The 115,343-nt window shown below is 63.8% G+C and carries 81 protein-coding genes and 3 pseudogenes (2 of these 84 running past the window's edge); 39 read left to right on the top strand and 45 right to left on the bottom strand.

All coding sequences use genetic code 11. From position 1 onward, the window contains the following. From ACZYYX_RS19910 to ACZYYX_RS19900, 3 genes are all read left to right on the top strand, one after another. Positions 1-1,947, top strand: the 3' portion of a protein-coding gene (locus tag ACZYYX_RS19910; RefSeq protein ID WP_463816319.1) for an oxidoreductase. It extends 168 nt beyond the left edge of the window; the window shows 1,947 of its 2,115 coding nt (coding positions 169-2,115); its start codon lies beyond the left edge, outside the window; its stop codon occupies positions 1,945-1,947. Continuing rightward, positions 1,947-3,305, top strand: coding sequence for an aldehyde dehydrogenase family protein (locus ACZYYX_RS19905; protein WP_463816318.1), 1,359 nt, complete (start codon positions 1,947-1,949; stop codon positions 3,303-3,305). The genes ACZYYX_RS19910 and ACZYYX_RS19905 overlap by 1 nt, the downstream gene beginning before the upstream one ends. Positions 3,306-3,383: 78 nt before the next feature. Next, entirely contained in the window at positions 3,384-4,661 is a 1,278-nt protein-coding gene (locus ACZYYX_RS19900) for a glutamine synthetase family protein (RefSeq protein ID WP_463816317.1), read from the top strand. 75 nt (positions 4,662-4,736) lie between these two features. Here ACZYYX_RS19900 and ACZYYX_RS19895 read toward each other — a convergent pair whose 3' ends face one another. From ACZYYX_RS19895 to ACZYYX_RS19880, 4 genes are read right to left on the bottom strand one after another with little or no spacing between them, the layout of a single operon-like run. Then, a complete protein-coding gene (locus tag ACZYYX_RS19895; protein ID WP_463816316.1) occupies positions 4,737-5,519 on the bottom strand; it encodes a FadR/GntR family transcriptional regulator in 783 nt (260 codons plus the stop codon). Positions 5,520-5,559: 40 nt separating this feature from the next. Then, a complete protein-coding gene (locus tag ACZYYX_RS19890) occupies positions 5,560-6,342 on the bottom strand; it encodes an SDR family NAD(P)-dependent oxidoreductase (RefSeq protein WP_463816315.1) in 783 nt (260 codons plus the stop codon). After that, the gene (locus ACZYYX_RS19885; protein WP_463816314.1) at positions 6,339-7,250 is read right to left on the bottom strand and encodes a 3-hydroxyacyl-CoA dehydrogenase family protein; all 912 of its coding nucleotides are present in this window, start codon (positions 7,248-7,250) and stop codon (positions 6,339-6,341) included. The genes ACZYYX_RS19890 and ACZYYX_RS19885 overlap by 4 nt, the downstream gene beginning before the upstream one ends. Further along, entirely contained in the window at positions 7,237-8,370 is a 1,134-nt protein-coding gene (locus ACZYYX_RS19880) for an LLM class flavin-dependent oxidoreductase (RefSeq protein WP_463816313.1), read from the bottom strand. The genes ACZYYX_RS19885 and ACZYYX_RS19880 overlap by 14 nt, the downstream gene beginning before the upstream one ends. A gap of 104 nt (positions 8,371-8,474) precedes the next feature. Between ACZYYX_RS19880 and ACZYYX_RS19875 the strand changes: the two genes are divergently transcribed. The 8 genes from ACZYYX_RS19875 (at position 8,475) to ACZYYX_RS19840 (ending at position 14,216) form a co-directional block, all read left to right on the top strand. Next, entirely contained in the window at positions 8,475-9,377 is a 903-nt protein-coding gene (locus ACZYYX_RS19875; RefSeq protein WP_463816312.1) for an isocitrate lyase/PEP mutase family protein, read from the top strand. 45 nt (positions 9,378-9,422) lie between these two features. Beyond that, positions 9,423-9,851 carry a GlcG/HbpS family heme-binding protein gene (locus tag ACZYYX_RS19870; protein WP_463816311.1) on the top strand — a complete coding sequence of 143 codons (429 nt, stop codon included), beginning with the start codon at positions 9,423-9,425 and terminating at the stop codon, positions 9,849-9,851. After that, a complete protein-coding gene (locus ACZYYX_RS19865; RefSeq protein ID WP_463816310.1) occupies positions 9,848-10,609 on the top strand; it encodes an SDR family NAD(P)-dependent oxidoreductase in 762 nt (253 codons plus the stop codon). The genes ACZYYX_RS19870 and ACZYYX_RS19865 overlap by 4 nt, the downstream gene beginning before the upstream one ends. Continuing rightward, positions 10,603-11,082, top strand: a complete 480-nt coding sequence (locus tag ACZYYX_RS19860; RefSeq protein ID WP_463816309.1) for a flavin reductase family protein — start codon at positions 10,603-10,605, stop codon at positions 11,080-11,082. Before ACZYYX_RS19865 ends, ACZYYX_RS19860 begins: the two co-directional genes overlap by 7 nt. A 43-nt stretch (positions 11,083-11,125) precedes the next feature. After that, positions 11,126-11,740: a 3,4-dihydroxy-2-butanone-4-phosphate synthase gene (locus ACZYYX_RS19855; protein WP_463816308.1), complete on the top strand. Its 615-nt coding sequence runs from the start codon at positions 11,126-11,128 to the stop codon at positions 11,738-11,740. A 221-nt stretch (positions 11,741-11,961) separates the two neighbouring features. Then, on the top strand, positions 11,962-12,189 hold the full coding sequence (locus ACZYYX_RS19850) for a hypothetical protein (protein WP_463816307.1): 228 nt from the start codon (positions 11,962-11,964) through the stop codon (positions 12,187-12,189). Between the two features lie 434 nt (positions 12,190-12,623). Then, positions 12,624-12,830, top strand: coding sequence for a hypothetical protein (locus ACZYYX_RS19845; RefSeq protein WP_463816306.1), 207 nt, complete (start codon positions 12,624-12,626; stop codon positions 12,828-12,830). 54 nt (positions 12,831-12,884) lie between these two features. Continuing rightward, complete coding sequence (locus tag ACZYYX_RS19840) at positions 12,885-14,216, top strand: MAC/perforin domain-containing protein (protein WP_463816305.1); 1,332 nt, start codon at positions 12,885-12,887, stop codon at positions 14,214-14,216. A 539-nt stretch (positions 14,217-14,755) separates the two neighbouring features. On the opposite strand, the pseudogene ACZYYX_RS19835 reads toward ACZYYX_RS19840, so the two are convergent. Then, positions 14,756-15,284 (bottom strand): annotated as a pseudogene (locus tag ACZYYX_RS19835) (transposase); the annotation flags it as partial. A gap of 163 nt (positions 15,285-15,447) precedes the next feature. Between ACZYYX_RS19835 and ACZYYX_RS19830 the strand changes: the two are divergent. Both ACZYYX_RS19830 and ACZYYX_RS19825 read left to right on the top strand, forming a co-directional pair. Next, entirely contained in the window at positions 15,448-16,221 is a 774-nt protein-coding gene (locus tag ACZYYX_RS19830) for a hypothetical protein (protein WP_463816304.1), read from the top strand. Positions 16,222-16,388: 167 nt separating this feature from the next. After that, positions 16,389-20,318, top strand: a complete 3,930-nt coding sequence (locus tag ACZYYX_RS19825; RefSeq protein WP_463816303.1) for a Clp protease N-terminal domain-containing protein — start codon at positions 16,389-16,391, stop codon at positions 20,316-20,318. On the opposite strand, the gene ACZYYX_RS19820 is transcribed toward ACZYYX_RS19825, so the two are convergent. Together ACZYYX_RS19820 and ACZYYX_RS19815 are read right to left on the bottom strand one after the other, a co-directional pair. Then, positions 20,315-21,673, bottom strand: coding sequence for a CHAT domain-containing protein (locus tag ACZYYX_RS19820; protein WP_463816302.1), 1,359 nt, complete (start codon positions 21,671-21,673; stop codon positions 20,315-20,317). The genes ACZYYX_RS19825 and ACZYYX_RS19820 overlap by 4 nt on opposite strands. A 127-nt stretch (positions 21,674-21,800) precedes the next feature. Next, positions 21,801-22,397: a hypothetical protein gene (locus ACZYYX_RS19815; protein ID WP_463816301.1), complete on the bottom strand. Its 597-nt coding sequence runs from the start codon at positions 22,395-22,397 to the stop codon at positions 21,801-21,803. Positions 22,398-22,874: 477 nt separating this feature from the next. Between ACZYYX_RS19815 and ACZYYX_RS19810 the strand changes: the two genes are divergently transcribed. The 6 genes and pseudogenes from ACZYYX_RS19810 to ACZYYX_RS19785 all read left to right on the top strand — a co-directional run. Then, positions 22,875-25,028 carry a hypothetical protein gene (locus ACZYYX_RS19810; protein ID WP_463816300.1) on the top strand — a complete coding sequence of 718 codons (2,154 nt, stop codon included), beginning with the start codon at positions 22,875-22,877 and terminating at the stop codon, positions 25,026-25,028. A 484-nt stretch (positions 25,029-25,512) separates the two neighbouring features. Continuing rightward, entirely contained in the window at positions 25,513-26,472 is a 960-nt protein-coding gene (locus tag ACZYYX_RS19805) for a hypothetical protein (protein ID WP_463816299.1), read from the top strand. 331 nt (positions 26,473-26,803) lie between these two features. Continuing rightward, the gene (locus tag ACZYYX_RS19800) at positions 26,804-27,121 is read left to right on the top strand and encodes a hypothetical protein (protein WP_463816298.1); all 318 of its coding nucleotides are present in this window, start codon (positions 26,804-26,806) and stop codon (positions 27,119-27,121) included. Between the two features lie 560 nt (positions 27,122-27,681). Next, positions 27,682-28,260, top strand: a complete 579-nt coding sequence (locus tag ACZYYX_RS19795; protein WP_463816297.1) for a hypothetical protein — start codon at positions 27,682-27,684, stop codon at positions 28,258-28,260. Further along, complete coding sequence (locus tag ACZYYX_RS19790) at positions 28,257-28,790, top strand: hypothetical protein (protein ID WP_463816296.1); 534 nt, start codon at positions 28,257-28,259, stop codon at positions 28,788-28,790. The genes ACZYYX_RS19795 and ACZYYX_RS19790 overlap by 4 nt, the downstream gene beginning before the upstream one ends. A gap of 547 nt (positions 28,791-29,337) precedes the next feature. Continuing rightward, positions 29,338-29,546 (top strand): annotated as a pseudogene (locus ACZYYX_RS19785) (AAA family ATPase); the annotation flags it as partial. Positions 29,547-29,628: 82 nt separating this feature from the next. On the opposite strand, the gene ACZYYX_RS19780 reads toward ACZYYX_RS19785, so the two are convergent. Beyond that, the gene (locus ACZYYX_RS19780) at positions 29,629-31,251 is read right to left on the bottom strand and encodes a GTPase domain-containing protein (protein ID WP_463816295.1); all 1,623 of its coding nucleotides are present in this window, start codon (positions 31,249-31,251) and stop codon (positions 29,629-29,631) included. Further along, positions 31,244-35,026, bottom strand: coding sequence for a GTPase (locus ACZYYX_RS19775; RefSeq protein ID WP_463816294.1), 3,783 nt, complete (start codon positions 35,024-35,026; stop codon positions 31,244-31,246). The genes ACZYYX_RS19780 and ACZYYX_RS19775 overlap by 8 nt, the downstream gene beginning before the upstream one ends. Positions 35,027-35,493: 467 nt before the next feature. Here ACZYYX_RS19775 and ACZYYX_RS19770 point away from each other — a divergent pair, with 467 nt between their 5' ends. After that, the gene (locus ACZYYX_RS19770) at positions 35,494-39,789 is read left to right on the top strand and encodes a sacsin N-terminal ATP-binding-like domain-containing protein (RefSeq protein WP_463816293.1); all 4,296 of its coding nucleotides are present in this window, start codon (positions 35,494-35,496) and stop codon (positions 39,787-39,789) included. A 78-nt stretch (positions 39,790-39,867) separates the two neighbouring features. Here ACZYYX_RS19770 and ACZYYX_RS19765 read toward each other — a convergent pair whose 3' ends face one another. From ACZYYX_RS19765 to ACZYYX_RS19695, 15 genes are all read right to left on the bottom strand, one after another. After that, entirely contained in the window at positions 39,868-41,196 is a 1,329-nt protein-coding gene (locus ACZYYX_RS19765; protein ID WP_463816292.1) for an McrC family protein, read from the bottom strand. 1 nt (position 41,197) lies between these two features. Beyond that, complete coding sequence (locus ACZYYX_RS19760; RefSeq protein WP_463816291.1) at positions 41,198-43,300, bottom strand: McrB family protein; 2,103 nt, start codon at positions 43,298-43,300, stop codon at positions 41,198-41,200. Between the two features lies 1 nt (position 43,301). Further along, positions 43,302-45,392 (bottom strand): DEAD/DEAH box helicase, encoded by a 2,091-nt coding sequence (locus tag ACZYYX_RS19755; RefSeq protein WP_463816290.1) that lies wholly within the window; start codon positions 45,390-45,392, stop codon positions 43,302-43,304. Beyond that, positions 45,392-46,666, bottom strand: a complete 1,275-nt coding sequence (gene brxD, locus ACZYYX_RS19750) for a BREX system ATP-binding protein BrxD (RefSeq protein ID WP_463816289.1) — start codon at positions 46,664-46,666, stop codon at positions 45,392-45,394. Before brxD ends, ACZYYX_RS19755 begins: the two co-directional genes overlap by 1 nt. Beyond that, positions 46,663-49,314, bottom strand: a complete 2,652-nt coding sequence (gene pglZ / locus ACZYYX_RS19745; RefSeq protein WP_463816288.1) for a BREX-2 system phosphatase PglZ — start codon at positions 49,312-49,314, stop codon at positions 46,663-46,665. The genes brxD and pglZ overlap by 4 nt, the downstream gene beginning before the upstream one ends. Then, positions 49,311-53,000, bottom strand: coding sequence for a DUF6079 family protein (locus ACZYYX_RS19740; RefSeq protein WP_463816287.1), 3,690 nt, complete (start codon positions 52,998-53,000; stop codon positions 49,311-49,313). Before ACZYYX_RS19740 ends, pglZ begins: the two co-directional genes overlap by 4 nt. After that, positions 52,997-56,563, bottom strand: a complete 3,567-nt coding sequence (pglX, locus tag ACZYYX_RS19735; protein WP_463816286.1) for a BREX-2 system adenine-specific DNA-methyltransferase PglX — start codon at positions 56,561-56,563, stop codon at positions 52,997-52,999. The genes ACZYYX_RS19740 and pglX overlap by 4 nt, the downstream gene beginning before the upstream one ends. Then, positions 56,563-60,780, bottom strand: a complete 4,218-nt coding sequence (gene pglW, locus ACZYYX_RS19730; protein WP_463816285.1) for a BREX system serine/threonine kinase PglW — start codon at positions 60,778-60,780, stop codon at positions 56,563-56,565. Before pglW ends, pglX begins: the two co-directional genes overlap by 1 nt. A gap of 365 nt (positions 60,781-61,145) precedes the next feature. Continuing rightward, positions 61,146-62,858 (bottom strand): AIPR family protein, encoded by a 1,713-nt coding sequence (locus ACZYYX_RS19725; RefSeq protein WP_463816284.1) that lies wholly within the window; start codon positions 62,856-62,858, stop codon positions 61,146-61,148. 93 nt (positions 62,859-62,951) lie between these two features. Then, a complete protein-coding gene (locus ACZYYX_RS19720; protein ID WP_463816283.1) occupies positions 62,952-63,806 on the bottom strand; it encodes a hypothetical protein in 855 nt (284 codons plus the stop codon). Between the two features lie 40 nt (positions 63,807-63,846). Next, positions 63,847-64,263: a hypothetical protein gene (locus ACZYYX_RS19715; protein WP_463816282.1), complete on the bottom strand. Its 417-nt coding sequence runs from the start codon at positions 64,261-64,263 to the stop codon at positions 63,847-63,849. A 330-nt stretch (positions 64,264-64,593) separates the two neighbouring features. Then, positions 64,594-64,764 carry a type II toxin-antitoxin system Phd/YefM family antitoxin gene (locus tag ACZYYX_RS19710; protein ID WP_463816281.1) on the bottom strand — a complete coding sequence of 57 codons (171 nt, stop codon included), beginning with the start codon at positions 64,762-64,764 and terminating at the stop codon, positions 64,594-64,596. A 975-nt stretch (positions 64,765-65,739) separates the two neighbouring features. Beyond that, a complete protein-coding gene (locus ACZYYX_RS19705) occupies positions 65,740-66,726 on the bottom strand; it encodes a TniB family NTP-binding protein (protein WP_463816280.1) in 987 nt (328 codons plus the stop codon). Between the two features lie 3 nt (positions 66,727-66,729). Then, positions 66,730-68,793 carry a Mu transposase C-terminal domain-containing protein gene (locus ACZYYX_RS19700; protein WP_463816279.1) on the bottom strand — a complete coding sequence of 688 codons (2,064 nt, stop codon included), beginning with the start codon at positions 68,791-68,793 and terminating at the stop codon, positions 66,730-66,732. After that, positions 68,790-69,512 carry a TnsA-like heteromeric transposase endonuclease subunit gene (locus ACZYYX_RS19695; protein ID WP_463816516.1) on the bottom strand — a complete coding sequence of 241 codons (723 nt, stop codon included), beginning with the start codon at positions 69,510-69,512 and terminating at the stop codon, positions 68,790-68,792. The genes ACZYYX_RS19700 and ACZYYX_RS19695 overlap by 4 nt, the downstream gene beginning before the upstream one ends. Before the next feature lie 928 nt (positions 69,513-70,440). Between ACZYYX_RS19695 and ACZYYX_RS19690 the strand changes: the two genes are divergently transcribed. After that, positions 70,441-71,307 carry a hypothetical protein gene (locus ACZYYX_RS19690; RefSeq protein WP_463816278.1) on the top strand — a complete coding sequence of 289 codons (867 nt, stop codon included), beginning with the start codon at positions 70,441-70,443 and terminating at the stop codon, positions 71,305-71,307. Between the two features lie 271 nt (positions 71,308-71,578). Here ACZYYX_RS19690 and ACZYYX_RS19685 read toward each other — a convergent pair whose 3' ends face one another. The 5 genes from ACZYYX_RS19685 to ACZYYX_RS19665 form a co-directional block, all read right to left on the bottom strand. Further along, positions 71,579-72,712 carry a tyrosine-type recombinase/integrase gene (locus ACZYYX_RS19685; RefSeq protein ID WP_463816277.1) on the bottom strand — a complete coding sequence of 378 codons (1,134 nt, stop codon included), beginning with the start codon at positions 72,710-72,712 and terminating at the stop codon, positions 71,579-71,581. A 719-nt stretch (positions 72,713-73,431) separates the two neighbouring features. After that, positions 73,432-75,747 (bottom strand): ATP-binding protein, encoded by a 2,316-nt coding sequence (locus ACZYYX_RS19680; RefSeq protein ID WP_463816276.1) that lies wholly within the window; start codon positions 75,745-75,747, stop codon positions 73,432-73,434. A gap of 178 nt (positions 75,748-75,925) precedes the next feature. Continuing rightward, the gene (locus ACZYYX_RS19675; RefSeq protein WP_463816275.1) at positions 75,926-77,110 is read right to left on the bottom strand and encodes an SDR family NAD(P)-dependent oxidoreductase; all 1,185 of its coding nucleotides are present in this window, start codon (positions 77,108-77,110) and stop codon (positions 75,926-75,928) included. 149 nt (positions 77,111-77,259) lie between these two features. Next, on the bottom strand, positions 77,260-78,777 hold the full coding sequence (locus ACZYYX_RS19670) for a long-chain-fatty-acid--CoA ligase (protein ID WP_463816274.1): 1,518 nt from the start codon (positions 78,775-78,777) through the stop codon (positions 77,260-77,262). A 379-nt stretch (positions 78,778-79,156) separates the two neighbouring features. Continuing rightward, a complete protein-coding gene (locus ACZYYX_RS19665) occupies positions 79,157-81,745 on the bottom strand; it encodes a flavin-containing monooxygenase (RefSeq protein ID WP_463816273.1) in 2,589 nt (862 codons plus the stop codon). Between the two features lie 279 nt (positions 81,746-82,024). Here ACZYYX_RS19665 and ACZYYX_RS19660 point away from each other — a divergent pair. Continuing rightward, positions 82,025-82,731 (top strand): annotated as a pseudogene (locus tag ACZYYX_RS19660) (transposase); the annotation flags it as partial. Between the two features lie 58 nt (positions 82,732-82,789). Here the strand turns inward: ACZYYX_RS19660 and phaZ are convergent. The 4 genes from phaZ to ACZYYX_RS19640 all read right to left on the bottom strand — a co-directional run bounded on the left by phaZ (position 82,790) and on the right by ACZYYX_RS19640 (position 87,132). Beyond that, positions 82,790-83,608, bottom strand: a complete 819-nt coding sequence (gene phaZ, locus ACZYYX_RS19655) for a poly(3-hydroxyalkanoate) depolymerase (protein ID WP_463816272.1) — start codon at positions 83,606-83,608, stop codon at positions 82,790-82,792. Positions 83,609-83,612: 4 nt separating this feature from the next. Next, positions 83,613-85,307, bottom strand: coding sequence for a PHA/PHB synthase family protein (locus ACZYYX_RS19650; protein WP_463816271.1), 1,695 nt, complete (start codon positions 85,305-85,307; stop codon positions 83,613-83,615). 148 nt (positions 85,308-85,455) lie between these two features. Continuing rightward, positions 85,456-85,770 carry a hypothetical protein gene (locus ACZYYX_RS19645; RefSeq protein WP_463816270.1) on the bottom strand — a complete coding sequence of 105 codons (315 nt, stop codon included), beginning with the start codon at positions 85,768-85,770 and terminating at the stop codon, positions 85,456-85,458. A 687-nt stretch (positions 85,771-86,457) separates the two neighbouring features. Then, positions 86,458-87,132: a TetR/AcrR family transcriptional regulator gene (locus ACZYYX_RS19640; RefSeq protein WP_463816269.1), complete on the bottom strand. Its 675-nt coding sequence runs from the start codon at positions 87,130-87,132 to the stop codon at positions 86,458-86,460. Positions 87,133-87,203: 71 nt separating this feature from the next. Here ACZYYX_RS19640 and ACZYYX_RS19635 point away from each other — a divergent pair, with 71 nt between their 5' ends. The 6 genes from ACZYYX_RS19635 to ACZYYX_RS19610 all read left to right on the top strand — a co-directional run bounded on the left by ACZYYX_RS19635 (position 87,204) and on the right by ACZYYX_RS19610 (position 93,362). Next, positions 87,204-88,358, top strand: coding sequence for an acyl-CoA dehydrogenase (locus ACZYYX_RS19635; protein ID WP_463816268.1), 1,155 nt, complete (start codon positions 87,204-87,206; stop codon positions 88,356-88,358). A 358-nt stretch (positions 88,359-88,716) separates the two neighbouring features. Then, complete coding sequence (locus tag ACZYYX_RS19630) at positions 88,717-89,067, top strand: acetolactate decarboxylase (RefSeq protein ID WP_463816267.1); 351 nt, start codon at positions 88,717-88,719, stop codon at positions 89,065-89,067. 177 nt (positions 89,068-89,244) lie between these two features. Then, complete coding sequence (locus tag ACZYYX_RS19625; protein WP_463816266.1) at positions 89,245-90,312, top strand: cupin domain-containing protein; 1,068 nt, start codon at positions 89,245-89,247, stop codon at positions 90,310-90,312. A gap of 130 nt (positions 90,313-90,442) precedes the next feature. Beyond that, positions 90,443-90,757 (top strand): carboxymuconolactone decarboxylase family protein, encoded by a 315-nt coding sequence (locus ACZYYX_RS19620; RefSeq protein ID WP_463816265.1) that lies wholly within the window; start codon positions 90,443-90,445, stop codon positions 90,755-90,757. Positions 90,758-90,776: 19 nt separating this feature from the next. After that, on the top strand, positions 90,777-92,141 hold the full coding sequence (locus ACZYYX_RS19615) for an MFS transporter (protein WP_463816264.1): 1,365 nt from the start codon (positions 90,777-90,779) through the stop codon (positions 92,139-92,141). A 321-nt stretch (positions 92,142-92,462) separates the two neighbouring features. After that, positions 92,463-93,362 carry an NAD(P)-dependent oxidoreductase gene (locus ACZYYX_RS19610; protein WP_463816263.1) on the top strand — a complete coding sequence of 300 codons (900 nt, stop codon included), beginning with the start codon at positions 92,463-92,465 and terminating at the stop codon, positions 93,360-93,362. Positions 93,363-93,431: 69 nt separating this feature from the next. On the opposite strand, the gene ACZYYX_RS19605 is transcribed toward ACZYYX_RS19610, so the two are convergent. Next, a complete protein-coding gene (locus ACZYYX_RS19605) occupies positions 93,432-95,810 on the bottom strand; it encodes an FdhF/YdeP family oxidoreductase (RefSeq protein ID WP_463816262.1) in 2,379 nt (792 codons plus the stop codon). Positions 95,811-96,301: 491 nt separating this feature from the next. Between ACZYYX_RS19605 and ACZYYX_RS19600 the strand changes: the two genes are divergently transcribed. Then, positions 96,302-97,165, top strand: a complete 864-nt coding sequence (locus ACZYYX_RS19600) for an NAD(P)-dependent oxidoreductase (protein ID WP_463816261.1) — start codon at positions 96,302-96,304, stop codon at positions 97,163-97,165. A 539-nt stretch (positions 97,166-97,704) separates the two neighbouring features. Further along, entirely contained in the window at positions 97,705-97,914 is a 210-nt protein-coding gene (locus ACZYYX_RS19595; protein ID WP_463816260.1) for a hypothetical protein, read from the top strand. A 438-nt stretch (positions 97,915-98,352) separates the two neighbouring features. Here the strand turns inward: ACZYYX_RS19595 and ACZYYX_RS19590 are convergent, their stop codons facing one another. From ACZYYX_RS19590 to ACZYYX_RS19570, 5 genes are all read right to left on the bottom strand, one after another. Next, positions 98,353-98,778: a PIN domain-containing protein gene (locus ACZYYX_RS19590; protein ID WP_463816259.1), complete on the bottom strand. Its 426-nt coding sequence runs from the start codon at positions 98,776-98,778 to the stop codon at positions 98,353-98,355. Then, positions 98,769-98,975 (bottom strand): DUF2191 domain-containing protein, encoded by a 207-nt coding sequence (locus ACZYYX_RS19585; RefSeq protein ID WP_463816258.1) that lies wholly within the window; start codon positions 98,973-98,975, stop codon positions 98,769-98,771. Before ACZYYX_RS19585 ends, ACZYYX_RS19590 begins: the two co-directional genes overlap by 10 nt. Before the next feature lie 323 nt (positions 98,976-99,298). Continuing rightward, the gene (locus ACZYYX_RS19580; RefSeq protein WP_463816257.1) at positions 99,299-99,697 is read right to left on the bottom strand and encodes a PIN domain-containing protein; all 399 of its coding nucleotides are present in this window, start codon (positions 99,695-99,697) and stop codon (positions 99,299-99,301) included. Between the two features lie 20 nt (positions 99,698-99,717). Then, complete coding sequence (locus tag ACZYYX_RS19575) at positions 99,718-99,954, bottom strand: type II toxin-antitoxin system Phd/YefM family antitoxin (protein ID WP_463816256.1); 237 nt, start codon at positions 99,952-99,954, stop codon at positions 99,718-99,720. Positions 99,955-100,098: 144 nt separating this feature from the next. Beyond that, the gene (locus ACZYYX_RS19570; protein ID WP_463816255.1) at positions 100,099-101,115 is read right to left on the bottom strand and encodes an alcohol dehydrogenase; all 1,017 of its coding nucleotides are present in this window, start codon (positions 101,113-101,115) and stop codon (positions 100,099-100,101) included. Between the two features lie 299 nt (positions 101,116-101,414). Here ACZYYX_RS19570 and ACZYYX_RS19565 point away from each other — a divergent pair, with 299 nt between their 5' ends. After that, entirely contained in the window at positions 101,415-102,164 is a 750-nt protein-coding gene (locus ACZYYX_RS19565; RefSeq protein ID WP_463816254.1) for a TIGR03086 family metal-binding protein, read from the top strand. A 659-nt stretch (positions 102,165-102,823) separates the two neighbouring features. Here ACZYYX_RS19565 and ACZYYX_RS19560 read toward each other — a convergent pair. Beyond that, positions 102,824-103,831 carry an amidohydrolase family protein gene (locus ACZYYX_RS19560; protein ID WP_463816253.1) on the bottom strand — a complete coding sequence of 336 codons (1,008 nt, stop codon included), beginning with the start codon at positions 103,829-103,831 and terminating at the stop codon, positions 102,824-102,826. Positions 103,832-103,893: 62 nt separating this feature from the next. Between ACZYYX_RS19560 and ACZYYX_RS19555 the strand changes: the two genes are divergently transcribed. The 5 genes from ACZYYX_RS19555 (at position 103,894) to ACZYYX_RS19535 (ending at position 107,455) form a co-directional block, all read left to right on the top strand. Continuing rightward, the gene (locus ACZYYX_RS19555) at positions 103,894-104,328 is read left to right on the top strand and encodes a MarR family winged helix-turn-helix transcriptional regulator (RefSeq protein WP_463816252.1); all 435 of its coding nucleotides are present in this window, start codon (positions 103,894-103,896) and stop codon (positions 104,326-104,328) included. A gap of 129 nt (positions 104,329-104,457) precedes the next feature. Beyond that, on the top strand, positions 104,458-105,030 hold the full coding sequence (locus ACZYYX_RS19550) for a TetR/AcrR family transcriptional regulator (RefSeq protein ID WP_463816251.1): 573 nt from the start codon (positions 104,458-104,460) through the stop codon (positions 105,028-105,030). Between the two features lie 61 nt (positions 105,031-105,091). Continuing rightward, complete coding sequence (locus ACZYYX_RS19545) at positions 105,092-106,018, top strand: class I SAM-dependent methyltransferase (RefSeq protein WP_463816250.1); 927 nt, start codon at positions 105,092-105,094, stop codon at positions 106,016-106,018. 271 nt (positions 106,019-106,289) lie between these two features. Continuing rightward, the gene (locus ACZYYX_RS19540; RefSeq protein ID WP_463816249.1) at positions 106,290-106,730 is read left to right on the top strand and encodes an MFS transporter; all 441 of its coding nucleotides are present in this window, start codon (positions 106,290-106,292) and stop codon (positions 106,728-106,730) included. Next, complete coding sequence (locus tag ACZYYX_RS19535; protein WP_463816248.1) at positions 106,661-107,455, top strand: MFS transporter; 795 nt, start codon at positions 106,661-106,663, stop codon at positions 107,453-107,455. The genes ACZYYX_RS19540 and ACZYYX_RS19535 overlap by 70 nt, the downstream gene beginning before the upstream one ends. Positions 107,456-108,530: 1,075 nt before the next feature. On the opposite strand, the gene ACZYYX_RS19530 is transcribed toward ACZYYX_RS19535, so the two are convergent. The 4 genes from ACZYYX_RS19530 to ACZYYX_RS19515 form a co-directional block, all read right to left on the bottom strand. Then, positions 108,531-108,704 carry a DUF3060 domain-containing protein gene (locus ACZYYX_RS19530; RefSeq protein WP_463816515.1) on the bottom strand — a complete coding sequence of 58 codons (174 nt, stop codon included), beginning with the start codon at positions 108,702-108,704 and terminating at the stop codon, positions 108,531-108,533. A gap of 258 nt (positions 108,705-108,962) precedes the next feature. Further along, on the bottom strand, positions 108,963-109,403 hold the full coding sequence (locus ACZYYX_RS19525) for a RidA family protein (RefSeq protein ID WP_463816247.1): 441 nt from the start codon (positions 109,401-109,403) through the stop codon (positions 108,963-108,965). Further along, positions 109,400-110,431: an acetamidase/formamidase family protein gene (locus ACZYYX_RS19520; protein WP_463816246.1), complete on the bottom strand. Its 1,032-nt coding sequence runs from the start codon at positions 110,429-110,431 to the stop codon at positions 109,400-109,402. Before ACZYYX_RS19520 ends, ACZYYX_RS19525 begins: the two co-directional genes overlap by 4 nt. Positions 110,432-110,576: 145 nt before the next feature. Next, positions 110,577-111,758: a benzoate/H(+) symporter BenE family transporter gene (locus tag ACZYYX_RS19515; RefSeq protein ID WP_463816245.1), complete on the bottom strand. Its 1,182-nt coding sequence runs from the start codon at positions 111,756-111,758 to the stop codon at positions 110,577-110,579. Positions 111,759-111,817: 59 nt separating this feature from the next. On the opposite strand from ACZYYX_RS19515, the gene ACZYYX_RS19510 reads away from it, so the two are divergent. Both ACZYYX_RS19510 and ACZYYX_RS19505 read left to right on the top strand, forming a co-directional pair. Continuing rightward, positions 111,818-112,345, top strand: a complete 528-nt coding sequence (locus ACZYYX_RS19510) for a helix-turn-helix domain-containing protein (protein WP_463816244.1) — start codon at positions 111,818-111,820, stop codon at positions 112,343-112,345. A 43-nt stretch (positions 112,346-112,388) separates the two neighbouring features. Next, entirely contained in the window at positions 112,389-114,062 is a 1,674-nt protein-coding gene (locus ACZYYX_RS19505) for a GMC family oxidoreductase (RefSeq protein ID WP_463816514.1), read from the top strand. A 20-nt stretch (positions 114,063-114,082) separates the two neighbouring features. Here ACZYYX_RS19505 and ACZYYX_RS19500 read toward each other — a convergent pair whose 3' ends face one another. Next, on the bottom strand, positions 114,083-114,745 hold the full coding sequence (locus ACZYYX_RS19500; protein ID WP_463816243.1) for a TetR/AcrR family transcriptional regulator: 663 nt from the start codon (positions 114,743-114,745) through the stop codon (positions 114,083-114,085). Between the two features lie 176 nt (positions 114,746-114,921). Between ACZYYX_RS19500 and ACZYYX_RS19495 the strand changes: the two genes are divergently transcribed. After that, positions 114,922-115,343, top strand: the 5' portion of a protein-coding gene (locus tag ACZYYX_RS19495; protein ID WP_463816242.1) for an MmpS family transport accessory protein. Its footprint extends 4 nt past the window's final position; the window shows 422 of its 426 coding nt (coding positions 1-422); the start codon lies at positions 114,922-114,924; its stop codon lies beyond the right edge, outside the window.

Below are 115,343 nucleotides of genomic sequence, written 5' to 3'. Positions count from 1 at the left end.
TCGACGGGCATCTGCACGATCAGTCCCGATGCCGACATCACGCCCGTGCGTACCGAGCGGATGTGGGACGACGAAGACGTCGCGCGGCTGGCTGTGTTCGCTGACGGGGTTCATCAGCACGGAGCCTTGGCGGCGATCGAACTCGGCCACGGCGGTGCCGACGCCAGTGCCAGGGAATCACGGTGGCCGTTGATCGGACCGAGCCAGCTGGCCAGCGATGCCCACGCCACTCGTGTACCCAAGCAGATGGAACTCACCGACATCCGCCGGGTTCAGCATGATTGGGTCGAAGCAGCGCGCCGGTCGAGGGAGGCCGGCTTCGACATCGTCTACGTCTACGGTGGCCACACCCATCTGCCGACACAGTTCCTGTCCCGGTTCTACAACCACCGCACAGACCAGTACGGCGGGAACCTTCGCAATCGCGCACGATTCTGGCTCGAGACCACCGAGATGGTACGCGCCGCGGTAGGCGAGGACTGCGCGATCGCAATTCGCATGGGGGTAACCCCGGAAGGGCCGGTCGGAGTCGGTATCGAAGAAACACTCGAATTCGTCTCGCTGACAGATCATCTGGTAGACCTGTGGGACATTCACGTCGGAACCCAGGTCACCTGGTCCCTGGATTCGGGGCCGTCTCGCTTCGTCACACAGGGTTCCCAACTGCGCTGGTCTAGCCAGGTCCAAGCAATTACTCCCACGCCCGTCGTGGGTGTGGGGCGGATGACCAACCCCGATGAGATGGCTCGCATCATCCGCACGGGTGAACTGGCACTGATCGGCGCGGCCCGCCCCTCGATTGCCGACCCCTTCCTACCTCGCAAAGTCGAGTCGGGTCATATCGACGACATCCGCGAGTGCATCGGGTGCAACGTATGTATCGCCACTGGGAACCTGGGTCACCTCTCGTGTACGCAGAACCCAACGGCAGGAGAGGAATACCGCCGCGGGTGGCACCCGGAGACGATGGTGTCCATCGCCGCACGGGACACGCCGGTGCTAGTAGTGGGCGGCGGTCCTGCAGGGATGGAATGCGCGATGGTGCTCGGCAAGCGCGGGCTTGATTACGTCCATCTTGTCGACGCCGGTGCGCACCTCGGTGGAGCGCTTCGATGGATGTGTCGGCTACCGGGCCTCGGAGAGTGGGCTCGCGTGTGGGAGTGGCGGGAAACCCAGCTGCGTCAACTGCGCAACGTCCAAGTGGCCTGTGGAAATCGGCTGGAACTGGCGGACGTCCTTGACTACGGTGCGCAGATCGTTGTGATCGCCTCGGGTTCTCGCTGGGCCACTGATGGAATGAATCATTTGACACACGAAGCGATCCCCGGCTGCGACGCCCGGTGCGACCACGTGCTGACACCCGAACAGATCATGGTGCAGGGCAAGTTACCCCCAGGGCGTCGGGTCGTGGTCTATGACTCCGAGGGATACTTCATGGGCAGCGCGCTCGCCGAACTCCTGCACGATGAAGGCTTCGACGTGCAGTTCGTCACGCCGTTTGCGACAGTGGCGCCTTTCGCCGACGAGACGCTTGAAGGTGGCTACGTACGGCAGCGACTGCGCCGTCTTCAGATCGAGGTGCGGCGAGACTGCCAGCTGCGTCGAGTCACGCGCTCTGGAGTCGTGCTCGACGAATATGGTGTGCATTTTGCTGTGCCCTCCGACGCTGTTGTCCTGGTGACGCAACGACTTTCCGAAGATGCCCTTTACCATGAGTTGGTCGGCGATGATCAACGGTTGGCCCGCTGCGGCATCACTGCGGTGTACCGGGTGGGGGATTGCGTGACTCCGCGACTGATCGCCGATGCGGTCTTCGATGGGTCCCGGCTAGCCCGCGAGATCGACACCGCCCGACCCTGGTTGCCCAGTCCCGTCCGTCGCGAAGAGGCGGCGGCGAGCCCCGTCGGCCGTCGAGGCACAGCGCTGACCGCACCGGGGCAAAAGTGATGAGTCAACATGGCGTCGTCAATCCGGCCACCGAGGAGGTGATCACCACCGTGCGCTGGGCCGACCGTGCCGCCACCGATCGTGCTATCGACCTAGCCGCCCAGGCGTACATCGGGTGGCGAGGTACGCCAGCCGCCACCCGCGGCAGACTGCTGCGCCGATTTGCCGCCGCGGTCGACGCCCATACCGACGAATTGGCTGATCTCGAAGTCGCCAACGCTGGCCACGTTCGCCGAAACGCAGTCGCCGAGGCAGGGCTCGTCCGAGACATCCTCGACTACTACTCGGGTGCTCCTGAACGCAATATCGGACAACAGATTCCGGTGCCAGGGGGTGTGAATGTCACCTTCCGCGAACCTCTCGGGGTGGTCGGCATCATCGTGCCGTGGAACTTTCCCATGCCGATCGCTGCGTTTGGGTTTGCGCCAGCCTTGGCTGCTGGAAATGTCGTCGTTCTCAAGCCGTCTGAACTGACGCCGTTGACAGCGATCAGGTTGGGTGAGCTCGCCGAGGAGGCCGGGATTCCCGAGGGTGTGTTCACGGTGCTCCCCGGGGAAGGAGCGGTCGTCGGTGAACGGTTCGTGTCGCATCCCGCCGTACGGAAAGTGTGCTTCACCGGGTCCACCGCCGTGGGCAGGCGAATCATGGCGGGATGTTCCGATCAGATCAAACGTGTCACGCTCGAACTTGGCGGCAAGAGTGCCATGATCGTCTTCGCCGATGCCGACTTAGCCGCTGCCGCGGCGAGCACCCCGTCCGCCGTCTTCGACAACGCCGGCCAGGATTGCTGCGCGCGGTCGCGGTTACTGCTGCAGCGCAACGTGTTCGATGAGTTCATGACCCTACTCGAAGCGCGTGTCGGGCAAATGCGCGTCGGCGATCCGGCCGATCCGGCCAGCGACATGGGTCCGTTGATCTCATCGGCGCACCGAGACCGGGTGCGCAGCTTCTTGACCGACTGTGCTGTGGCGTTTCAGGGATCAGCCCCGGACGGAGCGGGATACTGGTGCCCGCCGACGGTGGTCTCAGTACACGACCCCGCCGAGCGAGTCTGGCGCGAGGAAGTGTTCGGGCCGGTCCTGGCGGTCATGCCCTTCGGCGATGAGGCTGACGCCGTCGCGATGGCCAACGACACCGAATACGGACTGTCGGGTTCTGTGTTCACTCGCGACGTCGGCAGGGCGATGCGAGTTGCGCGGGCGGTGGAAACCGGCACGCTGAGCGTCAATTCGAACTCCTCGGTGCGTTATTGGACACCGTTCGGGGGCGTCAAGCAGTCGGGCATCGGCCGCGAGTTGGGACCCGAGGCGTTGATGTCGTTCACCGAGGAGAAAAATGTCTTCATTTCCGACCAATGACGCGTCACCCGGGTGCCGATCGGGGCGGGCTTTCGATCTCGCGGCGGGACAGTCGCCCTGTCCTCGAATGGAGAACACATGAGCTTCACATTTCTGGGCTTCACCGATGTCAACGGCGTCATCCGCGGAAAGTCTTACACGTACGCGGCATTCGATCGTCTCTGCGAGCAGCCACATGTGGCCACCCCTGACATCATCCTTGCCATTGACCCCGTCGACGCCCCGATCACGACGTTGCAGAACATCGGGCCTGCTGCGGGATCGGGCGACGTGCTGTTGATTGCCGACCAGTCCACACTGCGGCCCGTGTCTTGGCGGACCGATGGTCGGATCTGCCTTGGCGACCTGACCTGGTCCGATGGGTCTCCCTGTGATCTGTCCAGTCGTCAGGTTCTGCGAGCGGCACTCGGGCAGCTGGAGGAACTGGGGTTGCGGACCGTCGTGGCGTTCGAATATGAGTTGCGTTTGCGACGACTCGAGGATGGCAAGGCCGCGACGGGACCCCAGTGCTACAGCGCCGCAGGCGTCGATCAAATCGCCGAGTTCTGCGACCAACTGCACGCGGCCAGCGAAAGCCTCGACCTGGGCTTGTCCGTCATCCACACCGAGGGCGGAGCCGGGTTGGTCGAGGTCAACCTGGACCCGGCGCAGGGTCTGCGCGCGGCAGACAACGCCATATTGCTCAGATACGCGATACACGCAGTGGCACGTGAAAATGGTTTGCAAGCAAGCTTCCTCGCCAAACCCGTCCCTGGCGAGGAAGGATCGAGCGGGCATGTGCACCTGTCACTGTGGTCCGGTGACAACAATGTGATGATCCCGGATGACCCGATGACGCCCAACGTCACCATGCGTCATGCCATCGGGGGCATCTTGCGACATCTGCCCGCAATGTCGGCCATCATGAACCCGACAATCAACTCTTACAAGCGGCTGGTCCCTGGATTCTTTGCCCCCACCACGGCCAGCTGGGGTGTCGACAATCGCTCGACCTCAGTGCGCGCGGTGGCCTTGGCCGAACGCAACGCTCGAATCGAGGTACGCAGACCAGGAGCTGACACGAATCCCTATCTCGTCTTGTCGGCTCTCGTGGTGGCCGTCTGCGAAGGAATACGTGAGGCTGTCGAGCCGCCGGCGCCGGTGGCAGGCGACGCATCGACGCCTGCAGACAATCGTCACCTGCTACCCGCCAGTCTTGAATCGGCTGTCGCGGCGTTTCGCAACGATCCGGCGTTCACGACCCTGCTGGGAGACGATTTCGCCGAATACTACGCCCAGACCCGAGAATGGGAACTCCAGCAATGGCAGAACGCCGTGAGTGACTGGGAGTGCGCGCGTTACCGCTCCATCACGTGACACCAAGTCGGATCGTCGCCCCGGCCAAGGCCAGTCCGATGCCGCTGGTCGATCCAATACTCGGTTCCTGATCGCCTAGAGGGTCAGCTCAGCCGGGCTGGCCAGGACGAGCGCTTTCATCCGCCCGGCAACGTCGGACACCAGCGGTTCATAGGTCGCCATCAGGTTGCTCCGAGCGATCTTGCAGGCGGCAGCGCCATCGCCAGTCTCAACCGCGGCGAGGATCGCGCTGTGGCGCTCGATGGCCTTGTCTCGCGCATCCGGCCAGCCCAGCGACGGCAACCCGACATTTATGGTTGCTTTCGTGACGTCCCGCATCGCGGTGACCATCAGGGCGATCAACGGGTTGCCGCTGGCTGCTCCCTGAGCTTCGTGAAACATCACATCCGCTTTCTCCAGCTCGGCGAGGTTGGCGGCATGCCGCATACGGTCGAGTGCATCGCGCATCGATTCAATCGCTTCGCCACCCTGCTGCGCTGCATAGTAGGACGCCTGGCCTTCGAGTAGCATCCTCATCTCCACGACGTGGGCCAGCGATGCTGCCTTCCCCCGAAGCACGCCTTCGATGACGCGCGCGAGCCCCTTGGGGTAATGCGCGGTGATGATGCTTCCGTTCGGATTGCCCGGCCGGACCTCGATGAGACCGAGGCTCTCCGCCACGCGGAGCCCCTCACGTACCGTGGGCCGACTGATGTCGAACTGCTCGACCAGTTCGCGTTCGGACGGAAAACGGTCGCCGGGCGCGAATGTGCCGTCGGCAATGCTCTGTTCGATCTGCACGACCACGCGCTCGTGGGCGCGCCGTTTCTCGATCGGCTCGAAAGCCATCATCACCTCCGGGACGGTGCGGGACGCCATGGCCTATACTGGCCAGGCCAGTATAGGCCATATGGCTCGGTTACGGGACGATGCTGGGAAGGACGCCGCCGTCCACCCGCAGCGCGGCGCCCGTCGTCGCCGACGCAGCGGACGACCCCACGTAGCAGATCATCTTCGCAACCTCTTCCGGTTCGATGAGGCGCTGAATCAGGGAAGTCGTGAGTTCCTGTGCGACGAATCGTTTTTCGGCGTCAGCATAAGTCACGCCAGCGCCGAAGTTGTCCGTAATGAACGTCTTGACGCCGCTGGTGCGCGTGGGACCCGGCAGCACACTGTTGACGGTCACGCCGGAGCCGGCAAGTTCCTGCGCCATCCCCCTGGCCACCGTCAGCTGGGCGGTCTTCGTCGTCGCGTAATGGACCATCGCGGTGGGCACGAAGACCGAGGAATCGCTGCTGACGAAGATGATGCGTCCCCAACCGCGTCGTTTCATCCCCGCAACGTATTGGCGCGCGAGGCGTATTCCGCTCAGGACGTTTACGTCGAAGTAGGTCATCCACTCGGCGTCCGACACGTCGAAAACCGGTTTCGCCTCGAAGATCCCAGCGTTGTTGACCAGGACGTCGACATCAGGGACGGCGTCGAGAAGCGTGGCGGCACCGTCCGCGGTGGCAATGTCCGCGGCCACCCCGACGACATCTACGTCGCCCTCGGCTGCGTGACGGATACGGTCACAGGCAGCGCGAACGCGGGACTCGTCTCGGCCGTTGATTACCACACGTTCGCCGCACGCCGCGAACGCGGTGGCGGTGGCTTCGCCGATCCCGGTGGTCGACCCCGTGACCAGAACGGTGCGCTTCATGACGCAACCTCTCTCGCTGATTGCAGTTGTAGGTCGAGACGGCGACGGACCTCCTCGGCGCGGCCGTCGGGCCACGACAGGAATCCAGATCCGGACCGAGTTCCGTTCTTTCCCAACTTGTTACGCTCCACCAGGCCGTGCGGGGGCACCGCACTGTTCGAAAGATGGGGGAGCACATACGACATGATCTGCTCGGTCAGGGGCAGGCCGATGTAATCAGCGTTTTCCAAGGGGCCGAGCACGGGAAGGCGCCGTCCGAACGTCTCGCGGACGATCAGGTCCACTGTTTCGGCGTCGGCGATGCCGGAATCGACGATGTGCATGGCCTCACGCCACAGCGCGAACTGCAGCCTATTGCCCACGAAACCCGGTGCGTCGGCCACCGTGACGGGGCGTTTACCCAGCGCCACCAGCAGGTCGGTCACCCGGTCCACAGCGGCTTGGCCGGTTCTGCGGCCGGGCACCACCTCGACCACCCGGATCAGGTGGGCAGGGTTCCACCAGTGGGTGCCGACGAGCGTTGCGGTGGTGGGCAATTGCTCTTCGATGTCGCGGACGGGGATCACAGAAGTGTTGGTGGCCAACACCGCAGCCGGGTTGGCGGCGTACACCGCACTAAACAGTTCGGCCTTGAGCGTCAGGTCTTCGGGGACGGCTTCGAATACGAGGTCGGCGCCCTTGACGGCGTCTGTCAGCATCGACCCACGTGAGACGTCTCGATACCCCCGCCCCGCGGCATCAGCACACGCCTGCAGGCGTTCGTCGAGGGAGCTGAGCGCGCGTTCGGACGGGTCGTAGACATGGACGGGGATGTCGTGTGAGGCGACAACATACGCGATGGCGTGACCCATCAGTCCGGCGCCGAGGACGGTGATCGCCCGCGGTGCGTCGATCTCAGGCGCGGACACGGGACCGGACTCCGGCCTTCTCCAGATAGGGCATCACCAGTTCGTCGAACTGTCGAATGCCCTCGTGATAGTGCGGCCAGCTAACGACCATCCCGTCGAGGCCCTGTTCGGACAGGGCGATCAATCCGTCGGCCACAGTGGTGGGGCTGCCGACCAGGGGATAGCTTCCCCACCCGGCGATTATCGCCGTTCGCATGGCGTTCCAGTCCGCGCTGCCCGAGTTCGGCACGAATGCGTTGAGCAGATTGTCCGCCCCTTCCTGGTCGCCCTGGACACCGGCGATCGTGTCGTAGACGTCGCGAGCCTCGGCGTCGGTGTCCCGGCAGATGATGTAGGCCTGGCTGAATACAGCCAGTTCCTTGCCGAACTGTTCCCGCGCTTGGGTTTTCACCGAGCGAGCGGTGGCTCCCGCCTCTTCGATGGAGGGGGCCGCGACGAAGTTCAGGTCGCACCATTCGGCGGCGAACCGTACGCCACGGGGGCTGTTCCCGGCGCTCATGACCACCGGCCCGTCCTGCTGGATGGGTTTGGGATCGCTGACGGCCCCCGGCGCGCGGAAGTACTTGCCCGCGAAGTCGAACTCACCGTCGGTGGTCCACAGCTTCGAGGTGAGTTCCATCCATTCCGATGCAACGTCGTAGCGTTCGTCGTGGGGAAGCTGATTGTCGGCGAACATGCCGATTTCCTTCTCGTTCCAGCCTGCGACGACGTTCAGCCCGAACCGACCGCGCGAGATGTGATCGATGGTCGCGCAGGTCTTGGCCAGCCGGACCGGATGAATGGTCGGGACGTGAACGGTGGCGAAGACGCCAATGGTGTTGGTCGCCGCCGCGATGCCGGCGGCCCAGGTGAGGGTCTCGAAGCTGCGGTACTGGAAGTTCGTCTGGCCACCCATCCCACGCCAGCGGCCGATGGGCACCATCGCTTCCAGTCCAGCGGCTTCCGCGGCACGGGCGATCTCCACCGACTCGTTCCAACGGGCCTCTACAAGCCCGGGATGAGTGCTCATCGTGGTGCCGCCGCTGCAGTTCGCGCCGAAGACGCCGATCTTGAGCTTGTTCGGGCTGCGGAGCAGGGGGTTCTCGTGTCGCGGAATCTGCTCTCGGTACGGGTCGATCATGGGTGTCCTCCAGAAATCGGGCAGCGGCAGTAGTGCCGCCGATGAGGTCTCGTCTACTGGCCTAGCCAGTTGACCTAACTGGCCAAGCCAGTTAAATTGCTCACATGCCCAATGTCAAGGAAGAACACCGACAGGTGGCGGGCACGACGCCCGCCGAGTGGTTACGCAGACGGATCGCCTTCGAGGAGCCGCTGGTCCTCCCGGGTGCCTACGACGCCGTAACGAGCAGATTGGTTCACCAGTCCGGAGCCGAGGGCGTCTATGTCGGCGGTTTCGCCTCGATCGCCAGCAGCTTCGGCCTTCCGGACGTCGGACTGATCACCGGAACAGAGTTGATCGGCACGTATCGCAGAATCAAAGCGGCCACTGAGCTGCCGATGGTCGTCGACATCGACACCGGTTACGGCAACGCTGCCAACATCCGCAGGACGGTCGAACAGGTCGTCGAACTCGGCGTTGCCGGTTTCCACATCGAGGATCAAGCCAATCCGAAGCGCTGTGGACATCTCGAGCACGATCCCGTGGTGCCGGTGAAGGAGGCAGCTGCCCGGGTGTCGGCGGCCATCTCTGCGGCCGAGTACTTCGGTCGCGACGCCCCCGTCGTCATCGCCCGGACTGACGCACTGCATACGGAGGGGCTGAACGCCGCGATCGAACGCGCGCGCGTCTACCGTTCGGTCGGGGCTGACATGACATTCGTCGATGCGGTTCCCAGCATCGATGCGATGAAGCGCATTCGCGACACCGTCGACGGTCCGTTGCTCTTCAATGCCGCGACGACGGGGCGTAGCCCGGCGCTGACCGTCGACCAGATGCGGGAGCTGGGTTATTCGACGGCCATTTATCCCATCGAATTGCTGCTCAGCGCGCTGGCGGCGAGCAGATCGGTTCTCCGTGAACTCGGAAAATCCCACGACCCTTCGCAGTGGTACCAGTTCGGCGATCTCAACGAGCTTCTCGGCCTCCGCGAGGTCGAGTCATGGGTCGCACGTTTCCCGACCTCGTAATTGATCGACAGCACGCACCTCTCAACGCAGAAAGCGAACGGACACATGGAATCTCAGAGTTTCACCACCAGCGCCATCACCCTTGCTGCGGCCAATTCCGCGATCGACGCCGGCTTGGCCAAGGCGCGAGAGATGAACATCGCGGTGACCATTGCCGTCACCGACCCCAACGGTGTGCTCAAGGCCTACCAGCGGATGGAGGGCGCTTCTGTCCTGTCGACCGACGTCGCCGTCCGAAAAGCGCGCACTGCCGCGACATCCGGATTCAACACCGGCGAATTCTTCGAGTTCATCAAGACCGACCCCGCGCTCCTATACGGGATGACCAACGTTCCCGGATACGCGGTGTTCGGCGGCGGTGAGCGCATCAGCGACCCCAACCTCGGCGTCATCGGCGCGGTCGGCGTCAGCGGTGCCCACTACAGCGAGGACGAACAGGTCGCGCTGGCGGCGGTGAAGGCGGTGTTGGTATGAGCACCCGACCCTTGGCCCTCGTGACCGGCGCGGGCGGCGGAATCGGCAGGGCGACCTGCCTCGCGCTGGCGGCGCGGGGGTACTCCTTGGTCATCACCGATGTCACCAAGGCCTCTCTGGATGGGACGCGAGCGGCCGTCGACCATCTCGATGTGCCTGTCGAGGCAGCTCTTGGCGACGTCACCTGCGACGAATTCCGTTCGCAGCTCGGACAACTCGTCACCCAACAGGGCGCCGCGCTCGCGGGCCTGGTGAACAATGCAGGCGTCATCTCCGGCCTCCCTCTCACCGAGACCACGTACGAGGTGTGGGACCACCTCATGGGGGTCAACGCCAAGGCGATGTTCTTCCTGATCAAGGACATGCTGCCGTACCTACGCGCCGCGCGGGGCAGCGTCGTGAACCTGTCGTCGACGGCGGGCCTCGTGGCGTTCCCGTCAATGCCTGCCTACGTGGCATCGAAGACCGCATGTGTGGGACTAACGCGCGCGCTGGCGATGGATCTCGCCGAGGACCACATTCGGGTCAACGCTGTCTGCCCCGCGACGATCGACACGCCGATGCCCCGGGCATACCTGTCCGGAGTGCCTGAGAGCGCGCGCGATGATGCCGAAAAGGCTTTCTTTGCAAGGAACCTCATCAAACGCTTCGGAACGCCAGACGAGGTGGCGTCGGCGATTTGCTATCTGTTGTCACCTGACTCGTCGTTCGTTACTGGTGTCGCCTTCCCGGTCGACGGTGGGGTAACGGCATGGTGATTACCGCTCACGCGCTCCGGAGGGCGTTCGCCCACTACCCGACCGGAGTCGTTGCCGTTGGCGCTGTCGTCGGCGACGCACCGGTCGGCATGACGGTCAGCTCGTTCGTGTCGATGTCGCTCGACCCACCACTGGTTTCCATCTCCGTTGCGAACTCGTCGACGACGTGGCCGATCCTGCGCGATGCCGCGTTTCTCGGTCTGACCGTCCTGACCGAGGGGCAAGAGCACGCCAGCCAATCCCTTTCCACGCGAGGCAGCGACCGCTTTGCCCATGTCGAGTGGCAGGCCGGCGAGGACGGTGCTCTCTTCATCGTCGGCGGCTCCTTGCACATCACGGTGGGTATAGAAGATATCGTGCCCGCGGGCGATCACCAGCTCGTGCTGCTGCGCATCGTCGATATCAGCGCCGACGAGAACGGCCGCAGACCATTAGTTTTTCACGGATCGTCGTATCACCGCCTCCTGCACTGACCACACATCGTCGTCAAACTCATTGGGACAGGGAACAACCGCTATGAGCACAGCTGTCATCGCCGGATATCAAGTGAGTTCAGCGGCCGACTTTCCGCCGGGCCTCGTCGCTGAATTCATCGGCCGGGGTGTTGCAATAATGATCACCGAACCCGTTGCTGCACTCGTCTTTCCAGCTTCTGCGGCCACACCATCGCAGGTCGGTTTCGCGGTCCGGCATTCGACCGGACTCATCCACGCCGTGATGCAATCGTCGAGACTGGACCGCCTTCGCATCCCGGATCAACCCGTTCTAGGCTCCGAGAACAACGGGTGCAGATTTACCGTCGCCGTCGACGCCGCCTGCAACATCGGCACGGGAATATCGGCCCGCGACCGCGCGCGCACGCTACGGGTCCTCGCCGATCCCGAATCAGTGCCGGCCGATGTGACCCGGCCGGGCCACATCTTGCCCATCCGATGCGCTGACGACGACCCAGCGGACGCGACGGACCGCTGGAGCATCGCGATGAGATTGGTCGCGATGGCCGGCTACCAACCGGTCGCCGCCGCATGTGAACTCGTCACTGATGAGGGAGACGTCCTCGCAGGGGACGCCGCCCGGCACTTCGCCGCACGGCACGCGTTCCCCGTGGTGGAGATCGCGTCAATTATGTAGTCGAACAACAACTTGCGCCTCATTTACTCGATGTCATGGCGACTGCGATCGACGACGAGATTGTGCACTGGAGAGGCGTACCTGGTCGAACGCCCGTCACTATCGCGACGCATTGAAGGTGTTGTTGGCCAACGGCAAATCGACCCAACGCTGACCGGGGCTTCGCCTCCCGGCGGCGTTCAACACCCGCTCGTCGGTGGCCAGGCCAGCACCCTGGCGACTTGCGCCACCCCTACGCCCGCATGCTGCCCGGTATCCGCGGGTCGCGGCTGGCGGTGGTGCGCGCGGAGGCGAAGTTCAAGTACGACGACCACAACCCCGTCGAGCACCGCCAACGCGTCATCGCCAACCTCGAGACCCGCGACCGCGGCCTTGACAGCGGTGCGGCAGTCCAGCAGCGACGGCGCCTGGCGGCGATCGGGGACTGGAAGTCCTTCCGCCGCCCCTGATGACCGCCTCGTCTCGGACGGGTTGCCGGTTCTGTTTCCCGTGTTGCCATTCGCGTTGGAGATGTGGACGCTGCGGCGGATGAAGCCCGCCGTGATTCGGCACCTCCACAGGCACGCGGCCGCGGCGCGAACAGCGGAACGGGCGGTCGGACGACGCTCAACGCAGATCGGGCGTCATCGAGGTCGCGGAAGGCGGTGGCTCGGTCGGCTTACCGGGGGAGGCCGGGTATGCACACGCAGCCGACCACGGCATGCAGGATCAGGAACGCCGATCCGTGCGCTCTCGGTCCTATCGGTGCCACATCGTGCCAAAAACGAGTAGTTGACTACTCACGCCCGCGAGCCGTCAGCCGTACACGCTTGAGAAAGTCAATGACCTAGCGAAAGGCACACTCGTGGCGCCGCAACAACGAACCCTATCCTTCACTGACGGCATGGCACTTGGCCTCGGTATCAACGACCTGACGGGCGAGGTGGGCACGCTCGAGTCCGTCACCTTTGCCGACATCGAGGTTGCCGCCGGCGATGAGGGCATGGAAGCCCATTACGACACCACTTTGATCTACTCCGCCGAACAGATGTATGAGTCACTCGGCGTGAGTGTGGCTGTGGAAGGTCGCTATGGATTGTTCAGTGCATAAGGAAAATTCAAATTCGCCGAGGAATCGCGCTTCAACTCGACCTCGACATTCCTGGTGGCCAGGGCCGACATCCAGAACGCTTTCAAACGCATCAAGGCCCCGGTCCCTGTCGCGGACGCGGCGCAGCTGATCGCCGACGGCAAGCAGGACCTGTTTCGTAATCGATACGGCGACTTGTTCATCCGCGGAATCAAGACCGGCGGCGAGTACATCGCCGTTCTCTCCATCACTTCACAGGAGCAACAGACTCAACGCGACCTCGCCGTTTCCTTGAAGTCCAGCTTCGACGGACTGCTGGCCTCAGGCTCGATCGACGCCAGCGTGCAAACGAAAATGTCCGAACTGAGACAGCGCTCAGAGGTCCGCGTGTCGATCTACCAGAAGGGTGGGTCCGGCGACCAAATCTCCTACACGGGAACGATCGAAGAGGTCATGGCCCGCTTGAAGACCTTTGCCAACTCAGTGCAACAGAACCCCAAGGCGTACTCGGTGCAAGCCGCCTCCTACGACACCCTCGTATTTCCCGCAGCGCCAAACTGGTTCGACCTCAAAAGGCAACAGCAGGTGCTCGAAGACAGCATGAAGAAGCGCCTCCAGCTCCTACAGATCCGCAACGATCTGGAAGTCATTCAGTTGCGCCCGGAATACTTTGTTTCCCCTCCCGACGCCGCTACCGTCTCCACGTGGAACACCGCGATCACCGCAGAACTGAATGCGTTGGATCGTCACGTGTCCGAGGTAGTCGACAGCATCTCTGCCGCCGAGTACTTCACCCTCACCCTTCCTGACGGCCTGAAGATCCCGGAACGGATCGAGCACTCCAGCGAGCAGGTCGAGGTGTTCACCCACGCCGACTACGCAGCGGACTGGCAGGGCATTCCTGGCCGATCGCAGAAGCTCTCTTTAGGTCGCTATGACGACTCCAAGGGACAGATTCTCGTCGGCAACGATCAGATCAGTGCGCTCAAGGTTCCCGACGGTCTCGCCGTGCGGGGGTACGACCACGCCTGGTTCCAGGGCGCGTTCATCGACTTCACCGCCGATACCCCCGCGGTCCCGATGGACTGGAACGATCGCATCTCGTCGCTGATCGTCTACAAGACTGCAGACGGGCCACCCGTGATCGACTACATCGTGGCCCTGGATTACACGTGGTCACGTCCGGCACTCTTGCTGAAGGCGGGCAAGTATCCCGACCTAGCAGCTAACGCACTGGGAGTGGGCACACTTTCAACGATGCTCATCCCCACCGGCATGAAAGTCCAACTCTGGGAGAAGCCCAACTTTGAGGGTGAGACGGCCACGTTCTTCGCTGATGTCCTGGAGTTGCCTCCGCAGTGGAACAACCGCGCAGCCAGCCTCGAAGTGAGCACCTACACCGAATGAAGCCGGGCATCCGAGACTCTATCTAGAAGGATCCTGATACGTCACTGTGACGAAATGGGGTGAGGCTGGCCCGGGGTTGTGCAGGTCGGTAAGTGTGCCATCAGTGAGCTCCGTTGGCGGACAATGTGCGAGGCACGGATCACGCGACCAACGTGAAAGCGTCACGAGATGCACAGCCCGATAGTTGAGCGACTGGAAAACCGTCTGCGCTCGGTCGGGGCGCTTCAGTGAAGAAGTCGGAGATGAGCTGCAAAGCCACAGACGGAGACTTGTGTCCGATCCGGAACTAATTGAGACCGGGTGAGTGCGCTTACCTGGGCACTCTCAGATGGTTTTGGACGGGATCGTCGCCGTTTGTCCAGAACCAACCGAGAGTGCCGGACAGAATCCAGAATGAGACGATAGTGCCGGACAGCATCCATTCGCCGACGCTGTGCGACCACGCTGATCAAGTCGTGGGGCCTGCTGGACGATTAGCAAATGGTCAAGTCCAGAGGTGTGGTGTACGACGTCGTCGTGTGATTCTTCGTGGTGATGGTTCAGGTGGTCAGTGCCACGGGGGCATCCTCCTGTTCTGTGGGCGGGGTCTGGTCCGCGCGTGATTTGCTCAGGACGTCGAAGCCGAGGCAGCGGCGGGATTCAGCCCATTCGTCGTGTTGTTCGGCCAGCACGGCGCAGACAGGGCGGATGAGGGCATCGCGGTTGGGGAAGATACCCACGACGTCGGTGCGCCGCCGGATCTCCTTGTTGAGCCGCTCCTGGGGATTGTTTGACCAGATCTGGCGCCAGATTTGCTTTGGGGAACGCGGTGAACGCCAGCAGGTCCGCGCGGGGTGTATCGAGGTGCTCGGCCCCCTTGGGACGCTTGTCTGACAACGCAGCGACAATCCGATCATATTGTGCAGCAACGGAGTCAGCGTCGGGCTGGTCGTAGACCGAGTGCAGCAGCGTACGCACTCAGGGCCAGGAAGACTTCGGGGTGAGGGCCATCAGATTGGTGGCGTAGGGCGTACGGCGGCGCTGCCGGGCTGCGCCGGGCAAGGTCGCCCCAATCGCCGCCAGACCACCGGCGGCGGGACGCGACCCGAAAGGCCGTGCCGTTCGGGATTCGATGGGGTCACACCTGGAAACGACCTTTACCTCAACGGTTTACTCAGTTCCGACGATGGCACGCCGCGCGAGCTGAGTCGAATCACGCCAGGCACCGCTAATGTTCCCTCCAAGTTGACATGTGAAAGCCTTGCCGAACGGAGATCTCTCGATGAGATGTGTAATCTGCCAACAGGATGCGCCGCAGCTCTGGCGTCTACCCGTGCTGTCGCCGTTTGCGGTGCGGGTATTCGAACCGACCGGCACCATTCCTCAGATCCATCACTACCGAGTCGCTAACAACTCGCCCACTCCGATCGCAGTGCCGGTCTTGATGAACGAACTCAGCGTTGGTGACTTCTGTCAGCGATGCGCAGAAACCGTCAATTCGTTGATCGAACAACCCGCCGAGGATGCTGTGCCGGGAATGTCGGCACTGGCTCCTTTCAATGTCACAAGCACGGATGCGGCAGCTGTGACACGCTGGGTTCTGAAAACCCTGATTCTGCAGGGCGCTTCGCAAGCTGCGACCGTCGACCCGACGAACGCATCGTTCTTGAGAGCGACGTTGGGATCGTCGCTACCCGGGGTCATGATGGTGGTTGCACGGTCCGAACCGGAGAAGTACGCGATGCCGATTCAACTCGCATTCGGATCGACGGATGGGCACGCATTCATCGGGGCCCTCGGTCTGCCCAGTGTGTGCTTTCTCCTTGCTCTGGGGACATCAGATCAGCTGTTCAAGTTGGCGACGGACCTGGTTGTGGCGGAACTGCGCCGACTCGGAGGCGCAGGCGTGGTGCAGATGTGGCCACAGCATGGCGGCGCGATGGCGTGGCCGCCTACCACACAGGTCAGTAACGAACTTTTTCCCTCTGTGATCAGAGGCATCAAGAACGCACTGCAGCCGGGCTGATTCGAATCCGCTAGTCACTCCGGCACCGGTGACTTCAGACTCGGAGCGAACGTGCGAAGTAGGATGCTCGATGGAGGATCGGATCGCAGCTCTTGCTGCTTCGCCGCCGCCCAGGGGGCGGAGCCCAGAGAACCAAGCCCGCGACGGCTCTGGAGGGGAGCAAACTCATGAGTCACCCGTTCACGGATCAGTGGGAACTGGCGATGCGAACTGCCGCGAAGGCCGCGGCCGATCTGGGACACACTGCGTTGTCACCGGATCATCTACTACTCGCGTTGGTCGAGATGGGCGACACGAGCGCCGCCGAGGCCGCGATGGCGGTGGGCGTCACGGTCGATGCGATCCGGTGCGAGATCGCCTCTCGGCAATCCGCGGACGATTCGTCGGTCGACGCCGTGATCGCTTCGGGCGTCGCGATTTCCAGGGCTCTCGACCACAACTTCCTCGGCACCGACCATCTACTCCTCGCGCTCTCCGCTCAAGTAAGTGTGCCTCCGACGCTCTCTGCCGAGCGGATTTATGCGCAGTGGCGGCAGACGCCTCTCGACCAAGACTGCGCGGCTGTCAGCCACTACCTGCGTGGCCTCGTCTGGCGTGTTCACGGACGCTCAGCGAAAGCCTCGGCCGCCCTTCAACATGCGCTGTCGGCCTACAAGGCCAGCCATGCGCGGCGCACCGCCTATGTCGAATTCAACTTGGCACTAGTCAGTCTCGCTGACGACAACCACGTCCAGGCAGCGGCGTATCTCAGATCTTGCGTCTCTTCGTTCGAACGACCAAGCGATCTACTCGCCGATGACGGAGCGGAGTACGTCGCGGCGCATGCGAGATACTACTTGGCGCGAATCGCTCAGCTGTCCGGTGCGCGTGCAATATCCGAGCAGGGATATGAACACGCCTTGGCTACGTATGTCTGGCAAGGCGGCTCAGACGGATATCTTGCACGGACCGCCGAGCGCCTCGGCGAGTTGGCTGCATCATCTGGACACTACGAGCGAGCGATCGAATTGGTTCGTGCAGCGGCCAGAGCCCGCAGCACCGACGCGCTCGAGGTGAATGTTGCCGGTGAGTCGGATCGAGTTGATCAGCTCGTCGTGCTGTACGACGACGGCATCCGGGCGCGCTTTCGAGGGGCAGGGTCATGGGATTCGTTCAGAGCCGGTAGCGAAGCGCTCCGATCCGCAGCCGAATGCCACAGCAGGCGGCAATTCGACGAAGGCATTGCCGCAGCCAAGAGTGCACTTCGTCTCATGCAGGCTGCCGGGCATCCCAAGTACATCGCCGACGCACGGTACTGGATGGCACTGTGTACGGCGGGTGCGGACGGCACCATTGCGAACGCCGTCGACCTGTTGAGAACGGCCTACGGAACGTATTTGGAGCATAAGCTCTTCGCGGCGGCCACGCAGGCGGCGACGGCGCTTGGCGACCTGCGATCCGCCGCGCAATCGTGGACGTTGGCTCATGAACACTACTCTTCGGCGTACGCCGCCGCTCTGCGGAGCGGCGACCGAGCAGCGGCGGCGCATGCTGCAGTGCTCAGCGCGCGCATGCTCACGAAAACCGGACAGCACGCGGATGCGCGCGTCGAACTCGATTGTGCGTATCGCCTATACAGTAATTGCAGTGACCTGCGCCGGGGAGATACTGCGATGGAGAGGGCCCGCGCCGTCGCTGCGACCGACGCGTCATACGAAGCCGTAACGGCTTCGTATGTTGCCGCCGACGAGGTGTGTGCCAGCATCGGGGACCTAGTGGCCGCGGTACGCGCGAACATCGAGCTAGCGGTGCATGCCACCCGACGCGGACGATTCGACGACGCCTATGCGCTGAGCGAGATGGTAGTGAACCGCGTAGAGACCGCACTCCCGCGCGCAGAGATGATGGAACTGGCGTTGAACGTATCAGCGTATGTGCTGCGTTCTAGGGCTGAACAGCGTCTCGAGTCCGGCGATCACACCGGGGCCGCGAACGACAACCTGGAAGCGGTGGCGCGCTCGACACGCGCCGGCAGCGACACCGATGTCGCTCTCGGCTTCGGAGCGGCCGGCAGCGCGTACCTATTGGCCCGCGACTTCGATTCGGCCTCAAAGTATTACCGATTGAAGCTGGATCGGTGCGATGCGGTTCTGACGGATCTTGATCGTGCTCAGACATTGTCTGATCTTGGGGTTGCACTTCAGTGCGGCGGGCGCGCTGACGAAGCGCGATCAGCTCTCGAAGAGAGTCGGTCCCTGTTCATCTCGATCGGCAAGCCGAGCCTCGCCGCGGATGTCGACCATTCACTGAGGGCTGTCGACGGCATCGCGGAATCCAACCGACTTGGCGACCCGGACCTCGTGGCCCAGGCGGCGCAGGACCTCGCCGCTGCGCTCACCGCGTTGCAAGCCGGGGATGCGGCGCGCGCAGGCTCTGCAGCACAACGCGCCTATGACGTGTACTCCGCTGCCGCCCGATGGAACGACGCGGCGCAGGCGGCCGTCTACCTTTCGAGCGCAGAGCGCGACTTGGGTCACTGGCAGCAGGCACTCGACCGCATCACTCAGTTCGTCGATGCCCGCAGGCCGCTCCTCGGGGGCCGGTCCCTCGCTCGACTCGAACTCGTCGCCGGCACCGTGCATTTCGAGATGCGCAACGTCGAGGAGGCGCGGGAATACCTCACCACCGCGCTGGGTGGCTTCGAGGATCACAGGCTCTACGTCGAGTCGGCAAATTGTCAGAGAGAACTGGCCATGCTTGCTCAATCCGTCGGCGATGACGACGGTGCGGCTCAGTTCTTCGCGACTCGCGTCAAATCTCTTCGAAATGTCAAGGGCGCCGATCGCGAACTCGCGAAGGCTCTGCTGGAGTCCGCCCAAGCACAGCTGAAAGCCGGGCGCTACACCGACGTGGCGGTGGCTCTTGACGAAGCGGAGCGTCTTGCTTCCCAAGAACAGGACCCTTCGTGTTTGGCGGGATGCACAATGATGCGTGCGATGGTCGATCTCGAACGTGGCGAGCGCGCGAAGGCTCAAAAGCAGTTCGACCGGGCAGAGGCGATGTTTCGATCAGCCGGAAACCTCGACGCCGCGATGGCCGTGCAGACCATCCGTGAGACCGCGATGATCAAAAGCGGTAATGCGGAACGCGCGGTCGAAGTTCTGACGGCTAACCTCGCTGAGTTGGAGGGCCGCACGGATGTCCTGCAGCGGCGTTCCGCCGCGCAGACCCAGTACAACCTGGCCAGTGCCGAGCTCGACCTCGGTCACGTTGACGTCGCCCGCCAACACCTCAACAACGCTCGCAAGCGATTCGAGGCCCTCGGTGATACTGCTTCAATCGACGATTGCGAAATCCTCCGCGGGAACATCGAGTACAAAGCGGACAACTTCGCACTGGCAGCCGCCATTCTCACGTCTGTGCTGCCGAGATTGGACGAGGCGGACAACGATCCGAAGTTGGCGCAGACCCTATTGCACGCGGCGAATGCCTGCCGTCGATCTCAGCGGTGGAGCGAGGCGGTCGAGTACTTCGCCGACGCGCGCGACATCTATTACCGGTTGGGAAAGATTAACGAGGTCGCCGAATGCGATCTGAACGCTGCCCGACTCATGGGAAGCCAAGGCAACGCCCACCGGACGGTTCTCGACCGGCTACTGCCCGCCGCTATCTTCATCGACGCCCAAAGACTTCAATTCCCTCGGGCGGCACAGCGAGTCAGATGGAAGGGCCAGGTCAACGCTGCGTTCCAGCAGGCCCTTGAGACTTGCTACCGGGCCGGCGATGCGGCTCTCTCGAGCGAGATAATCGAGTTTGTGATCAACTCCGGGGTATACGCTGCCGGTTCGCCCGCGGATGAGGTGACGGCACCGTTTCACGACCACCTCACTGTTACGCAACTCGCTGTCTTGGGGGCAGATGAAGAAGCCGCGGAACGGAATTCGGCACTCACTATGGACGGGGGAGCGGCACGACTCCTCGCTGGCGCCGAGCTACCTATGACGGCGCCCCCGAGGTTGATCAGGCCGAACGGGAAGATGATCCTCTCGCCGTTTGTGGAATCCGCGGACTTCAAGTACGCCACGATAGATCGGCCAAGGGCGGTGCCGATCGCCTAGCCGTAGGTGGGGGGATCCGCGTTGAGCGCGGCACCGATTGCGGTCGGCCGGTAAGCGGCAGGCACCGCCGTATTGGATAACGCAGCCCAAACCACCGGCGAGTGCAACATGCTCCCCGTGTCGAGCCAGTCCGCCAGTTTGGTTCGCTGCCATTCGGCAAGGTCCTCGATCGGATCGGCCGTCGTGTGAGCGTCATCGACTCGAAGTGCCAGCTCAGTCGTGGGTGAAGCGTGCTTTGCTGGCGGTCCCAGCATGTATCGCCGAAAAGCGTTGTCTGTCGGCATGATCCAGCGGCTAGTCGTCACCAACCGGGCTCCGTTGGTGATCATCGCCATCACGAGCCCGAACGTCTCGGCAGCACGGTAATCGGCGCCTCCCTCGCACGCAATCAGTGCCACGCGGGGCGGCATCGGCCAGATGACCATGCCAGGGCGGGGATCGTCGCCGACGCCGAAGGTTCGGCGGGTCCAAACGTCTCCACACGGCATGGTGCCTTGCAGGATGTCGAGCGCGGAGAAGGGAAGGTGATCATCAATAGAGGGTTGGCCGGCGCCAACCTGCTCTGCTCGACCCCAGACCGCCGCGCTATCGGAGAGATGCAGAGATGCGGATCCGGGGTCGAAAGGCGTGCTACTCACGTGACCGAAGTAGAACAGTCGGGACGGTTTAGCGTGACGCAGCGCCTCGCCTAGGGCGATTCGTCCTACAGTCGCCTGCGCCGGGAACATCGGGACCGACGCTGTCGCCGGTTGGCGCACGTCACGCGCTGAGATGTGGGCGGTGAAGCGCGCAACGGCTTCCGTGTCCATCGTTTGCAACATCCCGGCATCGACGGCCCGATCGGGGAGTTGTGGGTCCAGCACGTACAAGGCGCGGTGCTCGGCCGCAGAATCCACGCGGTCGTCCGCGAGCTGCGACCGAACGGTCGCTGGAGGCTCGTAAGTGACGTTGGCGTACTCGAGGAGCCTGGCCCGGCCGTCGACTGTGAGGATCTCCCACGGAATCTGTGCGAGACGCTGACTGGGTGTGACCCGAAGGTGAACGGGCTTGGCCGATTTCGACCGCCTGCTTATGATCTGCTCGCGCAGCACCTCCGGAAGAACAGCACGTCCCAATGCGGTGCTCAGTGCAGCTTCCTCGACCAAATCGGCGAACGGACCGTCGCGCAGCGCCCGTGCTGTTGCTTGTGCCGGAGTCTCCCCGGGGCCCGCTACCGGGAGCGCTCGTTGAAGGACGTCCAGGAGTGGCCGCAGCACGTCGACCTGGATCTTATCGGCAAAGACGTTCTCGTCTTCGTCCAACCAACGCCAGTAGACATAGGTGTCCTCGTAGTCAACCGCTCGTAGCACGGCCACGTTTTTCAAGTGTGTCCCCCGATGTGCTTTCGAAAATGCTATTCATGCTGCGGATGTGTTCAAACCCGCTGCGGCGGTGCGATCACACGACGTCACCGTTTCGAGACGAGGAGCAACCCCGTTTAGATCAGCACGATACAGCCGGCAACAGCGAGCGCACGTCGGCAATCCGCATTCGGTGCACGGTGCCGTCGCCACCAATGACGACGAGCTGGCCCTCGTCGGAGTCGCCCACACGGCCGCAGAACTCGGCCGCCACCGTTTTAGCGCGGACCAAGGGGCTCGGCGTGGGGCCGGCGCTGCCGAGTATCACCACTGCCGAGGCCATGACAATGAGCAGGAGTCCGACGGCCGTCGCCGTTCGAGCTTTGCCCAGCGCTGATGCGCCGGCCCTGGTTGCACCGGATTCCCAGAGCCGCAGCCGTTCTCCTGTCATGTGTGCCGCTCGACCGGGTATTCCGAACGCCGCAGTCATGGCTTGCCATGTGCCGAACAGTAATGCCATGAGTCCTGTCACAATGAGCCCACAGGCAACGAGCCGCAACGGTTGGCTGAGCCTGTCCGAAAGCCCTGGGACCGCGATCAGCGATGTCACCGAAAGCAGGGATGTCAACCCGGCGAGTCCCGTCCGCCAGTTCTGCGCCACCGAACGCAGATTCGCCAACTCGGCGTATTGTAACGAATCCGCGCGCTGAGCCCATCGCTTGGCGTCGATCCCGATCATCGGCGGGATCTGCGTTTCGTCAGGACGCTTCGATCGGCGTACCGAGGGCAACTTCACAATTCGGTGACCGTCAGCCAGTACGCCCCGCAACTCACGTCGTTATCGGGGTGCCCTTTATGTGGATGGCCGCACTTGCAGAACATGGTCACGGTTTCGGTCTCGCGCGCGGTGCCACCGGCACCGCCGAGAGTCACGGCGGTGTAGTCGGTGGTCGTTGGATGGTCACAACGAGGGCACGGTCCGGACAACCGCAGAAATCCGCGTGATCTCTCCTCGGCGAAAATGGGCGCCCATCGAGGATCCGTGCATTCCGCAAAAGGGACGTCATCTGTCATGCAGATCTGATACCACACGGTCGGCTCATCGACAATAGGGCGGGGAACGAACGTGTCCGGAGCCCTGCCAAGTTTTGCGCACGTGGATTCGCGTTTCGCGGGATAGGGTCTGTCGGCAGGGTTATGGGGGAGGTCTGGTTGCATGGAATCGCGCCCGCGTTATTCGAGCCGTGATCGTCGGCTACTTGTGCCGATGGCGAGGGTCCAGTCAATCGATCCGACGACAATCGGCGTCATCCCGGCCGCTGAGGGCTCGCCAGCTTCCGCCTACCTGGGACGACATCCGGCCGACGCCGAACTGGATTCGGCTTTGACCGCCGGCCTGGCAGGTGGTCGGACGCTCATTTTCGTTGACGGCCCGCCGGTCTCGGGGAAGTCCCGCACGTTGTTCGAATCGCTTCGCCGCCATGATGAGCAGTTCGAGCCACTCGAAGTGCTGGCACCTCGCGACTACGGCGCACTTCGTGCCGTTCTCGACCCGACGTACGGCGTCGCCCCCAACGGACCCGCGGTGCTCTGGCTCGACGACTTCCTGTCCTTCCTGCGGTCGGGCCTCGAACCGTCGGACTTGATGCAGTGGCGAGCAGGCGGGCCCCGGCGCATCATCGCCGCAACGCGAAACAGTTCGCGCGATAGCGGGATCACCCAACAGTTCGCACCAATGGCAGAGTCGGTTTACCTGCCACAGACGACGGACGACGATCTACTGCCTTTGCGACCGCTGCTCTCCGAGCCGGACTACGAGGTCGCACGACAGCATGGGTGGGCCGCATACCTGATCGGTGGCCATTTTCTGGAAGACAAACTCAACTCGAGGAGACATCAGGGAGACGTCGATCAGAGCGTAGAGGGTGCAGCCGTTGCGATCGCCGCGATCGATTGGCAGCGCGCCGGCCGCGGAGACGCGATCAGTCCGGATTCGCTACGCGATCTCGCAAGCAAACACCTAGCAGACACTGCGTCGACAACCGACCCGTTGACCGCAGGCCTCACTTGGGCGCTGCGACCCGTAAGCGGCACGACAGCTCTCCTAGTGGAGGTCGAAGGAGGTTATCGCGCCACCGATTACGCATTCTGGATAAGGTCTCATCGCCAGAACGCTCCCGTGTCAGAGGCGGTTTGGGCTGCCGCCGCACAGACGAAGGTGCCGTTCTGGGCCTTCATGGTCGGACTGAGAGCACACGCGGACGGTTGGTGGGACACCGCAATCGCCGCGTTGTCTAATGCAACCAACCCGCGATCTACAGAGCTCCCCATCAGCTTGCAAATGGTCGCCTGGGCGTATCTGAGCGAGGCACTCGAGAACTCAGAGCGGTACCAAGACGCTCTCGTTGCCTCTCAGAGCGTCGTTCGAAAAGTAGAGGAACTCACATCCACTGATGAGTCGACTTATGGTGCGATGCGAGCCACAGCGCTCGTGTCGATCGGCAATCTCCATTCCAAGATCGACCCACCCGCGGGAAACAGGCGTGCACTCGAGTACTGGCAGACGGTCATCGACGATTACTTTCCAGTCCGAGAACCAAGCACGTTGCTACCGGTGGTCAACGCACTCGCCAACAAGGCCTACATCCTGTCGGAATCTGCCGATTACTCAGACTGGCGCGACGCCGCGCACTCCTACGAGTTGTTGATATCCGATTACTTCGACAAGGCGCACCCCCACTCCGACAGCGACATTCGATTTCGCGTTGCACGCTCAATGATCAGTCGTGGCGAGGTGTTGCAGCGGTGGAATCAACCGGGTGAGGACGACGACGCCCTGATCACCTATCAGCATGCACTCGATGCGTTCAAGTCGGACAGCGACCCGAAGGTACGTGATCTCACTGACGATGCGGTGATCGACGGCGCGCTCATCCTCCATCGGCGCAACGACAGATCGGAAGCGGCTCGACGTGTCGTCAGCGACGCTCTCCGCCTTATCGATCAGCGGTTGGCATCACCACCGTCGGTCTGGAGTGACGCGACAGCAACCGAATCTGCGATTCGCGTTGCGAGAACGCTGATGAACAAGGCGGTCTTCGAAACGCACCTCGGTTACGCACGTTCCGCCCTTCTCCCGTTAAAGCGCATCGCGTCCGACTACTCTCGGGCCGACGCACTACAACTACGAAGACTCGTGGCACAGGCTTTGATCAATGTCGCTTCCATATCGAAGCACTTCGAGGACACCAGCAGCCAGGCGACCGAGGCCTACCGTCGAGTGGTGCGCAACTACTCCGGGGCAGACGATCCCGTGATTGCTAAGTTCGTGAAAGTGGCCGTCGACGCGCTCGAAGCGGATTCGGCCTGAACGATCCTGATTGAACTGACTATGGATTCGGTCCCGACCTCCAGTCGACAAATGTCCGATCCGGAATAAGTTGAGACCGGGGGAGTGCGCGTACTTGGGCACTATCAAGTAGTTCTGGCCGGAGCCGTGGCCGTTTGTCCAGAACCAACCGAGTGCCGGACAGAATCCATCAGGACACGATAGCGCCGGACAACAGCGATTCGCCGACGCTGGGCGACCACGCTGATTCAGTCGCACGGCCTGCTGGGCACGGTCCTATCGTGAGTTGCGCGTGCTCGTGAGCCGATACGGAGGGGGACCGGTGGGGAAGGGAAAGAGGAACAGGCAGACGACGGCACAGAGGCGAGAGCGGGAGGCTCGGCGCCGTCAGGAGAGCGACGCCCGAAACGAACAAGAGGCAGCCGAGTTCGGCGTCAAGTTGCCCCCGAAGGCGCCGCGAGGGACACCGGCTCCACGACCGGATTTCTCCGAGGTTGACTGGGAAATGCTCAAGGCGAAGTATCCCGAGGACGCGCGGAAACTGCTCCGTTCCATGTTCATCGCGTTAATCAGTGAACGCGCCGCACACGCAAAAGCATTCCTGCCGTGGGGATTACGACCCAACCGGCCGCATCGGCAGAGTCGACTCGCCCACGACGACGCTGCGGTCACGCTTGAGGGCGAGAAGACTCTTGTCAGTTCAACCGCGTTATATCCAACAATGAACGCGAGCGAGAGCCTCACGGCGGCAGCCGAGGTGATCGCGTTCGCTCTCACTCAGGGGCAGATGCGAACATCAGCGACGGCGGCGCTGTGCCGCATTGCGATGGAATCGTCAGCCAAGACCATTTGGCTTATCAGCGAGACGGATACCGAAGAGCGGATTCGCCGCTGCTATGGGTTCCTCAAGGGTGAGCGTGGCCAGCAGGAGGGGTTTGAGAAGCTGGAGGCCGCAGCTTTGGAGGCGCGCAGCGATCCGATGGCTGAGGCGGACCTGGCCGAGTTTGAGAAGCGCCGCGCTCGTGAGGTTGAACGTCACGCCAAGATAGCGGCGCTGCCTGCGGATGCGATCATCGGGCCGACTGGGGGACCGATGAAGTTTGTTGAGAATGCCGAAGATTGGATGGACAAGCGCCTGCCGCGAAAGCCAGACCCCGACCTCGACAGGGTGATGCATCCGCGCAGCGCCAAGACCTTCTATTCGCTCGGCTCGGGATTCGTGCACGGCTTTAAGTGGCTGGCGGGGTACGTGTTTGACAATCACGAGTTAGACGACTCAGGCCTGTTGGCGGTCACGCTCGACGCGTTCGGAAACGCTCTGCGCATGACGGAGGCGGCGGTGTCTCTCTTCGAAGCGCAGTCCATTGGGCCGCAGCCGGACCCGAAGCGGATGCGCAACTATCCGAAGGGCCTCGCGGACATTGTCTCCGATCTGACCGCCGACTACCGGCTACAGGCTGACTAGAACCGCGCGAGCATGCGCCCAACGCAAGCTATCAGCCGCCGTCACGCCTGCTCACCGGGCCGCCCGCGGCACCGGGCGGCGGGCGGCCGTGCCGGGCTGCGGCATCAGCGGCTCGGCCGGGGGTTACGGCCGAGCGTAGCGTCGGTTCAATGATGCGATGGTGTTCGAGCTTGACGAGGCCGGGCAGATACGACGGCTCCGGCCGCATTTACGGCCGCTGCTTGCCGTCATCATGTTCGCGGCAGTGCTAGGGCCCAAGCTCATTCGGAGTTTCGGGGTGGTGCGCCGGGCGCTGTCGCCCCAGTAGGCCTGTGAGCCGCTGCTGGGTCCTTTGGACGGTCTCGACTTAGACGAGATCGGTCGGGGTGATCGCTGGCGGCGAATCTGGCCCCCATCACCGCCCGATGGACATCGCGTGGGCGCGAGCATCCGTGACGATTGCCGTAAGGCAGGAGTGCCGTTCTTCTTCAAGCAGTGGGGTGGGCGGACACCGAAGTCTTGGGGCGTCTACTCGATGGCGAAACCTGGGACGAAATCCTTCAGCGCTCGCTGGATGACAAGTCGCGCCGCGCCCTGGTGTCGTCTCTGTCCACACGCGCACCCGCTGCGCCTGCCGTCACTTGTCCGATCCGGAACTAGGCGACAGTAAAGCAGCCCTCCTGACCTGGACGCTCTCAACTAGTCGCGGACGCCTGTGAGCGTATCTGTCCGCGAATACCCGAGAGTGCCGGATGGAATCCGAAAGACATGAGAGTGTCGTGCACCGGCACCCCGGTCCAGCGTCGCCGGAGGAGCAAATAGTGGCCGGGGCTCGCTGAACGCGACGCGTGAAGCGTGCCAGGATAATGTACGAAGTCGCCAACTCATGGGCTACTCCAGTGATTCGTGCACCTAACGAACAAGGAAGCTGAAGTCGTGGCGAAGAAGAAGCTCGACAAACCGGCCCAACTTGGCAGCGTGGACCTTTGCACCGAATGCAAGACTCGTGCCGAAAGGCGAGCGCGTTCCTGCACAAAGAGCCATGTGAGCAACAGAGCTTTTCGCGGTGAGGAGCGAAAGATGGTGCTAACCACGTGGTTCTCTGAGTTTCCAATGGGCGGGCCGCGCCGTTAGCGGAGCGGATTCTTCGGTGGGTGAAGGGACATGTGCTGGAGCCGCCGGCACCGGTCACATAATTCTGGAACGCAGGCGTGATGTCCGATCCAAAAGATGTCGGCGCAGTGGTGCCGCCGGAGTGAGGGGACGCGATTGATGGACGACGCTCGTGGCGAGCAGCTAGCACGACGACGGCGGCTAACCAGGCCGCACGACTACTTCGACAGTGTTCCCAACCACAACGACACTCTTCCCGACTACAGAAGGTTGGCCCGCGAAACCGGACAGATCATCGCCGCCACCCAGCCGCTGGCGTTCAACGGCCGGGCTTTCTGGAAGCTCACCGACGCCGACAGTGGAGCACTCGTCTGGCTCGCATTCACCCGGCCAGATGCGCGGTCGGCGCTGGCGCGGCACAAGGTGTGGACACTGATCCCGCACCTGCAGGAATTCATGGCGAACTGGTTCGTGAGCGTCGACCACGAGCTCACCGATCAGAACCAGTGGATACATACAAACATCGACTTATATGAGGCACGCGAACTGGCACTACTGGTGCCGCAGCCGCTAGCCGAGGACATCCAGCGGATCACACGACCCGAGGCGGTGCTGACCCTCGACGACATCGACCGGCACAAAGTGACGACCGTACTGGGCAAGGGAACTGCTCAAGCGATGAAGACTCGGCGATGACTCACCTGAACAAACAGGAATTCCAGGCCTGGGCGTACGACGACCTACTCGCTAACACGACCCGCGGAGTGCTGGCCGAGTACATCGTGGCGAAAGCGCTCGGCATCCTCGACAACAAGCGCGTCGAATGGAACAAGCACGACCTCGACGTTGACGGTTTCGGGGTGGAAGTGAAATCAGCTGCCTACGTGCAATCGTGGAAGCAAACCTCGCCTTCGGCGATAGGATTCGGCATCGGCCCCACAATGGGCTGGGACGCCCGCACCAACACCTATGCGGTCAGTGCGGGGCGAAGCGCCGATGTGTACGTTTTTTGTCTGCTCACCAGTACCAATCGCGAACATGTCGACCCGCTCGACGTCGCGCAATGGAGGTTCTACGTGCTGCCGACGAGTGTTCTCAACCGTAAAGTGCCGGTGCAGAAGAGAATCGGACTCGAACCTCTGATCGCCCTCGATCCGACGCGGTGTACATACGACGAGCTCAAGGCAGCCATTCATGTGGCAGCAGCGGCCAATCGCGGCGGCTGACTGGAGCAGCGCGGATCAGATTCAGCCTACGGCGACTTCCGCCGTCGTATCGAGGCCGCTAGCTGTCCGATCCGGAACATTTCAATAGTTGGGCGAGAGCGCTTGGCTGCGCCACGGCGCTAACGTCACAGCGACGAATTGAGCTTGGGCTGCAGGGTTTCAAGGCCGCGACTGTCCGCCGGTGTCGGGTAGTTTTGGTCCGTCAATCGTCCCGGTCCGGCTGTCAGGTAGTCGCAGATTCAGGTCCGGCGCCATGGGGTTCGCCGGCTGCGCCTCGAGCGCGTATTCGGTGCATCCCGAGGCGATCCGGCCGGATGATCACCGTGACCGCCGCCTTGGACCGGATCCGCGCACACTGCGGCGACCGGCTGGTCCCGATCATGAAGGCTCTGGGGTGCAGGCGGACTAGCGTCCGATCCGGCGCATGTCAGTGCCGCGTCGGTGTTGGGGCAACAGTATCTGCACCGCCGATCCTCACCTGGAAGCACTTTGAGATCGATGTTCAGGTCGCCGACCTGAGCGCCTACGACGCGGTGTTCGGTACCCGGTGAGGTCGACAGACAAGCTCATCGTCCGCCAGGCCCGGCTGTTGAAGGCACCCCGCATCGCCGGACACTACGTCCGCCTGGCCGAGCAGGGCCGTGCTGCATCATGGTCGTTGGAGGACTACCTGGCAGCGGCGCTGGCGGTGGAGTCCCGGCGATCAAGACGATCACCGACTTCGACTTCACCGCCCAACCTGCCCTCGACCGTGCCCCGCCACAGGGTCGGTGTACCCGCACGAGCGGGTCGCCTGGCTATGTGCCGCTCAACCCCTCTGCACGTTGACACGCGATGATTAGGCGCCGCTCCGCAGGCCGGATAGAAGTGCTTCCCCTGAGGCTATTTGGCTGCGTAGCTCTCCGACCAGGTGGCGCAGGCCGTCGCGGAAGTCAACTTGATCGGCCGTGGCGTCTTTGATTCGTTGGCGGGCGTCGTCAGCCAGGCCGTTGAGCGCGTTAAGTGCCATGGTGTTCGCATCTTCGCCGACGCTGACGAGTTCGGACTGGAGCTGTGCGCGCTGTTGTATTGCCGCCTTCGCCGCACGCTGTCGGTTGGCGAATTGTTCTGCGATCACGGCCAACTCCGCAACTACAGAAACGCCGGCGGCTGCAGCGGCCATACGGTCAACACTGGGTGTGACTCCGGCACCGCCTGTTGCAGGCGAAGTCACCTTGAGACCGCGAGTCTGCTCGTAGTGTCGCAGTGCGCTCAGGACAGCATCGCCAACCTGACGCACTACGGGTGCGTAGGTCAGCTCATCGTCGGGTGCGGGCTCAGGTCCTGGTGGCTCATGCCGCAATGTCGCGGCCATTTCCTCGAACCGCTGCCAGTCCGGCCGCGTGCGTTCAGTCGCGAGCGTATCTCCGACGCTGCGTAGCAGCTTGTCAATGTCGCGTTCACAGGCCGCGTGCCAGGCGCCAAGAGATGTCTTCAATGCCTGGGCGAAACTCTGCGCCGGGTCGGGACTGTCCACCGCATCACTTACAGCCGCCGACACTCTGCCGCGCAAATCGGCCTCCGAGGCGCGAGTCAGCGTGTCTAGTTGCGCCAGCCATGATGCGCGTCGTTGGTCACCTTCGTCGCTGACGGCGGCGTTCTCCAGGCGCGCTGTGAGTTCTTTCCGCAACTGTTGAAGCACCTGCTGAAGCGAACATCTCCAAAACCTTTGTCCAGCAGAATTTCTGATGTCAGGGCGCAGCGCGCTGCCCAGAGCGGTGATCGCAGCGACCAGTTCCGAAATTCCGTCCCAGCTGCGTGATTCGTCCCAGATAGTTGGATCGGGATTACGATCCGTTCCTGCCATCTGAGCAAAATCCTGGCTGACCACGTAGACCGGCACGCTCTCATCGAGACTTAGGGCAGTCCTGAGTTCACCCTCTTTGTGCTTGCCAAGTGCACGATATCCGTCCGGGTCATCGTCGGGATCTATCCCTGCTTCGTCGAAACGTGAAATCACAAACCAAAGGGACCCCGGTGCCCAATCTTGCTGCACCAGTTCGCGAAGCACAGAGTATTCAGCGGTGGCCAGTTGCGGTGGCACGACGACGATACCGACGTCGGTCAGTGCGATAGCGTCGGATGCAAGGCCAGTGTTCATCTCTGCGCGAGCATCGGTGCCGCCCGAGACGAGTCCGGGGGTATCCCGCAACACGCAGCCGGCAGCGCGAATCTCATTGACCTCAAAGGTCTCATGTCGCGCACTAATCGTGAGCCAGGTCGGCGCCTCCTGTCCGAGTTCGATGAGCAACCTGCGCAGGAGCGAACTTTTTCCGGTGTCGTACGAACCGTAGATCGTCACGACGGGATCGCTAAACGCTGCGAAATCTTGCCAAGTTTGATCCAAGCGTTTGCCGATCTCGCCACCGGGAACTGCATCCAACCACTTCTTGGCGGCGTCGATATCGATGGGATCACTCATTTCCCGCTACCTCCCGTAGCTCCTGTGCTGCAGTGATAAGTTCAGCGGCAACCTCCAGTCGCCGTTCCAGCCGCTCGGCCTCCTGCTGCGCAGCACGATGACGTTCTTGGTACTGACCCCGGAGAAGTCGGACCTGTTCGGTGCGTTCGCTCAGATATGCCCAGGGCCCGTCTGATTCGGCGAGCAACAGCTGTATTGCGTCGTGCTTATCAGACTCCACCTGTTCGACAGCAGCATCGCGCTTGGAGTCCCAGTCTCGCGCCTTATTCGCTTGGTATGCCCAATCAGCTCCATCAGCGGCGACTGCGATAACGCCGAACACCACCCCGACCCGCCCGACTGCTTTGCCGGCTTTTATCGCACCCCATGGTCTGAACTTGTGACCGAAGAAATGGCCAATTTGTAAGGCTGCCTCGCGGTTACCGAGCACCTTGCCCAATTGGGCTCCGAACTTCGCCACCGGGCCAGCTACCCCAGCTGCCTGCCCGACGGCATCACCGGCACCACCTACTGAATGCGCGCCCGGCAGATTGAGGTTAGCGTCAAATCCAGCCGCAGCCTCTTCACGGCTGATCGCAGAAACATGCGATGCCGACCAGTCGTTGACCTTTGCGGTCGCCGTTTCCATGAATCTCTTTACGTCGTGCTCGGTTTCGCCACTGCGCCATGAATTGATCGCTTGAGCAAGGTCCTTCTCGTCACCAACAGCGACTGCCCGGATACGGGCAACGGCCTGGGTGACAGAAGGCGCGAGCACATCATCGAGTTCGTGTTCTAGTGACCGGTGCAGGTAATCCGCGTCCTCAAGGCAAATGCCCAGTGCTGCGATGAGAGAATCATGCTTGCCGGTTTCGTCGCGGTAGGCCGCGATGTCCGTGCGAGTACCCTGCCACAGTACGCGGAGTGCTGCGCAGGCTTTGTCGAATCCGGCAAGCGTGGTGGCGCTTGTCAGGTCATCATCGACCCACGACCGTAGCGCGACGACCAGTGCGGCTATCCCATCCCAGGCCCGGTTGACGTCGTAATCAGCTGCGGTAACCGGGTTTTGCGCGCCTACGCTGCCGAACGGATCGGCCGCGACACCATGGATATGCGTGGCGTCCACAACGATTCCGCGGGAGCGCAGCGCCGCGGTCAGCTCGGTCAGTTTGCGGTCACGGCGACTGAAGTACTCGGTAGGGGAGTCCAACGGGTCGACACCTAACTCGTCGCAACGGTTCACGATGAACAGCATGCGTGGCCATTTTCCGACAGCCGTCGACGTCCCATTCGCGATCGCTTGCAGTGCTGCGGTATCGCCGATGAGCAGGTTTACATGCAGCACGACAATTACTAGCGCGGCATCACGGACCCCGGCCAGGGCCAACTCATCGTGGTCGACACGTCGACTCTGAAATCCCGGTGTATCGACAATATCTACGCTGCCCATGGGATAGCGGTGAACTTCGTCGGTGGTCGCATCGGCGCGAATGTGCAGAGACTCGGGCACTTCGATGCCGAACTCAGTGAACATCCGCTTGATGAAGGAAGACTTTCCAGCGCTGTAGTCCCCGGCAACGACGACCGCCGGGCGCGCGAGAGGCGCGGCGAGGTCAGTCACCCCGACGAAGGCCTGGTCGGCTGCGGCCGCCTCCGCCACCTGCCGTAGCCACGCGCGGACGGACGAAGTTTCGGGATGGGCGAATGCCGCCCCTATTGCATGACGCAGTGCGGCGGTGTCCCCGTCGTTGCGATGCTCACAGATGTCCGCTGAATCTGTTGGGTGGTAGCGGAGTTCACTGGATTCGTCCTGATCGAACCAATCTTCGCCGAGCAGGAAACTCCTTGACCCACGCCCGTCATCGCCGTCTCGGCTGACGTCTAGCAAGCGGTAGGCAGCATCGAGCAAGCGCAGGGGCGGCGTCTGCGCGATCGATGATGCTTCCGCGCGGAGACGCGCGGTGAGAGTGCCGGTGTCGTTGTTCAAGTCGGTGAGTGCGATGAGTTCGATGAGGGCGGGACACAAGAACGGTGCAGCGGCTATCCACGCAGATGCCGAGGCGCCCGAGGCAAATTGGCGCTCAATGGCGTCGAAGGTTTCGTGGATAGCGCGGCGTCCTTCGCGGGCTGCTTTCGCACGCGCTTCGGCCTTCTCACGAGCTGCATCACGACTCTTGTTGCTTCCGAACCAATTTGTGATCGCTGCGGCCGCACCGACCCCGATACCAGCGGCAATCCCGACAGGCCCTCCCAGCAGGAAGGGCACGGCCATCGCCGCCACTCCTCCTGCCAGGCCACCACCTCGAAGCAGGTTTGCGAATAGGTCGGCGGTATCTCCCGCGTCGCCACTCAAACCGGCTTTCCCGTAATTCGCAGCTTCACGCAGCCGCAGCTCCACACCGGCCAACGAGAGCTCACGTTCCAGAAACTGCGCCGCTTCGATACCCACTCGATCGAGTGCCCCAGCGAGTTCCTCGTCATCGAACACCCGCCCGACGAAGGTCTCGGCGTTGATCGTCTTGCCTTCGTGGAACGCCTGATGTTCCAGGTCTTTATAGCGGCGCAGCGCGTTGTTGCGGGCTTCGGCAAGGTGTGGTTTGAGAAGGTTGCGAACCTGTCGAACCAATGAACCATCGGTCGGCGCCTTGTAGGGTTTGCGCCGTGCGCTCTCTGCGAGGGTCAACAGATCGGCATGCCAGACGCCATCATGCAGATCACGTGTGCGCTCCTCAGCCTCCAGGTAGCCCAGCACGTTCAGGTATTGCTGGGTGAGCCGATCGAGCTCTTTGACACGCTCGCCGATGCGCACCCGCAGTCCTTCAAGCGACGTGGCTTCATCGGTCAGGCGCGCGCGGATGCCTTCCCGAAGAGACTTCAGGCGCAGCTGCGATCCACCCGCGATAATGCACGCAGTCAACACACTTTCCAATGCCGCAAAGTTTGACCAGCGTGCCAGGTAGTCGATTCCGTACCGGTCGCGATCGTCGTGGAAGTTCTGCTCGGCAGGACCCTGGTATGGAGTGGTGGCCCTGGCGAACAAGGCTCGCCTGCTGGAGATAGCGACGACGGGAACATCGTCGAGGCCGATGTTGTCCAATTCGACGCGAACATTCTCGGCGTGTTGGGCCACAGGTTCGGACATGTTGCGCCGAGCAGCCTGGCTGGACACCCGAGCCGGGTGGCGCCAACGTGGGTTTCGTACATTCAGAACGGCCACGACCGGCTTGCCGTAATGGGTCACCCAGTCTGCGACTTTCGCGAACTCGCTGGCCTGTTGGCTCTGGGTGTCGAAACACAGCAAGACGACATCGGCGATTTCCACTGCCTTACGAGCTGTCGTCTCCAGTTCGTCGCGACTTTTCCGGCCGCCCCAACCGTTTATTCCGGGGGTGTCGTAGAGGCGGCAGCCGCGCCATCGAATGGACTCAACCGTCGTTGTCCAGTCAGACTCCCCGAAGGGTGAAACAGCTGAGCCGTCCAGTTCGCCGAAAGCGGACAACAGCGTGCTCTTGCCGGCCCCTGTCCGTCCGAAGAACGCGATGTTGAAGGTCGACAGCACCCGGGACTGCTCAGATAGATGATCTGATAATCCCTGGTCAAAACGCAGCCGCATCTGAGCGAATTCGCTCAGCAAGGCATCCGAATCGCCATCCCGAACGAGCTTGACTCCCGCCGCGTTGTAGGCCCCGACTGCGCCCTCGACAACAGATGCGAGCTTCGCTATCTCGTTCTGGCCCAGCTCCAGGGCGTCGGCCAGTGCCTCATCGAATGAACCATCAGGTTCCGTGGTGCACATGACGGAAATCCCCTCGCCCCTGGGCCGTGTCCACAACCAGCAAAGCAAAGCACATACCTCCGACTTGATTGTCGGCGGCGGCTTGAAGTTGCCTAGGCGGATGCGCCGAGGACAAAAGACCTCCCGGAGTCTTCCGATCGACGGACTAAGGGATGGTGCGCCGTCGCGGTTCCGCTTTGTCGAGGATGTTGTGTCTGTCAGTCGCTGTTAAAGCGCAAGACCGCGGTCGCCCGTTATCCTCGGCTCGACACCGACTGCGCAATGCCTGGCCAACCCGCGATTGAAGGATCGGCGGGAATTCGGTGTGGCGAGTTGATCCGGTCGCTGACACTACAGATAGTGTGACGATCGGATACCCACGTAGCGGCGGCCGGCCTAGCGCGGGTTTTAGTCGGGGGCTGCTCTTCGGGCTCGGTCTTGTGGCAGTGGGGGGTGCGGCCTTGTCCACGGAGTCACCCCGTGAGCGCGTGGCGAGTCTGCTGCACGAGGAGCTGGAGACCGTTCGGGACAGCGTTAGGGGTGGCCGTGCACGCCAGTCACTGAAATCGCTCGCCGAGCGGGCCAGCGCCGAGGACTTGGTACGCGACCAATATGCCGGGCGATATCCCTTCGAGCTGATCCAGAATGCCAACGATGCCGGCGCGGACGGCCGCACGTCGGGTGGAACCGTCGCGTTTACGCTGACCGACACTGCCCTGTTCGTGGCCGATCAGGGCACCGGCTTCGGAATCGACCAGGTTGAAGCCATCTGCGGCTTTGCGAACTCATCGAAGGACCCACGTAAGTCTATTGGCTACAAGGGCCTGGGCTTCAAGTCGGTCAAGGAGATCACCTCCGCGCCGCAGATCTTCGCGCCCGATGTCCAGTTCGGCTTCGACGGACTGCGCGCACAACAACTGGTTTGGGAGGCCCTCGGTGCAGCCGGCGACCTTCCAGCGGTGCCGTACTACGCCTTTCCATTTCCGATCACGCCGGATGACGCGGGGGACGACCGCAATGTGGTGGTAGACGCGCTATCGGCGGGCTTTCGCACAGTGATTAGGCTGCCGTTCCGTGACGATGTCAGCCGCGAAGCGGTCGACCAAACTCTTCGCGACACGTTGCACCCGCGAGTGCTGCTCTTTCTCGACCACCTGGATCGGCTAACGGTCGCGGGGACATCGGCGGATTTCGTCGCGACCGCCGCTCGCGGTGACGATGGCGATTGCACCGAGGTGCTACTGGATTTTGATGATCAGGTCGAGCACTTTCTAGTTTTCGGCGCCAAGAGAAGCATTCCCGACCACAAACTGGTTGCAGATCTTGGGGGCGCGTGGGAGAAGGTCGACGCGGTGCGGTTGTTCGCGGCGGTGCCCCTGGCCGAGGACGGCCTACCCGACACCGGTGGGTCCGAGTCTTTGCACGTGTACTTCCCAACGGAAGAGGACAGCGGGCTGTCGCTAGTTCTCAACGCGGATTTCCAACTTGACGCAGCACGGTTACGAATTGCCAATGCGCCCAACACCCTTGGATACACCGGATGGCTAATCGACGAGCTGGCCGGGTTCGTCGCCAATACCGTCATCCCAGCGTTACTGAGCCGCTTTGAGAATCACCCGCGCGTTACGGCGGCCGTCCTCTATCCAGAACCCACCGGAATGTGGCCGAAGCGACTGCGGCAGCGCCTCGTTCAACTGTTGGCGGAATCCCCCTTCATTACGTGCGCCGATGGCAGCGCGCGCCGCGCAGATGAGCTCAACATGCTGCCGTGGTCGGTGCCCGACGTCGCTTTCTTTCAAACTCTGCTGCCCGATGACATCGAACGGCTCGTGCATGCTGACCTCGATGCGAACGGAACCGAGCATGAGATCCTGCGCGATGGCTTCGCGGTGCCGGAACTCGGCGGGGAGAAGATGTTTGCGAACCTCAAATCCCCTGCCGCGGAGATGGTTACTCGCTATTACGAGGCACTGGTCGAATGGTGGACCGGTGCCCCATCGTGGGAAAGCGCGTGGCTGGAGAATGCGACCTGTGTCAGGCTGGACGGCGGCGGCTGGGCGAAGCCGGACGAGGCATTCCTGCCTCAACGCGGCGAGCACCATCTGCCAGCCGGTGTGCCGGTGCCCATCGCAGACATTCCTGAAGTACCCAGCGCCGAAGCCATGCTCAAACGGGCGGGTCTGCAGACCTTCGGGTGGCGGCCGGTCATCATCGACTACTTAGTACCGATTCTGACGAATCCGGAAGCGGCAGAGACAGAACGGGCTGACGCCTTGAACCTGCTCCGCGACTACCGCGGAACCGATGGCCATGACGCCGCGGTGCAGAAGGAGGTCGGAGCCATCCTGCTGCGGGCGGTGGCCGGCGATGGTGACGCCCAGACGTTGGTTCCCGCGCGGCGGCTCTATTTTGGCGAGGACTGGAAGCCTGCGACCGCCCTTACCGAGTTGTATGGTCCGTTCGGGCGCCCTGAGTTCCTCGCCGAACCGCTGCCCGCCGATCCGGACCCGCTTGACGGTGAGATCGCATTCTTCTCATGGTTGGGCGTCGAGGACAAACCGCGGATCTATGATCGGCGTCCGGCCGAGACCAAAAACCCTCCGCCGGATTACGCCAAACCGTCGTGGCAGTTGGACTCCGCCTGGATGCGCACGCCTGGTTACCAAGAAGCGGCGAGGTGCCCGCAGGGCCACCCGAAGAGTCAGGCGTTGCGCAGCTCACCCTGGATTGATCGGCTCGATGCGATCATCGATCGGGGAGACGTTGGGCAACTTTCGATGCTGTGGAACGTCATCGCACGACACTGGGGCCAGTATGCCGCGGCGCTGCAGGCCGAATATGCATGTTCCGCAGGGGCTCACAGAGGAGGTGCACCCCGCCGGCGCTTCCCCTCATTGGTTGCATACCTGATGACCTCGAGCCCGTGGGTTCCCACCCTCAGGAATGGAGGGGAATGGCTGCAAGTCCCGGGCAGCTTGTGGCACCTCCCTGACGATGCTCCCGTCGCAATCACCGACTTTTTGCCTGCCTTGGCGCCGCGGCTGGTGAGCAAGCGGCCGATGTGCGACGCGCTGGGCGTGATCGACGGCAAGCAACCCGGCGCGCTAGACCTGATCGAGATACTTCGACAGTTGGGTAGCGAAGCCGAGGAAGCTGGCGGGCAGGTAACGGCGAGCGCGATAGACATCGCGCTCTGGACGATGCGGAAACTCGACGGCGTCGCCCAAGATATCCCGAGCGGTGAAGCCGAGGACATCCCGTTGTTGGCGAGACGGGATGGCGCGCCGGTCTTCGACCTGCGCCCATACGTCACTTCCGACCGGCTTGCCGAAGAAACGTGGCAAGACATCCTTCCGATCTACGCCGGGGACCGAACTGGGAGAAATCTGCTTCAAATCCTGGAACTGCCCGTTCTTGAGGAGCAGGTGACCATTGAGCCGTATGCGATAGGACGCGATCCCATCGTCGAGTCACGCACCGTCAGTAGTTTCGAGATGGTGATGCCGCAACTCCTCGCGGTTGCTGTGCAGTTGGCACCGTCGTTACAGGTCGAGATAAGCCGTAAGCTCAACGGCCTGAAAATCTCTTGTGTGCAGGAACTCTCACTTCAGTACCAGCTCGACGGCAAAATCCGCATCGCCCCCGCACCGACTTCCTACATCGTGCACGACGGCGCACACCGCAGTACTGCCTACCTTGCGCTCGATCGAGAGACAGGCGGACTCGATTGGTTCTCCTTTGCTGCGCAGCTTGCGCGCCACATCGATCTTGACGAAGCAGGTGATCGCTTCGCCATCTTGCTTACCAATCCACAGGGCCGCTCACAGTATCTGGCCACCCGGGGTATCTCAGATGCGGATATCGTTGCTGCACAGCGACTTATATCCGACAACCCGGTACCCGATGAGCCCGCGGCGGCTGTCGATGCGATGGCACCGGAGACCCCCCAGCCTCAACCGGAACCCCATGCCTATAGCGCAGCGGGCGAGGAACCCCAGGAGGTATCGCCGTCCGTCGCACCCACCGAAGGCGCTGCACTCCAACCAAGCTCGGGTGCGCCCCGCGGTGATGGAATTCCGTCGCCAACGCCGGATGACCGCACAAGCCGGGATGATGGTCTGTCGCCGGGCGATGCCCCTGACCGCTCGAGTCAGCCTGCCAGCAGCCGGACATCTACCAACGAGAAGACCGCTACCCGATCCTCTGGCGCCGATGACGACGAGGAGATTTCATCCAGCTCTCAATCTCCGCCGGGTAAGCAGCGGAAGCGCTCCACCGCCAAAACCACCGCGGGTGTGGTTGATGCGGTAGATGACCAGAGCCCCCAGGGTCGGTTCTTCTCTTACGTCATGCCCCGCGAAAGCCCCGCTCGGGACGCGGCAGACCCCGGGGAGTCGATCTCGCTCGACGTGTCTCGCGCCGGCGTCGCGCGAGTGCTTGACTACGAACGATGCGCCGGCCGGGATCCTCGCGAACAACCCCACAACAATCCGGGGTTCGACGTGGCCTCCCACAATCCCGACGGCTCCGTAGCGCGCTACATCGAGATCAAATCGCTCTCGGGCCGCTGGGCGGAGCGTGGTGTCGCGATGTCGCGCCGGCAAGCCGCAGAGAACGTCGACCGCGGTCAGGAGTTCTGGCTCTACGTCGTGGAGTACGCCATGGACGATTCGCGGGCGCAGGTCTTTCCGATCCACGATCCGATATCGAAGGCCGGTTGGTTCGTGTTCGATGTCGGATGGAGTGCGCATTCGGAGCCGGACAACCACGATGCGACTTCCTGACTACGTCCGTTCCTCCCACGCTCGTTTCAGTCGAGCGCTCAGCACCCCATTCCCTGTGGCGGGACACGACTACGGCACCTAGCGTGTTGGTGCGTCGACCAGGGGGTCGACGATGGCGAGCCCGGTGACATTTCTTAGCATTCCTCGTACCCGGTGGTAGGCGGCAGTCGTGTCGCCCGACCCGATGTCGTCGAGTGCAGTAGCTACATCCAGGCCTTCTCCGCGCAGTCGTGCGGCGGTGACGCCTGTCTTTTGTTTGATGCGCAGCGCCGGTCCGGATGTCTGGGTAGTCGCCGCATAGATCACGCCAGCGGTGTTCTCGTCGCTGCTGGCGAGTGCATAGGCGTAGGTAAATAGCTGGTAGACGTCGGCGGAGCTGACCTTCGCAGTGCCGTACAGCTTGTATTTGATGTCGACTGGTACCTGCCGGTTTGAGCTGTCCTCAGCGATCATTAGATCCGGCCGGATGCTGCTGTATGTCCGATTGGTCGATTCATCGATGACGACAGTTCGGAAGCCCGCCTGTGCGCTGCTTCGAAATCCGGTACCAGACAACGCGTGCTCGACGATGGCCGAGACGAATCGTTCGAAGATCACGTTCATGTTGACCATGAAAGCGTTCACACCTTGGTGGCTGGCGCTGTGCAGATTGTTGAGTGCTAACCCGCGCAGTATGAGCAGAGCCACGTCGTGGGCAGCCCGGTATCGGGAATTGCGCCGTCCGTAGTGGATTCGCTGCTCATACCAGTCCGGGTCAAAGGTGGGTGGTTGACAGATGTCTCCGATCACTCCGGCGAGCATGCGCGCTTCGTTGCGCAGCGCGGATGCTCGAGCATGGGTGGCAGCTGCGGTCAGCGCAGCTTCCAGCAGTTGATTCTCCGCTATATCGCCGTCGTACTCATCGAAACTGCATTCCAGTTGGTGAAGCGATCCATATCGCTTCAGGAACTGGTCGCGCATCCGCAGACGGCCGCGCATGACGGCCAATGTGTCCTCTGTCGGCCGGTAGTCACGAAGCAGACCATCCCGAATCAGCAGCTTGGACTCGCCGACGAGCACCCGGACCAGTAGCTGGAACAGGTCATCGCCGCTCACGGCAAGCTGTTGGTCGGGTGGCAGGTGGGCGAGCAGTCGCACGCCGTCGCTGTACTCGATCATTTGCAGCACTCGCAGCGTGCCACCGACAAGCTTTGGTAATACCCGGATTTCGACCGATGAGAACCGCACCACGCCGACCCACGACGATGCTTTCACATCGACTCGCCCGTCGGCGAGCCACCGCACGTCTAGGCGCGCGTCGATATCGCCGGCGGCAGCCAGTCGGTCAGCGAGGCTCAGATCGGCCGATGTAGGTGCTGCAGTGCGAACGCGCGTTGACTCGTATTCGACGAGGTCGATGGTCTGCATATCACGCCGACGCGCTTCCGAACTTGTTCGCCAATTCCGCGCATAGAGTTTCCGGGTCGTTGGCGACCTCGGCGATGCGCTGCGCCTCGACATCGATGACGCTGCCGACCAGATCTGCCAGAGCCGCGTAATCCTCGAATAGGTACTCCTGAAGTAGCGGGAGTAACTCGTATCGGAAAACGGCGGCGAAATCGTCTGGCGTGTCGATGATCTCCCCGTGCTGGAAGAACAATGCATGACCGATCTGCTTGTCGCGGCCGAACTTCTGGCGAATAGCATCATTCAGTCCGTCAAGGAATGCATCGAGGGCCAATGCGCCGACCGTGCGACCCTCCAAGAGATCGCTGTCAGGTAGCAATTCGATGAACTGGAATCTTCTGCGCAGAGCGGTGTCTATCAGATGGATGCTGCGGTCGGCGGTGTTCATGGTCCCAATGACGTACACGTTCTCGGGAACCGCGAAAGGTGCTGCGCTTTGCGGCAATTGAACTGTCAAGCCGCGTTTGTCCTTCTCGATGAGGGTGATGAGTTCACCGAAGATCTTCGGTATATTGCCGCGGTTGATCTCGTCGATGACGACGACGTAGGTGTGTGCAGGGTCTTGCCGGGCGGTGTTACAGACACGTTTGAAGGTGCCATCGGACAGCATCAGGTTCATCGCGCCACTGGCCGACTGTTGTGGGCGGAATCCTTCGATGAAGTCCTCGTACGCATAGGACGGATGGAAGGTGACCCTAGTCAAGCGAGCGGACTTCTTGGAATCGGATGGCGGCATGGATAGGGCGTGCTCGCGCGACTTCAACAGGTCGTCGTCGGCGAGGACAGCATTGGCCTTGTCGTTGCCACTTCCGCCGTCGAGGAACCAGACGGCAGCACGGCGTGCGATGTATGTCTTCCCGGTACCGGGCGGCCCGTAGAGGATGATTTGGCCACGTCGTCGCAGTGCCGCCTCCACATCCACGTACTGGGCGTCAGCGTCGACGGGCTTGGGAGTTGGGCCTTGTCCGGTTATCTGTCGGAGCAGCGTTGCAGGCACCTTGGAAACGGTTGTTGTAGCCCAACCCTTTACCGGCGAAATGGGTTTGGCTTGGGCAGTATCCCAGTCGATGCCCACGGTGTGTTTGAAGTGTTCGCGTTCAGGTCGCCACACGTAGCCGGTGTCATTGACGGTGCCCACGGCCAGGACTTCGGAGACGCCGCGATTCGCGATCACCGTGTCCCCAGGTTGAAGTTCCACAAGGGTCCACAGTTCATTGGCTTTTCGGCTCACCTGATGTTCGACCCCGTTGTACGGATAGTGCTCGCGGAAGGCATCACGGAACGTTTCCTTCGTCTCGTACTGGCCGAGGTCGCCGACGTCGTCCCACCCGACACAGATATAGGAATTCTGAAGACATTCCGGCCAGAACATGCCCCGCTCCCCGGGAGCGATTTTGACGACCCGTTGTGAGGGACGCGGGTCGTGCCAGTGGTAGAGGAAGTGTCCGAGTTCCTGATTGGTCATCTCGGACAACTCTGGAATCTTGCGGAGCGCAGCGAGCAGTTGCCGATTGCCGCGCACCACCGACGTTGACGGCGGTTCGTCTCCCAATACTTGCAGGAAGTGGTCAATAGCTGCTCGGGACGACACCGGCACGAGCTCGGCCGGAAAGTACATGTACAGCAATTTGGTACGGACCGCGGGCGCACCGGTAAGCGCCTTGATTTCGTCGACGCCGTCGAAATCGGCTTGAGCTGCGAGGTTGAGCATGTCGACGAAGCCGGCCCGGATCGTGTCCCAGGCCTGTTCTGGCGAGTCGTACTCCTTTGGGAATCGCCAGGTTCCGTCTTCTCGACGCCGGTATATCAGGTGCTTCGAGGACGAACCGCCTTTGATGCTGCCGATGTCGAGAGTTTTGTACTCCAGCCAGTACGACACAGTGTCCAGGCTGGGCTGACCTAGCGCATAATCTTCGAGCGGCAGTGTTGGCCAGGCACCGATAGGGAACCGCTGAACGAACTCGCCGCGCAACTTCTCAGCCTCGTCTCTCCGCTTGGCGGCTGCCGGCCCCCTCCAGGACACCAATGCTTCGACGATGCTCTGCCGCGCAGTCTCCGTAGCCATCTCAATCTCCTGATCTCGTGATGGACCGCTTCTCTGTCAGTACCGCACTCGCATGTTGCTTGTCACCAAGACGCGCTCCCAGCGTCTGCGTCGCCAGCTCAGGCGGCAGTGCTGCGGAGAACTTCAGCCCCCGCAACGCATTAGCGTCCACCTCGGGATCGCGCAACTCCACGGCCGTGAGCGCTGCCGAGAACTCGGCCACGGTCACCCCCGGCAGCAGTCTGATTGACTTCTCGTCGATACGCTGCCGCGGGTCGACCACGGAAGGCAAGGACGCCTGCAGCGTCCGGTTTGCCGCAGTGCCGGCCCAGGTCCACCACCGGCCGGCCGAATCGCTCGGCAGGAAGACGATCAGTCGGTCGGCGGCCACGGTGTCGGCAAAGCCGGCCCGGAGTTCGGCCAGCACCGTGGCAGCCCGAGCGGTGAACGTCACACCGACCGGGGAGGAACCGAGCAGCACCTCCCGCATTCCGCGGGCCACTTCATACGACAACCCGCCGGGCACGCCTGACCACTTGGCCTTGCCGCCGCCGTCGGCGGCCTCGACGAAGCAGCGCCGCCGGTCCCAGTCGATGTGCGTGACCTTCCATGACCGCCCACCCAGCAGCAGAACCCGTGGGCCGTCGACGCTCTCGGTCAGCAGGTCGGTGCCGATGGTGCCGACCTCGACACGACCGGCCAACACGATGAATTCTGGCGGCGCGGTGAATACCGCGGTCAGGTCGGAGAAGTACCGCCGACCGAAACGGCGCTCGGCCTCCGGTCCGATGTGCAGGAACGGTCCATCTGTTTCGAAATAGCCTTCCGCAACCAGGTATTCGAGAATCTTCGACGCAGAGGCGTCGAATACTGGCAGATCACCCCACCACTGCGTCCACTCCGTGACGCCGATCCGGTGCTGCTGCAGGCACAGAGCCATCAACTGCTGAGCCGCGATGTGCCGCGGATGCGGGGGAGGGGTGACCGGCTCCACCCAACCCTGCGACCATCGCTGCAGCATTCCGGAGGCCAGCAGCACAGCCTCGTCGTCCAGGCAGAGGAACAGACAGTTGCGCGAGGAATCGGGGCGTCGCCCGGTGCGCCCTAGTCGTTGCAGGAACGACGCCACCGTGCGAGTGGAGTTGATCTGGATGACGCGGTCCAGGTCGCCGACGTCGATGCCGAGTTCCAGCGTCGAGGTCGCGACGATGACGGTGTCACGAGCATCGGCGAACGCCGCCTCGGAGCGGCGCCGCTCCGCTGCCGACAGCGACGAGTGCGAGATGTATGCCTCGATGCCGGCCTCGCGCAGCGCAGCACCGAGTTCCTCGGCCTGGCGGCGGCTATCGACGAACACCAACCGCTTCTCGCCCGCGTGCAGGGACGCAATCACGGTGGCCGCGTTGGTGAGTGAGCCGACGTAGTCGACCGTGATGTCCGGTGCGGCCGGGGTTTCCACCGCGGGCGCCACGACCGTACTGGTGCGGGAGTGGAAGCTGCCTTGCAGCCATGACAGCAACTCGTCGGGGTTGCCGACGGTGGCCGATAACCCGATCCGCTGCAGAGGCCGCCCCGACACCTGCGTCAGCCGCTCCAGCACCGCAAGCAGATGCCAGCCGCGGTCATCCCCTGCGAAAGCATGGATCTCGTCGACCACCACGGCTTGGAGCCCGGAGAACAGCACCCGGGGATCGACCTTGGTGGACACCAGCATCGCTTCCAGCGATTCCGGGGTGGTCAGCAGCACGTCCGGGCGTTCAGTCAGAATCTTCTGGCGTTGCGCCTGACTGACGTCGCCGTGCCACACCGCGGCCGAGCGGCCCAGCCAACGGCAGTACCCGTCGATGCGCGGCTGCAGGTTGTTCAGCAGCGCGCGCAGGGGACACACGTATAGCACCGATAAGCCCTGCCAGTCCTCGGTGGCCATCCGGGACAGCAGCGGAAACATCGCGGCCTCGGTTTTTCCACCGGCGGTGGGTGCCAACACCACAGCATCGGAGCTTGCCAAGACTGGTTCCACAGCAGCAGCCTGGGTAGGCCGTAATCCGTTCCACCGCAATGTGTTGGCTAGGTGGTATTGCACCCCGGGATGTAGCTGATCGAAGGCGTCCATCACAGATCGAGCGGAACGTCGTCCGCGGTGAGTGCGGCCCGTTCGGCGTCGGACAGCTCGGCGGGGGCGATCTTGACCTCGTAGTCAGAGTAGGGGTCGAAGTCGGGGAACTGTTCGATCTTGTCCAGCACGTCCACCAGCTTGCGCAGGAACAGCCGTGGCGCAATGCCCACCCTGCCGCCGAGTTCACCGGCCACTGCTGCGGCGAACTGTTCCAGGAAGGTGTCATCGGCCACGCCGGCGACCCGGGCGGGATCACTGATCCCGGCCAGATACAGATCGCGCACCCGGCCGCCGAGTTCGACCAGACGTGCCGGGTCGAAACCCGTCAGCCGGAGCTGCGGCGCCCGCGGGTTGTCGAAGCGCGGATCTTTGGCGAAGTCGGTGTGTAGCCGGTCGGCCAGCGGCGGCAATAGGGGAATGCCCTGGCGTCCTTCGTAAAAGGCCGGGGTGCCGGTGATCAACAGGTACAGGCCGGGGAAATGGCCGTCGTGCACCTCGTCGATCAACTGCCGCAACGCGTTCAGCGCTTTGGCGCGGGCGTCGCTGCGGATCCGCTGCAACGTCTCGACCTCGTCGAGCACCAGCAGTAGGCCCGGGTGGCCGGCATCGGCCAGGATCGCCAGCAGGCCACGCAAGAATCCCAGCGCAAGATAATGATCGAGGTCGCCCTTGATGCCGGCCTTGCGTTTGACCGCGGCCGCCACGTGCGGTTGCCCGCCGAGCCAGGCCACCAGCGCATCGGCGCTGTCATGGTCGTCCTCGGCGACGAAGCGGCGGTAGGCCCGGATCGCCATCGGGAACACCGGGGCGCGGGCGGCCACATCGGCGAGCCGGCGCTCCAACAGTACGTCGACTTCGACGCCCTGCTGGCGGGCATCGTCGTCGATGGTGAACAACCAGGCATCCAGGATGGGGCGCAGTGCGCTCGGGGGTACCGACGCCGTACGTAGTGATTCGATGCTGCGCCGGTACACCGTCTCCAGCTTGTGCAGCGGGGTGTCGATCTCGTTGATCTGCACCTCGGCGACGGCGAAACCCTTTTTCATCGCCCGGTCGCCCAGCCAGCGCGCGAAAAACGTTTTACCCGAACCATATTCGCCCCGAACCGCCTTGAACACCGCACCACCGGCGGCGACGACATCGAGTTCATTGTCCAGTTCGGCTTCGAAGCGGCCCAGTCCGACAGCCAACTGATCCAGGCCGTTGGACGGCACGGTGCCGCGGCGCAACGCGTCGAGGATTTCCCGGCGTCTCCGCGCGGACACCGTCACGCCGACACCCCGAACTGCTCGCGCAGCGCGGCCTCGTCCAACTTCACCACGCCGCCGCCGACGGCCAGCACCTCGTAACCCTCGACGTCGAGCACCCGCTTGGTCTGCATCAACGCCCCGTTTACGCCGGCGGTTGCCACTCCCAGCGCGGCCGCAGCCTGGGCCAGGGTGAGCTCGCGCGCACCGGCGGCCAACAGCTCTGCCAACAGTGTCTTGATCTGGGTGTCGGTGACCACGATGCGCCCGGCCAGCTTGAGCTGCGCTGCGTACACCCTGCTGCTGATCACCTTGGCGGGCAACGGGTTCACCCGGGCCGGTTCCTCAACGTCGAATAGGCTCGGGGCGCCGCCCTGCTTTGTGAGTGCCGGAATCGGCGCCGGCGTGCCCGCGTGCCACCAACTCGGTTCGACCGCGGCCACCTGCTGGGCCCATGCTGGGAGTTGGCCCGCCACGAATGCCAGCACCGGCACAATCGCCTCGGCCGGGGCGGCGCCGCCGTGGTAGCCGGCGTTGCGTGCGCCGTAGCGGATGTCTGGGTCGACGGCCAGGACCACCCGATGGGTGTCGGTGAGCACCCGCGGGCCTTCGACCGCGACTTCGCGGTCGGGGTCGAGATTCGCGAGATCACCGTGTGCGCGTTGGCCGTAGGTGTTGGCCCGGTCCACTTTGGCGCCGGTGCCGTAGTCGATCAGGTGCCCGTGATCCGAAGTGATCACCACGGCACGCCCGGCGCTGCGGGCCGCACCGAGCAGGGCGCGCAGGTGTGCGATGGTGTCTATGGTCCAGTCGGTGCCGCCGGGATCGGTGTGATGCAGGGTGTCGTCGATGTAGTTGAGCACCACCGCCACCAACCGTCGGTGGTCGGTGTCGGCCAGCGCGTTGGTGACATCGGTGGCCAGCGAGGCGCCGGCCGTGATCGCGTCCAGCGCCGCCTTGTGGAAGATCGGGTCCGGGCCGCCGCCGGTGGCTTCCAGGTGGGCGTCGCGGATCAGCGCCAGAAAGCCCCTGCGTTCGACGTCGTCGGCGCCCTCGCACAATTCGCCGCACAGCAGCGAGCAGCGACTGCGCCGGGTGAGCGTGGGCAGCACGGCCAGTGCACCGCCGCGGCGGCCGTCGGTGGACACTTCCGTCCAGCCGTCCTGCTGGATGGCGGTCACCAGATCGTTGGCCGCCGCCACCGACAGCGCGTCGACCACCACCAGCAGCGTCGGGGTCTGGCGGGCGATGGGCACCACCACCTCGCGCAGCACGTTCTCCACCACCGGCACTCGGGGTTTGGGTGCATCGGCCAAGGTGTGGGCGAACACCCGGTCATGGCGGGCGCGCCGCGCCAGTACGGTGTCGATGACAACGCGTAGCGCAGCCGCAGCCGTCGGCTGGTCAGCGCCCCGGCGCGTCTTGGTCAGCGCGGTGTCCACCCAGGAGTCGCGAGCAAGGTAGGCGGTGACGGCCTCGGGCAACCCGTTGGCGACACTGACCGGAGAGGCCAACCAACGGGACAGCTGGACTGCCCCGGAGAACGCGTCGACGGTATGCGAGTCGGCAGCCAGGAAGTGCCGGTTGACCTCGGCCCATTGCGCCTCGATCCGGGCGTGAACGGCGGGAGTGATCAGTGCCGCGTCCAGGTCGGCGGGCAGTGCCTGAGGCAGCGCCTCGGTCAGGGCGTCGGCCAGCGCATTGATGCGGGCATTCAACCCTTGCGGCATCAGATCCGATGATGCTGCGGCAGTATCGATTCGCAGGTCGTTGGCAATCGATGCGGCGGCCTGCAGCACGGTGTGCGGGTCTTTGAGGGCGGTGGTGACCAGGCCGCGGGCACTGGTGTACCAGGCGTGCAGGGCTTCGGAACCCAGGCTGGTCAGCCCGTAGTGGCCCAGGAACATCCCGAGCGCTTTAGGGTCGGTGGTGTCGTCCTGGCAGAACAGCCCCGCGACCACCCCCAGCGGCACCAATTCGTTGATCCGGCCGGTGCTCAGTAGGGCTGCCAGCGGCTCAGCCAGCAGGCCCGCGCGGCTGCCCAGCCAGCTGGCCGCCGCGTCGAACAGGTCGGTACCGCCGCGGGCCCGTAGGTCGGCCAGGTTGGTCGGGGTGTCCGCTGAACGGGTCCACTCCAAGATTGCCAGCGAGTCCACTTCGACGTCGGTGTCCTTGACGATCTCGAGCACGTCGCGGGCCAGGGTGGTCATGGCGTGGTCGCGGGTCAGCACCCCGCCGGGGGCGGGGGTGTAGGAGTCGGGGGACAGCACGGCGAGCAGACCGTTGGCCACCGCGCGGTCGTTGGCCACCCCCCGGTAGAGCGCGGGTTCGATGGTGGTGGCCGAGAAGTTGCCGCGCAGGGCATCCCACGGGTCGGGGGTGATGAGTCGGCCGTCCAGCAGGTGCGCCAGCACGGTGTCGCCGAGCTCGTCGTCATCGACGTCGGTGAGCACCACGGTCCAGCCGTCGGCGTCGCGGGTGTCGATGGCCTCCCAGATCGCTAGGACCGATGGGCAGGGCACCACCCTCACCGGGATACCTTTGTGGTCGAACGAGTTTCCGGCCCAACGTGGTTCGGCTCGTAGACCGAGCACGCCCCGGCGGTAGCGTTTGGCGGCAGCCTTGTCCAAGCGGGCCCGGATGATGGGCTCGGTGGCGGTGAGGGGACTCATTCCAGCCACCAGCGCACGTGCACCTTCTTGCCGGAATCCTGCAGCGCCGCCGTGATCTCGCTCTGCAGCCCAGCGAGGTCGTCAGTGTTGCGCAGCACCCGGTCGCGTTCCGTCACTGTCGGCGCGGGTGGCCGCGGCGGCGGAGGCGGGGTGACGGGTTCGCGTTCGACCACCCAGTGCACCAGTTTGCTTTCGGCGGCGGTCAAGTCGTCAGACAGCGAGCGGCCCGGGATCGACACCGCCTCCTGGAGAGACTTCCAGATCGCGTTGGCACGGTCACCGACATCGCCACCGGTGCGACCGCCGGTCTTGAGCACCTCCACCAGCGGCCACTTGAAGTTGCGCAGCGTGACGCTATCGCGGGGTGCGTCGGCGCCGATCTGTCCGGCCGTCTCCAATGCCACCGGCAGCCCGACACCAGCCAGGGCGTCGATCACCGCGACGTTTCCCGCAGTGCGGGACAGGGTGTCGGCCGCGTCGTGCAGCGCCCGTGCGGCGGTCAGCCGGTCGTCGGCACCGGCGACGGCGTCCAACCGGCCGTAGGCCTTGTGCAGTTCGTCGACCAGGTGCCCCAGTTTGGTGCCCACTTCGGTGGCGTGTGTGCGGACCTGCGTGGCGAAGTCGGCGACGTTGGCGCCGGTGAGGTATGTGCGGGCCATGGTGTAGCCGAACAGTTTGGCGGCGTTGGCGCGGGCGTCGTCCCAGGCCTGCTGTTCGGGGAGTTGTTCGGCGCGCAGTTCGATGTTGGGCCGCATCCGGCCGAGCGGTGGCGCGGTGATGGCGCTGCCCGCCTCGAACCAGGCCCGCTTGCGCAGCAGCGCCCAGGCGCTGACCACCAGATCGCGGGCCTCCGGCCGCAGCCCCCACGCCGGGGACAGTGCCTCGATGTGGGTTTGCAGCGCGCCGACGGTCACCGGCTCGGCGTTTTGGGCAGCCCGATCCAATTCGGTGGCCCAGTAGTCGAACGAGGTTTGGTCGAACAGGAAGTGGTCCTCGGTGGCCTTGCCGACGCGCAGTGGGCCGGCGATGCGGCGCACCGCGGTGCGGTCGGCGCCCGGGTTGGTGGGTACCCGGCCGTCGCGGTGGGTGCTGGCCTGCTCGACGTAATCGCGGACGGTTTCGAAATTGCGGGCGGTGACCTCGCTGTTGGCGGGATCGAACTGCGGATGGTTGGGGTAGGTGGCGCTGAACGCCTGGTCGATGATGTTGAGGAATGCGTTCTCGAGGTTCGCCGCTGGCGGTAGTTGCGGCTGGAAGTCGCGGCTGAGCGAGGTCAGCACGTCGAACTGCTGGGAGTCGGCGGTGATGCGCTTCGAGTCGGCCGGTTCGATGCCGTAGGCCTGCTTGAGCAGGTTGTCGAAGCCGGTGCGGGTGCCGCTCTCCAGGTTCTTCAGGATGCCCAGGGCCTGGGCGCGGTCGGTGGCCGAGAGGTGATTGGAGTTCTCGGTCCAGCGGTCTCCGCTGCCGGTGAACAGCCAGTCCAGCTTCACCAGCAGCGCCAGGTCCTCCATCGCCGACTCGGTGAAGAACCGGGGCAGCCACACCACGGTGTGCCGGTCGCCGCCGGCCAGCAACCGGTCGATGCGGTTGATGTCGTCGGCGCTGGTGAATCCGGCCTCGTCGAATGGGTAGTCCACCACCGCCCGCCAGGTGCCGGGCCGGGCGTCGAACGATTGCTCGGGCAGCGACGCGGCGTCGCGAACGTTGCCGAACACGATGTCGACCTCGCGGCGCGAACCGCGCCAGATGACGGTGCGGGTGGCCGCTCCGCCCAGATCGTCCTGGGCGGTGCCCACGCCGAGCGCCTGGTGGATCAGCCGGCGCAGCAGCGCGCGGCGGCGCCCCGAATTGTCTTCGGCGCGAATACGATCCAGCACCGACTGGTAGTCGACCTCGGCGAGCTGCACCCGGATCACCGGGCTGGCGCCGTCGGAGACGCTGATCTCCGGGGCGTCCTTCTGCGCCCAGTCGCGCACCACGCCCAGCACCACCCGGGATTCGCCGCCGGCGACCATCGCCTTGATGGAGCCGTGGTTCAGTGCGGCCAACCGGGCGGCGGTGATGTCGCGCAGCGCGGGCACATTCGGGGCGATCGCCGACAACAGAAGGGTTTTGGCGATGCGTTCCTGGCCGCGGAACCCGCGCGGCACCGAGTCGGGGTCGGTGTCGAGTTGTTCGATGCTCACCCCGTGCTTGTCCAGGAGTGTGGGCAGCAGCCGGTTGCGGTACAGGTCGTGGGCGGCGTCGAACATGTTCTTGGCGTGACTGTCGATGGGTTCGCTGCCCTCGACGATGTAGTCGAACGCGTCGCCGACCGGGATCAGGTCCTCGACGGTCAGGGTGTCGCGGCGGTCGACCAGCATGCGCTGCATGACCTTGAGTGCGGTGCGTTCGCGCTGCATCACCGAGGACAGGTTGCGCAGCGTGGACACCAGCACCGGGGAGAACGGGTAGGTGAGCCGGAACTCGGCTTCCGAGGCCCCGCGGTGCTTGTCGTCGGCGTTGAGGCTGTCGCGCAGCACCTCCCAGACCTCCGGGCTGCGGGTCAGATCGGCGAACGCCTTGTTCAGGATCTCCTGGGCGGCTTCGTCTTTCGGCTTGAGCAGCCGCGCGTGGGCGACTTCGGCCAGGTTGTCATCACCCAGTTCGATCTCACGGAACCGGCCCTGCTGGTATTGGAAGGCACGGTCGAGTGCGTCCTGCTCGGCGCCGGAGGCCCCGGCGTCGGCGAACCACTTGCGCAGGTCCATCTGCCGGGAGATGAACGAGATCAGCGGGATGGCGCGTTGACGCCCCGACGATTCGACCAGTTTGGTGATTTTCTGCGATTCGCGGGCGAAGAATTCGGTGTCACGCACCGAGAACGCCAACCAGAGCACCAGTTCGTCGAGGAACAGCACCACCCCGTCGTAGCCGAGTGCCTCGGCGTGCTCGGAGATCACGACCAGGCCGCGGTCCAGGTCGACGTAGTCGGCGGTCTCGGTGAACGACCCGAAGTAGCTGCCCGCCAACGCCGACACCAGTTCCCGGCGTTCGGGATCCTCCGGGCCGGCGGCCAGCGCACCCCGGTAGCGAGGCAGGTCCCAGCCGCCGCCGATCAGCCCGCCCCACGGATCGCCACTGCCGCCGCCGTTACCGCCGGCCAGCCCGGCCAGGAACTGCTCGTCACCCATCTTGTCGCGCAGGTTCTCGGCGTCGGTGAGCAGTTTGTCGGACAGGTGCACCGCCGGTAGCGGAGCCTCGGGATGCAGTCGGGTGATCTGGTCGACGTAGCCGCGCAGCACGGCCTGCTCCAGGGACGTGGCGCCGAGCAGGTGGTAGGTGAGCCGCAGCAGCTTCTTGCCGGCCAGTTCGCCGTCGTAGTGCCCGGTGAGCGCCTGGAACTTCGGTGTCCGCACCGCGGGATGGTTGCCCAGCAGCGCGTACAGCACGGCCATGAAGTGGCTCTTACCGGAGCCGAACGACCCGGTCAGGTACGCCGCCCGGGAGGTGTTCTGGTTGACCGCGTCGGCCACCAGATCCAACGCGGCATCGAAGTTCTCGCGTAACGACTCGGTGAGCACGTAGGCGTCCAGGGTGGCGGCGATGTGGGCGTCGTCATCGGTGCTGTCGGTCAGCCGCAGCACGTAATCGTCGCTGCCGACGCGCTCGGGGATGTCGATGACGTCACGAAGGAGGACGGTCATGTGCGGGCTGCCCTTCGACCGCGGCGGGCCGGTTGCGGCCGCCAACTGGTCAGGTCGGTCACCGTGAGGTGATGCTCATTCAGGCGTGAGGTCAGCTCGGCGTCGATGGTGTCGGCCACCGATTCGCCGTACTCCGGGTCGATCTGGTTGTGCCACTGCCGCACCCACGGCGCCAGCTCGTTGAGGCCGGCCAGCAGCGGTACGAGCCGGGCGGTGTCCCAGCCCTCGTCGATCCGTGCGCTGATCAGCGACGCCAGAGCCAGCGCCTGTTGGGCGTGGTCCCAGCCGGCCCAGCCCAGCAGCTCGGTGGCATCGGTGTCCCTCCCGGCGGCCGGGTAGCCGACGAATCGTTCTTTGGGGACGTCGAGCTTGCCGCGGTGCGACCAGTAGGAGCCCTTGGCGAAGTCGGCGGGCTTGTACTTCGGCGGCACCGGGATGGGGGAGGGCAGTTTCTCGCCGGCGTCTTCCCGGCGCTGGAGCGCCCAGGTGTCCTCCCAGGCGGCACGCTTGTCCAGACCGGAGGGCTTGTACCGGTAGGCGGCCAGGAACGGAACCGCTTCGTCGGCAAGCAGTTTCGCCAGCGCGGCACCGGTGGTGGCGTTCGGTTCACCGGCCCACAGCCGTAGCACCGATCGGAAGTCCGCGTCACGGTCCAGCACATCGGCCAGCTGCGCCACCGACTGCGGCGTCGGGCGGTCGTCCCGGTCGAACCACAACGCACGGTCCTCCACCCGGTCGAGCAGCCAGTCGCGCAGTGCGGACTCGACCTGCTTGTCCCACGGCTCGGATGCCCAGCGACGCTTGTACTCTGGGCGCTCCAACAGGCGGATGTGCGGATTGGATTCGATGGCGTCCAGTCGGCGCTGCAGTAGAGCGCGGTAGTCGGCGGGGAAGTGGTCGGGGACGTCGACAATGGGGGTGGATGCTTGCAGTGGGTGGACAAACCAGGTCGACTCCACCCCGTCCTTCATCCGGCGGGCCAGAGCAATCTCGAAAGCCCGTTCACCGAGCGCGACCTCCGGCAGATCGCCGGCGTAAGAGAGGTCTTCGTCGACTAAGCCATACATGCAGTAGCACTCCCAGTCGAGTTCCTCCTGATTCGCGATCATCAAGGCGCGCAGATGATTTGACGCTGCCCGTACATCTTCGAGAGCTGCGGCGGTGGGAGTTTCGCGCTTGGCGAGTTCGGCGGGCGATTGCTCTTGCAGTTCATGCGCGAGCCCGTCGAGCAGTTTGCCGCGTTCCACTGGCGTGTTGGCAGGTAACGGAAAATCTTTCAGGGTCGTTCCGGTGAACTCGTAGCTCTCCCGCCACGCCTCGCCGCGAGCCGCATAGCCGGCTTCGACGCGTGCTCCGCCGCCTTCGCCTTTGTTGTGGCTGTTCTGCTTGAGCCAGAAGCAGGCTACCGATGAGTTCAGTACGCCGAGCAGTCGCAGATGATCCTCGACCGACGCGCCCGCGGGCAGCTTGATTGCAGGCGCCGTCTGTTTGAACACCTTCCCGCCGCGATCCAGTGCGAAGTGGTTGTGCGTGGACACGAAAGGGAAGGCGATGGAGAGTGGGCTTCTGAACCTCTGAGGGAAGAACATCGAATGATCTATCCAGCGCAACCCACGTTCTTCGGGTGTCTGCTGGAAATCGATCCGCTGGCTGAGCACTGAACGATTTGGCCAGAGGTATCGGAGTGCGCTGTCGCTGAGGGATGACGGTACCCCGTCCGAGCCGTACGGAAACACGGTGTCGAGTTGGGGGACGACGGTGTAGTCGCGCACGCCTTCCCCAAGGACTACTGGAACGACATCATTCGTCAGACGCAGTGTCTTTGAGGCTGCCGCCGGCAAGTAGAAGGCATCGTCGCTACCGGTATGTGTAGTGCGCCCCACCACAAGGATTCGCTCGCCGAGCTGCGCTGTGTGATTGTCGATCTGTTGCTGAAGCTGTACAGCGCCGCCGCCCGAAAGGCTCCATGGATGACTGGCAAATGTAAGGCGTGGAAGATCGCCCACACTGATATAGGCACCTTCGAAACCAGGCTCAGCGATGTGATCCGTAATAGCTGACCACACAAGCCCTTTCGCGGGCTCGTCAGGTCGGCCAGGCTCGCCGCGAATCCCGAGTACCGCACGCACGATGTCCGATGATGGCCGCTGCTTTCGTCCCACGACGATCACCGTGGGCGTTCCGTGGCCGGGTATGTACGCGCCTGAGGTGTCGATCACCTCGCGTAGGTCGATGGTCGGCAAGAACTCCTCGATGAGCTTTGAGCCGAACTCCCGCTTCATAAATGAGTTGGAGGTGATCTGTCCAACCCACCCTGCGGGCCGTGTGCCAGCCGATCCGTGCGCCAGCCGGAAGAGCAACTCCATGAACGGCACCGTCAGCGCGTACTGCCGATGCGTGGTGGTGTACAGCTGCCGGTAGGTCGCATTGAGCGCGGCATCCTTCGGTGTGATGTACGGCGGATTACCCACTACCACGTCGTGTTCGCGCTGAAGGATGCTCTTGAGCGCGTCGGCGTCTTCGGTGGCATCGGCGCGGATCGCTGGCGCGGCCAACAGGTCTTCGGGCAGCAGTTGCTGATTGGCTCCCCACAGCAGGCTGTCGCCGGCGGCCAGGTGCGGGGTGTAGCCGATGTTCTGTTCGATGCTGCTGTCGCCCGCGGCGTGCAGCGCGGCGACCAGCAGGCGGAAGCGGGCGATCGCCACCGCGAACGGGTTGATGTCCACGCCGTAGATGCCGTCGAGTGCCTTAGCGACCAGTTCCCGCGTACCGAGTGCCGGGGCTTCGCGCTGCCACCGTGCATGCAGGCGTGCGAACGCGCCGAGCAGGAAATGCCCTGAGCCACAGGTCGGGTCGATGATGGTGAACCCTTCGAGCGGGCGGTCGGCCAGCGCGGGTTCCATGGTCTGGCCGAGGATGAACTCCTCGACGAACTCCGGGGTCTGCAACAGTGCGTAGGTCTTCTTGGCGTGCTCGGACAGGTCCTGGTACGCGTCGCCCAGGAAGCGGGTGTCCACCCCTGCGAACCCGTAGAGGGGTTGCCCATCACCGTCCTGTTGCCACCAGAACTCGAGCAGGGCACGAGCCGCGTCACCGGAGGGCGCCACCAGATGCAGCGGCGAGAACCGGTCCACCAGCCCGGCCGTCGCGGTGAACTTGCCGAAGTGGCCGATGATCTGGCTCAGCCACTCCCGGTCGGTGTGCTCGGGATGCTGCTGGAAGTAGGCGCGGCGGGCGTCGAGTGCCTGGGCACGGTGATCGGCGTCGGCGCCGCCGATCCAGCGCGGGGAGAGCAGCGCGTTGTCCTCGCAGTAGCGGGCGAACACCGTCAACAGCACCCAGGCCACGGCCGCCTGCGTCACCCGGTCGTTGCGCCACTCCAGCCAGGTCGCGGCGGTGCGCTGCGCGGCGAACGCCGCGTCGTAGTCGCACCGCCACGCTTCGAGCACATCCTTCTGACGTGCGTGCTCGTCATCGCCGTCAACACGCGCCCGCAGATCGCTCTCCAACACCAACACTTGACGTTTCAGCGCGGTCACCAGTTCCGCTGCAGCCCAACCCATTACGTCGTCTCCCCATCACCAACAGCTGGAACCGCATCCAGTGCGTCCCGCCACAACACAAACTGACCACCCGGCGACCCCAATTGGATCGGCTTGCGGTCCACCAGCGCCCCGACCTGTCCCCGCAGCTGCGGCAGCACCACCCACACGGGTCGCCGGCGCGGAGCGGCCAGATCGCTGAGCGTGGCGAGCAGGTCCAGATGTCCGTAGCGGGCCAGCGGGGACACCTCGGTCAGAATCAGCGGCGAAGCGCTGCGCAGCCCATCGAACACCGCTGCCCGCAACTTCTCCCGTAGCGCCGGGGCCACCCGGTCGATCACCGCCCGCAGGCCTTGAGCGTCGCGGGCGGTGGCCTCCGCGGCATCAGCCCCCCGGATCAGATCCCACGGGATGCCGCGCTCGTCGGCGAGCTTCTGCATGCCCACGATCAACTCTGTGGTCACGTCCACCAGCTCGCCGCCGTAGGTCGTGGCCAGGTGTTGCGCCACCCGCTCGTGGTCACCGGGCCGGTCGCGCGGGATCTGCACCCCGACGGCCACGAACCCGGCTTCGTCGAGCGATCGACGCAACAGGGCAACCGCGTTGGCTGCCTGATCGACGTCCGCCACCGTCTCGCCGGTCGCGGGCAGGGCGGTGGGCTGCCGGGTGTGCATGCTGGTGGCGCTGGGCGGTTCGGCGTCGGCGAAGCAGTAGACCTCGCGGGCGGCGTCCCATGTCAGGTTCAGCGCGGTCTGCGCGAGGATGGTGTCCAGGTGCGGGCGTTGCGGCACCTTGTCCAGTTCGGGGAAGCGGGCGGTGACCCGGCTGCGAATCTGCGAGGCCGACAGCGACTCGTTCTGCGCCAACCCGCGCAGCGCCTCGGCCACCGCGGCCGCAGGCGACATGTCGGTGTTGTGCAATTCGCCGCGGCCCGACACCGCGGCGTGTTTGGCGATCGCGGCGGCCAGCCGGACCAGCCGGCCGTCGCTGGGCATCGGGGCGGTGGTGTCGCTGTCGGCGACGGCGGTGTACCCGGCCTGGAACGCGGTGCGCAGCGTCTCGGCTGCGCGCACGGCGGGGATGACGGCGTTCGGGTCGGCCGACACCAGCTCGTCGGCGCATTTCGCGGCCGCCTCGGCGGCGCTGAGCAGCATCTCGTCGGTGGCCAGCAGCGCCAGACGGCGGCCGTGCCGTCGACGCACCAGAGTCTTCTCATCCGAGGCGGTCTCGTGCTCGTGCAGCCTGTCGAGCGCAACCCGCAGTAGCCCGGCCGCGGCGCGTTCGGCGCGGGGGTCGATGCCGCCGAGGCCGGACCGGGGGAGCCGGGAGCGGATCTCGGCGGTCAGCGTGGACACCGCGGCCACCCCGCCGAAATCCTCGATCACCCCGCGGGCGATGTCGGTCAGCGCGTCGAGCAGCTCGCGGGTGGCCGGAGTGTTGGCCCAGTCCTCCTGCAACTCCTTGATCAGCTGGGTGCCGCGCTGCGGGGCCTTGCCGAGCTTCTCGGCCAGTTCGGTGCTGCTGGCGAAGCCGTCCAGCCCGGGGGTGGTGCCGAGCAGCAGGGCGGCCGCGTCGCGGCGGGTGGTCGACGACCGCGGCGACGAGACCGCCGACAGCAGCAATGCGACGGTGTCGTCCAGGCTGCGCAGTTCGGTGCCCGACGGCTGTGGTTGCTGCTTGCCCAGGCGTTTGGTCCAGGCCCGGTAGCGCTCGACGATCTCCTTGCGGGTGTCCTTGGCCTCGCGGGCCACCAGCCGGTTCAAGGTGGTGGAATCCACCGCCAGCAACTCCCCGACGGTGGTCACCGCCGCCGAGGCCAGCGCGGAGGCGGCCCGGGCACTGAGCCCGGAGACACTCAAAGCGGTTGCGGCGTCGGCCTTTTCGGCGTCAGCGTCGTTTGCCTGTGGCGTGACGGGGGTGTCGGCGGCAGTGAAGGTCTGCCGCCAGGCCCGCAGCATGTCCTCGGCGGTGTCGGGTCGGCGGGCAGGGTCGCGGGACAGCGCGGCGGTGAAGAAGGCGACCATCGCCGGGGCCAGGGCGGCCTCGAAAATGGCCGGTGCCACGGCGACGTCGTCATCGACGGTGGCCGGGTGGGCGCCGGGGTCGGGGCCGTAGTGCGGGGTGGCGCCGGTGGCCATCTCGAACAGCACCACCGCGGCGCCGTAGCGCTCGGCCGCCGTGTCGTACCGGCGGCGGGTGCCGGTGCCCAGGAACGGATCCAGATACGGCGGGGTGCCGGCCTCGACATTGTCCGGCGACACCCCGGCCATCGAGAAGTCGAACATCACCAGATGCGTGTCGGCGCGTGAACTGCTCTGATAGACACCGAGATTGGACGGTTTGATGTCGCGGTGCGTGACGCCGTTGCGTTCCAGCGCGACTAGTGCGGTCAGCAGGTCGGTGCCCCAGCGCTGCAGCACGTCGATGGACAGGCGTCCGCGGTTGTTGAGTTCCTCGGCCAGGGTGGTGCGCCCGGCGTAGCGCAGGATCAGTGCGGTGCGCCCGCCGACGTCTTCCACGCCGTGCAGGGTGACGATCCGGTCGTCGTTCTCGAAGCGGCCCAGCACCTGGGCTTCGGCGCGCAGCCTTTCGGCGGCGTCGGGGTCCTTCGCGACCTTGAGCACTCGCAGAGCGCCGCCAACCTGGTTGTCCTTCACCAGGATTCCCACCGCGGTGGAGCCGGCGCCCAGTTTGCGTTGGTAGACGAACCGGCCGCCGGCGAGCTCGGCGCCCGGCCCCGCTTCCAGCGGGTCGGTGCCCGTGGCCTTTAGCAACAGCTCGTTGCGGACGTCGTCGAGCCGGGCGACGAACTCGCCGATGTCGGCGATGCGGTCGGCCGGGCTCGGGTTGGTGGCGTCGAGTACCAGCTGACGCAGGGGGGTCCGGACCTGGGGCATCTCAGCGGCCAGGTCTAGGCCGCGGTCGCGGCGCAGCCGGTCGATCAACTCACCGCGTTCGGTGGCCGGGGCGGTGCCGCCGGTGAGGATGAAGAACGCCAGCGCGCCGAGTCCGAAGACGTCGATGCGGGCAGGGTCGGTGGGCCGCGAGCCTTCCGGGGCGGCGAATAGGCGCGCAGTGTCGCTGGGGGCGCCGGCCATCAGTGTCAGCGAACCACCTGAGAGCCGGGTGACGGCGGTGTCGGGGTTGGCCGGCAGGATGCCCGCGCTGTCCCAGTCGACGACCTGGGGGAGCAGCGCGTCGGCGCGTTCCCGGACGGCTACCGAGCGCGGGTTGAGGCTGCGGTGCACCACCCGGTTGCGGTGCGCGTAGTGCACGATGTCGGCCAGCCGGGCGATCAGGTCGAGCTGGGCGTCCAACGACAGGGTGTGGTCGGCCAGCCACAGGTCCAGCGGGGTGTCGGACTTGGGTTGCGGGAACACCAGGCCGATGCCCAGTTCGGGTTCGTCGACCAGATCCTTGGGCGCCTGCAGACCGTCGTAGGTCAGACGCTGCAGCAGGTTGTATTCGTGGGTGACGGCCTGGCGGCGGGCGTGATCCTCGGCCTTCGTGGCGCTGGGGTTGGTGGTGTAGAACCGGATGCGGACATGGTCCTCGGTGTTGACGTGGTGAAACGCCGGCCAGTCCTGCCAGCCGTCGCCGTCGGCCAGCGGCTGGTCGTCGATGATCCAGGAGCCCACCTCACGCTGGCGGCGCGGCGCCAGTCCGATGGCCTTCATCAGGCCGGCGATCAGCTGGCTGTCCCGTTCTGAGATGGGATCGTGTCTGGCTGGGGCCAGCAGCACCTTGGAGATGCCGGGCAGTTTGGTGATGCCTTCGCGGCCGTCGAGGCCGTAGAGGTTGATCTTCGAGTTCGGTTGCAGGTCGCAGACGAACTGCTCGTGGTGCAGGAACACCAACTCCTGGACGTAGGGGATTCTGCTGACCGCCTCGTTGCCACCGCGTTCCCGGATCGCGTCTTTGAGCAGCGAGGAGAAGTACTGGGCCTTGCGGCGGGCCAGCAGGAGCGGCGAGTCCTCGGTGCGGTTGTTGCGCCGCCACCGGTGATCATTGCCGGTCAGGATGCCGCGGTAATGCTTAAGCTCGATGAGGTAAAGCTTGTCGCGAGCCAGCACCAGCAGGTCGACCTCGTGCCAACGGCCGCGGTTGTCGCGGAACTCGAAGTTGGCCCAGGCGCGGAACGGCTCCGCATCCGGCAGCTTCTGCTTGATCGCGTCCAGACCCTGCTTCTCGTGAGCGAACTGCGACTCGGCGATAGTGACCCAGCGGCCGTCCTTCACCGGTGAGTCACCCCCTTGTCGTGTGTCTGGTGAACAACTTACTTAGTTGCGCTTCGGCTGTTGCGGGTTGTGACGTGTTTCCGGCGCGCTGGACCCGCGTAATGCGTGGAACGGGCAGTATGCGCTACCTTGCCGACAACCGTCGGTGCCCGTCGGAGATGGTGCCCGCATGGAGGAACCGTTTGACCTGCCTGGTGTGCTTGACCGTCTTTGTGGACGGAGTCGTTCGTTGCCGACGGGCACCGCATTGCCGACGCCGCGAAAGCCGGCAAACCCGACCCGGCCGACGAAATGATCCAGATCTGCGCGCTGCTGCAAACAGCGTGGAGCATGGTCGCTTAGTGCAGCGCTCAGCTGAGAATCCTTTACTCGCTACTAGAACGCCAGATCCGCGAGCACCAGGAAGGCGACGCGGGAGCATCGATGGTCAACCGGGCGAGGTGCTCCGTCTTCGTGGCGTTCTTGAACAAGCTCGCGGTGTATCCGCTGTACTCGGCCTCCCCCTTCTCAGTCATTGTGTTCAGCGCGTTTGCGGTCAGCTTGGGGACCTGCGCAAGGACGAGGTCCCAATCTGCAGCGGGATTCTCGATTCCAGCGGAGTCCAGCTTCGCGAAAACGACGTGGGCGACAAGACGGTTTCCGTGAACGGCGTATCCCCGTTCCCGGTTGCCCAGCCCACCCTTCAACCGGTCGAGCTCCGCCTCAACGGCGCGGAGAACCTGGACGGAACGCCAGACCCGCAAGTAAGTGGTGCTGGCGTTGAACAGTGCCTTATACGGGGCCTTCGACGTGTCGTCCCACAGGCGGCTCACCTCCCGTTTCGCCTGGGTGGCAAGTCCCGACGAATGGGCACATGCGAGGGCCACCGCGGCCTCTGTGAATTCGCACCCCTTCTCGGGGTCCGGGCGTTCCTCGCCGCTGCGAATGGCGTAAGTGAGTCCGTCGACCGAGAAGTCGTCGCGCAGGCGCGTCTGCTCGGGATCGAGGCCGACGAAGTCGCGGCCGCCGATGACGTTCTGGGTGTTCGTTGCACGCGTCACCCGCTTGCCGAAGTCGTCGGGGACGGACTCCAACGATATGAACCGCACCATGACCCGCACCGCGTCAAGTTCCTGCTGCTTTCCCTGCCGCAGGGCCCGCGCGAGAGTCCCCACGGTCTGCGCCCCATTGACGATGCTGACGCCCTTGAGCCCGAACGTCCCCTGTCGACGTTCGGTGCCGCCGGCAGGGGCCTTATCGATCGACTCGCACAGCGCCGTGACGCCGTTGTTGAAGTACCAGAACCGCTCGGGTGATTCCTCGATCGTCTCCAGGACGGAGGCGTTGACCTCTGAGTTCGACAGCACCAAGCGGACATTGCGGTCGAACAGGTGGGGTCCGTGATCTCGGAGCCAGCCCGCTACCTCCGCGCCGCCGACGTGGCCGTAGACGGCATCGGGAGGACCCTCCAGGCGCCCCCAGTCCGACAGCTCGACGGTGAGATCAATCTGAGCTGAGAGGGTGTCATCGACGAGAAGCTTATAGACGGCGCCCTGGTTCAGGTACGTGAACAGAGCGACCTCAGTCGGGTCGTTGAGCGTAGTGATGCAGTCGTCCATATGGGCGGCCACGGCAGGGGCCACCTGTGGTGTACCCATCGTCACGAAGATGACCTCGATGCGAAGGTCGGTCTTGAGCAAAGCGTTGTCCAACTCCGGGACCCGTTGAGCCACCTTATCGTTGAACCGCACCCAGTTCATCGTGACGAGGTCCGACAACCCTTTTTGGAACTTCATCATCTCGTCGAGCGTCGCGCCTCCGCCGTTTCCGGCATCTGTCCACTTCGACTGGACCAGATAGAGACGCGGGGGCTCCGAATCGACGAATGCGATCGCGTCAACACCGTTGTCATCCGGGCCATCGGTTACGCAAGCGGCGGCGTCCTCAGCGCTGAGATCTGCCACCTTGGTGAGCACGAACGCCGCGAGCGCGCGGGTCAATCGAGCTTGCTCGACGAAGTCGGCGCCGTGCTTGCCGAGATCGGAGACGTCGATATGAGAGTAGGTCGTGTCCTTCAGCCGTCGCTTGATCTGCGCCACGTGCAAGTCGCCCAAGGCCGCCCCCTTTCGTCCCGGCAACCGAGTCTATGGGTACGGACGCCGGCGCCTGGCGGCCCGGCTGCGTTCACCGAATCAGAAGTCCTGATCTACGCGGCGCAAGATGTTCGCGAGCATGATCACCGAGTCCGCAGCAATTCCGGCCTCCCGCCGCGTGGGGGCTGTGGAGTGCTTCAGGCTGTGCGCCAGTTCAATCACCTTGTTAGCGACGCCGCGGATCGCCTCGTTGTCCTTGCCCGCCAGGGAATCCTCGACATATCGGCCAAGTCGCTGCTTGGTTTTGTCGGTCGGCGGCTCGGCCTCGCCATCTCGGAGGTGCACGGAGGGGTCGTAGATGGTGCGGCTGAGTGCCTCCAGTACGCCGACGGCGCGGTTGCCCACGTCGCGGTAGTCCTGCGTCGTGGTGGCGGTCCGAAAGCGCCGGCGAAGCTCGGTGAGCTCCTCGTCCACTTTGGGCCAGCCCGTCTTGGTGTGCGGTGACACCGCCTCGGCGTTCACGGCCCGAAACTGCGCCTCCTCCTGCCGATCGAGTTCCACCTGAACCGGGGCGAATAACTCGTTGAGGAGTTCGCGGCGGGCCTGCCACGAGCCCGAGCAGCCGTTGCGCAGCCAGTGCGCCTTGAACGTGCTGAAGTCTCTCCACGGGAAGCTCAATGCGATGCCGATGCGCGACAGGGTTGCGGTGAGGGCGCGCTGGGCTAGGGTGAGCTCCTTGTCGTCGAGGGTGTTGCCCCCGCCCGTACCGAACGCAATCAGGTCATCCCACACCAGGTGCGTCAGCGCGACTGCCGCGTCAAGATCGTCCGTACCCGCCACAGGACCCGCACGCAGCTCGTTGAGGAAGTTCTTCCGCAACTTCGTCGTGATGGTCGGTTCACTCGACCACGGACTGACTGTCTCGGTCTCCTCGAAAAAGTCGTCCGGCCCCATAAGGATCGACGCTACCGAGGCGGGTTGACATCGCGCACGGTCACTCGCCCGCGAGCGCCCGACCGAACGCGGTCTCGAATTCTTTCTGTCGCCCGGAGGAGGGAAAAGGGATCCGCATCTCGCTGACCGGGAGGCCCGCGGCGGCCAACGCTGGATAAACCGCGCGGTACACGTCGGCCTTGATCAGGATGATGCGCTCGGGTTCCAGCTCGACGATCCGGTTGAGAAGCGCGGACACATACGGCGACAAGTCGGACCCGTCGACGGGGTCGGGGTTGAGGTCGATCAGGAACACGCCGCGGTCGCGCAGCTGCGCCAGCAGGGACGCCTTGTTGGTCCGGGTCGGCGCGGCGTGGGGCAGGATCGCCCGCGCGACCGCCCGGAACAGCCAGTCGTGCCGCGCTACGTCGGGAAAGTAGAAGTAGCGGTCGTCGGCCTTGGGTGGCGCTTGTGCCACCAGCAGGAGCCGAACCTTGTCAGGCTGGTATCGCTTAACGGCCGCTGCACGGCGTCGGCGCACATCGGCGGGAGCGGTGTCGCCCCGCGGTGTGGCCGGCGGTGACGCCGCGGCGGCGGGTTGAACATACGCCCCCGCTCGACTGGCGGGACCGTTAGTTCGGCACCACTGGCGGCCGTGCTTGGTAGGCGGGTGAAGACCGTCGCGATAGCAAGCACTGTGGTCGAAGTTCGTTCGCGATACTGGGTGTCGCATGACCCCCCATAATGCTCACGGTCCTGTCTTGGTCGGCTGGACTCCACCGGCTGTGCAGACAACCATAAGGTTCACTCATTGACGCAGATCTTCGTCCGCAAAGCGCTCGGCCGGAACGAGCACAGCGACATCACGCCCCCGCCTGGTGATGACGAAGGTCCGTCCCTGTTCCGCTTCACCGATTATCCGGCTGAAATGTCGGCGCAGTTCGGTGATGCTGATGCGCGGCAGCGAAGGATCGATCATCGGTCAACGAAGCAGCGGTGGGGTTTGTAGCCGACACGGGGAGCACACTTCGGTCCACGGTCGCTCGGTGTCAGCGATACTGGTTGGCGCAAGGGCTTTTTCATGTATTCGGCATGAAGGCGCTACACGCATCCACCACGTGACGCGCCGCGTTGCGGCGGCCTGGCATAACTTCGACCTCTGTGGGTAGAACTTCAGGTTCAGCAAGGATTGCGTACCGGAAGGGATCGTAAGCTCCGCTGGGGGATAGGCCCGGCACGATGCTGCGAAGACGAATAAGACCCTCTGCTAACACATCCGCGGACCTATATCGTTTCCCCACAAGCTCGTGGCGCTGTGTCAGAATAAGCTCGGCTAAGGCTACGGCGTTCGGGTACCAGGCGGCGATCTGCCGTGGTGTCAACGGGGCTTCATCGGCGGAAATGCCGAGTGCAGATTTCCGGTGCTGGATGTCGGGAGCGCGGCACACCGCTGGCCACTCGGCCCAAGTGGAGAAACAGATGAGGGACGCGGTGAAACAGGAGAATGCAGGTCCACGTCCCCATTTCTTGATGAGCCTCCGGTGGGCAAGGTTCGCCAATGCTATATCGGGGCAACGGGATACTGAGAACTGTTCATGTGCAGTGCATCTCAAGCCGTAGCTTCCGACCCAACGTTGATGAGTGAGACAGACGAGCTCTTCGTGACAGGCAAAGACAGTTACAGCTTGCCTTCGGTTGCGAGTTCGACTTCGTGCGGCGACGCAGTGGGTGCATGCAGAGCGAACTCCCGCTCTCTTCGAGACTAGTCCGACCAGATGCGGCCAGTCTTTGATCAGCTGCGGTGTGCGCAATTCGGGAAGGGCTGATAACAAGGATCGCTCGGTAAACCCGGTAATCTCAATGAGGTCAACGACAAATCGGCTCTTTCGGGACACTTTCGAAAGCCAGTCTGGTCTGAGGAGGTTCGACTCCGTGACCCGTCGGAGATAGCTCTTCAACGTTTCCGCTTCAATCGGTGGCACCGGCAGCGGCAATGGCCGGCGGGCACTCGGCACCACCGACGTTTGTCGTTGAGTATGGCGTCGATGATCAGATCACTCAGCGATGCGATGGATCCTCCAGTGCGGTGGTAGAGGTAGTCTGCATGGCTTTGGAGCATTCCGTGCTCGTGCAGGGGGAGGGGGAGAATGCGTTCGAAGGATGCGACGAGCTGCACCCACTCTTTGTGGTCGGTGTCATTTGAGAGTGAGTAGTTGCTTAGGTTTACTGGCCGGGTGCGTTTGCGCCACTGCTCTCCGTTCTCGCCGCTGAACAGGGGAGCGGTCTCCAGTGAGATTCCTGCGAAGAGCATTGTTGCGTCCAGATTCTCGGCGAAAGTCTTGATGTTGTCGGCTACTTCCGCTCCTGCTGCGCGGTCGGTGTTGAGGCGTTGGACGTCATCGAGGATGACGAACTTGGTGCCGAGGCTCTTTAGTAGTCGCGCGAGGTCCACGAGTCGCTCGTCGGCATTGCTACCTCGCAGCTCGCGTGCACCGACGAAGTCGGCGAGGCGCACCCAGAGTTTGTTCGTCGTCGTTGCCGTGGCAATCGTGGTGTAGACGACAGGCAGGAAGGACAGGTCGTTCTCCCGGCCGCAGGCTCGTCGTATTTCGGCGTCCAGTCGCTTTCCGGCGGCCATCACATCGGTGGTCTTGCCGGTCCTGGGTTCGCCGGATACCCGGATGCCTGGCCTGGCGACGAACTTCTTAGCTCGTGATCTGCGAAGCAGTCGCCGTGCGTGGTTCAGGATTCGGGTCAGGTCCCGGGTAGGGAAGATGCGTTCTTCGTTCAGGTAGTCGATCCGCCGTTCGTTGTACGCCGACCTTTCGACGGTGCCGAGAGCCTTGATGTCGTCCGAACTCAAAGAGGGTCGCTGGGCGTCCGGGGTGGGCTCGTAGGTGCAGTACTCGCGCCACTCTTCCCCGGTCGTCGGTGATGCCAAGATTCACCACCCATCCGACAGGCGCATCGGGCGCATAGGCTCGACTGGTCCGGCCGCGGGCTTAACGACCGAGTCGACGAGAGTGTCGTCGCCTTGTCCGGACGCAACGGCATCAGGGGGAGGGCCGCCGCTGAGTTCTTGTCGCGCAAGGTTGGCGCGGCCGGCTGACGCCTCGGCTCGTGAGAGCGGTCGAGCTTTGGGTTCCGATGGGCCGCCGAGCAATTGACGATGAATCTGCTCTGCGCGCTTAAGCACATCCTTGTCGGTTGGTTTCTTGCCTATGTCTCGACGGACCGCCTTCACCATGTCGACCCCGAACGGAATGGTCACATAGTCGGCCAGAACCCAGCGGCACTCGATCCAGCCCTTGTCTTCGACCCTGCGCTGACCCTGCGCGTCGAACGCTAGGGATTCGTCTCGCACCCAGATTCGCATCAGATTGTTGGGGTCGTAGCGGACCTCCCACTTGCCATTCTGTTTGGAATTCAATGATTTCGTTCGTCGCATCCGGTGGAAACGAGGTGAGTCAACGTTATAGATAAGGTTCTCCAGGTTGACGCCGTAGCGGTTGATACAGCGAAACTTGTAGGGGTGCAGCGAGATACAATCGTCGCGTGTCATCGTCCGCACTGGTGTTGGCGCCACTTCCGACATGGCTCGATACATGGCGTTGGGAGAGAGCTTCATCCGCGGAGCCGCTGTCAGGTGAAGCCCTGAATGGGGACGGTTCTGATACACGGTGATGACCCATTCGTCGAGCAGCGCCTGAAGTAGGAACAGCGGCCACACAATGTCCTTCTCCGGGTTTCGGCCCCGATGGCTGACCGAGCGCCCTTTGTATCCTGGTATCCATCGGACAAAGTCATCGCCGATGGTCTTGAGTAAGCGTTCGATATGAGGCTTGGCGGTGGGCGCGTGCGGCGGCGCAACCCGAGGATGAACTCCCCGAAGTTCGGTAGCTCGCTCGAAGGTTTTCGACACAAAGATCTTGCCGCGATCAACGACAACACCGCGCACGTCGATGACAGGCTTGTTCTCGAGTGCCCTATCGAGGTCGATCTGGGGGGATAGCTTGTCCGACAGGTAGCTTCGCGCGACTGTCATATTCTCACTCCAGCCTGGCAACATCTGCTGCGGGATACAGGAGTTGGCCCAGAGTTCGATCGCGTCAACGGTTTTGCATGCATTCGGGCGGAGAATCGCCGCGGTGATGCTTAGTGTGGCAACGTCGATTCCGGCAGCCAGATCGATACGGCATGGCTGGCCATCGGGCAGCAGGGCCATCGCGTCAAGCGGTGTGGAGTCGAGCTGCACTTCTTCGCCGGGATACAAGGCGACGATCTTCGAGAACGCTCGGTCGGGACTGTTCGCGTGACTGCGGCGGGACGTCGCGTCGCCGGTGGTGTGCTCACCGCGGTCAAGTGCGGTCAGCAAGGCGTACAAGGATGACCTGCACGGCACCGGCACGTTGTCGTCACGGAGGCGACGCCCAGCGATCTCGATGATCTGCTTCTTGGTAGGCGTCGACTTGTCCACGTAAAGCGCCTTCACCATCTCCAGGGTGACGATTACGCGCTCGTGCACCCCGGACAGACGTATGTGACCTGGCATGCCGCGCTGATCGACACAGCCAAGCAGGCCCGCATTGCTGAAGCGCTGCCATTTACGCCACATGGTGGTCATGGAAACCTGCCGGCCGAGGCCTCGCAGCTCGGCGCGCTTCTCCGAAAGCCGTTCTCTTACAGTTTCTCTCGGGAGGTCATAAGAGGCCTGTCCTTGATCTGGCTGTTCCATGGCGTGTTTGATGTCGGATAGGTGCTCGTACCAGAACTGAGCATCTCGTCGCTGCTTGACGGTGGCAAGGTCCAACAGTCTCTGATCGGCGATACTTGGTCCGGAGGCGTCGGGACCGACGAAGGAATCGTCGCAGAGCAGCATCGCTACCGGCAAGGTGACGTCGCTGCCGTCATCGAGACTCTTGAGCCGAAGGGCGATGCCGTCACTGTCGCGGATATGCCAACTCTGGCCGCGAAGTTCGATGATATCGCCGATATGCAGTTCGATCACGGCGTGATCACCGTGGTCCAGGTCAGTGGTTGGGCCAGATCGACGTGAACCTCTCCGTTCCAGATCATGTGGTAGGTGCTGCAGATGAGATGACTGTCGTCCAGTTCTGCGCTGTCTGAAGCGTTGTCAATCAGCTCGCCGAATTGCACGCCGTTGCGCCCTGATCGCTTCACGCAGGTAGCGATGGCGGTTCGTGCGGCTGCTGATGGCGCGAACCGCGGATGGTGGTAGGCGCATAGCAGTCGCAGATTGCGTTCTTCAGTCGAGTCGATCGTGGTGAATTCTTCGTATTCCCAACCCAAATCGCGACATACGTGGCGGGTGCGTTGATGCTGGAGCCGATCCTTCTCCCGGACACGATCTGCTGGCTTGACGTCGATAACGAGAGCCGATCCGTCGCGCCGTCGGAGGAAGAAGTCTGGAGCGTGCCGGTGGTACGTCTGCCCCTTCGGCCACAGCAGCCAAAAAGGGTTGGAGCTGACCGCGGTTGCGTCGCCGCGAAAGTCGACCGTCATCAGGGCAGTCATCTCAAACCGCGACTCAAAACTAACGTGGCCTTGTGAACGCGAAAACCAGTACCTCCCTTGATGGGAACGGCGACCACGGTATGCCGGGAAGCTCCGGATTGGCCTGCATAACTCGAACGGCACGCGCGAAACCTCAGGCGTGAGACGGGCTCGCACGCGATGCCCAGTCGTCGGATCCTCGTAAAGAACCATCGTGTAGGGCGCTTCATTGACGGGCAGTGTCCCTTCCGTGGGGACCGGCGGTGCCGTCACGCCCGTGCCCGCCAGCCATCGGGACCTGCAGCACTCGACGAAGGCGAGGGCCAGGATGCGAAGCGGGGGTTGACATCATGCCGAAAGCACGCTGAAATAAGCATGTCTCCCTCTCAAGGGGTGAAGTGAGTTATCAGCGGCGCAGTGCCGCACCGAAGAAGCCGGGATACCAGCCCGGCTTCTTCAGCGTCTGGGGATCGGTAACGCCCCGTCAGCGGGTCACAATTTGAGTTGCTTGTGCGGCGTCACCTCCTCGTTGACCAGAGCGTTCGAGTGCCTCCGATGAGCGCATGCGTCGAGCGCCGTGCGTTCGTGCAGGCTGAAGTGCCTGCCTCCTCACCGGAACTAGCAACGTCAGTTGAGCACAAAATGACAGATCCGCACAAGGGTTGCAGCAACTACCGCTTTGGACGGCTTTGCCGAGATGAGAGGATCTATCGCACCATTTTCCCCGGGATGATTTTTGAATGCCAACGGCTGCTGGACCCGAGTCTCCCATGTGATAGGTCTCCCTGTATTCCACTGCTAGACAGAAGCATCAGATATTTGGCGAGGTAGGAGCCTTCTGGTGCGTGTCCTAGCGTCGGCGCGTAGTTCGTCGATACGAGTCCGAGTGTCGCCTATAGGTAATAATTGTGGACTGCGCCGCCCAGCAAATTAGTGTTCGTTCGCCCCTCTGAGAACGGTTAACATCCAGTTGACTTGACTTTCCGCAGTTTGCTGACAGATCCGAGACCGACCGCATCGGAAACGCCACCACACCAGCCGTAAACGCCGCACTCGTAGCGTCGAGAATCCCCGAATCTATGCTGCTGGTTTGCTTTGATTCCGCCTCGGTCATGTCGGCGCGCCACGCTATTTTGTTCCCATGCGCTGGTTTGCACGTCCTGAGAATCTCCCGCTGGAGCTAAGAGTCGCGCCGCGGCTCGCGTCATGGAACAAGGCCGACGACCTAGATCAAATTCGACTGCGGGCTTACCTGGATGACACCGAGGCGTTGATCGCCGGCCTACAGGTCAACGGCCCCTGGGCACTGCGCCTTGACGTCGGTTTACCGAGTTCACGAGACCTGCTCGAAGCCAGCGACCTCGACAACTATGCTTATCCGCTCGCAACTCGCCTTCGCGATCCCGACTTGGTGTCGGTGTGGTGCACGAAGCGGTATGGCGAAGAGTCGTCGGTGCGGATCTGTGCGGCCCGAGAAGTGCCTGCACCTGAAGCCGCCGATGTGGTTGTCGCGACGACTGCAGCCTCGGCCTCGAGCATTGCGTACAAGGAGGCGATCCACGACGCCGTCTTCGGCGCCGCCGTGCTACCGGATGGACCAGTTCGGCTCGAATTGTCCTTCGTGGTCGGTCCACGCCGTAAATGGCTGAACCTGTGGAAGCAGACGATCGATGCGCTCGACCCCCTGCTGGGTCGTACCCGGCCAGATCGCGCATGGCATCCCCGCGACGGCCGAATCACCGAGCTCGGCCTGCACTGCACCGCGGATCAATTCGCCGGCAACAAGGTTGCGGTGGGCATCTACGCATCGGCTGAAACCACCAGTGTCGGCGAGCACAGCTCGCTCGACTTCTCACAAAAGCCAGTTGGCGAGGTTGGCAACGTCGAGCCAGTCGATGTACTCGCCGGGGCGCACCCGCGCACCCGCGCACCCGCGCACACGAGTTCCGGGACGACGACGCCGGCTATCTGGCCTGGCTCGCCACCAACCCCGAAGGCTTCGTCGTGAACATCGCTCGCAACTACAGCGTGTCCACCGCACGGGTGCATCACGCCACGTGCCGCACCATCAGCGGTCAGAATCCGCACAACGGGCCGTGGACCGGTGCGTACGTCAAGGTGTGCGCTGGCGAGTTGGTCGACGCCGAAGAGTGGGCCGCAAACACCGTGCGGAAGCCGATCCCGCCGTGCGGGACTTGCCAACCGTCGTACGCGTGACGTCGAAGGCGAGCCTACGGTCGGCCATCCAGAGGTCAGGAACGTCGAGCTTCCGCTCCGCCCTATGCTCGACCAGCGGCGGCATTGGGCTCGGTGATTAGCGAGTACAACTGGTTCTGCGCTGCAGCACCTCGAGTTTCGATACCTGCGGCCGTTACGTAGCGCTGCGATGTCGTCATCGACTCGTGGCCGAGGAGCTTCATGAGGCTATAGACGCTGACATTCGAGGTGGCGAGCTCAGTGGCATAGGTGTGACGCAGGCCGTGTACCAAAGCGCCCGGCACTGGGCGTGCATCCGGTCCTGCGCGCTTGAAGGCGCGCTTGATGCGAGATTGCAGCGTGCCACGCGTGATTCGTTCACCATCTCGACCTACGAATAGCGGTGCGGAAGCTGGCCATCCCGACAGTGGCGTGCTTTTCGACGTAGATGACCGTTTCTTGCCTTGGGGTAACCGCGCGGCACGACTCGCCATGTACGTACCGATCACGTCCAGCAGCGCCGCCTCGATCGGGACATTGCGCTCTTTGCCGCCTTTGCCTTTCACATTGACCACGGCGGAACCGTCGTCGAGCGTCCTCACGTCCCCAACATCGACCAGCCGGAGTTCTTCTGCCCGGAGGCCCGCTAGAAGTGCAGTGAGAATGAGCGCGAGATCCCTTTCCTGCCAGTCTGTTTGGCGAGGATCATGTTCGTGCGCGACAGCAGAGAGCAGCGCTTCCACCGCGGTCCGGGGGAGCGCCTTCGGCAGCGGCTTCTTCAACTTTGGGCGCCCAACGAGCTGCATAGGGTTGGCCGCCAACAGTTCGTTTGTATAGAGGAAGGTGCACAACACATTCCATGTGGACCAGCAGCGCCGGATCGACGCAGCTTCGTGATCGGCGGCAAATGCCGCGAATGCTGCACGCATTGAATCGCGAGTTATGTCAGCTGGACTGAGCTGGATTGGTTCACCGTTTGCGAGCAGTTTGGCGATGGCGACGAAGTCTCGCTGATAGGCCTTCATCGTGTGCGCCGAGGGTTTACTGGCTTGCCGGTGGTCCAAGAACTGCTGGAACCATTCGGGGATCTCGTCGGTACTCGCCGACACGGAGGCGGCCTGGCGCGCGTCTGCGGCGACGGAGAGTCCGAGATCATCTGTCTCGTTCGACACTGCATCAGGCTTCCAGATAAATGATGGATAATCAACGTTATCCATCTTGTTGCTATCCGCGCGGTTGAGGGCTGGGCGAATAGAAGGCGCCGCATCACGACGGTAACGTCACAGTGACGAATTGGGCTCGGGGCGCAGGGGTTTCGATGCTGCGGAGTGTCCGCCGCTGTCAGGTAGTTCTGGACTGTCGATCGTCCCGTCCGGCGCTGTCAGATAGTCGTGGATTCAGACTCAGCGCCATGGTTGCGCTGGCGAACATCCGCAGGTACATGGGCTAGGACCTGGGCGGGTGTCACTGTCAGATAGTTCTGGAACGGAGGGCGAGAAATCGGACAGCTCTCAGATCTTCCCGGATTACTCTCAACTTGTTCCGGATCGGACACAACTAGTTCCGGATTGGGCTCAGATCATCAGCGTTAAAGCTGCTACGGTGATCTACCGATAAGCCACATTATGTCAAGTTGTAAGTGACAGCAGCTGTTTCGCAATATGTTTCGCTCCGCACCGCACTGCCCGGAGGGTGCGGGCCGTCCCCGCGGCTGTCCGGTCTCGCTCGATTGGGCAGGGCCTGCGATCCACATCGAGTTGCGATGCCACCCGTGCGACGGGCGGCGACGAACTTTCACAACCGTGACGCTGCGGCCTTCAATGCGCCTGCGCAGCTGCGGCCTTCATCCGCTCCACAAATATGGGTGTCCTCGTAACCCGCACCCGATGTTGCAATTGACGTGGGACCCGACCCGGATTGTCGGCGCGGCTCGCCGTTATGACGCGCGCCGTGCCATCCATGCGGCAACTTGCGCGCGCGAACTGAATTCCAGCTTGGCGAGGATCCGTTCGACATGGCCGTCCGCGGTGCGCTTGGAAATCACGAGCCGCGCCGCAATTTCGCGGTTGGATAGTCCCGATTCGATGAGACCCGCCACTTCCAGCTCCCGCGGGGTCAGCAGGCCCACGGTCGCTGAGCGAACGCCGCGGCGACCCTCGGCAACGCCGAGAACGAAATCGATCACATCGTCGAGATCGCGGAACCGGCGCGGCACATCCGAAGGATCGGCCTCCGGTGTTCCGCCTTGCGGCGGCAGGGCGTTGGCCTCGATGAATCCCGACAGCTGTGGTCCGAAGGCGTCGTAGGACGTGCCCAACGAGCGCCACACGTAGCGCGCTGCCGCCGAAAGCGTGCCCGCACGGGCGACCTGTTTGCGATCGCGGGCAATCCAAAATAGCAGCTCGGTCGAGAGTGCAACGCCAATGCCATCGGACATCGTCCGAAAGACAGTCAACACGCGGCGAGCGTGCTGCTCGGCCTCGTCGAACCTCCCGAGCGTCCACAAGGCCACTCCTGCAGCCCAATCCACGTACGCCCGTGCGTTCTTCTCCCCATGCCGCTCGCACATCGCCACGGTCTCGGAGCTGAACGCCAGAGCCTCCTGGGCCCGACCGGCCAGCGCGAGTTCGCCGACGAGCATGTACCGTGCGGCGAGTTCCATCTCCGGGTCACTCGCGGCGCGGTGTCCCTCGACCGCGCGCTCGAACAGCGGCAGCGCATGGTCGACGTCGCCGGTGAACATCGCCAGCAACGCCGTCCAGTGATCGACATGGCGATCCAGCCCGGGAAGGCTCAGGTCCGTTGCAAGAACGGTGAGTTCGTCGAGCCACTGTCTGGCTTGAGCGTGGTCGCCTTGTACCAGCGCGATCCATGTCGCCACCCACAGGCAGCCGAAGCGGTCGGGAGACGGCTCGCGTGTCGTCGCCAACGCCGTTTCGGCACGCGTGCGACCTTCGGCCAGATGCCCTCCTGATAGCCAGTGGTAGCGAAGCGCTGCGATGAGCCGAAGAGCCGTCCGCTCCTCACCTGGTGTAGTCGCACTCCCTTGCAGCGCCGCAACGTAATTGGCGTGGTCGAGGCCCATCTGTTCGATCAGGTCAGCCTGCTGGGGCCCACACCACCGCTGGACAGTGCGCTCGGCCCGCTCCAGCATGGCGTCGCGGTGACGGCGCTGCAGTTGCGTGGTTTCTCCGGCGTGCTCGGCCAGTTCGGCTGCAACCTCGCGGACCGCTGCGGGCAACCGGTATCGCATGGTGCCTGCGCCGCGACTGGTCAACAGAACCGATTGCCCGACGAGACGCTCGATGGTGTCGATTACGTCGGCAGGTTGCAGCTCGCCGAAGGCGCAGACCGACTCGGCCAGGTCGAGGTCGAAACTTGCGGGAAAGACCGCCATCCGCCGCCATAGCACTTGGCCGGTGGTGGTGCACAGTTCGAAACTCCAGTCGACCATCGCCCGCAGTGATCGGTGTCGGGGACCCTGAAGCCCTTGGGCCGCGGTGAGTTCGGTAGTGCGTTGGCCGAACCGTTGGACCAGCTGCTCGACGGTTAGTGCGCGCATCTTCGCGGCCGCCAGCTCGATGGCCAACGGGACACCTTCCAGGAGTCGGCACAGCTCGATGACAGCGGCCGCGTTGTCGTCGGTGATGTCAAAGTCCGGGTCCACCGCTGCCGCGCGCTCCACCAGAAGACTCACCGAACCGTCGGCGATCAATTGCTCGGCAGGCGTGGCCAGTTCGGGGACGGTTAGTGGCAGCACGGGTCGTAGTACCTCGGCCTCGACACCGAGCGGCTCTCTGCTGGTGGCGATGACGCGGATCTGCGATGCCTCGCGCAGCAGGAGCGGCACCAAGACACGCAGGGCCGGTAAGACGTGCTCGCAGTTGTCGGTCACCAACAGCAACTTGCGGTCGCGGAGGAAGGTGACAAGCTTTTGGCGGGGCGCCGTCGCGGACTGGTCGCTGACCCCCAGCGCATTGAGGATGGCGGCCTCGACGTCGGTCACGTCGGCACCAACGCCAAGCTCACCGAGCCGCACCAGCCACGCACCGTCGGGGAAGCGGTCGGCGGCCCGGAAGGCCAACTCAAGCGCCAACCGCGTCTTGCCCACTCCCCCGGGGCCGGTGAAAGTCAGCAGCCGGGCATCCGACAGTGTGCGTTGCGCCTGGTCGAGGTCGTGCCTGCGGGCCACGAGCCGGTTCAACGACGGCCCGATCCGCTCTCCCCCTCGGCTCGGTCGTAGCGCACTCATGAAAGGATGGTAAGCCTCTCCGGCCGCGCCCTCGGTGCTGAACCAACAACCACACCGACCGGGTCGGTTGGTGTGTCTGACCGGCGGTCCCCACGCCGCAGAGTGATGGTGTGGCAGATCGGCGACGGTCGACGGCTCCGCTTCGCCCGTCGCAAAATTTTGGGCCGTGCTCCAGCGGTCAGGGCTTCGCCTTGCTTAGAGCGCTGTCTCGGGAGAGGGCACTTGCCTGGGCGATGATGCTGTCTTTGAAGCCAAGTCGCTCGATGAGCGGTCGAAAGATGCCTGGGGTCTTGGCGATCAGAGTGTTTCTCCTGGGCACGATGATGGTCTTGGCTCGGCGTTCGATGCCGGCGACGATCTCCTCGACGACGAGTTCCAGGGTGATCATCTTGAATAGGCCGCCGGTGTTTCCACCCCACAGCAATCTGGCGGCTGCATCGTCGTGCGCCGCGGCCAGCATGGGCGTGGGAAAGAAGGTGGGGTGCACGCTGCCGACGGCCACTCCCCGGTGACGCAGTTCGAGTCGGATGGTGTCGCACATTGCCCACACCCCGGCTTTGCTTGCGGTGTAGGGCGATTGCAGCGGTGAGTGGACGAACGCCGCCATCGAGGAGATGGCCAACAGGACTCCATGTTGCTTCTCGACGTAGGGCAGCCCAGCACGGAACGTGCGCCACACCCCGTTGAGGTTGACGTCGACAGCACGGTTGAATTCAGCGGGGTCGAGGGTTTCCAGGGTCCCGACGGGCGCCACGCCGGCGTTGGCGATGACGACGTCGATGCGGCCGAAGTGTGTGGCTGCCAGTGCCATGGCTGCTTCCAGACTGGTGAGGTCGCGGACGTCCACGCGGGCGGAGAATGCGACAATCGGACCACCGAGCGTCTCGGCTTGCGCGGCGACCTGGGTTTCGTCGACGTCGAGCAGGACGAGGTTCGCGCCGCGGGCGCGTAGTGCTTGGGCCAGTGCGGCGCCGAGCCCGCCGGTGGATCCGGTGATGGCCACGGTGCGTCCGTCGAGGTGGTAGCGAGTCATGTGGTGTATCCCCAGTTGTCGTCGATGGGTCGGCAGCGGGCGGGTGATGGTCCAGGCACTCCGTGTCGCCGAGACCGTGCCCGTGGTCTCACGCCCCGTGGGGCACAATTTCTCGGGGGAAGTCGAGCTGGTCGTAGGCGAATGGCTCGCAGTCCGGTCGAGGTTCGGCTCAAAGTGGTTGCAGTCGTGGGTGAGGACTTTGCTCTGGGGGATGCGGCGGGCCACTTGAAGCGCTTTGGCGAAGGGCGTCACGTCGTCGTTGGTGGCGATCTGGACCAGGGTGGGGGCGGTGGTCGCGGCGGCGGGGCGACCTGGGGGGTAGAACGGCACCCGCACGGCGATGGGGCGGCGATGTCGTTCTCGGCGTGAAGGCGCTCGACGTGATCTACGGCCATCGTGTGAGGGATGTCATAGGCGCCGTCGGAGTCCATCATGGCCGCCTCGCCGGGCGTGGCTAGTCCGCGGTTCCCGGGTCGAAATCATTGCGGTGTGGTGCCTTCGATACTTGGAGCGGTGATTTCGCGGCGGAGCAGTTTGCCGGTGGGTCCTTTGGGCAGCTCGTCGACGATCCAGACGTGGCGCGGGTATTTGTAAGCGGCGACCCGGCTCTTGACGAACTCGCGGAGTTCGTCGGGGTCGACTAGTGCGTCGGCCTTGAGCGATACTGCTGCGCCGATCTCCTCGCCGAGTGTTTCGTGCGGCAGTCCGATGACCGCTGCTTCGGCGACAGCTGGGTGCTCGTAGAGGACTTCCTCGATCTCGCGCGGGTAGACGTTCATGCCGCCGCGGATGACCAAGTCCTTCTTGCGGTCGACGATGCTGAAGTAGCCGTCCTCGTCTACCGTTCCGATGTCGCCGCTGGCGAACCATCCATCAGGGGAAATCGCGGCAGCGGTCGCCTCAGGCAGGTTCCAATAGCCCTTCATGATGTTGTGGCCGCGGATCTGAACTTCCCCGACCGCGCCCTGTTGCACTTCCTCGCCGTTGTCGTCGACGACGCGCATCTGCACGCCTTCGATGGGCGCTCCGATCGAACCCGGTTTGCGGACCCGGTCGGGATAGTTGAAGCTTGCGACCGCCGAGGTCTCCGACAGTCCATATCCCTCCAAGATCGTTGCCTGGAATGCGTTTTCGAAATCGGTGAGGACGGCAACCGGCAGCGAGGATCCACCGGAGACGCAGACGCGCAGCGATGTGGTCGCGTCCGAGGCAACGTCGTCGGAAACGCTGAGCAGCGCGGAGTACATCGTCGGTACGCCCTCGAAGATGGTGACGGAGTCGCGCGCGATCACCTCGATGGCCTTGCGTGGGTCGAACCGTGTCATCAGGGTGAGCATGGCGCCGGCCGCCACCGCTGTGTTCAGCGCACAAGTCATGCCGAAAACGTGAAACATCGGGAGGCAACCCAGGATGACGTCGTCGGGGTCTGCTTCGAGCAGGGTGCGGGCGACGATGTCCTGGTTGCGGTGGAGCCCACCGTGAGTGAGTTGAGCGCCCTTCGGTTTGCCGGTTGTGCCGGAGGTGTGAACGATGACCGCCACGTCGCTGTCGGCGCGTTCGACGGGAACCGGCTGCTCCAACAGGCCGACGGTAATCGCGGCCAGGGCCGCATCGTCGGTCAGCCAACACTGCGCTGTCGCTGCTGCGGCTCCCTCTGTCGCCTCCTTCGCGAAAGCCGGAGTGGCCAGGAGGGTCTTCGCGCCGGTGTTGGTCAGGTAGAAGGCAATCTCGCGGCGTTTGAGCAGCGGGTTCATCGGGACCGCGATGGCGCCGCAGCGCAGGATCCCGTAGAAGACGACGGCGAATGCGGGGGTGTTGGGCAGCATCACCCCCACGCGGTCGCCTGGCCGGATGCCTTCGCGATCGAGGAAGGTGGCCACGCGGGCGGCCGCCGCGTCGAGCTGACTGTAGGTCAATTTTAGATCGTCGCATCGAAGGGCCGGACGGTCGGGATGCTTGCGGGCCGTGGCCACCAGATTCATGCTGAGATTGGTCACGATTAGAGCCCCCTGTTCCGCCCAGGGAAAGAATCGCCATACCGCGGTGGCCACCCTGCGTTGTCGTCGACCTGATGCATCACGCCGTGGGGGGCGGGGGCACAGTCGAGGTGCGGCAGCACCGCCCCCCGCTCAACGACGTCGAGGTGGTCGGGCTTCACCTCGGCGCCGAGCGTGCGGGTGGGGTGAGCGGTGTCGACGAGCCCTTCGGTGTCGGGAAGCGTATGACGCGCATTCTTCGCCGCGGGATTGAGCGCGCGGGCTCTGTGAGTACCGGTTCCGGGTCCGGTGATGGCTGCGACTGTTCCGGTGGCTTCGGCTGTCTGACTGCGACTTTCGTGGTGGACACTCACTTGCAGTGGTCGGCCCTTCGCAGGAATCATCCGACGGCGACCGGCAGGGTCGGGGTTACCTGCGACAGCAGCGGAGTGAGGAAGTCCGACATCGCCTGTTGGATCTCCGCGGCCCGCGGGACGGCACCAGACAGCGACAGCGTCGTATGGAACAAGCCGTCGAAACGCTGACATACCGTCGGCACGCCGGCGTCGGCCAACGCCTTGGCGTAGTCCTCGGCCTCGTCGCGCGTGGGATCGGCCCCCATGGTGATCACCAACGCCGGCGGCAGGGCCGAAAGATCCTCGGCCCGGTTGGGTGCGGCAAGTGGCGAGGCCGCGTTGGCCAGATCACCCAGATACAGCGCCCACATTCGCGCGCCGAGCTCGGTGGAGATGATTGGTCCACCGGCGTAGACGGTGCGGGACTCGGTGTCGGCGAAAGGATCTATCGGCGGCGACACCAGCACCTGGGCTCGCAGTCGAGGACCTCCCTCGTCGCGGGCTCGCAGCGCCGTGACCGCGGCGAGGTTTGCTCCGGCGCTCTCGCCTCCGATCGCGATGCGGTCGGGATCCACCCCCAACGCGGCGGCGGCGTCGGCGACCCAACGCAGGGCCGCGAACGCGTCATTTGGGCCCGCAGGGAATGGATCTTCGGGGGCCAGCCGGTAGTCCGGCGACACGACCAGGGCACCGAGCCGGTGGGCAAGTGCGGCACACGGCTCATCGAACGCTTCGAGGCTGCCACCGATCCACCCACCGCCATGGAGGAACACCACCGCCGGAAGCGCGCCCTGCACTGACGGTCGATACAGCCGCGCCGCCCGCGGTCCCGCCTCACCGGGGAAGGTGGTGTCGGTGATCGTGACATCCGGTGGCAGCGGTAGCTGCATCGCCTTGAAGGTTTCCATCGTGGAGCGGGCTTCCTCCAGCGAGCACTCCTCCAGCGGTTTGATGCCCATGTTCATCATGCCGGCGAGGAAGAACACCGACGCGCCGTCGAGCGTGATCGTGGGAGGGACGTCGGAATCGCCGCCGTCGAAGGAGAATCCGGCGAACGCGTTGCTGCGCGCCTCGCTGCAGATCGCCCGGTACATGGGAGCACCGGTGAACAGAGACAGGGGCGATCGCGGCTTCCCGACGATGTTGTCGCCCATGTACCAGCTCTTCGCCTTCGGGAACAGGGTCGCGTCGGCGACCTCACGCACGAGGTCGTTGTACCGGTTTTCGGCCGCCTCGGTCACTTCGGCGGTGGTGTGACCGTAGGCGTCCATGTGAGCGATGAGGGCACCGATGAAGTCGACGCTGTCCTCGATGGCGGTCGGGTTGTTGAACAACGCGGCCGCGCTTTGCGGACCGTTGACATGGAACAGATTGGGGAAGCCCTTGGTGGCCGTGCCGAGGTAGGTGCGCTGTCCGTGCGCCCAGTGATCGGTCAGCGCTTCGCCATCGCGGCCGACGACACCCATGCGCATCAGACCCGCGCCGCCGACGTCGAACCCGGTGGCGAGCACGATGACGTCAAACTCGTATTCCGCGGCCGCGGTGGCGATGCCCTTCTCCGTGATGCGCACTATCGGATCGGTTCGTGCGTCGACGAGTTGCACATGCGGCGCGTTGAAGGTCTCGTAGTAGTTGGTCTCGAACGTCGCTCGCTTCGCCCCATAGGGGTAATCGGTCGGGCATAGCAGTTCGGCGGTGTGCGGGTTCGTCACTCGCTCCCGAATGCGGTCGCGAATGTAGTCGGCCGCAGTGGCGTTGGCTTCGGGGTTGACGATCAGGTCGTAGTAGGTCGAGACGAGCATCCGAAATCCCCCGCCGTTGTAGTACGTGTCGTACATTTGGCGTTGCTCGTCGGCGGTGTGCGCGTGCGCCGGCAAGACGGCCCGCGGATAGGCGGCCCCGGCGATGCTGTTGCGCGATTCCTCGCGAAGGCGCGGGTAGTCGGAGACGACTGAATCGAACTCCTGGTCGGTCAGTGGCCGGTTGCCGAGCGGACAGGCGAAGTTCGGGGTGCGCTGAAACACCGTCAGCTCGGCAACCTGCGGTGTGATCGACTGGATCACCTGGATTCCGGTCGAGCCCGTGCCGACCACTGCGACCCTCTTACCGGTGAGGTCTACCCCGTCGGCCGGCCAATGACTGGTGTGTAGGACTGCACCGTGAAAGTCGTCCTGGCCGAGGAAGTCATTCGGCTTGGTGACGGAGAACGCCCCCGCTCCGTTGATGAAGAACCGCGCAGTGGTGGTGCGCCCGTCGTCGGTGCCGACCACCCAACGCATCGCGGTCTCGTCCCACACCACCGAGGTGATGCGGGTGTTGAACTGGTAGCTCCGGCGCAGATCGAAGCGGTCGGCGACGTGGTCGAGATATCGCATGATCTCCGGCTGGGAGGCGTAGCGCTCAGTCCAGCGCCACTCCCGCTGCAGATCCTCGTCGAATGAATAAGAATAGAAGATGCTCTCGAAGTCGCAGCGCGCACCGGGGTAGCGGTTCCAGAACCACACTCCGCCGACACTGGGTGCAGCTTCGAAGGCCTGGACGGTCATTCCCTGCAGATTGCGTAGGCGGTGGGTGGCGTACAAGCCGGAGAATCCGCCACCGACGACTACAGCGTCAACGTCATTATTCGTCATGAACTGACAATGGCCGCAAAGTGACGCGGCGCACACCGGTTGAACTACCCGCTTGGGTACCTGTGGGCATACCTGTTTCGACCGTCGGCGCGGTGGCCTACGGTGCAGACGTGCGCAGAACTGCACAGCCACGGCACATGAAGCTGTTGGCCACGTGAACCGATGCCGCCGTTTTCGACTGTCAAACGTCATTGCATGGTTGCCTCCGTCAAGGTGGTGTCCGCTCGGACCTGATCAGCGGTGCCGGCCTGTCGTAGCCGAGTGATCGCAAATCATCGCGTGACCCTTCGAGAAGCCGACCACAGTCATTTACGAAATGGACTCACCACGTGCCACCCCGACGTGTTGCGTGAGCTACTCGCCACGCTCGTCGACACGTTGACGGGTGCCGAGACCGACGCACCAAGGGGCCGGATACGGCGAGCGCAGCGTTGAGCGACCAAATCCCGCAACGGGCACCGACATCGTCGCGTCGCCACCCGCACAGGTTCATTGGGCGTGACGATCCCCATGCTGGGCCGCAGTTCCCACCTCTCGGACTGGGGGCGGAAACGCCGCAAGCGAGCCGAGCGGGCCCTGACTCTCGTGGCGGCGACCTGCCATCTGCTGGGGGCCCGGACGCGGCGGACGGACAGGCTGGTACGGACCTCGGGCCACCCGCCTGTCGAGTCGCAGGTGTCGGTGACGAAACGCGACACCGCCGTCGAGGCGTTTCGCACCCGGCCACTGAATGCCGGCCCGACACTTCGTTGCCGCCCACTCCGTGGTGCTCGCGGTTCGTGACGCCGGACGTGTGGTCGACGTGCATGCGTCGACCGCCGTTGGAGGTCAACGCCGAGGGCTACCGGGGGATCCTTGGCATCGACGTGTCCACCGCCGAGGAAGGCGTCGGCTGGTTGACGTTCCGGCGGTCGCTGACCGCCCACGGCATGTCCTGGAATACGGCTGGTCACACCTCCGACGCGCACGCCGGCCTGGCGGCCGCCACCAAGGTGATCCTGCGACGACCTCAAGCGGCCGTTCTGTTGCCTGTCGCGTTGGTGGTCAGGGTTGTCCTGGAAAGCGGAGGAACTCCTCGATTACTGGGGCCAGTTCGGCTGCGTTGGCGACCAGGTCGATGTGCCCACCGCCGTGGAGGTGAACGGTGGCGTGCGGTAATAGTCGATTCATGATGCGCGCGTTCACGACTGGAATGATCGGGTCATCTGTGCCTGCTACGAGCAGCGTTTGCTGTCGTATTGCGGGCAGTGCATGCAGGCTCGTCCACACCGATCCGGCGAGCAGTTGGTGCACGTAGCCCATCTTCGATCCGGCGTGCAGTTGATGCATGAAAAGCATCGCAACGTCGTTGTCACGTCGCCGTGCGACGCCTCCGTAGAGGTCGCCGGCGATCGACGACAGATATTGCGGATCACGGAATCGACGGGGGGTGAGCATCGTCGCGAGCACACGGGGGCGCCCCGGAACCATGACTGCCCCCGTTCCGGTGGCCACCAGGATCAGCCGTCGGCACCGTCGCGGATTTTGAAGAGCGAACTGCTGGGCGAGGGCGCCACCCCAGGACAGACCGAGCACGTCGACCACGCTGACATCTAGTCGCGACAGGACTCGGCCTAGGACCCAGGCGAGGTACGGAAAAACGTACGGTGCGTTGGAGACCGGTGACCCCCCGGTGCCGGGAACATCGAATCGGATGATTGCGGTGCTGGGGTCGAGTTCGTCGACGAAAGAGTCGAGTACCTCGAGGCTTGCACCGATGCCGTTGCACAACACCAGCGGAACGCCGGTTCCGGGGCGGACACGGACCCGGATTCGCTGTCCGCCGGCGGCGATGTACTTGTCTGCGGGGTGGCTGACGATCACTGATTCAGCTTTGGTGGACGTAGGTGCCGGGTGCCGGCGTCAGGGGTGGAAGGTCTGGGCCACCGAGGGTGTGCGGGGCGTCGACCTCGGGACCGCTACGCTCGCCCAGCCAAGCCGTGTAATCAGGCCACCAGGAATCGGACTTCACGTCGGCTGAGGCCGTCCACTGGTCTGGCGCCGAGTCGTCGACGTGACCAGTACGGAAGGACGACTTGGGGTTTCCCGTGGGGTTGACCAGCGCGGCGATGTGGCCGCTGGTCGAGAGGACGAACCGGTTGTCCTTACTGCCGAGCAATTGGGCACTGCGGTAGCAGGCCTGCCACGGGGAGATGTGGTCGGCCACCCCAGCCACGACGTAGGAGTCCGCGGTGATCATCGACAGGTCGACCGGGCGACCCAGCATGGTGACCGTTCCGGGGATGGTCAGTGCATTGCGGAGCGCGATCATGATCAGATCCTTGTGCAGGGCTGCGGCCATCCGTGTCGTGTCGGCATTCCAGAACAGCACGTCGAACGCCCCGGGCGAGCGACCCTGCACGTAATTGTTGACCCAGTATCGCCACACCAGGTCGGTCGGCCGGAGCCACGCGAACACCTCGGCCATGGCCTTGCCGTCGAGGTAGCCCTTGGCCGCCGATGCCCGGATCGCGGCCTGTGCTGAGCGTTCACTCATGGCCGCCGAGGCGAAACCTGCGTTGCTCTGGTCGAGCACGGTGACCGCCAGCGTGAGGCCCGCGATGCGGTCGCCCGCCCCGATTTCAGTGAGGTGTGCTGCGACCATCGACGCAAGGATTCCGCCCGAGCAGGTCCCCAACAGGTGTGCGCTGTCGCTCCCGGTGATCTTCTGGACCGCGTCAAGTGCCTCGATGATGGCGGCGCCGTAGGTGTCGGACCCCCATTCGCGGTGCCGTGCCTGGGGATTGCGCCAAGAGATGGTGAAGACTTGCTGCCCCTGCTGCACGAGGTTTTCGATCATGCTGCGCCCAGGGGAAATGTCGAGAATGTAGTACTTGTTGATCACCGGCGGGACGATCAGCAACGGCACCGCCCGCACGGTCGGTGTTTGTGGCGCATAGTGAATCAGCTCGAAACACCTGGTGTGCAGTACTACCGCCCCCTTCGTCGCGGCGACCGTCTCTCCGACCGCGAAGGCATCCGGATCGACCATCGTGGGGACTCGCGGCGAGCTGAGCATGTCTCGAGTGAAGGCCTTCACCCCACGCAGTGCGCTCAAGCCGCCAGTATCGATTAAGGCCTTCCAGCCCAACGGGCTGATCAGCATGTTGTTCGTCGGTGCCAGACCTTCGATGATGTTGTCCAGCGCGAATCGAATCTTCTCCGAGTCCCGCCAATCAAGGTCCGCGTCGTCGAACACGTTGTTGGCGGTCTCGGCCGCCGCCAGGTAGGACTGCATGGTCCACCGCAGGAACCGATTATCCCGCCAGGCTGGGTCGCTGAACCGCCTGTCCGCTTTCGCGGGGACTCGTTCGGACTTACCGGCCGCGATCGCGCCAAGTTCGCGGGCCAGGAGCGATCCACGACCCGCAACCGCGCGGGGCTGTTTGGCCAGGCTGAGACCCAACCGAACCAACGGGCCCCGGGGCAGCAATCTGCCGGCGATACCACCCGTGGAGTTGACCAGCAGAAGGTCGAGCGGCGCCGCAAGCTCGTCGGGGTGTTCGATGGGTCCTGTTGTCATGATGACTCTACTTCGGTTGCAGGGGCGAAGATTTCGCGGCGCAGCAGTACTACGGCGGGGCCTCTGAGTTGCTCCGCCAGAATCGACATACGACGGGGACGCCTATGGCGGCGACCGAGCCTTGACGAACTCGCGCCACTCGTCCGGTTCACTTCGGGCACCAGTTTCGATGCGAGCGCGGCGCCGACGTCCTCGCCGAGCGATTCTTGCGGCAATCCGGGGACCGCGACCTCGGCGACTCGGCATGCTGGCAGCGCACTTCGACGGTCTCGCGCGGATAGGCGATGACGCCGTGACGACGGATCAAGTCCGTCTTGCAGTCGACGATGTAGAGGTAGCCGTCGCCGCCGACCGTCGCATCGGCCAGATCGCCGCAGCCCTTCATCATGTGGTGACCGTGAATTCGTACTTCGCCGTCCTCACCCGGTGTAACGGCGTCGCCCCTGAGGTCGACGATGGGCATCTCGACACCCTCGACCGTGATTCCTGTCGATCCCACTTTGCGGGTGCGGTTGGGGTTGGGTGAAGCACGCGACCAAGCACATGTCCGTAAGTCCGACTCCCTTGAACCTCGGCGGCCTGCACGGTCAGTCCCTGCAGATTGCGCAGGCGACGGGTGGCGTACCCGATGGAGAATCCGCCACCGACGACCACAGCGGCAGCGTCGTCATTCGTCATGAACCAACAATGGTCGCTAGGTGATACGGCGCACATCGGTTCGATTACCCGCTTGGGTACCTGTGGCCATACCTGTGTTGGCCGTCGTTGCGGTGGCCTACGGTGCAGACGAGCCTCAGAACTGCGCCGCCCGGCGGACGAGATTGCGATTACCGCACGCGAGGGGCCGCGCCGTTACACCCTCGTCGCAGGGAACCACCTTCGACGATGTTCGCCGTCGCCTACCGGGCCCTTGGAGTCGCGCTTCGTAAGGGATGAGCGGGCGTCGGTCGGCGTGTAGGCCGCGCCCCTCCCCTCCTGAAACTATTAGGAAGCAACGGAAGTCAGAGGACTATGCCGATGAATGCGTCTGTCGCCCAGCCGATATGCACGATACGGACAGCGGTCGTCCTTCCCTTGCCCCCATCGCGACAATCCTCCCCTGAGCGGGCAGAATTTACTCGTCAACGCCGCCGCCTCGAACCCGGTGACGTCACTTGCGGGCCTCTGACGCACCCTCGGCAAGGGCACGTTCGAGTCGGGGTAGGACAAGGTCCAGTGGTTCGTTCGTCTCCAAAATGACTACTGCAGTGCGGGTATCGGGCGAACGGCCGAATAGCGCGAGGGTCATGCGCATGGCTGCGAAGAAGTCCGCTGTCGGCTGCGCCGTTTCGCCACGCAACCAACGCCGTAAGACGTTGTTGTGAGCAGTCACGACTGCCGTCGCGATGAGCTCTGCGCGAAGCGCGGCGTCCTGTTCCTCAGCCAGATGGGTGACGAGGTGCCGCCTGAAGAGACGCACGTACCGACCCACGGTCGCGATCTCACGGTCCCTGAGGGCAGGGACCGAACTTATGAGGCGCCATCGGGCCCGCGCGAGCTGCCCTTCCGCGAGGTAGTGATCAAAGACCAGCCGGGCGGCGTCGACCACCGCCGCGAGCACAGTGCTGTCCGTGGCACTGGACAGTCGTCGCTCTACGTCGGCGAGAAGCGCGTCATGATCGGGGAAGACCAGTCCCTCCTTGGAGCCGAAGAGTCTGAACAGCGTCGTTCTCCCAACCTCGGCGCGTTGAGCAATCGCCTCGACGGTGACGGCGTCATACCCCGCTTCGCCGAACATGGAGAGAGCCGCGCCAACCAAACGTTCCCGAGGGCCAAGTTCCGCCATTTGCGCATCCTAGCGAGGCAGTACCGCCCATCGATGTACTTAGTACCGTATTTATGGTACTAAGTACCACCATGGACGCACGCTTCGACTTATTTCAGTTGCCGGACGAGCATGTCGAGCTCCGGGCGGCAATTCGCGCATTGTCGGAGAGGCAGATCGCTCCCTACGCCGCCGACGTCGACGAGAAGTCGCGCTTCCCCGATGAGGCCCTGGCGGCGCTGAATGCGTCGGGTTTCACTGCAGTGCACGTGCCCGAGGAGTACGGCGGGCAGGGCGCGGATTCGGTGGCGGCGTGCATCGTCATCGAAGAGGTTGCGCGCGTCGATGCCTCGGCGTCGTTGATCCCGGCAGTCAACAAGCTGGGCACGATGGGGTTGATTCTGCGTGGCTCCGATGACCTGAAGAAGCAGGTGTTGCCGTCGTTGGCGTCAGGTGAGGCGTTGGCGTCGTATGCGCTCTCCGAGCGCGAAGCCGGTAGTGACGCGGCGTCCATGCGAACCCGAGCCAAGGCCGACGGAGATGACTGGATCCTCAACGGCGCCAAGGCGTGGATCACCAACGGCGGCAAGTCGACGTGGTACACGGTGATGGCGGTGACCGATTCGGACAAGGGCGCCTACGGGATCTCCTCGTTCATCGTGCACAAGGACGACGAGGGTTTCACTGTGGGACCCAAGGAGCGCAAGCTGGGCATCAAGGGTTCGCCGACCACGGAGTTGTACTTCGAAAACTGCCGTATCCCAGGTGATCGGATAATCGGTGAGCCGGGGACCGGTTTCAAGACGGCGCTGGCGACCTTGGATCACACCCGTCCGACGATCGGTGCCCAGGCGGTCGGCATCGCCCAAGGCGCCCTGGATGCCGCGATCGCGTATACGAAGGACCGCAAGCAGTTCGGGAAGAGCATCTCCGACTTCCAGGGAGTGCAGTTCATGCTTGCCGACATGGCGATGAAGGTTGAGGCTGCACGGCTGATGGTCTACAGCGCTGCGGCCCGAGCCGAGCGTGGTGAGGGAAACCTGGGGTTCATCTCGGCGGCGTCAAAGTGTTTCGCCTCGGATGTGGCCATGGAGGTCACCACCGATGCGGTGCAGCTTTTCGGCGGCGCGGGCTACACGATGGATTTCCCGGTCGAGCGAATGATGCGCGATGCCAAGATCACGCAGATCTACGAAGGCACCAACCAAATTCAGCGAGTCGTGATGAGCCGCGCATTCCTGCACTGAACCGCCCGTAGTCCACAAGTTCGCGCCATGGCCCTCACGGCTACCAAAGTGAATCGCACAGATCCAACAACAATGAACACTTCGACTGCACCGCAGCGACTCGCGATGCCTTCGAAGCCACGAAGTATCGGGAGGAACGAGAACGCCGGATGCCAGATCACGAGCCGCGGCAGGTGCAGCTGCTTCGTTGAGCCAGACGGGCCCGGCACGACTACCGCAGTTGCTCACCGGACCCCCGAACCGGTGCGATTCAATTCTCCCCCGGCCAGCGGTTTCGACCGCCGAGGAATACGACCAAAGTTGATACGACAGTTATCCAGTGAAGTACGCCGTGTTCATCTGATGAATCAGGAACGCTTTGAGCGGCCCCCTCGTCAAGGCCCAGACACCGCCCTACCCGCCGCTGACCGAGGCCAGCGACGGGCAAACGGTCAAGACATTCGAACGAGTGGACGGAGTGCTCGTCGGCTTCCGCACACCGGAGTTCGAACAGGGCATTTCGGTGGCCGGTTATCACCTGCACTTCCTCGACGCCGCCCGCACCAGCGGCGGTCATGTCCTCGACTTCACCTTGGACTCCGGGCATGTCGCGATCAGCACCGCCTCCGAGCTACACCTGCGCCTGCCGACATCCGGGGCGTTCCTGCACGCCGACCTCGCCGGTGAGGATGTCTCCGCGCAGATCCACCACGCAGAGGGAGGTGACTGATCCACGCGCAGCATCGCAGATACATGTGACACAGAACCATTGCAGCTAGCGGTACCTCGCTGGTCTTGCCACCTGCCACACATGATTGCCGCCAGCGTTGCCGACAGGCACGCGGTGGCCGACCAACATAAGAGTCAGCCGCAGAGCGCGCTCGGCCAACACCTAGGAGGCTTGATCATGACCACGCCCATCACTCGCAGCGTCCACACCGCCTCACTGCTCGACGGGGAGATCGTGGAGGAATCCGATCTCGGCTCGATGCGCCGCGTCACCGCCGACAACCTACCGATCCTCAAGGGTCTGTCCATCAAACGGGTGCTGCTCAATCCCGGCGCGATGCGCACCCCGCACTGGCACGCCAACGCCAACGAACTCACCTACTGCGTGTCCGGCACCGCACTGGTCTCCATTCTTGACACCGGGAGCCACTTCTCGACCTTCATCGTGACGGCCGGCCAGATGTTCCACGCCGACTCCGGCTCCCTGCACCACATCGAGAACATCGGTGACGACGTCGCGGAGTTCATCATCGCCTTCCGCAACGAGCGCCCCGAGGACTTCGGCTTCGGCGCCACGCTCGGCGCCTTCAGCGACGCGGTACTCGGCAACACCTACGACCTGCCGTCCTCGGACTTCGCCAAGATCCGCCGCACCACCGCCGACCACAAGCTCGCCGCTGTAGTGGGACGTCCCGACATCCCCTTATCAGCACACTTCAACGACCCCCACAAATTCGACGTCGAAGCCCAAGAACCACCCTTGAACTACGTCTCGGGCAACGCACGTTTCGCCCGCACGCAATACTGGTCGGCGCTGAAGGACCTGTCGATGTACTCACTGCGGGTCACCGAGGACGGCATGCGCGAGCCCCACTGGCATCCCGTGACCGCCGAGATGGGCTACGTCAACCACGGTGACGCCCGCATGACCGTGATGAATCCCGATGGCACCCTTGACACCTGGAACCTCACCACCGGTGACATGTACTTCATCCCCCGCGCCTACCCGCACCACATCGAGAACACCGGCACGGACCCCTGGCACTTCCTGATCTTCTTCGACCAGCCCACCCCCGCCGACATCGGTTACCGTGCGTCGGCGAGCGCCTACTCCCGCGAGGTCCTGGCCGCCAGCTTCGGCACCCATATCGAGAACCTGCCGCAATTCCCGTTCACCCCGGCCGACCCGCTCGTCGTCGGTCGCGTCAACCCCGTCGACGGGCAGGACAGCATCGGTCCCGTCTGATGACCACGGTCAGCCCAAACGCGTAGGAGAACAACGGTCTTGAGCGTCGAAGCCATATTGCCGCGCTTTCGCGACTGACCCGTCCGGCTCCACATCCGCAGGCAGACAACCGCATTCAAGGAGTACACTCATGACCGACATCGACTCATCGCCGCGCGGCGCTGCTCGACGATTCACTCCCGAGCTTGCCGATCTCGTCGATTCCCCTCTGTACGATCAAGTCTGGTCCGACCAGCGACTAACCCCAAGAGACCGCAGTATCGCCACCCTGAGCGCACTGATCGCGCTCTACCGACCCGACGAACTGCGGGCACACCTGCGGCGTGGAATCGACAACGGACTTACTACGGACGAAATATCGGCGCTGATAACGCACCTCGCCTTCTACGCAGGATTTCCGGCGGCGATCTCCGCATCGGTGATCGCCGCAGACACGTTGCTCTGATAGCCCGAAGGCATACCCGGTGGCTACGTCTCGACAGCGCGGAGGTCGTACCGTTTCGACGAACGGACGGACACGTTCACCGTGCGGTGAGCAGAACGGGGCGCCGTCGCCTGGGCCACAGTCGATCCGAAGCGCACTGACTGTCTTCGCAGTACCCAATTATCGCCGTTTCGTCGGAGGGCAGTCGATCAGCCTCATCGGTTCGTGGGCCGAGACGGTCGCCTTGGCGTTGCTGGTACTCAAGCTCACCGATTCTGCGACTGTCCTCGGACTGGTCATGGGAACCCGCTACCTGCCCGTTCTACTCGGTACCGCATACGCTGGTGTGATCGTGGACCGCCACGACAAGCGCCGCGTGCTGATGCTGTCCTCCTCAGCGCTTGGGGTGACGTCGCTGGCCATCGGGGCATCGGTGCTCGCTCACACCATCGCGCTTTGGCAGATCTTCGTCAGCGCAATGATATTCGGCGTAATGACCTGCCTGGACAATCCCGCCCGGATGGCGCTGATCCCCGAACTAGTGGGCAGGGCGATGCTGCGTCAGGCGGTCACCACCAACAGCATCCTGGCCAACGTAGGGAGGGCAGTAGGCCCTGCGATAGCGGCAGCATTGATCCACGCATTCGGACTCGGCTGGTGTTTCGTGTTCAATGCGCTCAGCTTCGCCCTGGTCGTCATCGCTCTCTTAGCTCTGAACACGGATGCTCTGCGACCTTCCGCTGCTGTGGCGCGAGCCGGACGGCAGCTGCGCGACGGCCTGGCGGTAGCCCGCGGCAACCGCGACATCCTTGGCCCGTTGGTGATGATGGTATTCGTAGGAACTTTGACCTACGAATTCGAAACCAGCCTGCCAATCTTCGCCGAGCAGACCCTGCGCGGTGGGATCGACGCGTACAGCTGGCTCACCACCAGCTTCGGGATCGGATCGATCGCAGCGGGACTGGTGCTGATTCGCTGGCCGCAGACCGGGCTGGCCCGAATGATCTATGCGGCTGGTGGCTTCGGCACCGCAATGGCGCTGCTGACTGCCAGCCCCACCCTCGCCGCGGCGATTGCCGCCGCGGGCTTGGTCGGTGCAGCCAGCATCGGCTTTCTCACGACCGGCAACGCCACCATCCAACTGGCAGCTCCGCCGCAGATGCGAGGGCGTGTAACCGCGTTGTGGACAACGGCATTCGTCGGATCCACCCCGGTCGGCGCTGTCCTCATCGGTATGGTCGCCCACAGCTACGGAGGACGTGCGGCACTGGGCATCGGCATCGCGGGATGCTGCGCTGCCATCTGCGCTGGCCTGCTCATACATCGGGCCTTGCCAGTACCGATCCCGCAGCTGTTCGACTCCGACAACCACACCACCGACACCACAACGGACAAGCACGCATGACAATACCGGCCATGAGATGGACGTCGTGATGGTCCTCGGACGAGTCGTCGCGGACGAGATCGTGTCGCGCTCCTTGGTCGTCAAAATTGCTCGGCCCCAGGGGCACTCGACCATGAGCCAATGGGTTAGTGCTCAGGTGGCGACGCCGACGAGTGCCGGCGCGACTTTGATAGAGCGGAGCGGGGGCTGGCAGCCGGTGGGTCCTCCTGCTGGCTGCAATGTCACCAACCTCGTCCGTGAATAGGCTTTGACCACGAGAGAACGAAGCCATCCGATCAGGGAATTGCGGCTCTCGTGGACCTACGTTTGCAGCGAAGGAGAATGACGATGACCGTGATTGGGATGGTCGGTGTAGGAGACATGGGCTCGGAGATGGTTCCCCATCTCGTTGCCGAAGGACAGCAGGTGTGGGCATTCGACCCCGACCCCGAGCGGTTAAAGGCCGCCGTGGCGGACGGGGCGAGGGCCGCCGTGTCGCCGGCTGATGCGGCCCGGCGTTCAGAGGTGTTGTTGAGCTTGGTCATGTCCGACGACATTCCCGCTGCCCACTTCGGCGCGGATGGCATCTTGGCGGGTCTGCGCCCCGATGCGGTTCTCGTCGTCTGTTCGACGACGACCCCGGCCATGCTGGACGCGGTCCGATTTCAGGCTGGCTCGGCTAACCACGTTGTCGACGCGCCGATCGTCGGCGGCGTGAAATACGCCAGGGAGAAGTCGGTGACGTTCCTCGTCGGGGGCGACCCTGCGGCGGTAGCGAAGGCAGAGCCGGTGCTCGTATCTCTGGGCAAGGTGGAGCGGGTGGGTCCGGCCGGCGCGGGCGTGAAGTACAAACTGATCACCAACGCCTTCGTCATGGCCGCCGAAGTCGGGCTGCGCGAAGCGCTCGACTTGACCGACATCCTCGGTGGGGATTACGAGACTGCGCTGCGCCTCTTCGGAGTGGGCCCGATGGCCGCGGTCGTTACACGCGCCCTGGACGAATCCAATCCACGGCCGCTGCGCGCCTCCGCGCAAGACTTCGACGCGCTGCTGTCGGTAGTCGACGACCCTGCGCTGCTGCCCATTTCGGCCGCTGGCCGAAGCCGCCTATGGTCGGCTGTCGAGGCGGAGCCCGGCCACGAACCGATGTTCGTCGAACTCACCCGTAGGACTACCGCGCGCGACGGATACCGTTCAGGCGGGCAAGCTAACACGACCGACAACGACCCCGGTCCATCGTGAGCAGCGTTGGCCGATCGTCGCGGTGAGTGCGGCGGCGCCCAGCATGCCGCCGCGGTTTTATCCAGCTTGTCAGGGCGGGCTCACTTCGCAATGGTTGGCGGCAGGGGCGCCGGCCGCGGCAGTGACCGAGACGATTTGGTGTTTCATCAACGGCTGATCGCTTTGGCTGCTGAAGTCGCCGATCCCGCATAGCACGTTCAGTTCCGGCATGTACCCGCCGACGCTTCCAATGGGGATGTCGTAGGGGGTTGCCCGATAGCCCCAGACGGTGCGGGTACTGCCGTCCCGGGCGAAGCTGGTGATGTCGATGAGGTCGAACTCGTCGAGTCCGCGGTCCGCCATGTCCGCCTTGTTCATGAAGAGCAGCGTCCGCAGGTTCTTCACGCCGCGGTAGCGGTCATTGTCCGAGTAGATGGTGGTGTTCCACTGATCGTGGGAACGCATGGTCGACAGCATCAACCGCCCTGCCGGTGGCACCACATCCGGTAACGGGGACGCCCAAAACTCGGCGCGGCCGGTGTTGGTGAGAAAGACGCGTTCCCGTGCTGGTTGGCGGATCCGAAAGCCCAAGGGCATGCGGACTCGCCGGTTGAAATCCTCGAAACCGTCCAATACGGCCGCCATGGTGTCGCGGATCCGGTCGTAGTCCTCGATGTAGGACTCCCAGGGAGTGGCCGAGTCCGGCAATGTGGCGCGGGCCATGCCCGCGAGGATCGCGCACTCCGAGAGCAGGTGCTTTGACGGTGGCTTGCGCATGCCCCAGGACAGATGCACCATGCTCATCGAGTCTTCAACGCTGACGCCCTGTTCGCCGCCGCGCTGCACGTCTTTCTCCGTACGCCCCAGGCACGGCAGAATCAGGGCGGCGCGGCCGTGCACGAGATGGCTGCGATTGAGTTTCGTGCTGACCTGCACGGTGAGGTCGGCGTTACGGAGCGCTTCGAAGGTGGCGGCCGTATCCGGTGCTGCCATGGCGAAGTTGCCACCCATGCTGACGAACACCTTGACGTCGCCGGCACGCATCGCCTCAATCGTCGCGACGGTGTCCAAGCCGTCCTCGCGGGGCGCGGTGATACCGCATACCTCGTCGAGGCGGTCCAAGAAGGCCGCTGGAGGATGATTGTCGATACCGCAGGTGCGGTTGCCCTGCACGTTGCTGTGCCCCCGGATCGGTGACGGACCGGCACCCTCGCGGCCGATATTGCCACGCAGGAGAAGCAGATTGACGATCTCGCGGATGGTGTCGACGCCGTGCTCCTGCTGCGTGAGCCCGAGGCACCAGCTGATCACTGTGCGGTTCGCGTTGAGGTACAGCTCGGCGAGTTCGCGAATGTTGTTCTCTGACACCGCGGATTGTTTGACCAGCTCATCCCACGGAGTGGCGTCAACGAGTTGCTTATAGGCCTCGTAGTGCGCGGTGTGGTTCTTGACGAACTCCTGGTCGATGGCTTTGGGGTCAGACTGTGCCCGTTCAAATACAGCTTTGGCGACGCCGCGGAGGACCGCCAGGTCGCCGCCAATGCGGGGCTGGACGTTGCGCGTGCCCGTCTTGGTGGGGTGAAACATTGCCATGGCGGCGAATTCATGGGGAACAATGGTGCGCCGGGAAGCAGCCTCGATCAGTGGGTTGATGTGCACTATCTGCGCACCGCGTCGATCAGCCTCGGCCAGTGCGGTCAACATTCGTGGTGCGTTGGAGGCGGCGTTGACGGCCATCACGATCAACAGATCGGCACGGTCCCAGTCGTCGATGTCACACGTGCCCTTGCCCGTGCCGATCGCCGCCTGAAGTGCTCGACCGGACGCTTCATGGCACATATTGGAGCAATCGGGCAAGTTGTTCGTGCCGAACTCGCGAACCCACAGTTGGTAGAGGAAGGTCGCCTCGTTGGACAGTCTTCCGGAGGTGTAGAACGAGGCCTGATGAGGGTTGTCCAGACTCCGCAAAGTTGACCCGACGAGCGCGAATGCGTCGTCCCACGAGATCGGCACGTAGGTGTCGCTGACGGAGTCGTAGGTCATGGGTTCGGTCAGCCGGCCCTGGTCCTCCAGATCGAAGTCGCTCCAACCCGACAATTCGGTCACGGTGTGCGAGGCGAAAAAGTGTCGATCAACCTTCTTGCGGGTCATCTCCCAGGTGACGTGCTTGATGCCGTTCTCGCAGATATCGAGGTGCAGGCCGTCCCTGGCGTCAGGCCACGCACAGCCAGGACAATCGAAGCCGCCGTTCTCGTGGTTCATCTTCAGAACCGCGTGCGGTCCCTTGATCGGCGCCCTCGACTTGGCGACAACGCGGGCAACGCTGCGCGCTGCGCCCCAACCAGCCGAGGGGGCATGATCGTCCTCTTGCGAGATGGGCCCGCCACGGTTCGGTCCACGCCCGACGGCAGCAACCCCTGGTGCACCCCGTCCGAAGTCGTCGCCTGGCACACCTTCTTGACCTGACATGGGTGCGGCAACCTCCGACGCGGGACACAGTGCGCCCGCAGTCATCTCGGTAAATCGGATGCTCACAGGCTTGGGCTGACACGAGCGTAACTCCCATGAACCCCCTCCGCAGCGGGGTTTGACCGAATCGAAGAGCGGACTCGAAAACTCAGGCACGCCGGGCAAGATTCGAGCAGCGCACCAACGTGCGCATTGACTCGTTCGGCTACGAGAAGAACTTTCTGGCGGCTTCGCGCGCGACTCCGTCGACCGGAGCCGAGTCTCTACGTGACCCATGGGCGGATGCAGTCGCAGCTAGCTCCGCGGGCCCACTTTCGGTGCGCCCACAGATGGACAGGTCGGCGTCGTGACGGGTCAGTGTCCCTGCGATGCTGCGCTTTACGCCACTACAGCCGATCCCCTACACCCTGACTGAACAGTAAAGTGAACGCTTGATTCGATCGAATCGCTCAAATCGCTGCGGTTCGTTGATACGACGAGAGGGAGCCACCATGGCATCAGTGGGTTTCATCGGCCTGGGCACGATGGGCGCGGGTATGGCACACCGCCTAGTCGATGCCGGTCACGACGTCGTCGTCTGGAATCGATCGCGTGCCGCGGCCGAACCATTCGCAGCCGCGGGCGCCCGCATCGCAGACACGGCGGCAGACGCGCTCAAGACGGGGATCGCATTCTCCATGCTGGCCAACGATGAGGCGGCCCTTCACGTGTTCACCGACGACACCCTCGCCTCGGCCCCGGGCACTCTGCACGTGAACATGGCAACTGTCAGCCTGAACACCGCGCGTGACCTCACAGCCCGGCACCGCGCCGCGGGGGTCGGGTACGTCGCAGCACCGGTTCTGGGGCGACCGCACCTCGCCGCCAGCGGCCAACTCAACATCGTGGCTGCCGGTTTCGATAGCGACATCGACCGTGCCCGTCCGTTTCTCGACGTACTCGGGAAGAAGATGTGGCCCGTGGGCGACGAGCCCTCACGTGCGAACCTGGTCAAGATCGCCGTGAACTACAACCTGATCCACACCCTTCAGGCCCTCGCCGAATCGGTGACGATGGTGGAACGTGGCGAGGTCTCCGGGGACACCTTCATCGAGATCCTCACGGACGCGGCCTATACCGGCAGCGCTTACGGCGGATACGGGCCGATGATCGCCACCAGGACCTACGAACCGGTCGGCTTCAGCGTCGCACTCGGCCTCAAAGATCTCGGACTGGCCGAGCAGGCGGCCGCGGATACCGGCACGGCGTTACCGACTAGTCCCACCCTGCGGTCACTCTTCGAGTCCGCGTTGAACGACGCGGACCTCTCCATCCTCGACTGGTCGGCCGTCGCAGAGGTCACTCGCCGACTCTGATGTCAGGATTGCTTGCCGATCGGTGACGGCCCACTCGCCACGTTCCTGCGCCTAGGTCGCGCACCGAGGAACGTGAGCGGTGGGCTGCTGGGCTCGGCGGAGGTTGAGCGTGGTCAGGTTGGGGACCCAGCAGGTGCGGGCGAAGTCCAGCAGCCAACGTGGCCGACGCACGCTCGCGGGAGGCACCAAATCGTGGCGTGCAGGTGCGAATCAGCGCGCCGTGCAAGATGTTCGCCGCCAACGGTGGGCAAGCTGGTCGCGCCGTAGGCCCGCGTGGCCGTTGGATTCTAGCCATCGACTCCCCATCTGTGGCCGCGCTCATCACTAGTCTTCGCGACACGACACGAGCTTGATGCCGCTCATGGATAACGAGTGTCATTCATTATGAACGTCGCCGTTTTCATTGGATGAAGACCCCGGCTGTCCGATCCCCTCCTCACCCATGAGTTAGGTCGACTTGGTCAAAGCCGTCTGGAGCTAATGGTTTAACCGAACTGACTGACGGCGCGATGACTCCGTTCGCGCCGTAGGCTCACGGCGTGCACGAAGAGACGCTGGCCAGCGCCGCATCAACGGCAGCGCTGACGGTGGGACTGGCGGCCTATGCAGCGCTGATCTTCGCCAGCATCGCGGTGGCGATCTTTGACGCACGCCGGCACCGGCGGGGCCGGGCAGTCGCCGCCGCGGTGATGGTCGGGGTGCTGACCCTGGGCGGGGTAGTCATGGCGATCATCAGCAGTGTCGCGTGAACCGCCACAACGCGGGCGCGAACACCGGATCGTCGGCGGCGTCCGGCAACTCCTGGAAGTAGTCGATCGACGACCGTCCCCCACGACGCGCCGATCCCGCAGGCAGCCCCGTTGACCATCATTGGTTTCCCTCGAAGTAAGAGTCATCCGTCGTACTCGACATGCTTACACCGCGAAGGAGTGAGGTTGCGCGTTCCTGCAGAGCCGATCCGTCGGGCAATCAGAAAACATCATGCCGCGGAGCGCAACCCGATCCGATCAGGCCACCGGTTGCGATCTGGGCTGGCAGTCAGCACCTCTCCCCTGTCACATTCCCCCCGAATCACTGCCGACTACCGCGAGGAAAACGACGAAAACGAATATGGCGGGTTACCGGTAAACCACTGCATATTGCACTGCACGGCAACGGGTTTCAACTCGACCACGCCCTGCCCAGACCTAATTGATAGCGCCCCGTTCCAACGCCCACCGATGCTGGAAGGGCAATACCTCGGCAGCGATCTCGAAATCAGCGTCGTAGTGCAGCAGTGTCACATCATGGGCTTTGGCAAGGGTGGCGATCAGTAGGTCGGCCATGCCGACGGCACGATGACGACCAGTGCCGGCCAGCGATCGCTGCGCACCCAACGCCGCCTGCCAGTGTTCATCGTTGGTCGGCAGGTATTCGTATGCGAGGCGGCGATCTGACCATATCTGCGCGTAGTCCGCGGCGGTCCGGGCGCTGTAGAGCGCCTCGGCATCAAGCTGAGCGGTCGTTGCGACCAATCCGGCCTCGATAAGCGGAGCAAGTCGGTCGGCGACCTCGGGGTTTGTCATCCGTGCCGCGGCACTGGTGTCGATGAGATACCGCGCTACTACCGCCACACATCACCTCGTTTACCGGGGTCAGTCATCTCCCCCATACCGCCAGACTTCAGCCATGCGATCTGGCGAGCGCGTGCAGACGCCGCTGCAGCCTGCTGCAACGCTATGCGGACGGTATCTGATACGCCGGAAGTCTGAAGTTCCTTCTGCGCGGCAGCCAACAGGTCGTCATCGAGGTCAATCAAACGCTTGGTCATCTCGCCACCCTCACGTATATACGAATTCTTGATTAAGTATATACGCACGCGTCGTCAGCCGGCTACATCAGCCGCGAACGGAGAATATGCAGCAATCGAATAGGAAGGATTACCAGTAAAGTACGCCGTTTTCATCAGATGGTGCGTGCGGACAGCGGCCCTTGGATAGTGCTGATCCGCTCGCAACTACACCACGTCCGAGATCTCGTCCCCGCGAGGAATACGACCAGATCGAATATGGCGGGCTACCACTAAGCCACTGCGTATTGTGTTGCTGACCAACGTTTTTCAATACCGAGCTGAGCAACGAAGTAGCAACTTTCCTACAAGTGATCAGGATGCGTGACGGTCCGGAGCTCGAGCCGAGGGATTCCTGCGAAGTCGGCTGCATTGCATGTGTAGAGCGGCAACGCGTGCGCGATCGCACTAGCCGCGATGAGCGCGTCATACGCTCGTGCCGCAGGCTTACGGCCTGATGCGCGCAGTGCCGCGGCGACGGCGCCAAATGCCCGCGCGCAGTCGCCATCGAACGGAAGAACATCGAAGTCCGCCTCGGCCTGCTGCAGGTGCTGCTGACGGGCACTGCGCTCGGTGTCGTCGTGCGCCACATGCGGACCCACCGAAAGTTCGGCCAGAGTTATCGCGCTAATCACCGATTCGTCCGGAAGCTCGGTTGGGTCGGATATTTGGCCGAGGAGGATCACCGTGGAGGTGTCCAGCATCCCCTGGCTCGATGATCCAGTCACAGCGACGGGTCGATCAGGTCGTCGATGTCGCGCCGGAGCGTATCTGGACTTACATGCGGAAGGTTCTTGCGGCGACGAATGAGTTCAGCTGGGCCGGCGCTGGATCGGCGCAGGGGGCGCAACTCCGCCACCGGCGCGCCGTCGCGAGTAACGATGATGCGTTCGCCGTGCTCGACGCGGCGTAGAACTTCTCCCCCATTGTTCCGAAGATCGCGCACCGTCACCTTGTCCATGCGAGCAAGTGTATCACCGGTGATACGACGTCGGGCGTTGCTGCCGCTAACTCACCTGGAGGACATCGGGACGGGCTTCGAACGACAGGCAAGACGGCACGGTTCCTCCGCTGTGCTGTTGTTCAACAACCGATCGATCGTGGCTCACATCCTCAGCACTACGCGGAAACGGGCTTGATTGCGCATCATCCGGTCATATCCGGCTGCCGCATCCTCCAGCGGAATTGGTTCGGTCCACGGGCGAATGCCGTGTAGCGCGGCGAAGTTCAACGTATCTTCGGTGTCTGACGCCACCCCTGCGGGGTGGCCGTGCACCGTACCGGAGCTGTTGATCAACTGCAGCGGCGTGACATGCAACGATTCATCGAGGACCGCTAAGGTAAGAAGCTCGCCGTGCGGGGCCAGGCCGTCGATTGTGGCGCTCATTGCGTCCCGGTTGGTCGCCGTCGCGGCCACGACTCGGGCACCACCGAGGCGGCGAAGTGCTGCGGCGACATCTTCGGTTGTCGCGTCGATGTAATGGTGGGCACCTAGTTGGTGTGCGAGTTCGGCCTTCTCGCTTCCGCGTGCGATCGCGACCGTTCGGAAACCCATCTTCGCGGCGAACTGCACTCCGAGATGACCGAGGCCACCGATGCCCAGAATGGCCACCACATCGCCCGGGCCAGCTCCGGTATGGCGCAGGGAATTGAACATCGTCACTCCGGCACACGCCAACGGAGCTGCATCGACGGAGTCGAGACCCTCCGGGATGCGCGCCAGCGCCGACTCCGGCACCACCACCACTTCGGCGTACCCGCCGGGAAAGTTCGCACCGGTGATCAGCGCATGCTCGCAGTGGACGAAATCGCCTCGCCTGCAGCGGTAGTAGCGCCCACAGTAGAACCCCGCCCATCCGACGGCGACACGGTCGCCGACCTCCCAGTCCTCAATGCCGGCCCCGATGGCGTCGATTCGCCCGGCGATCTCGTGGCCGGGGGTGACCGGGAACGTCGTTCCTGGCAGCGCACCCGCGGCGATCTGCGAATCCGAGTGACACACCCCGCATGCCTCGACTCGTACACGGACCTGGGCAGGCCCTGGTTCGCGCAACGGATGATTGGTGAGTTGTAGCGCGCCGCTTGGCTCGGTGACTTCCACCGCTCGGTATGTCATGGACATGGCAGGGCTGCCTTTCGGAATATCGACGTGCAGATTTGACTGCCGATCGGCGAGGACCGTCGGCGAAAAGGCGTAACAACATTCACTAGAACACGCCCAGCGCGCTGCCGGTATCCGCAGAATGACCCCTGATGAGAGCTGATTATCCGGTGGATCGGATGGTCGTGGGACCACGGGCCGATCTTTCCTTTCCCGCCAAGATGTAGTCATTCGACCTATAACGCAGCAGTGGTCAACGCAGCAGTATCAGTCATACGAGATCCACCTGAAGTGCTACCCGCGTCGATCGGACTCCAGCCATGAATGAAATCGGCAGCGCCGAAACCGCTTTGGCGGCAATAATTCCCGTATTGACGGCTATCAGCGAAGACGATCTACACAAAGCGACGCCCTGCCCGGGATTCGACGTCGCTACTTTGGGAGAACATCTCGTGGGGACAGTTTCTCTGGTCGGTTCGTCCATCGGACTCGTGATGGCTCCGCCGCCCGCGTCCACCGTGGAGGCGCGGGTAGCTAACGTAACCCGCAACGTCGTGGACGCGTGGCGGCGACGCGGCACCGAGGGCACTGTCATCTTCAGCGGTCGGGAGATGCCGGCTCACCTTGCTCTGGGCGTGCTGTCGGTGGAACTCGTAGTGCACGGATGGGATTTCGCGCAAGCGGTCGGGCAGCCACTATCGGTGGGCGCCGTCCACTGCGACTACGTTCTGGGTTTAGCGCGCCAGATCATCACGCCCCAAAGCCGTCTCAGCGCCGGCTTTGATGACCCCGTACCGATTGCGGATGCCGCTGCGGCACTTGACCGACTCGTTGCATTCACAGGTCGCACACCGCGGCCGAACTTCCCACACGACGCGCTTACCGCTGGGCGCGCTGCATTCAGAACCAAGACGCTGAAAGAAAGACCGTTGCCAAGGCACCAGAGCCGAGCCGGCCGCATGTGGCGATATGGCCAGCAGGCAACACCTCTCCCCCGTCGCGTTCAGTCAGATTCGCTGCCACATATCGGGACGGATACGACCGGATCGAATATGGCGGGTTACCACTAAAAGACGCCGTGTTCGACAGCTAAATCACCGACGTTCCGAGTAGTAACCCTCATCCGACACGCCAAGTCAATTGGGTCAAAGCGCCTCGACGCCAAACGTTTAGCGGGTTGCACACCACAAGACATCGACGAGTACCTCGCCTCCGGCCCACCACGCGCCATCTTATCCGGACGTTTCACCAGCAACCGACCCGGCCGGCACATTGACTCGCCGACCATCATGATGCGATTGAAGGCGCTCGGCATCAACCTGCAAGGCGCACGCAACACTGCCCTACCAACACTCGCCTCCGAGATCCCCGCTTCCCTGGTCGCCGAAATGCTCGGCTATAGCGACCAAGTCGCCCAGAAGCACGCCGCGGAAGCCGGCAGGACCTGGGCGAGATACGTAACGCGATGAGGAAGTCGGCCGCCGCAACCTGAATGTTTGCAGCACGAATACGACGTACTGCGCTCGTCGGTACGTCATATCTCGCACCGCGGGTGAATTACGCTACTGGTCAATCCGTTGAGCAGTCGGCCGACTGGAACCTTCGTTCCCATTTGGCTGCAACGTCATTCGCCGTCGGGTTGCTGCGCACGGCGTAGACCACTTGCGACGTGGCATGAACGTCTGCCCACGGCGGCAATAGTCGTACCCCGTACTCGACTGCCACGGATCTACTGTTCCGCCGGGGCTCCGTTGGTCAGCCGGGGCAAGAGGTCGTATGCGTTGTCGTGCATGACCCGCGCGAGCATGTCGGGCCGAGCTTCGAAGTACGCGTCGACGTTGTTCGTAAACCAATTCACGGTTTTCGGGTTGGCGGCAGGGAAGTCGGTGCCGAAGAGAATGTGGTCCGGCTCGACGAAGCTCTCGAGAGCCACCAGGTTGGTCTCGAAACCTGATAGGGCGGTCTCGTAGTAGAACGTCCGGAAGTCGGCGAGGATTTCTTCTGGACTCAGTTCGCAGCCGAGATGGAACGCGCCCAATGCGGCGACGCGAGCGGCGAGAACTGGTGTGCTACCACCAGAATGGGAGAGGATGATCCTCACGTTCGGGAACTGCCGTTTGCGTCCGCTGGTCACGAGATCTGCTGCGCCCTTGTAGGTTTCGTTCGGAGTTTCACTGACCGGGGTGGGCAAGAACTCGCTCGGCGCCCGGTTGCTACCGGGTGTCTGCTCACCGTGTAAGAACACCAGCGCGCGGCGACGGTCGAGTTCGGCCCACAGTGGTTCGAAGATCGGGTCGCCCAGGGATCGGGCCTCATCGCCGACGCCGTAGACGTTGGTGAGGGTGATCCCGTCAGCCCCCAACACGTCGAAGGCGTAGGTCAGCTCTTCCAGCGCGGCGTCGACGTCCGTCGGGGTGGGAAGATGCGCAAACAGACCGAACCGTCCGGGGTGGTCTTCCATTGCCTGACGGGTCAACGTGTTCAACTCGCGGGCGACGTGACGACGCTTGTCCTCGGGGAGCCGCGATTCGATGTCGTTGGGTATGGACAGGATCGCAGTATCGATCTGTAGCTGATCCATGAAGTCCACACTGACCTGCGGTGACCAACCCGCCTCGTCCTTTTGGAACTTCCAGCCGGACGTATCGCCAAAGAGGCCCGAGGTGAGCATGCTGGTCGGCATGAAGTGATGGTGAAAGTCGATGCGGCCGGGTGTGGTGGTGCTGTCATCAGTCATACCCATACTCAAACCGCAACAGTTGACGTTTGTCAATAATGATCAGATGTTAGGTTTCTCCCATGGTTGACACCGAAGCTCCGGAGCTGCAGCTCCTCGACGCGCTCTACCGACTCAACAAATTGGTCGTGGCCGACGCCCGCGTGCACGTCGCCGCTACCGCAGATCTGGACCTCGTGGACTTCCTGGTCCTGCGCACGGTCAAACTGGGCGTCGACACTCCCAGCGATCTCGTCAGCGATCTCGGACTCAATCCGTCGGTTCTCAGTAGGGCGTTGTCCAAGCTCGCCGACGCGGGATTGGTGACCCGCGAAATTGATCTCGCGGACTCGCGACGATCGCGGATTCGTTTGACGCACAACGGTGTGCAGACCACTGACGATATCGGGGCCCGGCTTCGACCCAGCTTGGCCCAGCGACTTCGCCTCCTGACCCCCGACCGGACCCGAATACTGTTGGAGAGCCTCGAAACACTCTGCGGGAACCCGGTCGACTGAACCCTGAACCACTGGAGAAACCGCACCCGGCGCGTAAGCACGACGATCGTCGCAGTAGTCACTAGCCGGTCGACAAGTTAGTGCGCTACGGTAAAGCCAGATCAACCGTCGAGGCAGGGAGGTGAGCGGATGGATCAGCGACGAACCGATACCCGCGAGCAGATCCAGTCCGTGGCTGTGGAGCTGTTCGCCGAGAAGGGATACGACCGCGCTTCGCTGCGGGGGATCGCCGAGCGGCTGCACGTCACCAAGGCCGCGCTGTACTACCACTTCCGCACCAAGGACGACATCCTCGCCAGCGTGATCGAGGACTTCCTCCTTCAGCTGGATACGCTGGTGGAGTGGGCCCATGGACAGCCCTCCGACGTCGACGTCCGCGAGGAGGTACTGCGTCGCTACAGCGCACTGCTGACCGGGCGCACCGCGCAGCTGGCCCGCTTCATGCGCGAGGGCATGGCGAAGATCCCAGAGTTGGCACTTGGCATGAAGATTCGTGCTCACTTCGCCGCGCTGATCGATGTGCTGGCCGGGCACGGCGAGTCCACTGAAAACCGGCTACGTGCACAGGTCGCCCTGGCTGCACTGCAACTGGCCACCCTGTCCGATCCCGACCTCGAACCCGCCGGCGACGAGACCGACCGCCGCGCCGCCGCTCTGAAAATCGCTACCGAGCTCGTCCAGCCGTCGCCCCCCGCGCCGTAGGCCACCCACCACTCACAGCTTTCCCTGACCGATCCGAGACGACCCGAAACAGGACGCAACCATGGCACGCACCGATCACGACAGTTGGGACCTGGCCTCCAGCGTGGGAGCCACCGCCACCGGAGTCGCCGCCGGCCGCGCGCTGGCAGCCCGCGGACCGGAGCCCCTACTCGATGACCCCTACGCCGAACCACTGGTTCGCGCCGTTGGTCTGGACGCGTTCACCCGCATGATCAGCGAGGACGCCGACGAGGTCGCCGACGACCCGGTCTTCAACCGTCAGCAGATGGCCGAACAGGTCACCGTGCGCACCCGGTTCTTCGACGACTTCTTCCTTCGGGCCGGAGCCGCAGGCATCCGGCAGGCCGTGATCCTGGCCAGCGGCCTGGACACCCGCGCCTACCGGCTGCCCTGGCCGGCCGGCACGGTGGTCTACGAAATCGACCAGCCTAAGGTCATCGAATTCAAGACCCGCACGCTGGCCGAGTTGGGTGCCACCCCGACCGCCGAGCTTCGCACCGTCGGCATCGACCTGCGCGCGGACTGGTCGACCGCCCTGCGCGAGCGGGGCTTCAACCCCGACCAACCGACGGCGTGGAGCGCCGAGGGGCTGCTGATCTATCTGCCGCCGGAGGCTCAGGACCGCCTCTTCGACGACATCACCGCGCTCAGTGCCCCCGGCAGCGCGCTGGCCACCGAACACGTTCCCGATCTCAGCATTCTCGCCGACGACGACCGCATGGCCGAATTCGCCCAGCGCTGGCAGCGCTACGGCATGGCAGACCAATGGACCGACCTCGTCTACCAAGGTGAGCGCGCCCAGGTGCCCGCTTACTTGAGCGGCGCCGGCTGGCAGGTCACCGCCCGAGGCACCGTAGACCTGTACGCCTCCAACGGTTTTGCCCTGCCCGACCATGAGATGATGACCGAACTCGCCGACCTGACCTACATCAGCGCGGTGCTGTCGGACCCGACACCCGGCCGCTGACCCGGTCGCCGTACACCCCGCGGCCCGGGTGACCAGGATCCGGGCCGCGGATCGACACGCGCTGTCGTCGCAGACCAAACATTCGTGCTATCGACCGCGGTAGCGGATCCCGGCTTGGTCGCCTGTTGCGATCTGTCCCACAAGTCAGTGCCCCTCCCCGTCGTGTTCGGGCGATTCGCTCTTGCATAGCCGGAGGAATACGGCGGGATCGAATATCGCGGGTTACCAGTAAAGTACGCCGTTTTCATCTGATGAATCAGGAACGTTTTGATTGGCCCCCACCCGCAGTGTTGGGTCGAGTTGCCCAAAGCGCCTCGACGCCAACGGGTTTAGTGGATTGCGCCAGGTTGTCACCGCCCTCGGTGACCGCGCGGGTCGCAAGAACGTCCTGGTGTGGTCGCTCATGCTCACCGGGATGGGCACCGTCGCCATCGGCCTGCTTCACACCTACAGCTCGATCGGGGTGCTCGCGCCCGTGCTGCTTGTCACCCTACGACTGGTCCAAGGAGTAGGAGTTGGCGGAGAATGGAGCGGTGCCGTGATCATGGCCGGCGAACACGCGCCAGCCGACAGAAAGGGCGAATACGCCGGATGGCCCCAGCTGGGCTCCGGCTTGGGTCTACTACTCGCAACGGTGCATTCTTGGGAACCCAACTTCTGGTTAGCCCCGCCTCCTTCAATGCGTGGGGCTGGCGCGTGCCATTTCTGCTGAGCGCCGTCATGATCGTTGTCGGGCTTTTCATCAGGCTCCGGCTAGAGGAGAGCCCCGAATTCCGCCAGGCGAAGGCGACCCGGCGGGTGAACCACAACCCGCTCAAGGAGGCGTTGCTCAAGCATCCGAGAACTATTTTGCTCGCCGCCGGCGTGTTCTGCTTCAACAACTCCGCATTCTTCCTCGTCAACACCTTTGGTCTGAGCTACCTCAAGAACACAGTCGGCGTTCCGAGCGATATCGGACTGGGCGCCGTACTTGGTGGTGCCATCCTGCTTTGTTTCGGCACCTACTACCTTTCCAGACTCTCGGACAAGATCGATGCGCGCCTAATTATCATCGTGACGTACGCCGTCTGGATTCCCTTCTGTTTCATCCTGTTCGGACTTCTTCGGACGGGGTCCACTGCGCTCATCTACATCGGCATCATGACCGGAATGCTGCTGATCTCCTTCTACGGACCGCTGGCGGGGTTCCTGCAGCGACAGTTCAGCACCGAGGTGAGATACAGCGGGCTGGGGCTTGCTGTGCAGTTCGGTGCCATCCTGGGCGGCGGCGCAGGACCACTCATTGCGACCCAGTTGAATGCCGTAGTTGGTGTCTGGGGCGTATACAGCTACGTTGCCGGCCTCGCAGTGATCGGCATCGCCTGCACGTTCGCCCTCAAATCAGCCGACACGCCCGCGGCGGCCAACACGGAGGCACCCCCTGCTTCCACTGCCTGAGAATGTGGTACTGCCCGGAACCATCTCCACCCCAAAGCTGTTGAGCACATGAGACTATGCAATAGCGCCGATCGCCCCCGGCTTGTCACCTCGGCATAAACGTCAGTGCGGCGAATTGTCCTCTGTTGCAACGTCATGCAGATTCGACCCGTCACCGCGGCGCGACTCGCGGCCGGCTACCGTCTCTAATCCCGGTTGGCGCCGGTGATGACGACGATCTTCCGCAACAGTCATTGTTCCCAGCCCGCTGTCGCTGTTCGGAGTACCGGGCGGTCGTCCCGACGCGCCAGCTGGCCCAGTCCACTGCAGTGTCTTCATCAACGACCGAATCTTGACCCGCGATCTGGACGCAACCGCCGCGGTTCATCTCGACGGCAGCGAAGGCAACTCCACCCTAAAAAGCCCGTGGTTCGAAGCGATCAGCCCATCACCCGAGCTCGGTCGTACAGCCCCATGCCCGTCAGCGTGCTGAATAAGTCTTCCTTCCAACGTCATTGGCGAGATGCACTACCGCCGAGGTGGCAACTACACGGCGAAGATTCAGAAACCTGACGCAGTTCTATGACCCATTCGACTTGATCGACGGGTGAAACCATGCAAATGGGCGCGCTGGTCTCGCCCGATGCCAGTTCCTGGTTCCCCCGGATGCCGTGGAGAAGTTCGGCATCGCCACCTATGCGCAGTGTTCCTGACACCGGGGACTCTCCGGGCGCACCAGTTCGTCGAACCTGAGATGGCCCGGGCGATCGGGCCTACTTAACCCACACCACGCCGGATACATGTCCGTCCACGACTCGGGCTCGCAGAAGTAGTCGATCACGCGATGCTCGTCGCCGAGCTCGTCAGCCTCCACAAGTTCGCGAGCGAATGCGGCTACCTGACGGCGTCCTCCCCCACACCACCACTTCATCTCGACCTCCTTCGAAGCGACTCACGGTGAAGAATACGGCTAGATCGAATATGGGGACTGACCACAAAGGTGTGCCCCGTTCCTGATGTGAATCAGCGCGACCCTGGCTGCAGATTGACCGGTTGAAGTCCGATCGACCGGTCGAAATTTGAGCCTGCCGTGGCATCAGCGCCGAGACACGGTGTTGCCGATGCCGCTGTTGGCAATCTTGGGGGTACCGGTGCGGTAGGTGACGTGCCCGTCAATGCCGGACAAGGAAATCGTGTCGATGCCGTCGAGGGTGACGGTGTTGTTGATGCCTTCTAGCGTCAGGCTCGCGCAGTGCCCGCCGCGCGAAATCCGAGCCAGTTCCGCGTTGTCAGAAGATCGCCATTGTCGGCCCCTGCTGCTGCTCCTGGCGAATCAGCCTCATTGCGCGCGCCTGAGCTCGCTCTCCAATTCGTTGATGCGTCGCTGCTGTTCGAGCTCACGCTCGAGGTCGGGAATCCGCTTCTCCGCGTCCCCTGGTGAGTCCATGATCACGGATGCTCGCACGCCCGGACCCGCAACACCGATCATTTGTTCCCGGGCGCCTCCCCTACAACCGAAAGTCGCGGCTTACACCACGTGGCCGCCAACCCGAGTTGAGTTCCACCCGCCGCTTCGCCAGCACACCCAGTCGATTTCGACGCGGGCATCGACCGCCAGGCCGGTCACCCCGACGCAGGTCCGGGACGGCAACCGGTCCGTGAACCAGGCGGCATACGCAGCGTTGAAAGCCTGGTACTCAGACCAGTCGGTGAGGTACGCCCTCACCGAGACCACGTCGGCGAGTTCCCCGCCGCACAGCTGCGTCACCCGCAGCAGATTGGTCACCACCTGATCGGTCTGAGCGGCGATGTCCTGACTGACTACCGATCCACTGGTGTCGGTGGGCATTTGGCCCGTCACATACAGCGTCTCGCCGGCGGCGGTGGCGTGCACGAAAGGGGCTACCGACGGCGGCACTCCGTCGGCGGGCGTGAAGGAGAAGGGGTGAATACCACCCGTGGCGTTCACTTCGCCGTCCCCCGTATACCGGTGAAGGACCGCTTGTCGATCCGCGCGTGCACCCCGAGACGTTGATCGACCACTTGAGTGACGGTGAAGTCCACCGCCACTGACATGTATGAGTACGCGTCGGCGAGGGAAAGGCCGTAGAGCCGCTGCAGGAGGTCGAGGGCGCGGACTGCCGCCGCACGCATCGCTCCGTCGAGGTTGTCGCCGAAGCCGTGGACCAGGAGCTCGGTCGGCGTTTCGAGCACTGGCACCGTGAACGGCAGGTCACGACGCACAGTCAGGCGCAGCAGCCCGTTCAACGACGCCTCCAATGCTGTGCCGCTGATCTCGCCGTCGCCTTGGGAAACGTGTGGGTCACCAATCGACAGTAAAGCGCCGGCGACCTGCACGGGGTAATACATCCGGCCGCCGACGCCGATCCGCCAATTGTCTATGTTCCCTCCGTGGTCGCCGGGCGGCACCGAGGACACCCGCCCGGCACCTTCCGGGGCCACTCCCATCGTGCCGAAGTGCGGTCGCAGCGCGACGTCGACTCCGGGCAGCGCCGGTTCCCTTGTGACGCTGGTCGGTTCGACGACCGTTCCCGGTTGGTCGGCCAGCGCCGTCGTGGTCCAGTCGTAGCCGAATAGCGCCCGTCCTCGCAGCGCGGCGATGTCGAGTTCGTAGATGGTCACTCGTTCGGCGCCGGTGAGATCGTAGAGATACCCCCAGTGCGCGGCCAGATTGGAGCCGTAGGGCAGGCGCGGAGTGGCCTCCAGAATGTCGACCTGTAGTACGTCACCTGGAAGGGCGCCAGCGACCGCGATGGGACCGGTCAGAAGGTGCGGGCCGGGTCCGCGGTCGCTGACGTGATCGAAGACGGCCTGGATATCACTGTCCATCAACAGATCCGGCGCGTCTCCCGCATGGTGGGTGAACGTCCCGACGGTAACGAGGTCACCCGAGTTCACAGTCAGCGCCGGGTGCAGAGCCGGATCGAAGTACCCCCAGTGCACGGTCGCCGGCGTGGCTCGCAGGACGTGATACATCGGCACATCATGCCAGTGGTGCAGATGTGCCGCACGGCGAGCGGATCACCTCGCTTTGCGCATATCGCGGGGTGTCCTACATGCGTCAAAACTGTTGTGTGACAGTAGTTCAGGACCGTGAACCACCCTGTCGTCGACGTTTGGGTCAGGCTCGGGTGCGCACACTTCGGCCGAACAACCGATGGACAACCACCCCTATCAGCAGCGCCCAGAACGCCGCGCCGACCCCGGCGACAGTCGTGCCGGAGGCTGCGACGACCAGCGTCACCGCAGCCGGCAGGCGCGCGGACTCGTCAGACATGGCGCCGGCGCACGCGCTGGCGAACGCACCCAACAGCGCCACCCCGGCGACCGCCTGCACGAGCCCAGTCGGCGCGGCGAGCACGACGGCGGTCAATCCCGCCGAGGCCAGACCCAGTGCGCAATAGGCCGCTCCGGTAGTGACTCCCGCTATCCAGCGACGCCGGGGATTGGGATCCGCATCCGGTCCGGCGGCCAATGCGGCACTGATGGCGGCGAGGTTGACGGCATGACCGCCGAATGGGCCCGCCAACATAGAGGCGACTGCCGTGACCGTGAGGGCCGGGCGCCACGGAACGTGGTAATCGAACCCGGCCATGACGGCGACGCCCGGGATGTTCTGCGCCGCCATGGTGACGATGTACAGCGGCAGAGCGATGCTGGTGACGGCTGCCATGGTGAGGCTCGGCACGGTCACCTGCAGATGCGGAATCCACGACGAACCCGGGGGCGCCGTGTGATCCCGCGCCAACGTCACCGTCAGCACCAGCAGGGCGGCGCCGAACGCTGCCGGTACCGCCCAGCGGGGCCGGGTCGCCGCGACGAGCAGCCACACCACGAGTACTGGAGCGATCACGAGCGGATCGCTGGCCAGTGCCGTGACGGGAGCGATGCACAGCGGCAGCAGCACCCCCGCCAGCATCGCCTGGGCGATGGGGCCGGGAATGCGGGCCACGGCGCGAGCGAGCGCCGGCCACAGTCCGGTGGCGAGCAGCAGCACCGCGGTGACGGCGAAAGCGCCTACGGCTGCAGCCCATCCGCCGGCCGCCGCACCGGTGCTGATCAGCAGTGCAGCTCCCGGCGTCGACCACGCACATGTGATCGGCATCCAGAATTTCCATGACAGCAGCACCGACGCTGCGCCCATCGCCAGACTCAGCGCCATCAGGCCCGACGCCGCCTGCTCCGAATTCGCCCCTGCTGCACGCAACCCCGCGAGTACTACCGCAAACGACGAGGTGAAACCGACGAGCGCGCACACCACACCGGCGCCCACCGGCACTGCCTTCGAGACGTCCTGATCCACTCGCAACCCATCATTCGATAGACGGAACGCGTTCTGTAAACAGAACGTAGCATGGTCGGATGACTTCGGTAGACGTCGGTCGCCGGCTGCGCGAGCTACGGTGCGAGCGCGGACTCACCTTGTCTGAACTCGCGCGCCGCGCCGGGGTCGGCAAGGGCTCGCTGTCCGAAATCGAGGCAGGAAAACGCAATCCAACGGTCGAGACCCTCTACGCGCTGTGCGCACCCCTGGACGTACCGCTGACCGCGCTCGTCGGCGAGACACCCGGCGCGCGCTCGGCCGCTGACGGTGGAATGCGGACGGTGTTGCTGTCCGTGCGGCACCTGACCCGGGTCACCGTCGAGGTGTTCCGGCTGGAGTTCCCCGTCGGTGCCGAGCACGTCTCGCCATCCCACGGCGCGGGGACCCGCGAACATCTCACCGTGGTGGCCGGACGTGTACTGGCTGGACCGATTGGCGAGGAGATCCTGATCGAGGAGGGGTCGACGCTGAGTTGGTCGAGCGATCGGCGCCACAGGTTCGCCGCCATCGACGGAGCGGCCGAGGCAGTGGTAGTGATCACCACCGAGCGACCGCACCGGAAGTGATCAGCAGGAGCGGGATGGAGGAATGGTGCCGGAAACCAACCCTGTGGCCGAATTCGACTATGTCATCGTAGGAGCAGGCAGCGCGGGTTGCCTGCTTGCCAATCGGCTCAGCGCCAATCCTGATCACCGGGTGCTCCTGATCGAGGCCGGTGGCAAGGACGACTGGTTCTGGATCAAGATCCCGGTGGGATATCTGTACACCATCGCCAACCCCCGTACCGACTGGTGCTTCACCACTGAACCCGATCCGGGTCTAGCCGGTCGCAGCATCGTTTACGCGCGAGGCCGCGTCATCGGCGGCTGCTCGTCGATCAATGCGATGATCCACATGCGTGGCCAGGCAAGTGATTACGACCTGTGGGCGCAGGCTACCGGCGACGAGCGATGGCTGTGGGGCGGCCCGGACGGCCCCGGTGACACGCTTCAGATCTACAAAGAGTTGGAGAACTACTTCGGAGGAGCCGACGAGTGGCACGGCGCCGGCGGTGAGATCCGGGTCGAGCGGCCGCGTGTGCGCTGGAAGATCCTGGACGCCTGGCAGGCGGCCGCGGCTCAATCGGGCATCGAGCCGATCGAGGAGTTCAACCGCGGCGACAATTCCGGCAGCGCATATTTCCACGTCAATCAACGACGCGGCCGGCGATGGTCGATGGCGGATGCGTTCCTGCACCCCATCGCCCACCGGTCCAATCTGACGGTCTACACCCAGACCCAAGCGCTGCGGGTGCTGTTGGACGACCAGGTCCGGCACGATCAGCGTCGCGGTGCGTGGACCGACGCGCGGCATCGCGCCACTGGTGTGCGATTGCTCAGAGACGGCCAGATCGTCGACGTCCGAGCCCGCCTCGAGGTGATCCTCAGTGCCGGGGCCATCGGTTCACCTCATCTGATGCAGGTTTCGGGTCTAGGCCCGGCCGAGCAGCTCGCCCGGCACGACGTGCCGGTGGCAGTCGATCTGCCCGGCGTGGGCGAAAACCTGCAGGACCATCTACAGATTCGATCCGTCTACCGCGTGCAGAACGCCCGCACCGTCAACACGCTGTACCGGAACTGGATCACCCGGGCAGCCATGGGCATTCAGTACCTGCTCCTGCGATCGGGACCGCTGACGATGCCGCCGTCCACGCTCGGCGCGTTCGCCAAGAGCGAGCCCGGGTTGGCCAGTCCCGATCTGGAGTGGCACGTGCAGCCTCTGTCGCTTCCGAAGTTCGGCGAACCCCTGCACCCGTACGGCGCGATCACTCCCTCGGTCTGCAACTTGCGGCCCACCTCGCGTGGCCACGTGCGTCTGGCCGACGCGGATCCGTTGATCCACCCGAAGATCTCCTGCAACTATCTGTCCACCGACGTCGATCGCGACATCGCCGTGCGCGGACTCCGGATGACCCGCCAGATCATGGCGTCGCCGGTCCTCGCCCGCTTTCGGCCGCAGGAGATACTCCCGGGTCCGCTGATGGTCAGCGATGACGACCTGCGCACAGCGGCAAGCGAGTTGGGAACCACCATCTTTCACCCGGTAGGCACCTGCGCGATGGGCGCGTTCGATGCACGCGGTGTGCCGCGGACGGCCGCCGCCGTCCTTGACACTGACTGTCGCGTCTACCGCGTCGCCGGCCTGCGGGTCATCGATGCTTCGGCGATGCCGACGATCACGTCCGGGAACACCAACGCCCCGGTGATGCTGATCGCCGAGCGCGCGGCGCGGGCGATGCTGTGATATCCGTTAGCGCCCAATACTCAAGCGTGGCCTGCTCCAGGCTGCCACGTCGACATCGCGGCTTCCATCTGGTCTTCGCTGAGCGGAGCGACCGGCAGCGGCGCCTGCCCCGGCTGGCAGCGCAGCCCCTGCAGTAGCAATCCGACGTAGCGCCGCCACAGATCCGGCGAGACCTCGCCCGCATACTCGCTCACGGCGCCTGCCATCAATCCGCACAGCGGCATATCGGTCGCCGACACCTCAGGTCGCAGGTATCCGTCGCGCTTGGCGCGCTCCACCAACTCCCCCACGGGCGGGTGCAGTCGGGTGCGCCCGGCATCGACCAGTCCCCCGCGATACGCCCGGCTGAATGCGATCTCACGTAAGCCGCGATCTGTCGCGGTCAATTCGCACATTTTCCACATCCACCAAGACAGCCCCTCCCAGGAATCCGCAGACTGCAGCGCGGATTCGGCGAGCGTGACGAGCTGATCGACACCGTCCTGGAAGATCGCGTCGAACAACTCCTCTTTTGTGGGGAAGCGCCGGTACACCGTTCCGACACCGAGGCCGGCGTGGTGGGCCACCTCGTTGAGCGTTGCGTCCAGCCCGCGCGTCGCGCACAGATCGCGCGCGGCCTCGATGATGCGCCGCCGGTTGCGTTCTGCATCTTTGCGCAGGCCGCCGCAGGGTTTGTCAATCACAGGGCCAGTTTAGTGACCTGCCTTACGAAAACGCTATATCCGGATTGACTCTATCCACTTCTAGCTCTAGATTTACTCATCAAGATCGCCGGCCAACTGGCGGCTTGCGATATCCCCCATCTGAAAGGCATCACCTTGCCTGGAGTATTCGCGCGCCCAAATTCGTTGAGCCGCCGGTGATCACCGTCGTGAAGCGGGTCTGGTTGCCCGTCCTGGTCGTCGCCGCGGTGGTCGTCGGTGGATTGGCGGTCTCGAACCTGCGCTCGGTCTTCGGGTCCCACGGCGCGGTGGTGACGCCCATCGATGCTGACACCGCCGAGAATTTCAATCCCAAGGTCGTCGTCTACGAGGTCTTCGGCACCGGATCCTCCGCGATCATCAACTACGCCGATCTCGACGGTAAGCCGCAGCGCACGGGCGATGTGAGTCTGCCCTGGAGCCTGCGGCTCGAAACGACGTTGCCGTCCGTGATGCCCAACATCATGGCCCAGGGTGACGGCCGATCCATCACCTGCCGCGTCACGGTCGACGACGAGGTCAAAGACGAAAGGACGGCCGAAGGCATGAACGCCGCCACCTACTGCCTGGTCAAGGCCGC

The sequence above is a fragment of the Mycobacterium sp. IDUB_1 genome (genome assembly GCF_055419625.1).
The sequence above is the reverse complement of the archived record's forward strand: the minus strand, read 5'-3'. Positions and strand labels throughout refer to the sequence as shown.

Bases quoted from the DNA above. Each gene is read 5' to 3' on its own strand.
- ACZYYX_RS19905 (WP_463816318.1), top strand. From the start codon at position 1,947: ATGAGTCAACATGGCGTCGTCAATCCGGCCACCGAGGAGGTGATCACC.
- ACZYYX_RS19900 (WP_463816317.1), top strand. From the start codon at position 3,384: ATGAGCTTCACATTTCTGGGCTTCACCGATGTCAACGGCGTCATCCGC.
- ACZYYX_RS19895 (WP_463816316.1), bottom strand. From the start codon at position 5,519: ATGGCGTCCCGCACCGTCCCGGAGGTGATGATGGCTTTCGAGCCGATC.
- ACZYYX_RS19890 (WP_463816315.1), bottom strand. From the start codon at position 6,342: ATGAAGCGCACCGTTCTGGTCACGGGGTCGACCACCGGGATCGGCGAA.
- ACZYYX_RS19880 (WP_463816313.1), bottom strand. From the start codon at position 8,370: ATGATCGACCCGTACCGAGAGCAGATTCCGCGACACGAGAACCCCCTG.
- ACZYYX_RS19875 (WP_463816312.1), top strand. From the start codon at position 8,475: ATGCCCAATGTCAAGGAAGAACACCGACAGGTGGCGGGCACGACGCCC.
- ACZYYX_RS19870 (WP_463816311.1), top strand. From the start codon at position 9,423: ATGGAATCTCAGAGTTTCACCACCAGCGCCATCACCCTTGCTGCGGCC.
- ACZYYX_RS19865 (WP_463816310.1), top strand. From the start codon at position 9,848: ATGAGCACCCGACCCTTGGCCCTCGTGACCGGCGCGGGCGGCGGAATC.
- ACZYYX_RS19860 (WP_463816309.1), top strand. From the start codon at position 10,603: ATGGTGATTACCGCTCACGCGCTCCGGAGGGCGTTCGCCCACTACCCG.
- ACZYYX_RS19855 (WP_463816308.1), top strand. From the start codon at position 11,126: ATGAGCACAGCTGTCATCGCCGGATATCAAGTGAGTTCAGCGGCCGAC.
- ACZYYX_RS19845 (WP_463816306.1), top strand. From the start codon at position 12,624: ATGGCACTTGGCCTCGGTATCAACGACCTGACGGGCGAGGTGGGCACG.
- ACZYYX_RS19825 (WP_463816303.1), top strand. From the start codon at position 16,389: ATGAGTCACCCGTTCACGGATCAGTGGGAACTGGCGATGCGAACTGCC.
- ACZYYX_RS19815 (WP_463816301.1), bottom strand. From the start codon at position 22,397: ATGATCGGGATCGACGCCAAGCGATGGGCTCAGCGCGCGGATTCGTTA.
- ACZYYX_RS19810 (WP_463816300.1), top strand. From the start codon at position 22,875: ATGGAATCGCGCCCGCGTTATTCGAGCCGTGATCGTCGGCTACTTGTG.
- ACZYYX_RS19805 (WP_463816299.1), top strand. From the start codon at position 25,513: ATGCTCAAGGCGAAGTATCCCGAGGACGCGCGGAAACTGCTCCGTTCC.
- ACZYYX_RS19795 (WP_463816297.1), top strand. From the start codon at position 27,682: ATGTCGGCGCAGTGGTGCCGCCGGAGTGAGGGGACGCGATTGATGGAC.
- ACZYYX_RS19790 (WP_463816296.1), top strand. From the start codon at position 28,257: ATGACTCACCTGAACAAACAGGAATTCCAGGCCTGGGCGTACGACGAC.
- ACZYYX_RS19780 (WP_463816295.1), bottom strand. From the start codon at position 31,251: ATGAGTGATCCCATCGATATCGACGCCGCCAAGAAGTGGTTGGATGCA.
- ACZYYX_RS19775 (WP_463816294.1), bottom strand. From the start codon at position 35,026: ATGTGCACCACGGAACCTGATGGTTCATTCGATGAGGCACTGGCCGAC.
- ACZYYX_RS19765 (WP_463816292.1), bottom strand. From the start codon at position 41,196: ATGCAGACCATCGACCTCGTCGAATACGAGTCAACGCGCGTTCGCACT.
- ACZYYX_RS19760 (WP_463816291.1), bottom strand. From the start codon at position 43,300: ATGGCTACGGAGACTGCGCGGCAGAGCATCGTCGAAGCATTGGTGTCC.
- ACZYYX_RS19755 (WP_463816290.1), bottom strand. From the start codon at position 45,392: ATGGACGCCTTCGATCAGCTACATCCCGGGGTGCAATACCACCTAGCC.
- pglZ (WP_463816288.1), bottom strand. From the start codon at position 49,314: ATGAGTCCCCTCACCGCCACCGAGCCCATCATCCGGGCCCGCTTGGAC.
- ACZYYX_RS19740 (WP_463816287.1), bottom strand. From the start codon at position 53,000: ATGACCGTCCTCCTTCGTGACGTCATCGACATCCCCGAGCGCGTCGGC.
- pglX (WP_463816286.1), bottom strand. From the start codon at position 56,563: ATGGGTTGGGCTGCAGCGGAACTGGTGACCGCGCTGAAACGTCAAGTG.
- ACZYYX_RS19720 (WP_463816283.1), bottom strand. From the start codon at position 63,806: ATGGGGCCGGACGACTTTTTCGAGGAGACCGAGACAGTCAGTCCGTGG.
- ACZYYX_RS19710 (WP_463816281.1), bottom strand. From the start codon at position 64,764: ATGATCGATCCTTCGCTGCCGCGCATCAGCATCACCGAACTGCGCCGA.
- ACZYYX_RS19695 (WP_463816516.1), bottom strand. From the start codon at position 69,512: ATGGTTCTTTACGAGGATCCGACGACTGGGCATCGCGTGCGAGCCCGT.
- ACZYYX_RS19690 (WP_463816278.1), top strand. From the start codon at position 70,441: ATGCGCTGGTTTGCACGTCCTGAGAATCTCCCGCTGGAGCTAAGAGTC.
- ACZYYX_RS19685 (WP_463816277.1), bottom strand. From the start codon at position 72,712: ATGGATAACGTTGATTATCCATCATTTATCTGGAAGCCTGATGCAGTG.
- ACZYYX_RS19680 (WP_463816276.1), bottom strand. From the start codon at position 75,747: ATGAGTGCGCTACGACCGAGCCGAGGGGGAGAGCGGATCGGGCCGTCG.
- ACZYYX_RS19665 (WP_463816273.1), bottom strand. From the start codon at position 81,745: ATGACGAATAATGACGTTGACGCTGTAGTCGTCGGTGGCGGATTCTCC.
- ACZYYX_RS19650 (WP_463816271.1), bottom strand. From the start codon at position 85,307: ATGACAACAGGACCCATCGAACACCCCGACGAGCTTGCGGCGCCGCTC.
- ACZYYX_RS19645 (WP_463816270.1), bottom strand. From the start codon at position 85,770: ATGCCCATCGTCGACCTCAGGGGCGACGCCGTTACACCGGGTGAGGAC.
- ACZYYX_RS19640 (WP_463816269.1), bottom strand. From the start codon at position 87,132: ATGGCGGAACTTGGCCCTCGGGAACGTTTGGTTGGCGCGGCTCTCTCC.
- ACZYYX_RS19635 (WP_463816268.1), top strand. From the start codon at position 87,204: ATGGACGCACGCTTCGACTTATTTCAGTTGCCGGACGAGCATGTCGAG.
- ACZYYX_RS19625 (WP_463816266.1), top strand. From the start codon at position 89,245: ATGACCACGCCCATCACTCGCAGCGTCCACACCGCCTCACTGCTCGAC.
- ACZYYX_RS19620 (WP_463816265.1), top strand. From the start codon at position 90,443: ATGACCGACATCGACTCATCGCCGCGCGGCGCTGCTCGACGATTCACT.
- ACZYYX_RS19610 (WP_463816263.1), top strand. From the start codon at position 92,463: ATGACGATGACCGTGATTGGGATGGTCGGTGTAGGAGACATGGGCTCG.
- ACZYYX_RS19605 (WP_463816262.1), bottom strand. From the start codon at position 95,810: ATGTCAGGTCAAGAAGGTGTGCCAGGCGACGACTTCGGACGGGGTGCA.
- ACZYYX_RS19600 (WP_463816261.1), top strand. From the start codon at position 96,302: ATGGCATCAGTGGGTTTCATCGGCCTGGGCACGATGGGCGCGGGTATG.
- ACZYYX_RS19585 (WP_463816258.1), bottom strand. From the start codon at position 98,975: ATGACCAAGCGTTTGATTGACCTCGATGACGACCTGTTGGCTGCCGCG.
- ACZYYX_RS19580 (WP_463816257.1), bottom strand. From the start codon at position 99,697: ATGCTGGACACCTCCACGGTGATCCTCCTCGGCCAAATATCCGACCCA.
- ACZYYX_RS19575 (WP_463816256.1), bottom strand. From the start codon at position 99,954: ATGGACAAGGTGACGGTGCGCGATCTTCGGAACAATGGGGGAGAAGTT.
- ACZYYX_RS19570 (WP_463816255.1), bottom strand. From the start codon at position 101,115: ATGTCCATGACATACCGAGCGGTGGAAGTCACCGAGCCAAGCGGCGCG.
- ACZYYX_RS19565 (WP_463816254.1), top strand. From the start codon at position 101,415: ATGAATGAAATCGGCAGCGCCGAAACCGCTTTGGCGGCAATAATTCCC.
- ACZYYX_RS19560 (WP_463816253.1), bottom strand. From the start codon at position 103,831: ATGACTGATGACAGCACCACCACACCCGGCCGCATCGACTTTCACCAT.
- ACZYYX_RS19555 (WP_463816252.1), top strand. From the start codon at position 103,894: ATGGTTGACACCGAAGCTCCGGAGCTGCAGCTCCTCGACGCGCTCTAC.
- ACZYYX_RS19550 (WP_463816251.1), top strand. From the start codon at position 104,458: ATGGATCAGCGACGAACCGATACCCGCGAGCAGATCCAGTCCGTGGCT.
- ACZYYX_RS19545 (WP_463816250.1), top strand. From the start codon at position 105,092: ATGGCACGCACCGATCACGACAGTTGGGACCTGGCCTCCAGCGTGGGA.
- ACZYYX_RS19520 (WP_463816246.1), bottom strand. From the start codon at position 110,431: ATGTATCACGTCCTGCGAGCCACGCCGGCGACCGTGCACTGGGGGTAC.
- ACZYYX_RS19510 (WP_463816244.1), top strand. From the start codon at position 111,818: ATGACTTCGGTAGACGTCGGTCGCCGGCTGCGCGAGCTACGGTGCGAG.